This is a genomic window from Streptomyces sp. NPDC005931 (genome assembly GCF_042871235.1).
Taxonomy (GTDB): domain Bacteria; phylum Actinomycetota; class Actinomycetes; order Streptomycetales; family Streptomycetaceae; genus Streptomyces.
Window position 1 is genome coordinate 1 of sequence record NZ_JBIAIG010000004.1, and the last position, 110,912, is coordinate 110,912.

Genomic DNA, 110,912 nt, shown 5'->3' on the forward strand with positions numbered 1-110,912 from the left:
GGGGGGGGGGGGGGGGGGGGGGGGGGGGGGGGGGGGGGGGGGGGGGGGGGGGGGGGGGGGGGGGGGGGGGGGGGGGGGGGGGGGGGGGGGGGGGGCCCCCCCCCCCCCCCACCACCGCATACCGGGCCTCAGGACTTGGAGGCGTACGGCAGGAAGGCTGCCCAGGTGGAGGGGGCGAGCGTGAGGCGGGGGCCGTGGGGGTTCTTGGAATCGCGGACGAGGATGTGGCTGGGGACGGTGGCCACCTCGACGCAGTCGGGGCCGTCGGACGTGCTGTAGGTGCTCTTTATCCATTCCGGCTTGGTGCTGGTTGCAGAGGCCTTGAGCGTCATGTCCTTGTATCTCCCAGTGCTTTCTCGATCAGAGGCAACGAATCCTGTGGGCTGAGAGCCTGGGCGCGTAGAGCTCCGTAGCGAATGTCGAGGACCGTCGTTTCCTTGGGGTCAGCCGTCACTCTGCTGCTGAGGGGCGATTCGCTGAACGCGACTGTGGCTCCTCCTTTGAGCTTGAGCAGTCGGAACGAACCGCCGGTCCCGGAGTTCACCTCGCGGTCCAGGGGAAGCACCTGGAAGTCCACGTTGCGCAACTGGGCCACCTCCAACAGTCGTTCGAGCTGCCGGCGCATCACCATTCTGCCTCCCATGGGCCTGCGAAGCGTCGACTCGCACTGCACAAAGCTGAAGACGCGCCGCCCGGTCATGAGATCAAGGATCCCCTGTCGTGCCAAGCGCGCCGCCACCTGCTGCTCCACCTCGTCCTCGGTGAGTGCCGGTCGATGCGCGTTGAAGACGGCCCTTGCGTAATCCTCGGTCTGCAACAACCCGTGGATGACGGAGTTGTTGTAGGCGCACAGCTCGACCGCGTCCGCCTCCAGCTTCTTCAAGTCCCGCACCTTCTTCGGGTACCGGACCTCCGCCACATCCTGCTTGAGCGCCGCGATCTTGCCGCCCGCCCCCAACACCTCGTCCGCCGCGTCCAGATACTCGGGCCGAGGAATCCGCCGCCCCCGCTCCACGGAGGAGACCAGTTCCTCCCCGTATCCGATCGCCGCCCCGAACTCCGCCTGGGTGAGGCCGGCCGACTCCCGCCACAGTTTCAGCTGCCGTACGACCGTCCGCATCACGGCCCCGGCCTCTTCGTCGTCCAGCCCCGCTTCCCACCCGCTCATGCCCGTCGCCCTCCCGCCGCGCGCCCTTCCCCGGTCCAACTCCGGCCCGCGCGCACGGTCACCCCGGGCAGCCCGGACGGAACCGGACGCACCACGGACAACCATCGGCCGCACGGGCCGCCCACCTTCACAGCGTACGCACGCGTGAACACAGTGAGTGACGTGAACCAGGAAATCGCCGCACCGCGCACCCCGCTCCACCACTTCTCCGTGCCGCTCTCCGCCACCCGTCGGGGCGCTCGCCTGGCCCGCCTGCTCGCCACCAAGCAACTGCGCTCCTGGGAACTGCCGTTGGACCCGGCCCGACTGATCGTCGCCGAACTCGCCGCGAACGCCGTCGTGCACGGCCGTGTCCCCGGCCGCAGTTTCCGGCTCGGCCTCACCGCCAGCGCGGACGGGGTGCTGCGCATCGAGGTGACCGACGCCCGGGGCGAGAGCGTGCCGGTGCGTCGGGACGCCTCACCGGATCCCGCCGAGTCGGGCCACGGTCTGCTGCTGGTCGAGGAACTGGCGGACCGCTGGGGTGTGCGGCCGGGCCCGTTCCCGTGCAAGACCGTCTGGGCCGAGCTGGAGCTCGGCCGCGTCCGGTGACCTCGGCGGCAGGGGCATTCGTCAGCCGACGAGGCCGGCCGACAGCAGGCCGCCGCCCGCGGCGATCGTGCAGGCGATGCCACGCTGCCACCGGGTGGCCGTCATGGTGCGGCGGCCCCGGGTCGCCATCACCATCACGGAGTTCGCGGCGAACGCCGGCAGCAGGATGCCGAACAGCGCGAACGTACCGATCGCCGACAGCGTGAGCTCGACCGGTGACAGAGCGGCGCCGATCGCCATGGCGACCGCGGCGAGCGCGTACAGGGGTCCCGGCACCAGTGTGATGTCGTCCCTCTTCAGGGGGGCGGGTCCGCCGTGCTCGGCGTGGCTCCAGTGGCGGCGCTCGGTGCCGACCCGGGCCAGGACCATGAGCACCACCTCGATCGCCAGGGCGATCACCGCAACCTGCTCGACCGTCATCGCTCTCGCCTCCCCTCATCTGCGTCGTCGAGTCGAACCTAGGTCCGGAGGGAACGCTGCGGGAAGGATCTTGAGCAGGTTCAGAGGTCCGGTCCGGCCGACTCCGCGTCGGCAAAGGCACGGGTGGGGCGGGCGTAGCGTAGGTGTATGACGACGTACGGATCCTTTCCCGGCACGCGGCCGCGGCGTCTGCGGACCACCCCCGCCATGCGTCGGATGGTCGCCGAGACCAGGCTGCACCCCGCCGACTTCATCCTCCCGGCGTTCGTGCGCGAGGGCGTCAGTGAGCCGGTGCCGATCGCGGCGATGCCCGGGGTGGTGCAGCACACGCGCGACAGTCTGAAGAAGGCGGCGGCGGAGGCCGTGGCGGCCGGTGTCTCGGGGATCATGCTGTTCGGTGTGCCGGAGGAGTCCAAGAAGGACGCCGTCGGTACGCCGGGGACCGATCCGGACGGGATCCTCCAGGTGGCCCTGCGGGACGTGCGGGCCGAGGTCGGGGACGATCTCCTCGTCATGTCCGACCTGTGTCTCGACGAGACGACGGATCACGGGCACTGCGGAGTGCTGGACGAGCAGGGACGGGTCGACAACGACGCGACGCTCGAGCGGTACGCCGAGATGGCCCAGGTGCAGGCCGACGCCGGCGCCCATGTGGTGGGGCCGAGCGGGATGATGGACGGGCAGATCGGGGTCGTCCGCGACGCGCTCGACCAGATCGGGCGCGAGGACGTCGCGATCCTCGCCTACACCGCCAAGTACGCCTCCGCCTTCTACGGGCCGTTCCGCGAGGCCGTCGCCTCCTCCCTCCAGGGCGACCGCAAGACCTACCAGCAGGACCCGGCCAACGTGCGGGAGTCGATGCGGGAGCTGGCGCTGGACCTGGAGGAGGGCGCCGACATGGTGATGGTGAAGCCGGCGGGGCCTTATCTGGACATTCTGGCGCGGGTCGCCGACTCGGTGGACGTGCCGGTGGCCGCCTACCAGATCTCCGGCGAGTACTCGATGATCGAGGCCGCCGCCGAGAAGGGCTGGATCGACCGGGACCGGGCGATCCTGGAGGCCCTCACCGGCATCAAGCGGGCCGGGGCGCGCACCATCCTCACCTACTGGGCCACCGAGGTGGCCCAGAAGCTCGGTCGTTAGCCCGCTGCTCAGTACGTCAGGGCGTCGTCCATGGACTGCTGCCAGTACGTGACCGTCAGGGTGCTGTCGTAGTAAACGCCCTTCGCGGGGAGCGACGGCGTCGCCGCCGGGCCGCCGCTGCTGTTCGGGGTGCGGCCCTGGAAGCCGACGGTGAGCTTGTGGCCCGTGGTGCCGCCGTCGCCGCTGCCGTCGGCCGCCGCGAGCAGCACGCCCGCGTAGGCGGCCTCGCCCGGGTCGATGCCGACCACGGCCTGCGGCTTGGAGTCCTCGATGGGCTGCGGCACCCACTGCATCTCGTCGAAGCGGAGCACCGGGTAGTACGTCAGGTCGCAGGGCTTCGTGCCGGTGTTCTTCACCGTGATCAGCATGTGGTTGAGCGGGCGGGGCACCGGCTGGGCGGTGACGGTGGTGTTGGAGCCGCTGCAGGCGACCCGGGTCCCGGCGGCGTCCGCGGAGTCGGAGCCGCTGCCCGTTGCCTTGTTCCCGTCCCTGCCGGTGTCTCCGTTCGTGTCCGTGCCGGCCTCGGAGGGCTCACCGGGCGTGGTGGTGCCGTCCGCGGCCGGTGAGGTGGGCTTGGCGGCCGACGTCGCCGTGGCCGTCGGCCGGGACGCTCCCCCGTCCTGTGTGCCCGTGCCGTTCTCGCAGGCGGTGAGGGCGAGGGCGGTCAGGGCGGCACCGGTGGCGGCGAGCAGGCGGGTGCGGTGGATGCGCATGGCGAATTCCTTGTCGTCTCAAGGGGTTTGGCGTGACCGCTCGACCGGGAGCCGGGAGCGGCGTGCTTGGATGACCAGAGCTTGCGGGGTGATCCGTCCCGTCCGCCAGGCCCGGCGGAGGACTCGGGACGCTGGAATGCCCGTACCGCACCTGACCGGGGGAAACGACCGTCCCCTGGAACGGCGGAACGGGACACGGGGGTGGAAGGAATGGTGTCGGGAGACACGGCCGCGGCGGAATTCGCCGCACTGATGCGTGAGTTGAAGGACCGCTCGGGGCTGAGCTACGGGGTGCTCGCCAAACGGCTCCACATGAGTACGTCGACCCTGCACCGGTACTGCAACGGCGATGCGGTGCCGACGGACTACGCGCCCGTCGAGCGGCTGGCCCGCGCGTGCAAGGCGCGGCCGGAGGAACTGGTCGAGCTGCACCGGCGGTGGGTGCTCGCGGATGCGGCGCGCCGACAGAAGGGCGCGGCGACGGCTTCCGCCGGGCCGGTGGAAGCCGAAGCCGAGCGGACCGAGCGGGGGCCGGGCGCGGGGAACGAGAGCGAGGGCACGCGGGCCGAGAGCACGCGGGGCCGGAGCAAGCAGGGTGAGGGGGAACAGGGCGAGGCGGAGCACGTCGAGGTGGCGGAGGGCGAGTCGGAGCAGGCCGAGGCGCAGCGGGGTCAGGGGGACGAGGGTCAGGGGAAGGAGGGTGGAGGGGCGGAGCCCGGAGATCGGGCCGCGGCGCCGCCGGAGGCCGCGGCCGGCGCCGTCCTCGGGCCCGGTCCCACCGGCCCGCCCCGCCGCCGTACCCGTACCGCCCTCCTGGCCGGGATCGCCGTGGCCGCCGTGCTGGGCGGGGTCGCGCTCTCCCTGAACCCGCCCGGGGACGGGGCGGACGGGGACGGTCCCCGGGGGCCGGTCGGGGCGGCCGGGGTCGACGGGCGGGAGCGTGCGGGCGTCTCCGCGTCGCCGTCCCCCTCCGCCTCGCCCCCCGGATCCGCCTCCGAGGGGCCGAAGGGCAAGGACGGCACGGGGGAGGGGAAGGACGGCGGCTCGGGGCGCGGCGGTGCCGCGGCATCCGCCGCTCCGTCGGCCGGTGCGGATGCCGGCCGCACCGGCAGCGCCGCCCAGGGCGCCCCACTCACCGTCAGCGCCAACCCCTACGAGTGGGAGAGCGCCTGCTCGCAGCGGTACCTGATCGACCACCCGCCGGGGAAGGTGCCCCCGCCGCCGCTGGAGCAGGACGTGGCCGCCTGGGTGGCCTCGGTCGGGGCCGTGTCGTCGGGGGAGCAGTACCTTCGGCTCACCGTGCAGGGGACCGGCGAGGAGACCGTGGTCGTCGAAGGGCTCACGGTGCGGATCGCCGGCAAGCGGGCGCCGCTCGCCTGGAACGACCACGCCATGGGCTATCCCGGCGTCGGCTGCGGCGGTGACGTGCCGACGCGTTCCTTCACCGTCGCCCTGGACGCCGCGCGGCCCGGCGTGGAGCCGGAGGCGGGGCACCGGGACTTTCCCTTCAGGGTCAGCGAGTCCGACCCGGAGGTCTACTACATCCGTGCCGACGCCTCCGCCTACGACGTCAGCTGGTACCTGGAGCTGCGCTGGTCCAGCGGTTCCCGCAGCGGCACGCTCACCGTGGACGACAAGGGGCGGCCATTCCGCACCAGTGGCAACAACGGGCGCCCGGGGTACGAGTTCCCGCTCGGTGGGGACGCGTGGGTTCCCGAGGGCACGACGGACGTGTCCCAGGACCAGCAGTAGGGGCCCCACTCGGCGGGAGCGCGTCCGGATCCCGGAAAGCCGCCTGTAGGGCACACGTATTTTCCTAGGCTGCTGCCCCCGGCGTCCGCGCCGTCACCGCAGCCGAAGGAGCCGTGCCATGACCGTCACCGAGCCCGCGCCGCCCGCCGCCCCCACGCCACCGCTCGCCGCGCGGGCCCGTGCCGTCGGCGGATCACCCGTACGGGACATCCTGGCCGTGACGGCACGCCCCGAGGTGATCAACTTCGCGGGCGGGCTGCCGGCGCCCGAGCTGTTCGACGCCGACGGCATCGCGGACGCCTACCGTGCCGTGCTCGCCGAGACGCCCGCGCAGGCGCTCCAGTACTCCACGACCGAGGGCGAACCCGCGCTGCGGGCCGCGCTCGCCGCACGCAACAGCGTGCGCGGACTGCCGACCCACGCCGACGACCTGCTCGTCACCACCGGTTCCCAGCAGGCCCTCTCCCTGCTGTCCACCGCGCTGCTCGAACCCGGGGACCCGGTCCTGGTGGAAAGTCCCTGCTATCTGGCGGCACTTCAGTCCTTCCGGCTCGCCGGAGCGCGCGTGGTGGCCGTGCCCGGGGACGGTGACGGGCTCGACCCGGAGGCGCTGGAGGAACTGGTGGTGCGCGAACGGCCCAAGCTGCTCTACACCGTGCCCACCTTCCAGAACCCGACCGGCCGCACCCTGCCCGCCGCGCGCCGCGCCGCCGTCGCCGCCGTCGCCGCCCGGCACGGCCTGTGGATCGTCGAGGACGACCCCTACGGGGAGCTGCGGTACGAGGGGGAGCGGGTGCCGTGGATCGCCGCGCACCCGGGGGCCGAGGACCGTACGGTGCTGCTCGGCAGCTTCTCCAAGGTCATGGCGCCCGGGATGCGGCTGGGCTGGCTGCGCGCCCCCGCCGCGCTGCGGCGGGCCTGCGCGGTCGCCAAGCAGGCGGCCGACCTGCACACTCCGACCGTCAACCAGCTCGCCGCGGCACGGTACCTGGCCGACCACGACCTCGACGCCCATGTCCGCCGGGTCGCGGCCGTCTACGCCGAACGCCGGGACGCCATGCTCACCGGGCTTGCCGACGCCCTCCCGGAGGGCGCCACCTGGAACCGTCCCGAGGGCGGCATGTTCCTCTGGGTCCGCCTCCCGGAGCCGTACGACACCACGGCGCTGCTGCCGCGGGTGGTCCGCCGGGACGTGGCCTACGTCCCCGGCGCGCCCTTCCACCCCGCCGACCCCGACCACTCCACCCTCCGGCTCTGCTTCGTGACCCAGACGCCCGCGGAGATCGGGGAAGGGCTGCGGAGGCTGGGCGCGGGGCTGCGTGACCGAGGCTGAGCGGGCGGGAGTACGACCAAAGGCCGACTTCCCCGTTCGCCGTTCAGCCGCCGCCCCTACGGCCAGGGCCTCACGCCCGACCGGCACCTCATCCTCGACGGCCACCGCCTCACCGAGACCCGCGCCGACGGCACGGTCACCGCACGGGAGGTGACGGACGGCGGAGACACGGCGCCTGCTGGACGAGGAGTTCGGCATCGACGTACCGGAAGGACCGTGAAACGCCGCGGCCCGCCCTCCCTTCGGGGGAGAGGACGGGCCGCGTGCGTGTGCCTGCCGCTGTTCCTCAGAGCCGCTCGGGCGTCCGGATGCCCAGCAGGGCCATGCCCTGGTGCAGGGTGCGGGCCGTGATGTCGCACAGGAACAGGCGGTTCTCCACCTGCTGCGGCGACTCGGCCTTCAGCACCGGGCACTTGTCGTAGAACGACGTGTACAGCGACGCCAGCTGGTACAGGTACGCCGCCAGCTTGTGCGGGGCGTACTCGCGGGCGGCCTCGGCGACCGTCTCCGCGAACGCGTCCACGTGCAGGCCCAGCGCCCGCTCGGCCGGGGCCAGTCCCAGCTCCGGGTGCGCGGCCGGGCGCGCACCCTCGGGCGCCTTGCGCAGGATGGAGCGGATACGGGCGTAGGCGTACTGCAGGTAGACGGACGTGTCGCCGTTCAGCGAGACCATCTGGTCCAGGTCGAACTTGTAGTCCCGGTTCGCCGACGTCGACAGGTCCGCGTACTTCACCGCGCCGATGCCCACCTGGGCGCCCCGCTCGGCGATCTCCTCGTCGGACAGGTCCTGCGCCTTCTCCCGGACGACGGCCGACGCGCGCTCGATCGCCTCGTCGAGCAGGTCGACCAGGCGGACCGTCTCGCCCTCACGGGTCTTGAACGGCTTGCCGTCCTTGCCGAGGACCGTGCCGAAGGCGAGCTGCGCCGCGTGCACGTCGTCGCCCAGCCAGCCGGCCCGGCGCGCGGTCTCGAAGACCATCTTGAAGTGCAGCGCCTGGCGGGCGTCCACCACGTACAGCAGCGTGTTCGCCTTGAGGTGGAACACACGGTCCCGGATCGCCGACAGGTCCGTCGCCGCGTAGCCGTAGCCGCCGTCCGACTTCTGCACGATCAGCGGGACCGGCTTGCCGTCCGGGCCCTTGATGTCGTCGAAGAACACGCACAGCGCGCCCTCCGAGCGGACCGCGACGCCCGACTCCTCCAGCATGCGGCAGGTGTCGGCGAGCATGTCGTTGTAACCGGACTCGCCGACGATGTCCGCGTCCCGGATCTCCATGTCCAGCTTCTCGAAGACGGAGAAGAAGTAGATCTTCGACTCGTCGACGAACTTCTGCCACATGGCGAGCGTCTGCGGGTCGCCGGCCTGGAGGTCCACCACCCGGCGCCGGGCGCGGGTCTTGAACTCCTCGTCGGAGTCGAAGAGCCTGCGCGCGGCCTTGTAGAGGCGGTCCAGGTTCGACATCGCCTCCTCGCCGGTGATCTCGGCTTCCTTGTGGTCCAGCTCGTGCGGGTGCTCGTCCAGGTACTGGATGAGCATGCCGAACTGGGTGCCCCAGTCGCCGATGTGGTGCCTGCGGACCACGTTCTCCCCGGTGAACTCCAGGAGTTGGACCACCGAGTCGCCGATCACCGCGGAGCGCAGGTGGCCGACGTGCATCTCCTTCGCCACGTTCGGCTGGGCGTAGTCGATCACCGTGGTGCCGGGGTCCTCGGCCAGGGGCACGCCGAGGCGCTCGGGGTCCGCGTACCGGGCGGCCAGGTTCCTGGTGATCGCGCCGTCCGCGATCCTGATGTTCAGGAAGCCCGGCCCGGAGACCTCGACGTCCTCGATCACGTCACCGGTGACGACTTGCGCGACGACCTCGGCCGCCAGGTCCCGCGGGTTCGCCTTCGCCTTCTTGGCCAGCGCCAGGATGCCGTTGGCCTGGAAATCGGCCCGGTCGCTTCGTCGCAGCAGCGGGTCCGCGTCGGCTGCCTCCGGCCGGGCGGCCGAGAGGGCGGACGTGAGGTGCTGCTGGACGGTGTCGCTGAGGGACGTGACCGGGGCCATAGGTAAGGGTGCCGTTCTCCTCGTGGGGATGGATAGACACGGTCAGTATTTCACGGGGGGTAAAGCCGTTTTCCCGGGCGCGTTCCGGTCTGGGAGAATGGGCCGGTCAGCCCCTTCAGAAAAAGAGGACGTGCCGATCGTGGCTCAGAGCACCGAGACCACCGACTGGGTCTCCCGTTTCGCGGATGAGGTCATCGAGGAGTCGGAGCGTCGGGTCCCGGGCAAACCGGTCGTCGTCGCGTCCGGGCTGTCGCCGTCCGGACCCATCCACCTGGGGAACCTCCGCGAGGTCATGACCCCGCACCTCGTCGCCGACGAGATCCGCCGCCGCGGCCACCGGGTCCGGCACCTGATCTCCTGGGACGACTACGACCGCTACCGCAAGGTCCCGGCCGGTGTCGCCGGTGTGGACGAGACGTGGTCCGAGCACATCGGCAAGCCGCTCACCTCCGTCCCCGCCCCCAAGGGCTCGGCGCACCCGAACTGGGCCGAGCACTTCAAGGCCGCGATGATCGAGTCGCTGTCCGAGCTGGGCGTCGAGTTCGACGGCATCAGCCAGACCGAGCAGTACACCTCGGGCGTCTACCGGGACCAGATCCTGCACGCCATGCGGCACCGCGGCGACATCGACGCGATCCTCGACCAGTACCGCACCAAGAAGGCCCCGGCGAAGCAGCAGCAGAAGCCGGTCGACGAGGCCGAGCTCGAGGCGGCGGAGGGGTCGGGGGCCGCGTCCGAGGACGACGGCAGCTCCGGCTCCGCCGGGTACTTCCCGTACAAGCCGTACTGCGGCAACTGCGAGAAGGACTTCACCACCGTCACCTCCTACGACGACGACTCCACCGAGCTGACCTACGCCTGCACCGTCTGCGGCTTCTCCGAGACCGTCCGGCTGAACGAGTTCAACCGCGGCAAGCTGGTGTGGAAGGTCGACTGGCCGATGCGCTGGGCCTACGAGGGCGTGATCTTCGAGCCAAGCGGGGTCGACCACTCCTCGCCCGGATCGTCGTTCCAGGTCGGCGGGCAGATCGTCGGGATCTTCGGCGGCAAGCAGCCGATCGGGCCCATGTACGCCTTCGTCGGCATCAGCGGCATGGCCAAGATGTCGTCCTCGCGCGGCGGCGTGCCCACGCCCGCCGACGCGCTGAAGATCATGGAGCCGCAGCTGCTGCGCTGGCTGTACGCCCGCCGCAGGCCCAACCAGTCCTTCAAGATCGCCTTCGACCAGGAGATCCAGCGCCTCTACGACGAGTGGGACCGGCTCGACACCAAGGTCGCCGACGGCTCCGCGCTGCCCGCCGACGCGGCCGCCCACTCCCGCGCGGTGCGCACCGCCGGTGGTGAGCTGCCGCGGACGCCCAGGCCGCTGCCCTACCGCACGCTCGCCTCCGTCGCCGACATCACCGCCGGCCACGAGGACCAGGCGCTGCGCATCCTCAGCGAGCTGGACCCCGCCAACCCGCTGGATTCCCTCGACGAGGCCCGGCCGCGCTACGACAGGGCCGAGGCGTGGATCAACACCCACGTCCCCGCCGACCAGCGCACCATCGTCCGCGCCGAGCCCGACGCCGAACTGCTGAAGTCCCTCGACGAGGCCTCCCAGCAGTCGATCCGGCTGCTGCTGGACGGCCTCGCCGACCACTGGTCGCTGGACGGGCTCACCCACCTCGTCTACGGGGTGCCCAAGGTGCAGGCCGGCTTCTCCGCCGACGCGACGCCCAAGGAACTGCCGCCGGAGATCAAGGCCGCCCAGCGGTCCTTCTTCGCGCTCCTTTACCACCTGCTCGTCGGCCGCGACACCGGCCCGCGCCTGCCCACGCTGCTGCTCGCGGTGGGGCAGGAGCGGGTGCGGGTCCTGCTCGGGGAGTAGACCGGTCCGGATGACGAAGGGGGGCGACCGGTGGTCTCACCGGTCGCCCCCCTTCGCCGTCACTCCCGGGCGCCCTAGGCGATGTGGTCCTCCTCCAGTTCCGCGTTGAAGCGGTTGGAGAAGCGATTCACCATGCGCTTGGCCTCCGGCTCCGCGACGGCGATGCCGTACGTGGCCTCCACGCCCTCCGCGAACTGACGCGGGGTGGGCAGACTGCCGTTGATCGACTGGCGGAAGACCTGGTAGTAGTCCTCCTCGGTCGGTTCCGGGGCGGGCGTGCCGCCGCCCTCGCCCAGTTCCCGGGTGCGGCCCGGGCTCACCGGGATGGGGAAGCTGCCGGTCTCCTCCGGGGACGGCTCCTGGAGGGGCGGTTCCTCCGGGTACTGATCCCGGTACTCCTCGGCCTGCCGCTGTTCCGCGACCCAGCGGGCGTACTCGTCCGGGTCGTACGTCGGGTCGTAGTCGCCGTGGTACTCCACGGACTGCGGGTCCCGGGCGTGCAACCAGGGGTTCTGGTCCGGGACGGGCTCCTCCTGGTACGGCACCGGCCCGTCGTCCTGCCGCCGGTCGCCGACGAGCTCCGGGCGCCGTCCGGCGGGCGGCACCGCGCTCTGCCCGGGAACGTACCCCCCGCGCGGCTCCGGGGGTATCAGGGCCGGCTCTATGCCGGCCGCCGCCAGGCCCGCCGGGGCGGTGTCCGCGAGCGGCACCCCGTACTTGGCCAGGCGCAGCGGCATCAGGGACTCCACCGGGGCCTTGCGGCGCCAGGCGCGGCCGAAGCGGGAGCGCAGCCGGGCCTGGTAGACCAGACGCTCCTGTTCCAGCTTGATCACCTGCTCGTAGGAGCGCAGCTCCCACAGCTTCATCCGCCGCCACAGCAGGAACGTCGGTACCGGCGACAGGAGCCAGCGGGTGAGCCGCACGCCCTCCATGTGCTTGTCGGCGGTGATGTCGGCGATCCGCCCGATCGCGTGCCGCGCCGCCTCCACGGAGACCACGAAGAGCACCGGGATCACGCCGTGCATCCCCACACCGAGCGGATCCGGCCACGCCGCGGCGCCGTTGAAGGCGATGGTCGCCGCCGTCAGCAGCCACGCGGTCTGTCGCAGCAGCGGGAAGGGAATACGGATCCAGGTCAGCAGCAGGTCCAGGGCGAGCAGGACGCAGATGCCGGCGTCGATGCCGATCGGGAAGACGTAACTGAAGTTCCCGAAGCCCTTCTTCAGGGCCAGTTCCCGTACGGCGGCGTACGAACCCGCGAAGCCGATGCCGGCGATGATGACGGCACCGGCGACGACCACACCGATGAGAACCCGGTGCGTCCGTGTCAGCTGAAGTGGCGCGGCCACCCGCACTCCCCTCCCCTTGCGTGTTGTTGCGCGCAACAGAGTGGCACATGTGTGCGGGAGACAGGTGGCCGGTTCTGTATCAGCTTCGGTCAGCTCTTCTTCGACGCAGAGGAGGACGCCGAGCGCGACGGAGCCTTGGACGCAGCGGACGACGACGTGGACGCCGGCTTCGACGGGCTGCCGCCGGCCTCCTCGCCCGAGCCGTTCGCCTTCGTCACCGAGGCAACGGCCTCCTTGGCCGCCTTCTGCGCGTCCTTCATCAGCTCCGCGCCGCTGGGGGTCTTCTCCCCGGCCAGACCGGCACCGTTGTAGTCGAGGGTGACGACCACGTTCTCCACCCGGGCCACGACCGTCTGCTGCTTGAAGGCGCCTTCCTTCTTCTTCAGGTCGTACGCCACGGCCGTCGCCTCGTCGCCCGTCCCGGCCAGCGGCTCGGCCTCGACGTTCTTGGCGCCCTCGGCCGCCTGGACGTCGCGCACCTGCTTGTCGTAGTACTCCTTCGCCAGCTCGTCGCCCGCGCCGCGGGTGACGTCCGACTCGAAACGCAGCAGCGACACGCTCAGCCAGCGGAACTGCGAGCCCTTCACGCCGTTGTTGTCGAGGCTGCTCCAGGAGCAGCTCGCACGCAGCGACACGTCGTCCGACTTGCCCTCCTTGCCGGACTTGGCGTTCGGCGCGAGCTCCTTCAGGGACTTCTTCGACAGCACCTCGCACGGCTCCGGAAGCGTGCCGTACGCCGCCGCCTGCACCGTCGGGGACGGGCTCGCCGACGCGGAGGCCTTCGCGGAGGCGCCCTCGGCCTTGCCGTCGTCGGAGCCGGAGTCCGAGGAGCAGCCGGCGGCGACCAGTATCACGGGGACGGCGGCCGCGCCGACAAGGAGGCGGGTCAGACGCTTCGCTGGCTGGTCTCGCTCTGGTACTCGCTGCATGGTTCCTTCACTCATGACGCTCGTGTTCCCTGCGGTCGGAACGGGGTCCGGGGGGTCACGGTACGCGGTGAGCCACCGGTGTGGACTTCCTTCGCACGGTTTGCGCGGGCGGGCGCACCGCGGGCGAACGACGCTCAGCCGCCCAGCGAATCGGCCAGCCGGGAGGCCAGATCCTGGGCCCTGTCCTGCATTTCCTCACTGTCCGGGAGCACGCCCACGATGGCCGGCTGCTCCGCGTACTCGACGGTCACAATGACGTTGGACGTGCGGAACGCCACAGTCACCGTCCGCTGCCTGGCCGTCGAACCGGAGTCGGTCAGCTCGTCGTCGAGGAACGCCTCGTCGCCGAGGTCCTCCAGGACCCGGGGCTGGAGGTCGGGCGACGAGGAAGGGGAGGACGCGGCGGCCGAGGGAGACGAGGAGGTGCCGCGCGCCGACGGCGATGAGGAGCCGGACGGCGACGAACTCGCCCCGGCGGAAGGGGAGGCGCCCGCGCCGGCGTCCGAACCGGCGTCCCCGGAGGCGGAACCGGTGGCCGTCGGTTCCGGGAGCCGGGCCGCCGTCCGCCGGGTGGCGAACAACTCCTCGGCCCGGCTGTCGTCGCTGACGGCGGTGTCGTAGGAGACGACCCGCTCGAAGTCGATGTGCAGGTGGTCGGTGGCCTCGGCCGACTCCACCTTCCAGCGGCAGCCGACCTTGCGATCGGTGTCGTAGGTGAGCGTGGCCTCGCCCGCGTACGCCTTCTCGCGCAGCGCCTCGTCGGTCATCTCCCCCAGCCCGGGCAGCAGTTCCTGGAGGGTCCCGGGGTCCACCGCGCCGCAGGGCTCCGGAAGCGTGGCGTACTTGCCGGGCTGGGCGGCCTGCGTCGCCGTACCGGGGTCGCCGGGGTTGGAGTTGTCGGTCGGGCCGCCGTCACCGGAGCCGCCGGTGCAGCCGGCCAGCAGGGCGACGAGGAGCGCGGCGACGCCGGACACGTACGCCTTCCGCTGCACGGTCGGGCTCCTCTCGCTGGTTAATCGCTTGCCGCCCCGAGGCGGTCCCTGGAGACAATGTGTATCGCACGCGCTGCCGTGGACGCCGGTCCGTCATCCCTTTTCATCGACCTTGGCGCCGGTTTTGCGATTCGATACTTCTGTTCGATGTCGGGGGAATGAGGACGTTATGTCGTATGTGGAACTGCCGGGGGCGAAAGTGCCGATCCGTCTGTGGACGGACCCGGCGACGGTGGAGGAGGGCGCGCTCCAGCAGCTGCGGAACGTGGCGACCCTGCCGTGGATCGAGGGCCTGGCCGTGATGCCGGACGTGCACTACGGCAAGGGTGCGACGGTCGGGTCGGTCATCGCGATGCGGGGTGCGGTGTGCCCCGCGGCGGTGGGCGTGGACATCGGCTGCGGGATGTCGGCGGTGAAGACGTCCCTGACGGCGAACGACCTGCCGGGTGATCTCTCGCGGCTGCGGTCGAGGATCGAGCAGGTCATTCCGGTGGGGCGGGGGATGCACGACGCCCCGGTCGACCCGCACCGCCTGCACGGTTTCGCGACCTCGGGGTGGGACGACTTCTGGGAGCGGTTCGACGGGGTTGCGGAGGCGGTGAAGTTCCGGGAGGAACGGGCGGCGAAGCAGATGGGGACGCTTGGGGGCGGCAACCATTTTGTTGAAATTTGTACGGATGCGGAGGGTTCCGTCTGGCTGATGCTGCACTCCGGTTCGCGCAACATCGGCAAGGAACTCGCCGAGCACCACATCGGCGTGGCCCAGAAGCTCCCCCACAACCAGGACCTGATCGACCGTGACCTCGCCGTCTTCGTGGCGGAAACCCCGCAGATGGCGGCCTACCGCAACGACCTGTTCTGGGCGCAGGAGTACGCCAAGTACAACCGCTCGATCATGATGGCGCTCCTGAAGGACGTGATCCGCAAGGAGTTCCGGAAGGCGAAGCCGGTTTTCGAGCCGGAGATCAGCGCGCACCACAACTACGTGGCCGAGGAGCGCTACGACGGCATGGACCTGCTCGTGACCCGCAAGGGCGCGATCCGCGCGGGGTCGGGCGAGTACGGCATCATCCCGGGCTCCATGGGCACCGGTTCGTACATCGTGAAGGGCCTCGGCAACGAGAAGGCCTTCAACTCGGCGTCGCACGGCGCCGGCCGGCGGATGAGCCGCAACGCCGCCAAGCGACGGTTCACCACCAAGGACCTGGAGGAGCAGACTCGGGGTGTGGAGTGCCGCAAGGACTCCGGCGTCGTGGACGAGATACCGGGCGCGTACAAGCCGATCGAGCAGGTCGTGGATCAGCAGCGGGACCTCGTGGAGGTCGTGGCGAAGCTCAAGCAGGTCGTCTGCGTCAAGGGGTGACGGGGAAGGCGGGTCCGCCGGTTCGCCGCGGACCAGCCTCCGTCACGCCGGGGTCAGCAGATGAGCCCGCAGGGTGTCCGAGACGACCTGCGCGTCCGTGCCCAGGACGTGGGCGACGTACGCCGCGAGGGAGCCGTGGCGTGCCGTCAGGGCGGTGAGGAACAGTTCCATCACCTCCGCCGGAGCACGGCCGAAGGCCGGCCAGTCCGGGACGCGGCCGTCGTTGCGGGCCGTCCACTCGGCCAGGAGCGCCGGGGCGGCCCGGTCGGTGAGGGCGAAGTCCTCGACGATCGTCTCGCGGGGGACGTCCAGCAGGCCCAGGACCAGGGCGGCCAGCAGGCCCGTGCGGTCCTTGCCCGAGGCGCAGTGGAAGACCAGGGGGGTGCCCGCGCGGGCCGCGTCCGCCACCAGGTGCAGCGCGGCCGCGATCTCCTTCACGCCGTCCTCGGCGACTTCCATGTAGCGCTCCGCCAGGAAGGGGCCGGGGGCGACGTCCGCGGCCAACGCGGCCTGGTCGTAGGGGCGGTGCTCGATGCTGAGGTTGTGGTACCCGAAGGACGGGTGCTCGGGGACGCGGCCCCGGGCCTCGATCTCCCAGGGGTAGCGCAGGTCGACGACCGTGCGGATACCGAGCGAGAGGAAGCGCGTCCAGTCCGCCGTGTCCGTGCCCAGCTTGCCCAGGGAGTCGGAGCGGTAGAGGCGGCCGGGGCGGACGCGGCGGCCGTCCGCCGCCGGCCGGCCGCCCAGGTCGCGGAAGTTGTGCAGGGCGTCGAAGGGGATGCGTCTGTCCACGCGCAGCCACCCTAGGTGGTCGCGCGCGGCACGGTCCTGCCGGTTTTCCGCCTACTTCGCGTGCGTCACCGCGTAGATCATGACGAACGCCACGATGTGGATGCCGAAGAGGAAGTAGCCGAGGTAGTACCAGACGTAGCGCTCCCGCTTCTTCTCCAGGGCAAGGCGCCGACGGTCGCGGTCCTCGGCGGCGCGGGCGGATGTCGGGTCCGGGGTCGGGTCGGTCATCGCGGTTCCCGGTGGACCTTCGTGTTGGACGCCTGCGCGCGGGGCCGGACGACCAGCAGGTCGATGTTGACGTGGCTCGGGCGGGTCACCGCCCAGGCGATGGTGTCGGCGACGTCGTCCGCGGTCAGGGGCTCGGCCACGCCCTCGTAGACCTTGGCGGCCTTCTCCGCGTCGCCGCCGAAGCGGGTCAGCGCGAACTCCTCGGTGCGGACCATGCCGGGCGCGATCTCGATCACGCGGACCGGGCGGCCGACGATCTCCAGGCGCAGCGTCTCGGCGAGGACGTGGGCCCCGTGCTTGGCGGCTACATAGCCCGCGCCGCCCTCGTACGTGGCGTGGCCCGCGGTGGAGGAGACCACCACGACCGTGCCGTCCCCGCTCGCGTCGAGCTTGGGCAGCAGGGCCTGGGTGAGGTTGAGGGTGCCGATCACGTTGGTCTCGTACATCCGGCGCCACTCGTCGGGGTCGCCGGTCGCGACCTGGTCGGCGCCGAGTGCGCCGCCGGCGTTGTTGACCAGGACGCCGACGGTCCTGAACGCGGTCGCGAACTCGTCGACCGCCGCGCGGTCGGTGACGTCGAGCGGGTACGCCGTCGCGGAGTGACCGGCCGCGTTGATCTCCTCGGCGAGCGCCTCGATGCGGTCCTTGCGGCGGGCGGTGAGCACCACGCGGTAACCCGCCTCGGCGAGCCGACGGGCCGTGGCGGCGCCGATTCCGCTGCTCGCGCCCGTGACGACGGCGATACGGGACGCGGCGGACGGTGCGGCGGTGGCCATGGGCTGCTCCTCGGGCTGGCGCGGACGGGCGGTGCGGTACGGAGGGCGGTACGGGTGACCGTGCGGACGGCGGAGCCTCGCGGGCTCGCGGTACGACGCGGGTCCGGTTCCGGGCCGGGGCGGGGTGCGCGCTCGCGGGGTCGGGGCCGTGTGCGGTCAGCATAGGCGGGCGGTGCGGGCGGGCGGCGGGCGCGGGGCCCGGTGGGGGACGGGGGAGGGGGGAGGAGGGGGATCCTCTCGACGCCCAGGGGCCGGAGGCGGGGGGGGGCGACGTGGCCCTTGGGGAGGGTGCTGGCCCGGAAGCCGTGGCGGCGGCCCTGCGGGAGGCGGTTCCGCCCTCCGGCGGCCGCGTCCCGACCACGGAGTCACACGCCCGCCGAAGCGCTCCCGCGATCTCCACGGGCTGCACCTCGGACTTGACGCGGGCCGGGGCGGGCCGGGGGCGGTGGAGCCGGAGGCCGCGTGAGCTCCGCGTGAGGTCCGTACGAGGCCCGGGGCTGTACCGGGCCCGGGACCGGGAACGTCCGGGCCGCGGGAGGTCCGGGTCGCGGGGAGGTCCGGGTCGCGGGGAGGTCCGGGACCGGGGAGGTCCGGGCCGTGGGGAGGTCCGGGTCGTGGGGAGGTTCGGGTCGTGGGGAGGTTCGGGCCGTGGGGAGCTCCGGGACCGCGGGAACGTCCGGGCCGCGGGAGGTCCGGGTCGCGGGGAGGTCCGGGTCGCGGGGAGGTTATGGCCGTGGGGAGGTTCGGGACCGGGGAGCTCCGGGTCGCGGGGAGGTCTGGGTCGTGGGGAGGTCTGGGTCGTGGGGAGGTTCGGGCCGTGGGGAGCTCCGGGACCGCGGGAGGGCCAGGATTGGAGTTGGCCCGGGACCGGGGACTCCCGGGACCGTGGGGGTCCGCGGTCGCGGACCGGCTCGTCGCGTCGGTCGCCGCGGAGCGGGGCTCGGGGGTACCGCGGGCGACCGCGCGGGCGGTGCGGTGGGAGCGTCGGGGTGCGGGCGCCGGGTCACCCCGCCGTGACGACACCGGTCGCGCCCACGACACCGGCGCCGCTGTCGACCCCGTACCGCGGCGGGTGCTTCGGCGGGCGGAGCGCCGGGCCGGTGCGGGCGCCCGTCAGCCGTTTCTCGGTGCCCACATGATCACCGCCATGCCGGCCAGGCAGACCAGCGCGCCCGCGATGTCCCAGCGGTCCGGGCGGTAGCCGTCGGCGACCACGCCCCACAGGATCGAGCCGGCCACGAAGATGCCGCCGTAGGCCGCGAGGACGCGGCCGAAGTGGGCGTCGGGCTGGAAGGTGGCGACGAAGCCGTAGGCGCCGAGGGCGAGCACGCCGCCGGCCGCCCACATCCAGCCGCGGTGCTCCCGCACGCCCTGCCAGACCAGCCAGGCCCCGCCGATCTCCAGGATCGCGGCCAGGACGAAGAGCGCGGCGGAGCGGAGGATGAGCATGCGGGCAGCTTCGCACGGGCGCGGGGACGGTTGCCGGGGGTCACCTGATCAACGGCGTCTGCGCCCGGTCCCGCGGGGGATACATCCCTGCGACGCGTACGCCGTGCGGGGCGAGGAGCAGCAGGGATGACGGAGTCCGAGGGACGCGAGGTGCCCGAGGAGGTGCGGGAGCGGACGGTGCCCCGGGGCGCGCGGGCGCGGCTGCTGGCGGAGCTGGCGGTGGTCTCCCGGCGCTACATGGCTTCGCACGCGCTGGTGAGCCAGGCCGTTGCCGACCGTCTGCACCTGCATCCCACCGATCTCCAGTGCCTCAGCCTGCTCACGCTGGAGGGCGGCCCGGTGCCGACCGGCCGGGTCGCCGAGCTGACCGGGCTGACCACGGGATCGGCGACGCGGCTGGTGGACCGGCTGGAGCGGGCGGGCTACGTCGTCCGGGACCGGGACGCGGCGGACCGGCGGCGCGTGCTGGTGGTGCCGGTGCCGGAGCGAGCCGCCGAGTTCGGGCGGGTGTGGGACCGGCTCACGGGCGGCTGGCTCGCACTCTTCGACGACCTCGACGAATCCGAACTCGGCCTGTTCATCGACCACATGAGACGTACGACGGAGTACGCCGCGAAACAGGCCGCCCGCCTGCGCGCGGGGGACACCGGCTGAGGCCGCCCGGCCCGGCCCGGCCGGTTCCGGGGCACGGCCCGGCCACCCGCCGGGGTCACGGGGCAGCGGGGCAGCGGGGCAGTCCGGGGGGCACGGGCTCGCCGGCCGTCGCCGGGCTAGTCGCGGGTGTTCTCGGTGTTCCTGGCGCTCTCGGCGTGCTCCGTGTTGTCGGCGGTCTCGGCGTCGTAGCGCTCCCTGGCCCGGTGGACCTCGTCGAAGTGGGTCTCCGCCCAGTCCTTCACCGCGGTCAGCAGCAGGCTCAGGCTGCGGCCGAGCGGGGTGAGCGCGTAGTCGACGCGGACCGGGACGGACGGGGTCACCGTGCGGGTGAGGAGGCCGTCGCGCTCCAGTGAACGCAGGGTCTGCGTCAGCATCTTGGGGCTGACACCGGCGATCTTCCGGCCGAGGTCGCTGTAGCGCATGGGGCCCTGGGCGAGCGCGCTGACGACCAGGCTGACCCACTTGTCGCTGATGCGGTCCAGGAGCTGGTTGGTGGGGCAGCCCCGGATGAAGGCGTCGTACTCCAGGCGCGCCTGTTCGCGCCGCTGGGCCGCGGTCATGGTCGGCATGGGCTCTCCTCCGGGGTACGTAGGCACCTTCAGGTAACTACTTCCTTCTGGATAGTAACGCTTCCTAGGGTTGCTGCGTGTCGCGGAGGTACCGCGATGACCAGTGACTTTCCTGGAGTGTTCCGTCATGCGTGCAGCAGTGGTGACAACGTTCGGTGGGCCCGAGGCCGTGGAGGTCGTCGAGACCGGGGTGCCGGAGCCGGGCGCGCGAGAGGTGCGGATCAAGGTCGCCGCGACGGCGCTGAACCCGGTGGACGCGGGGGTGCGCTCGGGCGTGTTCGGTCGTGCGGGCCGGCGGATCGGGCTGGGCTGGGACGTGGCCGGGACGGTGGACGCCACCGGCGCGGCGACCGCGTGGCGGGCCGGTGACGAGGTCGTGGCGCTCGACCACGGCCCGGTGAAGTCCTTGGGCGCCCACGCCGAGTACGTCGTGGTGCCGGCGGACGCGGTGGCGAAGGCACCGGAGACGGTCGACGCCGTGCACGCGGCGACCCTGCCGCTGAACGCGCTGACCGCCGCGCAGGCCCTCGACCTGCTCGGCCTCCAGCGGGGACAGTCCCTGCTGGTCACGGGCGCGGCGGGCGCGGTCGGTGGGTTCGCGGTGCAGCTGGCCGCCCGCGACGGGCTGGTGGTGACCGCGCTGGCCAGGGAGGAGGACGAGGAGCTCGTACGGTCCCTGGGTGCCGCGCGCTTCACGACCGGTGCCGTCGGGCCGGGCAGCGTCGACGCCGTGCTGGACGCGGCGGTCCTGGGTGAGGCCGCGCAGGCCTGGGTGCGGGACGGGGGAGCGTACGCCGGTGTCATCCCGCAGGCCGCCCCGGCCCCCGTGCGCGGGGTGCGGACCGGCGCCGTCGAGGTGAGCGCGGACGGAGCGCGCCTGGCCGAGCTGGTCCGCCTGGTGGACGAGGGTGCGCTGACCCTGCGGGTGGCCGAGACCTACGCCCTGGACGATGCGGCCAAGGCGCACGCCCGGCTCGCCGAGGGCGGGGTGCGGGGGCGGCTGGTGCTGGTGCCGTAGCGGAGCGCCCGGCGCGGCGACGGCCGGTCCGGTGGCCGGTTCGGCGGTCGCTGCGACGGCCGGTCCGGCGCCCGGTGCGCCGAGGGCCGGTCCGTCGGTGGGTGTCGTGGCCGGTCCGGCGGTGGTGCCGCGGCAGAGGGTTGTCGGTGGTGGCGGGGCCGAGGGTGGCGGGGCCGAGGGTGGGGGGCCGAGGGTGGCGGGTGGCGGAATAACACCGAGGAGCGGACCGTTCCGGCGTATAGTTGAATGGTAAACGACTTGGAGGGTGAGTGGCCATGCAGTTCGGGATCTTCAGCGTCGGGGACGTCACGCCGGATCCGACGACGGGACGCACCCCGACCGAGCGGGAGCGGATCAAGGCCATGGTCGCCGTCGCGCTGAAGGCCGAGGAGGTCGGCCTGGACGTCTTCGCGACCGGCGAGCACCACAACCCGCCGTTCGTGCCGTCGTCCCCGACCACCCTGCTCGGCTACATCGCGGCGCAGACCGAGCGACTGGTCCTGTCGACCTCCACCACCCTCATCACGACCAACGACCCGGTGAAGATCGCCGAGGACTACGCCATGCTCCAGCACCTGGCCGACGGCCGGGTGGACCTGATGACGGGCCGCGGCAACACCGGACCGGTCTACCCCTGGTTCGGCAAGGACATCCGCCAGGGCATCAACCTCGCCGTCGAGAACTACGCCCTCCTGCACCGCCTGTGGCGCGAGGACGTCGTCGACTGGGAGGGCAGGTTCCGCACGCCCCTCCAGGGCTTCACCTCCACGCCCCGCCCACTGGACGGCGTGCCGCCGTTCGTCTGGCACGGCTCGATCCGCTCGCCGGAGATCGCCGAGCAGGCCGCGTACTACGGCGACGGCTTCTTCCACAACAACATCTTCTGGCCCGCCGACCACACCAGGCGCATGGTCGAGCTGTACCGGACCCGCTACGCCCACTACGGGCACGGCACCCCCGAGCAGGCGATCGTCGGGCTCGGCGGCCAGGTGTTCATGCGGAGGAACTCGCAGGACGCGGTGCGCGAGTTCCGCCCCTACTTCGACGTCGCGCCGGTCTACGGGCACGGACCCTCGCTGGAGGACTTCACCGAGCAGACCCCGCTGACCGTGGGCTCCCCGCAGCAGGTGATCGAGAAGACGCTGAAGTTCCGCGAGTACGCCGGCGACTACCAGCGCCAGCTGTTCCTGATGGACCACGCGGGGCTGCCGCTGAAGACCGTGCTGGAGCAGATCGACCTGCTCGGCGAGGAGGTCGTGCCGGTGCTGCGCGAGGAGTTCGCCAAGGGCAGGCCGGCCGACGTGCCGGACGCGCCCACCCACTCGTCCCTGCCGGCCCGCCGGGAGGTGACCTCGGTATGAGGATCGTCGTCGTATCGGCCGGACTGGGCGTCCCGTCGTCCACGCGGTTGCTGGGGGACCGGCTGGCGGCCACCACCGCGGCGGCCGCGGGCACGACCGGGCCGGCCCCGGCGGACGTGCGGGTGATCGAGCTGCGCGACCTCGCCGTGGAGATCGCCCACCACCTCACCAACGGCTTCCCCGGACGCACCCTGGCCGAGGCCCAGCGGGCCGTGACGCAGGCCGACGGGCTGATCGTCGTGACACCGGTGTTCTCGGCGTCGTACAGCGGGCTGTTCAAGTCGTTCTTCGACGTGCTCGACAAGGACGCACTGGCGGGCAAGCCGGTGCTGATCGCGGCCACCGGCGGGACCGCCCGGCACAGCCTCGTCCTCGATCACGCCCTGCGCCCCCTGTTCTCCTTCCTGCGCGCCGTCGTCCTCCCCACCGGCGTCTACGCCGCGTCGGAGGACTGGGGCGCGCAGGGGCTGGACGCGCGGATCGCACGGGCCGCCGGGGAGCTGGCCGCCCTGGCGCTCGCGTTGCCGGCCGGGCGGCCCGCCGGGGCGGCGGGCGGCCACGGCACCGGAGCGCACGCCGGCGCCGGTGACGAGGAGGAGCTCACCGTGGTGCCCTTCGAGGAACAGCTCGCCGCGCTGCGGCCCACCGGGTGAGAGGCCGGTGAGAAGGCGGTCCCGGTGCCCCACGCCGGGGCCCCGGGGCCGGGAACCTTGGCAGACTGGGGCCGTGCCCCACACCGTTCTGCTCGCCGAAGACGACCGCGCCATCCGCAACGCCCTGGAGCGGGCCCTCACTCTGGAGGGCTACCGGGTCACGGCCGTCGCCGACGGCGTCGAGGCGCTCGCACAGGCCCACCGCAGCCGGCCCGACGTGCTCGTGCTGGACGTGATGATGCCCGGCATCGACGGGCTCCAGGTGTGCCGGGTCCTGCGCGCCGAGGGCGACCGCACCCCGGTGCTGATGCTGACCGCGCTGGTGGAGACCGCCGACCGGATCGCGGGACTGGACGCGGGCGCCGACGACTACGTGGTCAAGCCGTTCGACGTCGAGGAGGTCTTCGCCCGGCTGCGCGCCCTGCTGCGCCGCGCCGGCCCCGCCGCCCCCGACAACGGCGGCCCGCCCGTGGAGCCGCCGCGGGCCGAGGTCCCCGGCCGGTTCCTCGAGGCGGCCGGGCTGCGCATGGACCGGCAGGCCCGCCGGGCCTGGCGGGGCGGGCGGGAACTGGAGCTGACCCGCACCGAGTTCGAACTGCTGGAACTGCTGGTGCGCCACGCGGGCACCGTCCTGGACCACGCGACGATCTACGACCGCATCTGGGGCTACGACTTCGGGCCCGGCTCCAAGAACCTCGCCGTCTACGTCGGCTACCTGCGCCGCAAGCTCGACCAGCCCGACGCGCCCCAGCTGATCCACACGGTGCGCGGGGTGGGTTACGTGCTGCGGGAGGACTGAGTGCGCCGGAGTCCGGCCCCGGGCGGTCCCGAAGGGCGACGGGTGCCGCGCCGGCGGCTGCGGCTGCTGTCCCTCGGGACCACCTTCGCGGTGTCGTTCGCGGCCGTCACCGCCACGGTCACCGTCCTGGTCGGCATCTTCTCGTACAACGCGGCCGCCCGGCTGGTGCGCGTGGACCAGCAGTCCGTGTTCGACGAGGTGGTGCAGGACCTGCGCGACGAGGTGCGGGAGAACCGGATGTCCCCGGTGGACTTCTCCTCCACCGCGCCCGGCCACGACCTGGTGCGGCCGGCCCGTACCGACGTGCAGGTGCTCGGCCCGGACGGCCGGGTCGTCGACCCCGGAAGCCCGGGACTGCCGGTCACCGACTCCGACCGGCGGGTCGCGGGCGCGCGCACCGCCGGGCAGGTGGTCGTGCACGGCGGCGTCGACGTCGGCAGCGACGTGTACCGGGTCGCGACCGTCGCGCTCGGTGGCAGCCGGGGCGCGGTGCAGGTGGCGCAGGAGTTCAGCAACACCGAGGACCTGCTGCGGGCGCTCCAGCGGCGCACGCTGATCCTGATGGCTGCCGTGGTGGTGGCCGCCGGGCTGTTCGGGTGGTGGCTGGCCCGGCGGATCACCCGCCGCCTGGTGGTGCTCACCGCCGCCGCCGAGGACGTCGCCCGGACCCGCCGGCTCGGCATCCAGGTGCCGGTCACCGGCTACGACGAGGTCGGCCGCCTGGGCCGTGCCTTCGACCGGATGCTGGGCCGGCTCGCCCAGTCCGAGGAGGACCAGCGTCGCCTGGTGCAGGACGCGGGCCACGAACTGCGCACCCCGCTCACCTCGCTGCGCACCAACATCTCCCTGCTGCGCCGCATCGACGAGCTGCCGCCCGGCACCCGGGAGGAACTGGTCGCCGACCTCACCCAGGAGGCGCGCGAGCTGACCGACCTCGTCAACGAGCTCGTCGACCTCGCGGCCGGCCAGTCCGACACGGAGCCGCCGCAGCGGGTCGACCTCGCCGAGGTCGCCGAGGACGTGGCGGGCCTCGCCCGCCGCCGCAGCGGGCGCGAGATCCTCGTGAGCGCGAGCGGCGACACGACGACCCACGGGCGGCCCGGGATGCTCACGCGTGCGGTGTCCAACCTTGTGGAGAACGCGGTCAAGTTCGACCGGGGCGGCCGGGAACCGATAGAGATCGTCGTCGCCGGGCCGGCCACACCGGGCACGGTGCGGGTGGAGGTGCGCGACCGGGGGCCGGGGATCGCCGACGGCGACCTCCTCCGTGTCTTCGACCGCTTCTACCGCGCCGCCGACGCCCGCTCCCTCCCCGGCTCGGGCCTCGGCCTGTCCATCGTCCGCGAGGTCGCCCTCGCGCACCGCGGGGCACCGTACGCCTACCGGCGCGACGGAGGCGGGACGGTCACCGGGTTCACGGTGGGAGCCGGGGCGGCCACGGGGGACGGCGGGGACGCGGGCTGAGCGGCACGGGGCCGGACCGCTCCGGCCCGGAAGGCCGTTCCGTGCCCCGCGCGGCTCACGTGTCCCCGCGCACACCCTGTGGGAAACTCGACGGGTGATTGTCGAACGTGCGTACGCACACGTGGGTTCGTACGAGGACGGGGAATGGCCCTGGTCGGTCCCCTGCGTCCGCGAACTCCTGCGCAACGGGCTGCGGTTCACCGCACCCGTGACCTTCGTCGTCGGCGAGAACGGCTCGGGCAAGTCGACGCTCGTCGAGGCGCTCGCCGAGGGCTTCGGCCTCGACTCCTGGGGCGGCTCCCACGAGTGGCGCTACGCCAGTCACCGCGCCAAGTCGGTGCTCGGTGAGCGCATCCGCTTCGACGCGGCACCGCACGGGCGCCGGATGCTCAGGTCCTGGTCGGCCCGCCAGGGCTTCTTCCTGCGCGCGGAGACCGCCCTGGACGCCCTGGACCGGGAAGGGCTCGCCCCGGACGCGCGCAGTCACGGCGAGGGCTTCCTCGCGGCGTTCCGCGACAAGTTCCTGCACCCCGGCCTCTACGTACTGGACGAGCCGGAGGCGGCCCTGTCCTTCTCCTCGTGCCTGGAACTGCTCGGCCACATCGACCAGTTGACCCGCGCCGGCGCTCAGGTCATCTGCGCCACCCACTCCCCGCTGCTGACCGCGCTCCCCGGCGCCGACATCGTCGAGGTCGGCGACCACGGCATGCGCCGCACGGCCTGGCAGGACCTCGCCCTGGTCGACCACTGGCGCCGCTACCTCGCCGACCCGCGGGCGTACCTGCGGCACGTGCTGGACTGAGCCGCGGGCCCGACCCGCTCGGGGCCCTCCCGCTCGGGACCCTCCCGCTCGGGACCCTCCCGCTCGGCGGCGGAGCGTGAGAGACCTCACCTCGCGGCGATCAAGGCGGTCGCCCGGCGCCCCTGCCGTTAGCCTGCGGGGCGCCGGCCTTCCCGGGCGGTCGCCGGACGGTGAGGACCCGGGCCCGCCGATCCGCCGCGCGCTTTGTGTTATCCCGGCCGGGGCGGTGGCTCTCCTCTAGTGCGGGGCGGACGGTCCGGACCGAGAAGGAGAGTGGACGAGCATGGCAGCGAGCAGGGAATTCGGCGGGGCGTTGGTCGAGGCGGCCCGGTGCGGCGACCCGCGGGCGCAGGACGAACTCGTCGCCGCGTGCCTGCCGCTGGTCTACAACATCGTGGGCCGGGCCCTGAACGGGCATCCCGACGTCGACGACGTGGTGCAGGAGACCATGCTCCGCGCCCTCGGATCGCTCGCCTCACTGCACGATCCCGACCGCTTCCGGTCCTGGCTGGTCGCCATCACGATGAACCAGATACGTCACCACTGGCGCGACCGCCGTACCGGCCAGGCCAGTTCGGGGCTCCAGGACGCGTACGACGTCGCCGACCCGGGCGCCGACTTCGTCGACCTGACCATCGTGCGGCTCGGGCTGGAGGGCCAGCGGCGCGAGGTCGCCGAGGCCACCCGCTGGCTCGACCCCGACGACCGGGCGCTGCTGTCGCTGTGGTGGCTGGAGGCCGCGGGCGAGCTGACCCGGGCGGAGGTGGCGGCCGCGCTGGAGCTGTCCCCGCAGCACACCGCGGTGCGCGTGCAGCGGATGAAGGCCCAGCTGGAGACCGCCCGGCTGGTGGTGCGGGCGCTGTCCGCGACGCCGCGCTGCGTCCTGCTGGACGACGTGACCGGCGTGTGGGACGGCGTTCCCTCGGCGCTGTGGCGCAAGCGCATCGCCCGGCACGTCCGCGACTGCACGGTCTGCGCGGGCCACGAGACCGGACTGGTGCCGGCCGAGCGACTGCTGGTGGCGCTGGGCCTGGTACCGGTGACGGCCGGCCTGCTCGCCGCCTTCGGCACCGGGGTGGCGGACGCGGGGGTGCCGGTGGCCTTCGCGGCGGCCGGGACGGAACCGGCGCCGGCGACCGTGGCGGACGGTGGTGCGGGGGGCGCGTACGGGTATCCGGGTGCGGAGGTCGGTGCGGGGGAGGCGTACGGGTATCCGGGTGCCGATGTCGGTTCGGCGCCCGGATACGGGTACCCCGGGGCGTCGGCGGAGACGGCGACGCTGCCCCCGTACGCCGGACCGGGCGCGACCTTCGCCGAACCGGGGGCGGGAGCCGCTGGTCCGGCCGGTGGGGCGGGTGCCCCGACCGCTGAGCTCGGCGCGGTGGACGTCGACACGTCCGGCCTCGGCCCCTCGGACGGCGGCCTTGCGGACGACGGCCCCGCGGACCTCGGCGCCGTCGCTCCCCGCAGCGGCCGTCGAGCCCAGGGCCGGGCGCGGGGCCGCGCCGAGGGACCGCCGCAGAGCCGTGCGGAGAGTCGCGCACGGAGCCGGCAGCGCGGGCGGCGGGGCCGGAACGCCGCCGTCGTGGCCGCGGCGCTGCTGGTCACCGGCGGCACCATATCCGGGGTGACCCTCCTGATACCGGACGGCGACGGTGACAACGTCCGGTCGGCATCCTCCGGTGCCTCGGAGTCGGTCACCCCCACGCACCCCTCCGCGGCGCCCGCCCCGTCCGCTTCCCCGTCGGCCACTGCCTCCGCCTCCGCCTCCCCGTCGCGGAAGCCGAAGCCCTCGGCCTCACCGAGCCCCGAGAAGTCCCGTACGCGGCAGTCCGCCCCCGGCCCCTCACGGCCGGCGCAGGCCACACCGGCCCGGCCCCAGCCGGCCGCACCGCCCGCCCCCGCGGCCCCTGCCGCCGGCACCCCGGCCGCCCAGGTCCTCGCGCTCACCAACGCCGAGCGGTCGAAGGCCGGCTGCGGCCCGGTCACGCAGGACGACCGCCTGGCCCGTGCGGCCCAGCTGCACAGCGAGGACATGTCGGCCAACGACTACTTCGACCACACCAGCCAGGACGGCCGCAGCTTCGCCGACCGGGCGAAGGCCCAGGGCTACGCGAGCCCCGGCGCGGAGAACATCGCCCAGGGCCAGAGCTCCGCCGCGTCGGTCATGGACGCCTGGATGAACTCACCGGGCCACCGCGCCAACATCCTCAACTGCTCCCTGAAGACCATGGGCGTCGGCGTCACCGACGACTGGACCTGGACCCAGGTCTTCGGCTACTGACCGGACCGGACGGCCCCGGCGTCGATCTCCGCGATCAGCGCCTCGACCGGACGAACAGCACGGAGGCGAGCGGGCTGGAGGACGTCGGTGCTTCCTTGGTCGGTGGGCCGGGCGCTGCGGGCCGTCGGTGGACATGCCCCTTCGGGTGCGTAGGCCGGCCGGCGCCGCGGGTCCCGGAGGCCGACGTGCCCGGCCCGGGCCTGCGCCCGCCGCGCGACCCCGATGCCGCGCATGGGGACGAGCCGGAAGAAGCGTGCGGCTGAGCCGCGCCGTTCAGCTGCCGCAGGCGCAACGGACGGGGCCCCTCAGCCCTCCTGTGGCGTGGCACGGGTGCCGAGGGCCGTGATGGCGGCAACGGCCGAGAGGGCGGCCAGTACGGCGAACAGGGCCGGATAGCCGCCGAGTGGGCCGGTGATGAGCGTGCCGGCGAAGGGGGCGAGGGCAGCCGCGGTGTGGGCGGGTGCGCCGAGGAGTCCGGAGAGCCGTCCGTAGTGGGTGATGCCCCAGCGGTCGGTGACGGCGGTGGCCTGAAGGAGGGTGAGGTTGCCCCGGACGATCCCTGCCAGCACGGACAGCACGACGAGCAGCGGGAAGGGGCCGGGGACGAAGGCGAAAGCGGCCGTGGTGGCACCGCCGAGCCCGACGAGGGTCGCGGTGCGGGTGATGGTGCCGGAGTGGCGGGCCAGGGCGGCGTAGAGGGTGCGGCCGAGGGTTTGTCCGGCGCCTCCGAGTCCTAGGGCCCAGGCGGCTTGGGTGGTGGTGTAGCCGCGTTCGAGGAAGAGGGGGACGAGGGCGATGACGACGGCGTACATCGCGAACGCAGAGAGGGTGAAGGTCGCAGCGAGCACCCAGAACGCCCGGCTGCGCCTGGCCGGGTCAGGCCCCGGGGCCGGGTGGCGCGGGTCGGCGTCAGGGGCCGGCGGCCAGGGGACGCGGAGGGCGAGGGCGTGCGCGGGGAGGGTCACGGTGGCGAGGACGGCGGCCAGGACGGCGTAGGTGGTGCGCCAGGAGTAGTGGTCGGCGAGGACGGCGGTCAGGGGCGCGAAGACGGTGGAGGCGAGTCCGCCCGCAAGGGTGACGATGGTCAGGGCACGGATGTGATCGGGGGCCCACCAGCGGGTGAGGGCGGCGAAGGCGGGCGGGTAGAAGGTGGCGGCCATCGCCGCCCCGGCCAGCAGCCATCCAGCGGTGAAGATCGCGAGGCTCGGGGCGGTGGCCACGACGAGGAGGCTGAGCGGGCCGAGGACGGATCCGGCCGTTATGATCCTGCGGGGGCCTTGGCGGTCCAGCACCCGGCCCACGTGGATGCCGACGACCGCCGAGACGATGAGCGCGGCGGAGAACGCGGCCGTGGTGGCGCCGGCGGGCCAGCCGGTGGTCTCGGTGATGGCGGGGTTGAGGACGGGGAAGGCGTAGTAGAGGACGCCCCAGCTGGTGATCTGCGTGGCGCACAGGGCGGGCAGCACGGCGCGGGGCCGCGGCCGGACCCCCGTCCCGGCCGCGGCCACGCGCGCCTTCGTGTTCGGCACCGTCAGCAGCCGCCGGAGGGGACCGCGGCAGTGGGAGCGCCGACGGTGGGGCCGGTCGCCGCGCAGCATCCGCCGCCGTTCTGCTCGGCGGTCTCCGGCTGGTCGAAGAGGCCGGCGCCGCCGCAGACGCCGGTTTCGGGGAGGGTGAGTTCGATGCGCTCGGCGGCCTCGCGGTCGCCGGCGAGGTGGGCGGCAATCGAGCGGACCTGCTCGTAGCCGGTCATGGCCAGGAAGGTCGGGGCGCGGCCGTAGGACTTCATGCCGACGAGGTAGACGTCCTTCTCCGGGTGGGAGAGCTCGGCCTGGCCGTGGGGGTAGACAGTGCCGCAGGAGTGCTGGTTGGGGTCGATCAGCGGCGCGAGGTCGAGCGGGGCCTGAAGTCGCTCGTCCAGGCCGAGGCGGAGTTCGCCGAGGAATGTCAGGTTCGGACGGAAGCCGGTCAGCACGATGACCTCGTCCACCGGGTCCAGGCGGCGGCCGTCCTCGCCGACCAGGACCAGGCGGCCGCCGCCGTCCCGCTCGAAGGCGTCGGTGCGGAAGCCGGTGACCGCGTCGGCGTAGCCGCCGTCCACTGCGGCTTTCGCGGCGAGGCCGAGGGCGCCGCGGGCGGGCAGCTGGTCGGCTTCGCCGCCGCCGAAGGTGGAGCCGGAGATCCCACGGCGCAGGATCCAGGTGGCGTGCGTGCCGGTGCCGTCGTCTGTCCTGGCCAGCTCGGCGAGGTAGGCGAGGGCGGTGAAGGCGGAGGCGCCCGAGCCGATCACGGCCGTGCGCCTGCCCGCGTACCGGGCACGGACGGCCGGGTCCTTCAGGTCGGGGACGCGGTAGGTGATCCGGTCCGCGGCCGCCTTCTCGCCCAGGGCAGCGAGGCCGTTGGCGCCGGCGGGGCTTGGAGTGGACCAGGTGCCGGAGGCGTCGATGACCGCGCCGGCGAACAGGCGCTCCTCGCGGCCGTCGGTGGTCTCGATGTGGACGGTGAAGGGCTGGGTATCGCGGTCGGCGTCGACGATCCGGTCCCGGCCCGCTCGGGAGACGCCGGTGACGCGGGCCTGGTAGCGGACGCGGTCGCCGAGGGTGTCGGCGAGGGGCTGGAGGTAGAGGGTGGCCCAATCCCCGCCGGTGGGGTAGGCGGCCGGGTCGGGCCGGGTCCAGCCGGCCTGTACGAGGAGCCTTTCGGCGGCCGGGTCGACGACTTCACCCCAGGTGGAGAACAGGCGCACGTGCGACCACTCACGCGTGGCCGTTCCGGCGTGGGGGCCGGCTTCGAGGACGAGGACGTCCAGGCCGCGCTCGTGGAGATGGGCGGCGGCGGCCAGGCCGGCGGGACCGGCCCCGATCACGACGACGGGCAGGTCGGTGGTGGTCTCGCTCATGACGTGTCTCCAGGGTCTTCGTGCAGCAGGGAGATGGGCGGGGCAGGCGGGGAGGGTCTGGGGTGATCAGCAGCAGCCGGCACCGGCGGCTGCGCGCTTGGCCTGCGGGTCACAGCAGACTCCGGCTTCTTCCGCGCGCTCGCTGGTGTCGCAGCACACGGCGGGCTGGGCGGGGGCCGGGCCGCAACACGACGGTGCGGTCTCGGTGACGGGGTGACGGGGTGACGGGCTCGGTCATGACGACTCCCTGGTGTTTCGATAGCTGTTGATGTGCGGCTGCAAGCATGGCACTTGCTTCGATGGACGTCAACATAGACGTTTGTCGAATTATGGGCTTGCTCATGGAGCACGTCGACGTGGCGGTCATCGGTGGCGGCCAGTCCGGCCTGGCGGCCGCACGCGCCTGCTCCGAGCGGGCTGAAGCCGGTGGTGCGTCATCGGCACGCGCGAGAGGATCGGCCGCCACCACGGCGCGTGACGGGACGTGGTCCTGCTGGAGCGCCGCAGCACTGCGGTGATGCCAGCCCGGCTCCGGGGGCGGCGGATCGGGCGGAACTGGTGTGCTCGGAGGTCCGGGCAGGTCCCGGCGGGTGCCCGGTGGCTTTCCCCGAAGGTGACGCCACGGCGTGGCGACCGGGGTTCGTAACCAGGGAGGATGCCGTCGTGAGCATTGACCAGACTCTTGCCCCCCTGCGGCCCTCGCGCTCGCTTCCCCTGACGTTCGGCGCCGGAGCGGTGATCGGGGTTCTGGGCGGGATGATCGGTTTGGGCGGTGCGGAGTTCCGTCTGCCGCTGCTGATCGGCCTGTTCGGGTTTGCCGTCCTGTCGGCGGTCATCCTGAACAAGGCGATGAGTCTCGTGGTGGTCCTGGTCGCGCTGCCCGCCCGCCTCGCCGCGGTCCCGGCCGCCGAGGTGATCCACCGCTGGCCGGTCGCGGTCAACCTGCTGGCCGGCAGCCTGCTCGGCGCGTGGGACCGCCGGGAGCCTGGCCCTGCTGGTCTCCCTGCCGACCATGCTGGTGGCCTTCGCCCGTGACAGCCGCGACGGCAGCTTCGCCGTCCTCGGTGCCAACCTCGGCTTCACGGTGGTCATGGCCGCAGGCTCGATCGCCGGCGCCGTACTGGGCGGCCTGCTGCTGGGTGTGTTCCCGGACGTGGTACTCATCCCCGCGCTGGCCGTGATCCTGCTGGTGTCCGCGGTCAAGCTCGCCCGCCACGACTGACGGCGCAACACCTTACGACGTGACCCGCTGGGCATCAGGCGAGCAGGTCGCGGATTTCACGTGCGGCTTCGCGGGCGGTGCGTCCAACGCCGATCAGGGTGGCGGCAAGGCCGGTCCAGTCGTCGTAGCCGAGGAAGTGCAGGCGCGGATCGTCGGCGGCGCGGGTGCCCACAGTGGCGATGTGACCGCGGACCCCGCGCAGACGCAACCCGGCGAGGTGGGCAAGGGCAGGGCGGAAGCCGGTGCACCAGGTGACCGCGTCGGCGTCCTGACGGCTGCCGTCCGCCCACTCGACGCCGGTCGCGGTGAGCCGGGTGAACATCGGACGGGCGGCCAGGAGGCCGGTGTCGCGGGCGGCGCGGACCGGGGGGACGGCGACGATGTCGCCGAGGGAGGCCACGCCGCCGGGGTCGGCGCGGCCTTCGTCCAGGGCGCGACCGTCGATGTCGTCGTGGAGGTAGCGCGGCGGCCGCTGCGTCGGCCACGTCACCTGCGCATGGCCGGTGAGGTCTGCGGCGATCTGGGCGCCGGGGTTGCCTCCGCCCACCCCGACCACCCGCTGCCCGGCGAACTCGGACGGGTCCTTGTACTGGACGGTGTGGAGCTGGCGGCCGGGGAACTCGCGGCGACCTTCGACCGCGGGAACGAAGGGCCGCGTCCAGGTGCCGGTCGCGCTGACGACGGTGCGCGCTCGCCAGGTACCGCTGTCCGTCTCGACCCGCAGCACCATCCCATCGTCGTGGACCGTGTCCACGAACACCCCGTGTTGGGCGGGCAGTTCGTGCCGCTTCTCGTAGTCGGCCAGGTAGGCGACCACGTGCGCGGCGTCCGGACAGGTCTGGCCTTCCTGGGCGGGCATGAGCCGGCCCGGCAGGGAGGAGTACGCCGCTGGTGAGAACAGCCGAAGCGAGTCCCAGGCGTGCTGCCAGGCGCCGCCGGGTGCCGGCTGGGCGTCGAGGACGACGAACTCGATGCCCAGCCGGCGCAGGTGGTAGCCGGCGGCGAGCCCGGCTTGGCCGCCGCCGATCACCACGACGTTCGTGCGCTGTGTCATCCCGCGGACGAACCCTCGGCGCCCTTGTCGTGCTTGGCGTCCATGAAGATCAGGGCGACCAGCGCCAGGCCCACCACGACACCGATCAGCTGCATGCCGATGAAGGCGGCCACCGAGGAGGGGGCGATGCCGGCGAAGGTGTCGGTGAACGCGCGGCCGATGGTGACGGCCGGGTTGGCGAAGGAGGTGGAGGAGGTGAACCAGTAAGCGGCGCCGATGTAGGAGGCGACCGCGACGGGCGCGAACCGCAGCCGGTCCGTACGCGCCAACCCGAAGATCAGCAGGATCAGGCCCGCGGTCGCCACCACCTCGCCGAGGAGCAGGTTGCCCGCGGAGCGGTCGTGGGTGGACCACTTCATCAGCGGCTGCCCGAACATCGCATCGGCCAGGATCGCGCCTGCGATCGCACCGGTGATCTGGGCGGGCACGTACACGGCCAGCTCGCGCAGGGTGACGCCGGCGCCGCCGCGGCGGGCGGTCCACCACTCGGCGAGGCTGACGGCCGGGTTGAAGTGGGCGCCGGAGACCGGGCCGAGGAGGACGATCAGGACGCCGAGGCCGAGGACGGTTGAGGTGGAGTTGGCCAGCAGCTGCAGGGCGACATCGTCGGTCAGCTCGGTGGCCTGGATGCCGGAGCCGACCACGATCGCCACCAAGGCGGCTGTCCCGACCAGCTCCGCGGCCGCGCGGGCGGCCAAGGGCTTACGGGGCGGGGTCGCGCCGGGTAAGGGCTGCCACGGCGGGGCGGCGGCTGTGGCGTCACTCGCTGCGGTTTCGGTGGTGGCGGTCAAGGCGGGATTCTCCTCGGGCAGGTGAGGCAGGGCGCGGAAGGCTAGGGGCAGGACCGCTTGAGGTTCGCTTCGGCGGTGGCGCGCGCGGTGTGGGCGAGGCCGGCGAACTGACCGGCGAGCGTTTCGATGACTTCGGGGCGCAGGCGGTAGTAGATGTACCTCCCACACGGCTCCGTCTCGACGACCCCGGCCTCGCGCAGCACCTTCAGATGGTTGGACAGGTTCGTCTGCCTCGCCCCCGTCTCCTCCACGAGGTGGGTGGTGCACAGCGTCTCGCGGGCGAGGAGGGTCACGATCTGGAGCCTGAGCGGGTCGGCCAGAACCCGGATCAGATCAGTGTCGACTGACGTCATCATCCGCTGATAGTGTCACATCACCCAGGACTGATACCAGCCTGGACTGAACCATGCCGCAGGCCGATGGCGTGCCGCAGCCTGCCTGCCGTGAAGGAAGAACGATGTCTGCCAGCCCGCTCGCGTCCGTGCTGTTCGTCTGCATCCACAACGCCGGCCGCTCCCAGATGGCCGCCGGGTTCCTGCGCCACCTCGCCGGCGACCGCGTCGAGGTCCGCTCCGCCGGCTCCATGCCCGGCGACAGGATCAACCCCTCCGCCGTGGCCGCGATGGCCGAACTGGGCATCGACATCTCCGACCAGACCCCGAAGGTCCTCACCCCCGAGGCCGCCCAGGCATCGGACTACATCATCACCATGGGATGCGGTGACGCCTGCCCGTACTTTCCCGGCAAGACCTACCTCGACTGGCAGCTCGAAGACCCCGCCGGCCAGGGTGTCGAAGCCGTGCGCCCCATCCGTGACGAGATCAAGACGCTCATCGAGGGCCTCATCGCCGAGATCGACGCCAAGAAGGCGTGACCCGCGCACCGGCACCCACCAGAGCGACGCCAAAGGTCACTGAGCAGGAACCCGCCGCAACTGCAGTCAGGAAGTCTGCGGGCACGGCAAGACCGGGTCGGGCATGCAGCTCGTGGGCGCCGCGATCGGGCCGGCGCTGGTCGCGCTGATCTTCGTGCCGGGCCGCCCGGACGCGGCGGAGTGAGGGCTGCGACCAGGTGGGCCGCGGGCCGTACCGCTCAGTCGACGGCCGGGCTGCGGCGTTCGAGGAGCACCACGTCGCGCCACCGGCCGTGATGGCGGCCGATCCGCTCACGCGTGCCGATGACCCGGAAGCCGGCCCGCCGGTGCAGGGCGAGGCTGGCGGTGTTCTCCGGGAAGATCCCGGACTGGACGGTCCAGATCCCGGCCGCCTCGGTCGACGCGATCAGCGCCTTCAGCAGCGCGGAGGCCACCCCGCGGCCCTGGGCGGCGGGGTGCACGTACACGGAGTGCTCGACGACACCCGCGTAGGCGCAGCGGTCCGAGACCTTCGAGGCGGCCACCCAGCCGAGCACCGCGCCCCGCTCGTCCAGGGCGACGAAGCGGTGCTCGGGCAGCCGCCCGGCGTCGAACGCGGGCCAGTCCGGCGCGGACGTCTCGAAGGTGGCGTCCCCTTCGTCGATGCCGGCCTGGTAGATCGCCAGGACGGCCGCGGCGTGCGCGTCGGTCATGGGCTCGACGGTCACACCGGTCGGGCTGCGCACGGTGGCGTTCCCCTCGCTTCCGGGCCGGCCGTCACACCGCGGCGGGCGCGACGGTCAGCAGCTTGCCCATCGCCGCGAGGACGGAGGGCTCCACGCGGTAGTAGACCCAGGTGCCGCGCCGCTCGGAGGTGAGCAGACCGGCCTCCTTGAGCTTCTTCAGGTGGTGCGAGACGGTCGGCTGGGAGACTCCGACGTCGGAGATGTCGCACACGCACGCCTCCCCGCCCTCGTGGGAGGCCACCGCCGAGAACAGCCGCAGCCGCACCGGGTCGCCCAGCGCCTTGAACATCCGGGCGGCGCTCTCGGCCTCCTCCGCGGTGAACGGGCGCTCGGTGAGCGGCGGGCAGCACGGCGTGCCCGTGCCGGACGCCTCGGGCTCGATCAGCGGCAGCACCCTCGTATTCGACATACGTCTATGTTCACACACCTCGCATCGGACGGTCCCCGGCGAGGTACGAGGGCGCGGCACGGTTCCGGGCGGGCCGGGCGGCGTGCCGTGTGATGCTGGCGCCATGCCCGAGCAGCACGAGACCGTCGTCGCCCACCGCCCCGGCCGGAGCCCCGTCCGCCTGGACGCGGTGGCCGGGCTGCTGGCCGCCTACCACCTGCGCACCCAGGCCGAGAAGGGTGAGGCCGTCGCCGACGCGGACGCCCTTCCGGACCGCTACCGGGCGGAGGTCCGGGACCCGCGGACCGCGTTCGCCGACGACGTCGTACTGGTGTCCGTGAGCGGCCGGACCCCCCTGGGCTGCGTGGTGGTGACCGCCCCCGTCGACGGGAGGTGCGAGATCAAGCGGCTCTGGACGGACCCCGCGGCCCGTGGCCGGGGCGTCGCCTCCGGCCTGGTCGACGCGGCGCTCGCGCACGCCGCGCGCGGTGGCGCGAGCACCGTGCGCCTGTCGGTGTGGCAGTGGCGGAGGGACGCCATCGCCCTGTACCAACGGCTGGGCTTCACCGTCGTCGAATCGTGGGACGAGCGGGACGGGCTCCTGTGCATGGAGCGCGCGGTGTGACGGGCCGGGAGCGGCGGCCGGTGGTCAGGCCGGTGGCCGCACCCCCAGGACGTCGAGCATCGCCCGGGTGGCCGGGCCGGGGTTGAAGCGGCTCCACGCCAGGTACTCCGTGCGGCGCGGACCGTCGGCCACGGGGACCAGCGCCAGGTGGGGGTCGGCGCCGGCCAGGGGCCGGATGAACGCCGAGGGCAGCAGGGCGACGCCGAGGCCCCGCGCGATCAGGCCCGTGATCAGCTCCACGATGCCGGCCTCGTAGGCCACGTCGCGCACCAGACCCGCCGCGGCGAAGGCCCGGTCGGACTGGGCCCGTGCGGGTGTCCCGGCCACGAAGTCCACGAAGGTCTCCCCGGCGATCTCCCGCAGCGCGACCCGGGACGCCCCCGCCAGCCGGTGCCCGGCCGGGACCACGAGGACGTGCGCGTCGTGGGCGAGGGCGACACTGGCCACACCGGGGGGATCCTCCCCCTCCGGCAGCCCGAGGAAGGCGATGTCCAGCTCGCCCTCCCTTATGGCCGCGGCCAGTTGGTCACTGCGCCCGGAACGCAGGACGACCTGGACGTCCGGATGCCGGGCGCGGTACCGCTGGAGCAGCTCCGGCACGTCGACGGCGGCCGTGGTCACGATCACCCCCACGGCGAGCCGTCCCCGTACGACACCGGTCGCGGCGGCGGCGTCGGCGACCGCCCGGTCGGCGGCGGCCAGGCAGTCCCGCGCGGCGGCGACGAACGCCTCGCCCGCGCTGGTCAGTTCGACGCGGCGGCTGGACCGGGCGAACAGCCTGACGCCCAACTCCCGCTCCAGCCCGGCGATCCGGTGACTGAGCGCCGACTGCACCACGAAGCAGCGCTCGGCGGCACGGGTGAAGTTGCGGGTTTCGGCCACGGCGACGACGTAGCGCATCTGCTGGAGGTCCACCCGGTCATCGTGCTCGTTCATCGCTGGGATGAGAAGCATGACTTGGACTCATGACCGGTCGCCCGCGGAGACTTCAGCCATGCGTTCCTCGCAGCCTCCTTCAACCCCTCCCCCTACGCCTTCCTCGACGCCTTCCTCGCCCCCTTTCTCGACGCCTCCTTCGACGTCTTCCTCGATGTCGTCCTCGACGTCTTCCTCCGATCCCACCTCCCCCCGCCCCCCGGCAACACCCACCGTCCGCGCGACCGTGGGGCCGCCGGGCCCGGCCCCGCCCCGCACGGTGTTCACGCGGCGGGTGGCGACCGTGGCACTGACCGCGCTCGCCCCCGCGGCCTGGGGGACCACGTACGCCGTGACGACGGAACTCCTGCCGCCCGGTCACCCGCTCTTCGCGAGCCTGATGCGCGCCCTGCCCGCGGGACTGCTCGGGCTGGCCATCACACGGGTGCTGCCGCGCGGGGAGTGGTGGGGGAAGGCGGCCGTCCTCGGCGTGCTCAACATCGGGGCGCTGTTCCCCCTGCTGTTCCTGGCCGCCGAACGACTCCCCGGCGGCGTCGCCGCGACCCTCAGCGCCGCACAGCCCCTGCTGGTGGCCGGTCTGGCCATCGCCGTGCTGCACGACCGGCCGACGGTGTGGCGATGGACGTGGGGCGTGCTGGGCGTGGCCGGCGTCGGCCTCGTCGTGCTCGGACCGGAGGCCCGGCTGGACGCGGTCGGCGTGTGCGCGGGCCTCGGCGGGACGGCGGCCATGGCGGGCGGTGTCGTCCTCACCAAGCGCTGGGGCCGCCCGGAGGGAGCCGGTCCCCTGACCATGGCGAGCTGGCAACTGACGGCCGGTGGCGTGGTGTTGCTTCCGCTCACCCTCGCCGTCGAGGGGGTGCCGGACCGCATCGACGCCGGGGCGGTCGCGGGCTACCTGTGGCTCGGCAGCATGGGCGGCCTGATCGCGTACACGCTGTGGTTCCGCGGCATCGGCCGGTTGCCGGTGGGCGCGTCGGCGGCCCTGGTACTGCTGTCGCCGCTGGTCGCGACGGTGGTCGGCCTGGCACTGGGCGAGGCGCTGAACGCGCTCCAGAGCGCGGGCTTCGTCCTGGCGCTGGCGGCACTGCTGGCGGCACAGCTCGACGGGCCCGGCGGGAGACGCGATCGATGAGAGCCGATGGACGAGAGAGGGACGAGAGATGGAACCGAAGCCGGAGAAGACGACGCCGTCGACGATCGCCGTGCTGGGTGCCACCGGAATGGTCGGCAGCCGGGTGGTCGCCGAGGCGGCCAGACGTGGGCACCGGGTGCTGGCCCTGTCCCGCACACCCACGAGTGACCACCCGAACGTGACACCGGTACCGGTCGACGCGACGGACGCGCACGCCGTGCGGGACGCCCTCACGGCGTCCGCCGCCCAGGCCGTCGTCCTGACCGTGCGGACCACGCCGGCCGACGAGGCGTTCCTGGTCACCGCCACCCGCACGGTGCTGGACGCCGCCGCCCCGCTCGGCACGCGCGTCCTCGTGATCGGTGGCGCCGGAGCGCTGCGCACCCCCGGCGACCCCGCCCTGCCGGTCGCCGACAACCCGGCGTACGTGCCCGCCGAGTACCGGCCGGTGGCGTTGGCCGGCATCGCCCAGCTCCACACCTGCCGGTCCCACCCCACCGCCGACTGGACCTACCTGAGTCCCCCCGCCCTCCTGCAGCCCGGCCCGCGCACCGGCCGCTACCGCCGCGGCACGGACACCCTCCTCACCGACGCGGACGGCCGGTCGTGGATCAGCGCGGAGGACCTGGCGGTGGCCGCCGTCGACGCCCTCCGCACCCCGGGGCCGGACCGCCACATCACCGTGGCCCACCACGACGGAACGCCATGACGAGGCGGGACCGCCGTCACAGGTCGACCCGGTCGATCACCGCCACTGCCACACGGTCGAGTGCGGGACCAACCGCTCCAAGGGCACCGCGCCCTCGCCCCGCGCTACAGGATCAAGCGGTGCGCTGCGAGTCGGCCGTGCTCCTCGCTTCCATCAACGAGGGGCTGCGCGCATCGCCCACGTCTCAGGTCCGCAGTCGTGCCCGATCCGTCTCGGCCGCCGCATAGCCGGGCACGGACGGCCAGCGAACGGTCAGCACGACCGACTCCTCCTCCGCGAACCACGAGTGATCGACTCCCCGCCCCCACACGACGTAGTCCCCCTGCTGTTCCAGAAGGACGCTGAGGCCGGGCAGTTCGACGCGGAAACGGCATCCGTCGGACAGGCCCCAACAGCCACTGCCGCGCTGGAGATCAGCGCTTTCGATGAACCCTCCGAGCTGGTTTTCCCGAAACTCCGGCTGTGCCCCGTGAGGTGCTCGGCAGCGCGCTGCGGCTGAGTTCGGCCAGGCAGGCGTCGAGTGGCTGGAGTCGCCCGGGCAAGGACTCCCGAAGGTCCCACCACCGGATGGCCGCGACCTCGTCGTTGGGCTGGAACAACGGCGACACGTCAGCGCCGTGGCCGGTGAACAGCGCACCGTATTCGGCACGTTGGTCGGGCTCGAGGACGAAGCCGGCGAAGCCGACGAAGCAGAGCCGCCCTTCGGGTCCGTGGCCGGTCTCCTCCAGTAACTCACGCGCGGCCGCCTGGCGGGGGGTTTCGCCGGGGTCGATCTGTCCGCCCGGCAACTCCCAGGTCTGCCGGAAGGTGTTGAAGGCCATCAGAACGCGATCGCCGTGCCACAGGGCCACCAGGGCAAGGGGCAGGGGGGCGTTCCTGGGCGGCTTGTCCTCCACCCCCGGGACGAGGGAGACCAGGGCGTTGCCACGGTCGTCGACGGCAAGGGGAGGGCAGTGGGGAGCAGGCACTTCGACAGGATGCCCGTGCTGCTCCTGTGATGGTGTCATTCGTCCGGGGAGGTCCGAAGACCCCGCCCGGCCCCCACGAAACCCCGGATCAGGGCCACACCAGGCAGTAGGGCTGGTGCCCCGCCTCGTGCAACCGATGCGAGAAGTCCTGCCACTCGTGGAGCAGTTGGTACACGTTGAACGCGTCCCGCGGACCGCCCCGGTCCGGGACCGTGGACCAGATGAAGGCCGCCGCGCCGACCGCCTCCTCGCCGATGCCGCGCAGGGGGTCGACGACCGTCATGGGGAGTTTGACCACGGCGTAGTCGGGATGCAGGACCACCAGTTCCAGCGGGGGCACCTTGTGCAGGGGGACGCCCTCGATGCCGGTCAGGACCATCGCGGCCATGGTCTCCGGCTTGATCTTGGTGAACATGCCGTTCATGCCGAGCTCGTCGCCGCCGAGTTCCTCGGGACGCATCGAGATCGGGACACGGGCCGCGGTCGCGCCGTCCGGCGCGCCGAAGTACTTGTACGTCACCCCCACCCGACCACCATTCCTGCTCCCCGGCCCCAGCCGGCCGATCCGTCCGTCGATCAGACGGTCCGTCCGCTCGGGCTCGCTCGGTACACCATGTGCCGGACGCATCTCGTCCCGGTTGTCCGTCTCCTCCGCTTCGCGCCGGTGCCTTCCCCGCCGGGCACGTCGAGGACCCAGGTCATCGGTCCCCTCGCCCAGTCCGCCACCGCGATGCATATCTCCACCCGACTGCTTTTCTAGGACGCGCGGCCCCCGCCGCGCAACCCGATCATCGTGTCAGTGACCTCCCCCACGGCCGCCCGCCGAAACGTGCGGTGAAACATCTGCCCGCGGGGGCCTTCGCAGCCTCCGACCGCCCCGGGCCGTGTGAGCTGTGTGTATCAGACGACAGTTTCGCAGATCACGGTAGTTCCGGGGTCCGGATGCCCCAGGAGGGGCCGACGGCGGCGAGCCCGTGCGGGGGCGGGCTCGCCGGGGGCGCACCGGCCCTGGCCTACCCTGAACGAGTCACTCGCACCCGGAGTCCGAGAAGTCGGAGAGGTCGGAGAAGTCGCAGGTCATGAGCGAACTGCCATATCCATACGAAGCCCAAGCCTCGCAGGCGCTGTTCGACCGTGCCTCGGCCGTCACGCCCGGTGGTGTGAACTCACCGGTGCGCGCCTTCCGCGCCGTCGGCGGCACGCCCCGGTTCATGGTGTCCGGCAGCGGTCCGTATCTCACCGACGCCGACGGACGGGAGTACGTCGACCTCGTGTGCTCCTGGGGGCCGATGATCCTCGGGCACGCGCATCCCGAGGTGATCGCCGCCGTGCAGGAGGCCGTGGCCCGCGGTACGTCCTTCGGTACGCCCGGTGAGGGCGAGGTCGCGCTCGCCGAGGAGATGGTCGCCCGCATCGAGCCGCTGGAGCAGGTGCGGCTCGTCTCCAGCGGTACGGAGGCGACCATGTCGGCCATCCGGCTCGCGCGCGGGTTCACGCAGCGCACCAAGGTCGTCAAGTTCGCCGGGTGCTACCACGGGCACGTCGACTCGCTGCTCGCCTCCGCCGGCTCCGGTGTCGCCACCTTCGCGCTGCCGGACACCCCGGGCGTCACCGGCGCCCAGGCCGGCGACACGATCGTGCTGCCGTACAACGACCTCGACGCCGTGCACGCCGCGTTCGCCGCCCACCCCGGCGAGATCGCCTGCGTGATCACCGAGGCGTCCCCGGGCAACATGGGCGTCGTACCGCCGCTGCCCGGGTTCAACCAGGGGCTCAAGGACGCCTGCGCCGCCAACGGCGCCCTCTACATCTCCGACGAGGTGATGACGGGCTTCCGGACCAGCCGCGCCGGCTGGTACGGCGTGGACGGGGTGCGGCCGGACCTGATGACCTTCGGCAAGGTGATGGGCGGCGGCTTCCCGGCCGCGGCCTTCGGCGGGCGCGCCGACGTGATGGCCCACCTCGCCCCGGCCGGGCCCGTCTACCAGGCCGGCACGCTGTCCGGGAACCCCGTCGCCACCGCCGCCGGGCTCGCCCAGCTGCGGCTGCTCGACGACGCCGCGTACGAGAAGATCGACGCGGTCTCCGCGCAGATCCAGTCCCTCGTTACCGAGGCGCTGGCCAAGGAGGGCGTCGCGCACACGCTGCAGAACGCCTCCAACATGTTCTCCGTGTTCTTCACCGACCGGCCGGTGCGCACCTACGAGGAGGCCAAGGCGCAGGAGTCCTTCCGCTTCACCGCCTTCTTCCACTCCCTCCTCGCGAACGGCGTCTACCTGCCGCCGTCCTCCTTCGAGTCCTGGTTCGTTTCCACCGCGCACGACGAGCGGGCCGTCCAGCGGATCGCGGACGCCCTCCCGGCGGCGGCCCGGGCGGCGGCGGAGGCGACGGCATGAGCGGCACCACGGACACGACCGGGAACGCGGGGAGCGGCGACATCACCGTCGTCCACCTGATGCGGCACGGCGAGGTCGCCAACCCGGACGGCATCCTCTACGGCCGTCTCGCCGGCTACCACCTCTCCGAGCTGGGCCGACGCATGGCCGACCGGGTCGCCGAGCACCTCGCGCCCCGCGACATCACGCACGTCGTCGCCTCCCCGCTGGAGCGGGCCCAGGAGACGGCCCAGCCCATCGCCAAGGCGCACGGCCTGGACATCGCCACCGACGAGCGGCTGATCGAGGCCGGCAACGTCTTCCAGGGCAAGACCTTCGGCGTCGGCGACGGTGCCCTGCGCCGACCGGAGAACTGGAGGCACCTGGTCAACCCGTTCAAGCCGTCCTGGGGTGAGCCGTACGTCGACCAGGTCGTGCGCATGATGGGCGCGCTGAACGCGGCCAAGGACGCGGCGCGCGGGCACGAGGCGGTGCTGGTCAGCCACCAGCTGCCGATCTGGATCGTCCGGTCCTACGTCGAGCGGCGGCGGCTGTGGCACGACCCGCGCAGGCGGCAGTGCACCCTCGCCTCGCTGACCACCTTCACGTACCAGGGCGACCGGATCGTCTCCGTCGGCTACAGCGAGCCGGCCCGCGACCTCGTCCCCGCCCACCTGCTCGCCGGCGCCAAGCCGGTGCGGGGGAAGGACAAGGCCTTCGGGGCGTAGTCCACGGGCCGCCTCGCCGACACCGGGGCGGCCCCGGGCTCCGTGCCCGCACCGGGGCGGCCCGGGCGTCGTACCCACCTCGGGGACGGACTCGACCCCGCCCCCGCACCGTCGGCACACCCCCGTGACATCCGTTGCGAAACCTCCGCATTCGCCGGGAACCTCCCCCTTCGTCACGTCCTCTGAATGGGTGACCACCAGAGGACGTGACGAACGGGGATGCCATGCGCACTCTGACCCGTAGGGGAATGCTCGGCCTCGGCGCGGGTGCCGCGGCCGCCGTCTCGCTGACCGGTTGCGGCGGCCACACCGGCTCGGACGGTCCGGCCCGCGGCGGCGGTTCCCGCGGGGACGGCCGGACCGGGAAGCCCTCGCCCGCGGCCACCGCCCGCCCGATCGGCGACGGTTCCACCGTCTACACCGGCAAGCAGCCCCACCAGCCGTCCGGGCCGGTGCCGCTGGAGCCGGGGCAGACCCCGCCGCAGTTCGTCGTCTTCTCCTGGGACGGGGCCGGCGAGGTCGGCAACGGGCTCTTCCCGCGCTTCCTGGACCTCGCCAAGGAGCACGGCGCGCACATGACGTTCTTCCTCTCGGGCGTGTACCTGCTGCCCGAATCGAAGAAGCGGCTCTACGACCCGCCGAACAACCCGCGCGGCGCCTCCGACATCGGGTACCTCACCGACGACCACATCAAGGACACGCTGCGCAACGTCCGCCGCGCCTGGCTCGAGGGCCACGAGATCGGCACCCACTTCAACGGCCACTTCTGCGCCGGATCCGGCAGCGTCGCCCACTGGACGCCCCGGCAGTGGCGCAGCGAGATCGACCAGGCGAAGTCGTTCGTCAAGCAGTGGCGGACCAACACCGGCTGGACGGACCTCGAACCCCTGCCGTTCGACTACGACAAGGAACTGGTCGGCGGCCGCACACCCTGTCTGCTCGGCCGGGACAACCTGCTGCCCACCGCCCGTGAGCTGGGCTGGCGCTACGACGCCTCCTCGCCCGGCGGCCGTCAGGTCTGGCCGGAGAAGAAGCAGGGCATATGGGACCTTCCCCTGCAGCAGATACCTTTCCCCGGACGTTCCTTCGAGGTCCTGTCGATGGACTACAACATGCTCGCCAACCAGTCCCTCAACTCGACCAACGCCCCCGCCCACAACCACCCCCGCTGGCGCGAGCAGGCCGCCCAGGCGTACATCTCCGGCTTCGAGCGGGCGTACGAGACGAACCGGGCCCCCTTCTTCGTCGGCAACCACTTCGAGCAGTGGAACGGCGGCATCTACATGGACGCCGTGGAGCAGGCCCTGAAGCACATCGCACGGGAGAAGGAGAAGGGCGGCGACGTGAGGCTCGTCTCCTTCCGGCAGTTCGTCGACTGGCTGGACGTGCAGCGGCCCGAGGTACTGGCGAAGCTGCGCACCCTGGAGGTCGGGCAGGAACCTGCCGGTGGCTGGCAGGGGTTCACGAAGGACACCGGCTCCACCGCCTGAATCCGGCGGGGGGTACACCGCCCTGATGAGCGGGTTTCCGCCCGCGAGGGGGGTGCGCAAGATCCCCGGAACGGACATGCGAAACTTTTCACATGAGTGCCGCCAGTCGCGCCCCCCAGCGCCCGAACCGTGCCGCCCAGGTGACTGTCCGCCGCCGTGCCGCCCTGAGCGCTGGTGCCGCCGTGACCGCACTGCTCGTCACCGCGTGCGGATCGGGCGGGACATCCGGAGGGGGCGGCAACACCAACTTCGTCACCGGCACCGACGGCATCGCCACCGCCGCCGAGGGCGAGCGCGCCGCTGCGCCCGAGCTGTCGGGGGAGACCGTCGACGGAAAGCGGGTCGACGTCGCCGACTACAAGGGCAAGGTCGTCGTCCTGAACGTCTGGGGCTCGTGGTGCAACCCGTGCCGCGCGGAGGCCAAGTACTTCACCAAGGTCGCCAACGACTTCGCCGACCAGGGCGTCCAGTTCGTCGGCATCAACACGCGCGACACCAATATCAGGGCCGCCCGGGCCTTCGAGGAGGACTTCGACGTCCCCTACCCGAGCCTGTACGACCCCACGGGCAAGCTGATGCTCCGCTTCGAGAAGGGCACCCTCAACCCGCAGGCCATCCCCTCGACCCTGGTCCTGGACCGGGAGGGCAGGATCGCCGCCCGCTCGCTGTCCCCGCTCAGCGAGGAGCGCCTGCTGAAGATGCTCGAGCCGGTCGTCGCGGAGAAGTGACGTGACGTCGCTGCACACGCTCGCCGCCGAGACGGGCTACAACGGCACGGTGCTCAACGGCGCCCTGCTGGTCGCCCTCCCCATCGCCCTGCTCGGCGGGCTCGTCTCCTTCTTCTCGCCCTGCGTGCTGCCGCTGGTGCCCGGCTACCTCTCCTACGTCACCGGCGTCTCCGGCACCGACCTGGCCGAGGCCCGGCGCGGCCGTATGGTCGCCGGTGCCTCCCTGTTCGTCCTCGGTTTCACCGCCGTGTTCGTCTCCGGCGGTGCCTTCTTCGGCTACTTCGGGCAGACGCTCCAGGAGCAGTCGGGCGTCCTGTCCAAGGTGCTCGGCGTCTTCATGATCCTCATGGGCGTCTTCTTCATGGGGCTGATGCCCTGGCTCACGCAGCGGGAGTTCCGCTTCCACCAGCGCCCGGCGACCGGCCTGGTCGGCGCCCCCGTCCTCGGTGCCCTGTTCGGCATCGGCTGGACCCCCTGCATCGGCCCCACCCTCGCCTCCGTGCTGACCCTGTCCACGCAGCAGGAGAGCGCCGGACGCGGCGCCGTACTGACCGTCGCGTACTGTCTGGGGCTGGGCGTGCCCTTCGTACTGGCCGCCGTCGCCTTCCGCAAGGCGCTCGGTGCCTTCGCCTGGGTCAAGCGGCACTACGCCTGGGTCATGCGCATCGGCGGCACCATGATGATCGTGACCGGTGTGCTCCTGCTGACCGGCGTGTGGGACAGCCTCGTGGCGGAGATGCAGACCTGGTCCAACGGCTTCACTGTGGGGATCTGACCCGATGAGCAAGACGACGACCGACGAGACGCCGAGGGCCGGTGACGACCAGGACCTCGGCGCCGCGGCCTCCCAGCTGTCCACCGCCCCCACCGAGGACTCGCCCACCCTGCCCTCCCTGGGCGTCATCGGCTGGGCCCGCTGGTTCTGGCGGCAGCTGACCTCCATGCGGGTCGCGCTGCTGTTGCTCCTGCTGCTGTCGCTCGGCGCGATCCCCGGCTCGCTCATCCCGCAGACCGGGATCGACGAGACCAAGGTCGCCGACTTCCGCGAGAGGCACGACGTCCTCGCGCCGATCTACGACAAGCTCGGCCTGTTCAACGTCTACAGCTCGGTGTGGTTCTCGGCGATCTACATCCTGCTGTTCGTCTCCCTCATCGGCTGCATCGTGCCCCGCACCTGGCAGTTCGTGGGCCAGCTGCGCGGACGCCCACCGGGCGCCCCGAAGCGGCTGACCCGGCTGCCGGCCCACACCACCTGGCGCACCGGGGCCGAGCCCGAGGAGGTCCGCGAGGCCGCGCTGGCCCTGCTGAAGCAGCGCCGCTTCCGTGCCCACGTCGTGGGGGACGCGGTCGCCGCCGAGAAGGGCTATCTGCGTGAGGTCGGCAACCTCGTCTTCCACATCGCGTTGATCGTGATGCTGGTCGCCTTCGGCTGGGGCCAGCTGTTCAAGTCCGAGGGCAACAAGCTGATCGTCGAGGGCGACGGCTTCTCCAACACGCTCACGCAGTACGACGACTTCAAGTCCGGCAACCTCTTCACCACCGACGACCTGGAGCCGTTCAGCTTCGACCTGAAGGACTTCACCGGCACCTACGAGCGCACGGGCCCGAACAAGGGCACCCCGCGCCTCTACCAGGCCGACGTCACCTACACGGAGGGCGCCGACGGCGCGGAGCGGACGACCAGGATCAAGGTCAACGAGCCGCTGGAGATCGGCGACGCCAAGGTCTACCTGGTCAGCCACGGCTACGCGCCCGTCGTGACCGTCCGCGACGGCAAGGGCGAGATCGTCCACCAGGACGCCGTGCCGCTGCTCCCGCTCGACGCCAACGTCACCTCCTCCGGCGTCGTCAAGGTCCTCGACGGCTACCGCAACCCCGAGGGCAGGAAGGAGCAGCTCGGCTTCAACGCCTTCTTCGTGCCCACCTTCGGCGGCTCGGCCAGCGGCACGATGCTCTCCCAGTTCCCGGCGCTGAACTATCCGGTGCTCGCGCTGTCCGCCTACCACGGTGACCTGAAGGCCGACTCCGGCATTCCGCAGAGCGTGTACCAGATGGACAAGAGCAAGATGAAGGAGTTCAAGGACGACAAGGGCGAGCTGTTCAAGCAGCTGCTGATGCCCGGCGAGACCATGAAGCTCCCGAACGGCGCCGGCTCGGTCACCTTCGAGAAGGACATCAAGGAGTGGGCCGGCTTCCAGGTCGTCCAGGAGCCGGGCGGCGGCTGGGCCCTCGGCGGTGCCGTCGCCGCGATCGGCGGTCTGGCCGGCTCTCTGTTCATCCAGCGCCGCCGCGTGTGGGTGCGCGCGGTCCGCGGCGCCGACGGTGTCACCGTCGTGGAGATGGCCGGGCTCGGCCGCAGCGAGTCGGCGAAGGTGCCCGAGGAACTGGGCGACCTGGCCGGCACCCTCTACGCACACGCACCCGGTGTCCCGGCCCCGGACGACGCCGGCCCCGGACCCTCCGATCCCACCGACCCTCAAGCCGTACCTGCCGAAGGGGCTGAGCAGCAGTGACCCTCGCCGCCGCGACCAACGAGAACCTCGCGGAGATCAGCAACCTCCTGATCTACTCCGCGATGGCGGTCTACACCCTCGCCTTCTTCGCGTACATCGCCGAATGGCTCTTCGGCAGCCGCAGCAAGGTCGCCCGCACCGCCGCCGCGCTCACCCCCGGCGGGCAGGCGAGGAACGCACCCACCGTCACGGTGCGCAAGGCCGGCGGCACCGCCGTCCTGGAGCGGCCGAAGGTGGTCGTGCGCGCCGCGAGCGGATCGCGGGACGTGCCCGACGGCCCCGGGGCGCACGGCGGGGACGAGCAGGGCGACCTCTACGGCCGGATCGCGATCTCCCTCACCGTGCTCGCCTTCCTGCTCGCGTTCGGCGGGGTGCTGACCCGCGCGCTGTCCGTGCAGCGGGCGCCGTGGGGCAACATGTACGAGTTCAACATCACCTTCTCCACCACGGCCGTCGGCGTGTACCTCCTGCTGCTGGCGCTGAGGAAGAACGTGCGCTGGCTCGGCCTGTTCCTGACCACGTCGGTCCTGCTCGACCTCGGCCTCGCCGTCACGGTCCTGTACACCGAGAGCGACCAGCTGGTCCCGGCGCTCCACTCGTACTGGCTGTACATCCACGTCTCCACCGCGATCCTGTGCGGCGCGGTCTTCTACGTCGGCGCGGTCGGCGCGATCCTGTACCTCTTCAAGGACTCCTACGAGAACAAGCTGGCCACCGGCGGCAAGCCCGGCAGCTTCGCCACGTCCGTCATGGAGCGGCTGCCCGCCTCCGCCTCGCTGGACAAGTTCGCCTACCGGGTCAACGCGGCCGTCTTCCCGCTCTGGACGTTCACGATCATCGCGGGCGCGATCTGGGCGGGCGACGCCTGGGGCCGCTACTGGGGCTGGGACCCCAAGGAGGTCTGGTCCTTCATCACCTGGGTCGCCTACGCCTGCTACCTGCACGCCCGCGCCACCGCCGGCTGGAAGGGCCGCAAGGCCGCCTACCTGGCCCTCCTCGCCTTCGGCTGCTGGCTCTTCAACTACTACGGCGTGAACATCTTCGTCTCCGGCAAGCACTCCTACGCCGACGTCGGCCTGGGCGTGCTCCGGGCCACCGGCCTCTGATCCCGTCGCCACCGAGGCCGGTTCCCTGTGACCCAGGTCATAGGGAACCGGCCTTCGTCGTACGGACGGGTGTGAGGCGGGGGTACTGCGCCGGGCGCTGGTGGGCAGCGCCGGGCAGCGGCCGCAACCGCGTGCGAAAGGTTCCCGGCGGGGTCAGGCTGGTGTCATGGCCGGTTCCATCGAGCAGGGCACCAGTCAGACCCACGGGAACACGCACATCCTGCACTTCCTGGTCCGGCTGCCGCGGCCCATGGCCGGGGTGTGGCCCGCGCTCGCCACACCGGAGGGTCTCGCGGGCTGGTTCACCCCCGCACCGGTGCTGGAACCGCGGCTCGGCGGCGAGGTCACCCTGGAAGGGCTCGGCAGCGGGCAGGTCACCGCCTGGGACGTGGACCGGGTCGCCGAGTACACGGTGGACGGCGGACGGATCAGATTCCACCTGGAACGCGACGGCGAGGACGGCTCCGCCCTGCGCTTCACCCACGAGTTCCAGGGCGAGGAGGAGACGGAACAGCGCTGGCGGATCCGCTTCGAGCGCCTGATCGCGCTGCTGGAGAGCGCCTGACGCCACCGCAGCCCGGACCGCGGCCCGCGGCGCCGGGGACGCAGCCGCGCGCGGACCGTGCCCGATTCCGCCCGAGGTCGCCCGACAGCGCCCTGGGCCGCCCGTCGTCGTCCCGCGGCCCGCGCAGGGCGATGCCCCGGGGCCTTCCGCGGCCTCGGCCGGTCATACCGCGCGGGCGGCAGCCGGCCCCCGGGAACGGTCGGGGGCGTCGCACCCGTACGGACGGAGCCCGGCCTTCTCGGAGGTGACGAGAAGCCGCGGCCCCCTCACTCGCCCCGGTCCCGCTTGTCCTTGTCCTTGTCCGGGTCGTCGTCCCGGTCGTCGTTCAGCGACTTGAGGAACTCGGGGTTGTCGTCCGGGGCCACCCACTGCTGCCGCCCGCCCCGGCTCCGGGCGGAACCGGCGCCACCGCCCGCCGGGTGCCGCTTCTTGCCGGCGATGATCCACGAGATCGAGCCGACCAGCGGGAACAGCAGCACGAGGATCGCCCACAGTGGCTTGGGGATGTGACGGATGTCCTCGTCCTGCGTACTGATGCAGTCGATGAACGCGTACACGCTCAGTGCCAGTGGCACGAGGAACATCAGCACCCGGAGCATGGGGCTCTCCAGACAGAGGATCGGCGGGGACCCGGCGCGGCCCCCAGGTACAGGGCCAGGGTAGCCGCTCGGGGATACTTGACCCCATGGCTTATGACGATCTTCGCTCCCTGCTCAGGGCGCTGGAGCGCGAGGGCGACCTCAAGCGCATCAAGGCCGAGGTCGACCCGTATCTGGAGGTCGGTGAGATCGTCGACCGGGTCCAGAAGGCCGGCGGTCCCGCGCTGCTCTTCGAGAACGTGCGCGGCGCGAGCATGCCCCTCGCCATGAACGTGTACGGCACCGACCGCCGCCTGCTGAAGGCCCTCGGTCTGAAGTCGTACGCGGAGATCTCCGAGAAGATCGGCGGCCTGCTCAGGCCCGAGCTGCCGCACGGCTTCGTCGGCGTGCGCGAGGCCTTCGGAAAGCTCGGCGCGATGACGCACGTCCCGCCGAAGAAGGTGAAGGACGCGCCCGTGCACGAGGTCGTCCTGCGCGGCGACGACGTGGACCTCGAGCAGCTCCCGGCGCTGTTCACCTGGCCCAAGGACGGCGGCTCCTTCTTCAACCTGGGTCTGACCCACACCAAGGACCCCGAGACCGGGATCCGCAACCTCGGCCTGTACCGCCTCCAGCGCCACGACAAGCGCACCATCGGCATGCACTGGCAGATCCACAAGGACAGCCGCAACCACTACCAGGTCGCCGCGCGCCGCGGCGAGAAGCTGCCCGTCGCCATCGCCTTCGGCTGCCCGCCCGCCGTGACCTACGCCTCCACCGCCCCGCTGCCCGGCGACATCGACGAGTACCTCTTCGCCGGGTTCGTGCAGGGCAAGCGGATCGAGATGGTCGACTGCAAGACGGTCCCGCTCCAGGTCCCGGCGCAGGCGGAGGTCGTCCTGGAGGGCTGGCTGGAGCCCGGCGAGATGCTTCCCGAGGGCCCGTTCGGCGACCACACCGGCTTCTACACCCCGCAGGAGCCCTTCCCCGCCCTGCGGATCGACTGCGTGACGATGCGGAGGCGCCCGCTGCTCCAGTCGATCGTCGTCGGCCGTCCGCCGACCGAGGACGGCCCGCTCGGCCGCGCGACGGAACGCTTCTTCCTGCCCCTGCTCAAGATCATCGTCCCGGACATCGTGGACTACCACCTCCCCGAGTCCGGCGGCTTCCACAACTGCGCGATCGTCTCGATCGACAAGAAGTACCCCAAGCACGCGCAGAAGGTCATGCACGCCATCTGGGGCGCCCACATGATGTCGCTGACCAAGCTGATCGTCGTCGTCGACGCCGACTGCGACGTGCACGACCTGCACGAGGTCTCCTGGCGGGCGCTCGGCAACACCGACTACGCGCGCGACCTCACCGTCGTCGAGGGCCCCGTCGACCACCTCGACCACGCCTCGTACCAGCAGTTCTGGGGCGGCAAGGCGGGCATCGACGCGACGAGGAAGTGGCCCGAGGAGGGGTACACGCGCGACGGCGGCTGGCCCGACATGGTCGAGTCCGACCCGGAGACGGCCGCTCTGGTCGACCGCCGCTGGAAGGAGTACGGCCTGTGACCTCGGCCTCCGCCGCGCTGCCCCGGCAGCCCGGACGCACGAAGGCGTTCCTGCGCCTGGTGATGATCGAGCACTCGGTGTTCGCGCTGCCCTTCGCCTACATCGCCTCCCTCACCGCGATGTTCGCGTGGGACAGGAACATCCACTGGGGCAAGCTGCTGCTGGTCACGCTGGCGATGGTCGGCCTGCGCACCTTCGCGATGGCCGCCAACCGGATCATCGACCGCGAGATCGACGCCCGTAACCCGCGCACCGCCCAGCGCGAGCTGGTCACCGGCGCGATGTCGGTGAAGCACGCCTGGACCGGCGCGCTGATCGCCCTGGCCGTGTTCCTGGCCGCGGCGGCCCTGCTCAACCCGCTGTGCCTGGCGCTCGCCCCCGTCGCGGTGATCCCGATGGTGGTGTATCCGTACGGCAAGCGGTTCACCGACTTCCCGCAGGCCATCCTGGGTCTGGCCCAGGCCATGGGACCGGTCGGCGGGTGGCTGGCCGTCACCGGCGCCTGGTCCTGGGAGGCGGTCGTCCTGGGCCTCGCGGTCGGCATCTGGATCGGCGGCTTCGACCTGATCTACGCCTGCCAGGACGTCGACGCCGACCGCGCGGCCGGCGTCAAGTCCGTCCCGGCCCGGTTCGGCATCCCGGCCGCGGTCCGGGCCGCCCGCGCCTGCCACGCGGTGACGACGGCCCTGTTCGCCTGGTACGCCGTCCTCACCGGCGCCGGCGCCTTCTTCTGGCTGGGCCTGCTGATCGTCGCGGGCGCCTTCGTCTACGAGCACTCCATCGTCCGGCCGCACGACCTCTCCCGGCTGAACAGGGCGTTCTTCAGCGTCAACGGCTTCATCGGCATCGCCCTGTTCGTGTGCGCGCTCCTCGACCTGCTGGTGCGCGGGCTGACGGTGTAGGTGCCGTGCGGGCGCGCTGCGGAGTTCGCCGCCGGCCCGTGGAGGCACCCCCCGACGACGCGGCGCGCGGATCCTGACGGCGTGCGGGGGTTCCTGAGCGCGGGCGGCACCCCGCACGCCGGTAGGCTCGAGTTGTGAACGCAGGAGAATCGCAGCGCAAGCCTTGGATCGTGGGGGTGTCCGGCGCGTCCGGGACTCCCTACGCAGCCGCTGTGCTGCGTGCGCTTCTGGCGGCGGGGGAGAGCGTCGACCTCGTCGTCAGCCGGGCCTCGCGGCTGACCCTGCTGGACGAGACCGGCATCTCCTTCCGGGACGCCCACTGGCGTGACGACCTGCGCCAATGGCTGTCCCGGGGAGCCGACGGAAAGCCGGACACCTTCTCCGTGGACCTCGAGGACGTCCGGTACTGGGCGGCAGGCGACCTGGCGGCCGGGCCCTCCTCGGGCTCGTACCCGAGCAAGGGCATGCTGATCGTGCCCGCCTCCACGGCCTGCGTGGCCGGGGTGGCGCTCGGGCTGTCCAAGGACCTGTTGCAGCGGGCGGCGAGCGTGACCCTGAAGGAGGGGCGCACACTGGTCGTGGCCGTGCGGGAGACCCCGCTGAACGGCCAGACGCTGCGGCACCTGGTCGCCCTCGACGACGCGGGCGCGGCCGTGGTGCCCGCTTCGCCGGCCTTCTACGCGGGCGCGACGCACATCCAGGACCTGGTGGACTTCGTCGCCGGACGCGTACTCGACGCGGCCGGCGTCCGGCACCGGCTCTACCGCCGCTGGGAGGGCGAACTCGGCGGCGGATCCCGCACCACCTGAGCGGGCCCGGCACCACTCACTACGTCTCCGGCCCCCCTCACTACGCTTCAGGAACTTTCAGACCTCTTCAGCGGAAGGCTTCGATCGCATGGACGCGGTGGACAGGCAGCTCATCCAGGCCCTGAGGGAGAACGGCCGGGCCTCCTACGCGGAGCTGGGGCGCCTCGTCGGCCTGTCGGGACCCAGTGTCACCGACCGCATCAACCGGCTGGAGGCGGCCGGTGTCATCACCGGCTACCGCGCCACCGTGGACGCCGCCTCGCTCGGCCTCGGCGTCACCGCCCTGATCGGCATCTCGCTGTCCGACGCGGCCGACCACGAGGACGTGGCCCAGCGGCTGCGGGACCTGAAGGAGATCGAGGACTGCTGGTTCATCGCCGGCGACGACTCCTTCATGCTCAAGGTGCGGGCCACCGATGTGGACGGACTGGAGAAGATCATCCGTCGGCTGTCCGGCACCAAGGGCGTCTCCCGCACCCGCACCACCATCGTGCTCTCCACCAAGTGGGAGAACCGCGTCGGTGAGCTGCCCGAAGAGGTCTGAGACCGCGGGCGTACGGTTGACGGAGTCTGTCTCAGAAAAGGGGTAACCGCATGGACGTCGGGCTCAAGCGCGAGCTGGAGGAGAAGGTGCGGGCGGGCGTGCGCCTGACCCGCGAGGACGGCATCGCGCTGTACGAGTCGGACGACCTGGCGTGGCTCGGCGGGCTGGCGCACGAGGTGCGCACGAGGCTCAACGGCGACGTCGTCCACTTCAACGTCAACCGTCACCTCAACATGACGAACGTGTGCACCGCCTCCTGCGCCTACTGCTCCTTCCAGCGCAAGCCGGGGGAGAAGGACGCGTACACGATGCGCATCGAGGAGGCGGTGAAGCTCGCCAAGGCGATGGAGTCGGAGAATCTGACCGAGCTGCACATCGTCAACGGCCTGCACCCGAACCTGCCGTGGCGCTACTACCCGCGGTCCCTGCGCGAGCTGAAGGCCGCCCTGCCGGGCGTCTCCCTCAAGGCGTTCACCGCCACCGAGATCCACCACTTCGAGACCATCTCCGGGCTCGGCGCGAGCGAGATCCTGGACGAGCTGATCGACGCGGGCCTGGAGTCCCTCACCGGCGGCGGCGCCGAGATCTTCGACTGGGAGGTGCGGCAGCACATCGTCGACCACCGCACCCACTGGGAGGACTGGTCGCGCATCCACCGGCTGGCGCACGAGAAGGGGCTGAAGACCCCGTGCACCATGCTCTACGGCCACATCGAGGAGCCGCGCCACCGCGTGGACCACGTGCTAAGGCTGCGTGAACTGCAGGACGAGACCGGTGGTTTCCACGTCTTCATCCCGCTGCGCTACCAGCACGACTTCGTGGACATGAAGGACGGCAAGGTGCGCAACCGGCTCCAGGCACGCACGCAGATGGCCACCGGCGCGGAGGCGCTGAAGACCTTCGCCGTCTCCCGGCTGCTGTTCGACAACGTGCCGCACGTCAAGGTCTTCTGGGTCATGCACGGCGTGCAGACCGCCCAGCTCGCGCTCCAGCACGGCGCGGACGACATGGACGGCTCGGTCGTCGAGTACAAGATCACTCACGACGCGGACAACTACGGCACCCCGGACAAGCTGACCCGCGAGGACCTGCTCGACCTGATCCGCGACGCCGGTTTCCGCCCGGTGGAGCGCAACACCCGCTACGAGATCATCCGCGAGTACGACGGCCCGGACCCGGCCCGCAGGGAGTCCCCGCAGCCGATGCGGGTCTGAAGCTCCGGCGTCGGCGTGACGCCCGCCGGGGACCGGGTACCCGGGGTCCATGGCCGTGACCGAGGCACCCGAGGACGCGTACACCGCCGAGCCGTTCGTCCCGGACGGCGCCGGCCTGGACGAGCTGCGCCGGGCCGCCGCCGGCTGCCGGGGCTGCCCGCTGCACCGGGACGCCACGCAGACCGTGTTCGGCGCCGGGGCGGCCGACGCGCGGGTGATGCTCGTCGGGGAGCAGCCCGGTGACCAGGAGGACCGCCAAGGCCGACCGTTCGTCGGACCGGCCGGGCGGCTGCTCGACCGGGCGCTGAGCGAGGCGGGCATCGATCCGGGCGAGGCGTACGTCACCAACGCGGTGAAGCACTTCAAGTTCACGCAGGCCGAGCCCCGCAAGCGCCGCATCCACAAGGCGCCCGTCCTGCGCGAGATGACCGCGTGCGGGCCGTGGCTCGCCGCCGAGCTGGCCGTCGTGGAGCCGGAGCTGATCGTCGTCCTCGGGGCGACCGCCGGGAAGGCGCTGCTCGGCTCGTCGTTCCGGGTCACCCAGGTGCGCGGCACGGTGCTGGAGGAGGAGATCCACGGCCGCCCCGAGCGGCTGGTGCCCACCGTGCACCCCTCGGCGGTGCTGCGGGCCGACGACCGCGACGGGGCGTACCGGGGGCTGGTGACGGACCTGAAGGTGGCGGCGCAAGCACTGGGGTAAGGGCTAGGATCCGTCCATGCCCATTACCTTTACCCTCGACCCCGCCGTGACCCCGGAGCTGCGCGACGGCATCCTCGACCTGTGGGCCGACGTCACCGAAGCGGGCGGAGCCGTCGGCTTCGTGCCGCCCGTGACGCGCGAGCAGATCCGTCCGGAGCTGGTGCGGCAGTTCGTGGCGATGGCCGAGGAGCGCTCCCGCCTGCTCGTCGGGCACGACGACGGCGGCCGGGTCGCCGCGACGGCGTTCCTGACCTTCAACACCCACCGGCTGATGACGCACTGGCTGTGGCTGTACACGGTGATGGTCCACCCTCGTCACCAGGGCAAGGGGTACGGGCGCGAGCTGCTCGCCGCCGCCGAGAAGGCCGCCCGCGGCCTCGACGGCATCGAGGCGATACGCCTCAGCTGCCGCGGCGGTCTCGGCCTGGAGCGCTTCTACGCCTCCTGCGGTTACCGGGAGGTCGGCCGGGTGCCCGGCGCGATCCGCGTCGCCCCGGGCGACGAGCGCGACGACGTGGCCATGATGCTCCCGCTGACCTGAGGGCCGCACCCCGCTGAAAGATCCGGCACCGGTCGTGCTTCACTGGACGGTGTCCGTTTGGGACGTTCCGACCGTACGCACGGAAGAGTGGATGGGATGCTCCGCTACACACTGATGCGCCTCGGCATCTTCGTGGGCTGCCTCGTGGTCGTCTGGGGTCTCGTCTACTCCGGCATCGCCCCGCGCGGCCTCGGCGACTCCAACGGGCTGTGGATCATCCTGCTCGCCCTGCTTCTCTCCGCACCGATCAGCTTCGTCGTGCTGCGCAAGGAGCGGGACCGCGCCTCCGAGCGCATCGTGCAGCGCGTGGACCGGGTGAAGGCCAACCTGGAGGCCAACCGCAACCAGGAGGACGTCGCCGACGACGCCACCCGCACGAGCGGACAGCAGGCGCAGGGCCAGAGCTCGTAAGGTCCGTCACACGCACGCAGGACGTACGGCACCCCGGTTTCCGAAACCCCCGGAAACCGGGGCGTTTTGCGTTTTGAGGGTCGATAACGATTCCCGCCTCTCAAAGTGAGGCTTTGAGGGCCTCAAAGTTCAGGTGTTAAGGTCGACGGGTGAAGTCAGCAGCCGTGTTCCCCACGCCCCGGAGAGTTCCGCTCGTGGCGCGCCTGCACGTGGACCTCTGCCGGGTCACCGCCGCGAACTGTCGTCCCTGACGTCCCGCCCCACCCGAGTCCACGTCACCTTCCGCACGCGTCCCCTTTACGGAGCATGTCCGTGTCCACGAACACGAAGCCCTCTCGGCTGCCCTTCAGGGCACCCTTCTGGGCCCAGATACTCGCCGGCCTCGTCCTGGGCGTCCTGCTCGGCTGGCTCGCCCGCAGCCAGGACGTCTCCTGGCTCGTCACCACCCTGGAGAAGATCGGCGCCACCTTCGTCGGCCTGCTCAAGCTCGCCGTCGCACCCCTGGTGTTCTTCGCGATCCTCGTCTCCATCACCAACCTGCGGAAGGTGAACAACGCGGCCCGCCTGGCCTCGCGCACCCTCCTCTGGTTCATGATCACCTCGCTGATCGCGGTGGCGATCGGCCTCGTCATCGGCCTGGTCACCAACCCGGGCGCGGGCACCGGCCTCACCCCGGCCGACGGGCAGAAGCCCGAGACCACCGGCTCCTGGATCGACTTCCTCACCGGCATCGTGCCCACCGACGTGATCACGCCGTTCACCGAGCTGAACGTGCTCCAGATCGTCTTCATGGCCGCCGTCGCCGGCATCGCCGCCCTCCAGCTCGGCGAGAAGGCCCAGCCGATACTCACCCTCAGCGAGTCCGTCCTGGAGCTCCTCCAGAAGGCCCTGTGGTGGGTCATCCGCCTCGCCCCCCTGGGCACCGTCGGCCTGATCGGCAACGCCATCGCCACCTACGGCTGGGACCTGATCGGCAAGTACGCCACCTTCACCGCCGACATCTACGTCGGCTGCCTGATCGTCCTGTTCGGCGTCTACCCGGCGCTGCTCGCCACCGTGGCCAGGGCCAACCCGCTCCCGTTCTTCAAGGGCGCCTGGCCCGCGATCCAGCTGGCCTTCGTCTCCCGCTCCTCGGTCGGCACCATGCCGCTGACCCAGAAGGTCACCGAGCGCCTGGGCGTGCCGCGCGAGTACGCGTCCTTCGCCGTGCCGTTCGGCGCGACCACGAAGATGGACGGCTGCGCCGCGATCTACCCCGCCATCGCCGCGATCTTCGTCGCGCAGATCTTCGACGTCCAGCTCGGCGTCGGTGACTACCTGCTGATCGCATTCGTCTCGGTGGTCGGCTCCGCCGCCACGGCCGGCCTCACCGGCGCCACGGTCATGCTGACCCTCACCCTGTCCACCCTCGGCCTGCCCATGGAGGGCGTGGGTCTGCTGCTGGCGATCGACCCGATCCTGGACATGATCCGCACGGCCACGAACGTCGCCGGACAAGCCCTGGTGCCGGTCCTCGTCTCCGCACGTGAGGGCCTGCTCGACCGTGAGGCGTACGACACCGTCCACGCCTCCCCCGTCGACGACCTCCCGGCCGACGAGCCCCGGCCGGTGGCAGCCGCGGCCTGATCCTGCCCGCTCGCGGCACGAGGGGCGCCCCCGGCACACTACCGAAGGTAACCGTGCCGGGCGGCGCCCCTCGCCTTCGCCCCGGCCGTGGTGAGGAAGTGCGGCAGGGGAGTGACGGTGGCCGCCGGGGGAACGACAACCGCCGCCGGGCGGGCGGACCGTACGCTGTGTGCCATGGGTGCCGTGAAGACCAAGCGGATGCCGCGTGCGGTCCGTGAACAGCAGATGCTGGACGCCGCCGTACGGACCTTCGGCCGACGCGGCTACATGGCCGCGTCGATGGACGAGATCGCCGAACTGGCGGGTGTGTCCAAGCCGTTGGTCTACCTGTACCTCAACTCCAAGGAAGACCTCTTCACCGCCTGCATCCGCCGTGAGGCCGAGGCCCTCACCGAGGCCGTGCGGGCGGGAGCCCGGTCCGGTCTGCCCGCGGACCGCCAACTCTGGTCCGGGCTCACCGCGTTCTTCACGCACACGGCGCGTCATCCGGACGGCTGGTCGGTGCTGCACCTCCAGGCCCGTACGCACGGCGAGGCCTTCGCCGCCGAAGTCACCGTGATGCGCGAGGAGATCGTCGCGTTGGTGACCCGGCTCATCCTCGACGCCGCGCGCGAGGCCCACCGGAACCCCGACCTCCCCGAGACCGAGGTCGCCGGGCTCGCCGAGGCGCTGGTCGGCGCGGCCGAGTCCCTCGCCGACTGGGCCAACTCCACCCCCGGCGTCACGGCACGTCAGGCGGCGGCGACCCTGATGAACTTCGCCTGGGCCGGACTGGGCGACCTGATGGCGGGGCACCGCTGGTCACCGCCGGACGATGACAGGGGCGGTGCGTAGCGCCGGTGGGTCGTGCGTGAGGGCCCGGACGCGCCGGTGGTTCGCGGGTGCCGGTCCGCACGCCGCTGCGGCTCACGCCTGGCGGTGCGGAGGCGCCGATGGTTCGTGCGTGAGGGTCCGGCGCTCCCGGTGGCTCGCGTCCCGCGGCCGGGCGCGCCGGCGGCTCACGCGCGGCGCACGTCCCCGGTGAGGTGGACCCTGCCGTCCGGGGCGCGCAGTTCGAAGCGTGGGCCCTCGGCCGCGTACGTCACCGTGCCCGGCAGCAGCACCGGCGCCCTGAAGTCCGCCCGCACCACCACCGCGTCGGGAGTGCCGTGTTCGGCCAGGCAGCGGGCCACGGTCCACATGCCGTGCGCGATCGCGCGGGGGAAGCCGAAGAGACGGGCGGTGAGCGGGTGCAGGTGGATGGGGTTGCGGTCGCCGGAGGCGGCACCGTAGCGCCGCCCGGCGTCGGCCGCCAGACGCCACTCGGCGACGGCCGGCAGGGGGTCGGTCCGGCTCTCCTCCGGGCGCGGGCCGGGCACGTCCGCGGTCCTGTGCCGGGCCAGGTACGTGCTGCGCGACTCCCACACGACGGCACCGCCCGCCGTCCGCAGTTCGGTGACCACGGTGGCCTCCGTGCCGCGCCGGTGCGGGATCAACCCCTCCACGTACACCGTGAGTTCGTAGTCGCCGGTGGCCGTGAGGGTCCGGTGCCGGGTGATGCGGAGCGACGTGTGGACCAGGCCGAGCAGCGGCAGCGGGAAGTCCCGCCCGCTCATCAACCGCATGGCCGCGGGAAAGCCCAGCACGTGCGGATACGTCACCGGCAGCGCGTCCGCCCCGGTCGGGAAGCCGCACACCCGCTCGTACGCCGCCAGCCGGGCGAGGTCGACCCGCAGACCGGGCAGCACCAGCCGGGTGCGCGGAGGAACGGCGTCGGGGCGGAGCCGCTTGAAGGGGGAGAGCAGGACGCCGCGGGCGAGCAGCGGCGCGAGGGCGGGGAGCGAGGCCAGCCGTACGGTCGGCGCGGACGTCATCGTTATCACGCTCCCAGCATGCTCTGGCCGCAGACGCGGACGACCTGCCCGTTGACCGCGCCCGAGGCCGGGTGCGCGAGCCAGGCGGTGGTCTCGGCGACGTCGGCCGGCAGCCCGCCCTGGGCGAGGGAGTTCATCCGGCGCCCCGCCTCCCGGATGAGCAGGGGGACGGCCGCCGTCATCCGGGTCTCGATGAAGCCCGGTGCGACCGCGTTCACCGTGACCCCGTGCCCGGCGAGCGCCCGCGGCGCGAGGGAGCGGACCAGACCGGTGATGCCGGCCTTGCTCGCCCCGTAGTTGGTCTGGCCGGTGTTCCCGGCGATCCCCGCGATGGAGGCCGTGGCGACGATCCGGCCGCCCGGCTTCAGGGTCCCGGCGGAGAGCAGCGCGTCGGTGGTGCGCAGCACGCTCCCCAGGTTCACGTCCAGCACCGCGTGCCACAGGTCGGCGGGCATGTTGGCCAACCGCCGGTCACGGGTGACGCCGGCGTTGTGGACCAGCACGTCGAGGCCGTCGGGGAGGGCCTCGGCGATGCGGGCGGCCGCGTCGGCGGCGGTGATGTCGAGCGGGAGCGCGGTGCCGCCGAGCCGTTCGGCGACGTGCCGGGCGTCCTGCTCGGCCCGCGGCACGTCCAGGACGACGACCCGGGCGCCCTCGCGGGCCAGTGTCCCGGCGACCGCCTCGCCGATGCCGCGCGCCGCGCCGGTCACCAGGGCGGTGCGTCCGGCGAGGGGGCGGTTCCAGTCGTCGGGGGCGGTGGCGTCCTGGCCGCCGGTCGCGATCACCTGGCCGCTGACGTAGGCCGACCTGGGGGAGAGCAGGAAGCGCAGGGTGGACTCGGCGGCGCGGGCGTCGGTGAGGCGGACGAGGTTGGCGGTCCTGCCCCCGCCGATCTCCTTGCCGAGGGAGCGGGTGAAGCCCTCCAACGCCTGCTGGGCGGCGGCCTGGTGGTGGTCCGCGGGGTCGAGCGGGGCGCCGAGCACGACGACCCGGCCGCCGGTGGCGACGGACCGTACGACGGGATGCAGTGCCGCGTGCACCCCGGCGAGTCCGTCCACGTCCCGGACGCCGGTGGCGTCCAGCACGACGGCGGCCGGCCGGCCCGTGTCGTCCGGGCCGAGCCCCGTACGGGCGAGGACGGGGGCGAGGCGGACGAGGGCCGATGCGCCCGCGGTGAGATGGAGCAGACCGCCTTCCAGGTCCGGCCGCTCGGGTGACCAGCGCTTCAGGACCGCGGGCCGGGGCAGGCCCAGGCGCCGGGTCAGGAAGCGGCCGGGCGCGGTGCCGGTGAAGCTCAGACAGCGGTCGGCCATGTGCGACTCCCAACGGGGCTTACTCTGGAGTAAGGTTACCGGAGGTAAGCCTATGTCACCGGTGAGGAGCAGGTCGAGATGAGCCCCCTGGAAGCGAAGCCGGCCGCCGTGCGGCGGGTGGCGGTCGTCGGCGGCAGCCGCATCCCCTTCGCCCGCTCCGACGGCCCCTACGCCACCGCCTCCAACCAGGAGATGCTCACCGCCGCGCTGAACGGCCTCGTCGAGCGGTACGGCCTCCGGGCTCCGGGCACCGTCGGGGAGTTCGTCGCCGGTGCCGTACTCAAGCACAGCCGGGACTTCAACCTCGCCCGCGAGACGGTGCTCGGCTCGGCGCTGGACGCCCGCACTCCCGCGTACGACATCCAGCAGGCCTGCGGAACCGGTCTCCAGGCGGTGATCGCCGCCGCCAACAAGATCGCCCTGGGCCAGACCGAGGCGGCGATCGCGGGCGGCGCCGACACGGCGAGCGACGCACCCCTGGGCGTCAACGACGCCTTGCGCAAGGTGCTGTTGGAGGCCCGCAGGGCGACGTCGCCCGGTGCCCGGCTCAGGGCCCTGGCGAAGCTGCGCCCCGGTCACCTCGTCCCCGACATCCCGCGCAACGCCGAGCCGCGCACCGGCCTGTCCATGGGCGAGCACGCCGCCGTCACCGCCCGCGCCTGGGACATCACCCGCGAGGCGCAGGACGAGCTGGCCGCGGCCAGTCACCAGCGGCTGGCGGCGGCGTACGAACGCGGCTTCTTCCAGGACCTGGTGACGCCCTTCCGCGGACTGGCCCGCGACCAGAACCTCCGCCCCGGTTCCACGGTGGAGAAACTGGCCGCGGTGAAGCCGGTGTTCGGGCTCGATCACCCCAACCCAACCATGACGGCGGCCAATTCGACCCCGCTGACCGATGGTGCGGCCCTGGTCCTGCTCGCGAGCGAGGAGTGGGCGCGGGCGCGCGGCCTGGCGCCGCTTGCCTACCTGACGGCGTACGAGACGGCCGCCGTGGACTTCGTGACCGGGGACGTGGCGGGCGGCGAGGACGGTCTGCTGATGGCACCGGCGTACGCGGTCCCGCGCATGCTGGAGCGGGCCGGGCTCGGCATGGAGGACTTCGACCTGGTCGAAGTGCACGAGGCGTTCGCCTCCCAGGTCCTCGCCACGCTCGCGGCCTGGGAGAAGCGGGGCCTGGCGCCCGTGGACCGCAAGCGGCTGAACGTGGCCGGCTCGTCCCTGGCCACCGGACACCCCTTCGCCGCGACCGGCGCCCGCATCGTGGCGACGCTGGCCGCACTCCTCGCCGAACGGGACGCGCCGGCACGGGGACTGATCTCCGTGTGCGCGGCGGGCGACCAGGGCGTGACGGCGATCCTGGAACGAACGTGAGTGACCCTCGCGTACCCCCCGACACTGCACGTCCCCGGCTCCGGATCATCCCCGAACCCGCACGAACCCCCCACGCGGGAGCCGTACGATTCCCGGTCTGAACCGGCGGTAACCCCCCTCCCGGGCACCTCGGGAGCCCCACCGGTGAGCGCCTCGGAGTGCGAGGCACGTACGTCATGGCAGCAAGCAGTCCCCGCTGCACGCCACAGGAGCCGCCCGTGTCCACCGCCTTCACCTCCCCCGCCCTCGGCGACCCCTACGGCGCGCCCGTCCTGGTCGAGCCCGAGACCAGGCGGCTGGACGGCGTCGTACGGGAGGCGTCCGTACCGCCGTTCGCGAAGCCGGTGCGCCACGGCTCGCTCGCCGACCTGCCGTTCGAGAACGCCAGTACGGTGCCGGACGACGTGGTCCTCAGCCGCCGCATGGGCGACGGACGGTGGGCGGACATGACGGCGGTGCAGTTCGCCGACGAGGTACGGGCGGTGGCGAAGGGCCTGATCGCCGAGGGCCTGGTGCCGGGCGACCGGATCGCCGTCATGGCCCGCACGATCTACGAGTGGACGCTGCTCGACTTCGCCGCCTGGGCCGCCGGGCTGGTCACCGTGCCCGTCTACCCGACCTCGTCGGTCTACCAGGCCCGCTGGATCCTGCACGACTCGGGCGCGGTCGCCCTGGTCACGGAGACCACCGGTCAGGCCGCCGCACTCGGCCCCGAACTCGGGCACCTGCCCGACCTGCGGCACGTGTGGATCGTCGAGAAGGGCCACGTCGAGCGGCTCGGGGGAGCCGGCGCACACGTGTCCGACCAGGAGGTGGAGGTGCGCCGGGGTGTACTGGGGCCCGACAGCCTCGCCACCCTCGTCTACACCTCGGGCACCACGGGCCGCCCCAAGGGGTGTGCCCTCACCCACGGCAACTTCTTCGCCCAGGTGGACAACGCGATCGAACTGCTCTACCCGGTCTTCAGATCGCGCACGCGCGAGGAGGCGTCGGTCCTCCTGTTCCTCCCCATGTCCCACGTCTTCGGCCGCATGGTGGCCGTCGCCTGCGTCCGCGCACGGGTACGCCTCGGCCACACCCCCAGCCTCAGGCCCGATGACCTGCTCCCGGACCTGGCGAGCTTCCGGCCCACCTGCCTGCTGGCCATCCCGTACATGCTGGAGAAGGTCTTCAACAGCGCCCGGGCGAAGGCGGAGTCGGCCGGACGGGTCGCGACCTTCGACCGCGCGGCGACCGTGGCCCGCCGCTACGGCGAGGCCCTCGAGGCGCAGCGGGGCGGCACCGGCTCCGGCCCGTCCCCTTCCCTGAAGACCGCCCGCGCCTTCTACGACCCGCTGGTCTACCGGCGGCTGCGCAACGCCATGGGCGGCCGCGTCCGCTACGCCATCTGCGGCGGCTCCCCGCTCGGCCGGCGCCTGGCCGCGTTCTACGCCGGTGCGGGCATCGAGGTCTTCGAGGGCTACGGCCTGACCGAGACGACCGGCGCGACCACGGTGACGCCCCCGCTCCGGCCCCGCCTGGGCACGGTGGGCTGGCCGCTGCCCGGCACGCGGATCCGCATCGCGGCGGACGGCGAGATCCTCGTCGCGGGCGAGCACGTGCTGCGCGGCTACTGGGACCCGCAGGCCGGCGGAGTCGTCCCCGCGGCACCCGACGGCTGGCTGGCCACCGGGGACATCGGCGAGCTGGACGACGAGGGGTATCTGACCATCACCGGCCGCAAGAAGGAACTGATCATCACCGCGGGCGGCAAGAGCGTGGCCCCGGCCCCACTGGAGAACTGGCTGCGCTCGCACCCCCTGATCTCCCAGGTCATGGTCCTGGGGGACAACCGCCCCTACGTCTCCGCGCTGATCACCCTGGACCCCGCCGGCATCACCCACTGGCGCCGGATGAACGGCAAGCACCCGGTGCCGCCGGAGTTCCTCGCCGACGACGAGGAGGTGCGCGCGATCATCCAGCGTGCCATCGACGACGCCAACAAGATGGTCTCCCGCCCGGAGTCGATCCGCGGCTTCACCGTCCTCCCCGTGGACTTCACGGAGGAGGCGGGCCATCTGACTCCGTCGATGAAACTCCGCAGGGAAACGATCCTGCGGGACTTCGCGGGCGAGGTGGAGGCGATGTACGGGGACTGAGATGTACGGGAGAGAGGTACGCGACTGAGACGTGCGGCGATTGAGACGTGCGGCGACTGAGGGCCCTCGGCAGCCCTCAATCTTGCCCGGCCCACTTGCGGAGCACGGCCTCCAGGTAGTCCACCCGGGACCCGGCCGCGGGCCCGTCGAGCTCCTCCGCCGACCGGACCAGGGAGACCCGCTCGAACTCGGCGACCCGCCCCGCGGCCTCCTCGGCCGCCACCAGCGCGTCGAACCGTGCCCGTACGTCCGCCTCCGCCCGGGGAGGGGCGAGGAACAGCACCCCCAGGCTCCCGTTCGCGCCCCGGGTGAGGTGCCACAACGACAGCTCACCGGGCGCCGTGCCGATCCCGGTCTCCTCGGCCAGCTCCCGCGCCGCATGACGCCGCAGCGTACGGGTGTCCAACGGCTCCCCGGCGTCGACGGGCGGCTCGGCGGACCCACCCGGCAACTGCCAGCGCCCGGGAGAGGCCGTCCAGGAGGCCATCTGCCCGACCACCAGCCGCCCGTCCTCGGCCGGCTGCACCACGGAGACGAACAACGAGGGCACCCGCGGCGCACCCGGAACCCGACGCAGCATGCGGTACCGGTACGACGCCCGCACCCACGAGACGACCACCTCCCCGGACGCCTCGCGCCTGACCCCGGCGCACCCCACCGCCGGTCCGTCGAACAGCCCGGGACTGTCCCGCACGGCCTCGTCCCACAGCCGGTCCATGGCCCTTCGCTGCCCCACCGACAACACCGGCGGCTCCACCTCCACGAAGGTGAGCCGAGCAGCGTCCGGAACCTCAGCCAACGGCCACTTCCCCGGCGAGGAAGCCCGCCCAGGCGGCGGGGGAGAGGGTGAGATGCGGACCCGCGGGCTGCTTGGAGTCGCGGACGTGAACGGCGTGAGGAGACAGGGCGACTTCGAGGCATTCGCCGCCCTCACCGCCACTGTGGCTGGACTTGAACCAGTCGAGTTCCCGAGCGCTCATAGTTCCTCCAACTTCCTCTCGATCAGGGCCCGTGACTCCATCGGAGCGAGTGCCATGGCCCGCATGACTCCATAACGGTCGCTGATCTTCCGGACCTCTTCCCCGTCGGTGATCAACCGGGGATACCCCTGGATCTCCGTGTACGCCACCTGCGGGTGCTTGCTCGGGGTCAGCAGGTTGAACGAGCCGTCCATGTTGGGGTGCTGCGCCGTCTTCGTAGGCATCACCTGGATCTCCACGTTCCGCATGTTCCCTACGGACAGCAGCCGCCGCAACTGGTGCGCGTGTACTGCCGAGCCGCCGACGGGTCGGTCCAGGACCACTTCCTCCAAAACGTAACTGCACGCGGGCGCAGGCCACTTGTCGAACAACTGCTGACGCGCCAACCGGTCGGCCACCCGCCTCTCGATGGTCTCCTCGTCCATCAGCGGTCGCCGACGAGTGAACACCGCCCGGGCGTAATCCTCCGTCTGCAACAGCCCGGGCACCCCCTGGTTCGCGTAGAAGTGCAGCTCGACCGCCTCCGCCTCCAACGCCGCGTAACTCCGGTACCACTCCGGATGCCGGGTCCGCGCCTTCTTCATCGCCTCCCGGACCTCCGGCACCGCGGCCCGCAACAGCCCACCCGCGCCCAGGAGCTCGTCCGCCTTCTCGAGAAGCTCGGGCCGGGGCACCCGTACCCCGCGCTCCATCGCGGACACCGCGTCCGGCCCGTACCCCACCCGCTGCCCGAACTCCTTCTGCGTCAGCCCCGACCGCTCCCGCAGCAGCTTGAGCATCTTGCCCAGTGCGCTGAACAGCTCCGTCGTGCCCTCCGCCTCCGCAGGCGTCTCCGGCCTGCGCTCCCGGGTCTCCGTCACGTACGCCTCCACCCTCACGTCCGACGACCCGTACCCGCACCCACCGCACCCGTACGGCTACGCATGGTCGCCGCGCTGCCCCTGGTCACAGTAGAGGCGTCCCGCCACGCTCGGTGACGTGAACAGCAGAATCACCACCCCCACCGGCGAACTCGCCCAGCGACTCAGCCCCACCCCGCGTGGTGCCCGCCTGGCCCGTCGCCTCACCGCGCACCAGCTGGACGCCTGGGGATTCCCGCACGGCAGCGAGCCGAACGACACCGCCCAGCACGTCGTCGGCGAGCTCGCCGCGAACGCCGTCACGCACGGCCGGGTCCCCGGACGGGACTTCGAGATCCGGCTTCGGCTGCTGCTGCCCGACGCCACGCTCCGTATCGAGGTGAGCGACGCCCGCGGGGACCGCCTCCCCGTGCCCGGTGACGTGGGCGACACGTACGGGGAGGGCGGCCGAGGTCTGCGTCTGGTCGCCGCGCTCAGCCGGGCGTGGGGGGTCGCGGACCGGGACGTCGGCAAGACCGTGTGGGCCGAACTCACGCTCAGGGAAGGGTCGGTGCGTTCCGGTGACAGCTCGCCGTCACCGTGTCCGCGAACGTGCGGGCCGGGGGCGTGAGCGCGTCCCAGCGGCGCACGGCCCAGCCGACGGACAGCGGACGCAGGCCCCGGACCGGGACCAGGCGCAGGGGGCCCTCGGTGCCCGGGACCGCGTGCCCGGGCAGCGCGGGGACCACCGCCCGGCCCAGGCCCAGTTCCGCCAGCAGCAGCGCCGTGTCCCAGTCGGCGACGCTCGTGTCGAACGTGAAGCGCACCCCGGACTCCGCGCACGACGCGTCCAGTTGGGCGGCGGAGGTCGAGTCCGGGGGAAGCCGTATCAGGCGCAGGTCCTGCACCTGGGCCGCGTCCACGGACGGGCGGGCGGCGAGCGGATCGTCGGCCGGTACCGCCAGTACCCACGGGAGGTCCACCACCGCCCGCTGCTCGATGCCCCGCACCGGTGCGCCCAGCGTCACCCACGCCAGGTCGAGCTCGCTGTCTGCCAGCGCGTCGAAGCAGCCCCGGCTGGAGCTCGCCGTGCGGAACTCCAGGCTGATGTCCGGATGGCGGCGGCGGAAGGCGACGACGGCCTCGGCCATGAAGTGCCGTACGGTGGTCGCGCCCGTGGCGATGCGCACCGATCCGCTCTCGCCCTCGACGAGTTCCCGCAGCCGCCGCAGCGCCAGATCCAGGCCCGCGATGCCCTCGGCGGCGGCCGCCTCCAGCAGCCGGCCCGCGGGCGTGGGCGTCACCCCCCGCGGCTGGCGTTCCAGCAGGCTCACGCCGGTCTCCCGCTCCAGCCGCTTCACGTGCTGACTCACCGCCGACTGCGTGCATGCCAGATCACGGGCCACCGCGCTGAGGCTGCCGGCCCGGCACACGGCCACGAAGACCCGCAGGTCGTCCAAGGTCACAACACCCAAGCTAACACTTGGGATTGATCACCGATTCTTAGGATTGACTCGGCCCGGCACCTCCGCGACGATCTCCACAGGGCCCAGGGCGGCAACCCGCTCCCCGTCCTCACCGACGTCCGGACCAGCGGTGAGGAGGGGAGCGGGTGCCGACCCTCCGTGTCCCACCCGACCGCCGGCGAAAGGCCCCCACCCGTGCCCACTCGCGTCGACGCGGCCCGCGCCCTGTTGGAGCGGTGCGGGGCCGCGACCACCGGCCATCCCGGCGGGACCCTGCTGGCCCACCTCGACCGCGTACGGGCCGCACTCGCGCGAAGGGGCGCCCGCCCCGCCCTTCAACTCGCCGGTCTCTGCCACGCCTTCTACGGAACCGACGGCTTCCCGGAGGCACTGCTGCCCCTCGACCGCCGTCAGGAACTCACCGCAGTGATCGGTGCCGAGGCCGAGGAGATCGTCCACACCTACGCGAGCTGTGACCGCACGGCCACCTACCCGTCGCTCACGGGTCCGGACGCCCCCTTCCACGACCGCTTCACGGGCCGCACGTACCACCCGGGGCCCCGCGTGCTCAGGGACTTCGCCGAGCTGACGGCAGCCAACGAACTCGACCTCCTCGGGATCGATCCGGCGTTCCGCGAGCGGTGGGGACCCGAACTCGCGGTGCTGTTCACCCGCATGGAACCGCTGCTGAGCGACACGGCCCGGCGCGACGGCCGTGCCCTGCTGGGCGATCGCGGCCCGGACCCTCGACGCAACGACTGACCGTCGAGCCGCCGACGGGACACGGCGGCCCAGTCCTCGCGAGGGTGCCGTAGAAGGCACGGGTCAGCCGTGGCAGCCGGGCCCGGGGCAGCACGTGTCGTGCACAGGCGACCCAGCCACGACCATCGCTTCGAACCTGCTCGAATCGTGGCACGAAACGTCGCGGTGGCAAGCCCGACCGGAGCAGGCTGGTGCCCCGCACTTCTGCAGCCGTTCGAGCCGGGGGGAGTGTAGACACGGGGAACGCATCGGGAGTTCGGCGTCAGCGACAGGAGTCAACGTTCCACTCCGACTCCGAGCGCCCGCTTCACGAGTGCTGCGGGCGTGAACTGCGCTGTCACCAGGGCACGGACCGAACCGTAGACCGCCAAGGGCACCCGTGGGGGAACCCGGTTCACCCCTTCAGACCAGAAAGGGAGATCGACGGCACAAAGGCATCCGCCAGGCCGGCTTCGATGTCCGCAGGTGCGGGCGTGTTCGTTTGGCAGGCCGGCGAAGCACGCATTGTTTCTTCCGGGTGCGGAGAAGGCCAACAGAATTCCCTGCGCCGCAGTTCGTCACGTCAGCGCGAGGTTGGCAACTCTCAGCCGATCTACGACAACGAGGGAGAGTCATGAGGTCTCACAAGATATTCACTGCGGCTGCTGTGGGCGTCGCTCAGCTGACGCTGACGCTGGCCCTGGCTCCGACTCCGGCGGCCGCTGCCACTGCCGGGCCCTACTGGTGGGCTTCGGCAGCCGTCAGCGACTTGAACCGGATGGTGCTGGACGTTCAGGGACCCTCTACCGCGGAATACGCGAAGGTGCACCTTTGGGACTTCTACGGCGGGACGAGCCAGTACTGGTACCTCGATACGGCTACGGGCCAGCCCAGCAACGTCCGGCTGTTGCGCAACAGATACAGCGGAAAGTGCATCGATCCGCAAGGCACTGGCATCACGAACGGAACGGCTGTCGTTCAGGAGACGTGCAACCACGGCGACAGGCGGCAGATGTGGCGTCAGGAATTCAGGTTCTCAGGCGCAGGACACAGCTACTACCGGTTCGTGAACGTCGCCACGGGGAAGTGCTTGGACAACGCCAACGGTAGTTCGGCCAACGGCAACAAGATTCAGTTGTGGAGTTGCGCTTCCGGAACCAATTACAACCAACTCTGGTACTGAAGTCGTCGTGCAATTCAGTGGTTCGCCCGGCCTGTTGATTGACTGATGGTTTCAGCGTGTCCACTGATCGGGTAACGGGCCGGCGTCCCGCAACGCATGAGGCTCCCGTGTCGGTGAGAGACGTGTACGGCGTCAAATCATAGGCATGGGAGCCTTGTTCAGGCACGGCGAGATCGTCTGATCCTGATCACGCTCAGAGACTCGCCAGCCCCTGGCGGGACAGTTCTCGGGCGGCCCTCACCGACTCGGCATGAGAGCCTCACGTCCCTGGCAACTGAAACCGAGGTGGCGTAGCTGTTGCAGCGGCGCGGCCGGCGGACGGCATTCACGGTCGCTGAGAGAGTGAACGCGTGGGCGGCGCTGGTGAGCGCCATCGAGCGCGGCCACGGCGACGACATCTACGAGTACACCGACGACCTCTGCTGCCGTGACTGGCTGCACGAGGCGTGGCTCCTGCTGGACGAACACATCGTCCAGCTCTGGACCCCTCGGATCAGAGTCCTGGACAACCGGTACAGGGCCGCGACCATCGACGACGACGGCCAAGCACTCGACCAGTTCCACAGACTGCCCGGCCCCGACCTGTGGTGGTGGCGGCGACACCCCCGCATCCTCACCGGAGACCTCGGCCGTTCGCCGAGGACGGCCGGTGCCGTCGGCACAGACCCATGACCCTCGGCCTCTGGGGAGGACGGGACGGCTCTCAAGCGACGCCCACCGCCCGCAGCACCGCCGCCGTCCCCGCAGCCCCCAGGACGACGACCGCGAAAGGTGCCCCGCGCCATGCCAGGACGCCGCCTGCCAGCACCCCCAGCGGACGGGCCCAGCCCGCGAAGTCGCCGCCCTCGGTGAGCGCACCGGTCGCCAGCAGTGCGACCAGCAGCACCACCGCACCGGCGGACAGCAACTCCTGTACGCGCGCCGGCAACTCCACGCGCCCGTGCAGCACCGGTCCGACCAGCCGGAACGCATACGTTCCGACGGCGAGTACCAGGATCACGGCGACTGCCCCGCTCACACCGACCGCCCCCGCTGCCGCTCGTCCGCCGTCGCCGTACGCGTGCGTGGGCGCGTGCCGAACAGCACCAGCCCCGCCAACGCCACCAGCACCGGAACCCCGGCCGGGACCCCGGGCAGCGCCGCCACCGCCACCGCCGGCGCGGCGCCGGACAGCGCGGCCCGGCGCACGGCCGGGTCGGCGCGCAGCGTCGGCAGCACCAGCGCCACCAGCACCGCCGGGAACGCCGCGTCCAGCCCGTACCGCGCCGTGTCGCCCAGCGCGCTGCCGGCCAGCGCGCCCGCCAGCACCCCGGTGTTCCACACAGTGAACAGCCCGACCCCGGAGAGCCAGAACGCCGTGCGCCGCCGTGCCGGGTCCTGCTGGGCCAGGGTGAAGGCGACCGTCTCGTCGGTGACCAGGTGAGCCCCGACCAGACGGGCGAGCCGCCCCCGGCCGATGTGCTCGGCCACCGCGAGGCTGAACGCCGCCGTACGGGTGTTGAGCAGCAACCCCGTCGCCGCCGCCGCGACCGGCCCGCCCCCGGCGAGCAGTACGCCCACCGCGCTGAACTGTGCGGATCCCGCGTACACCACCAGCGACATCACCACCGGCACCCATACCGGCAGCCCTCCTGCGACGGCGATCGCCCCGAAGGACACGCCGACGACGCCCCCGGCCAGGCAGACCAGAGACACGTCACGCAGCAGGTCGGCTCCGACCGAGGCGGAGAACCAGGACGTGGTGGACCAGGACGCGGTGGACGCGGTGGGCCAGGGTGTTCGACGTGCCGAACGCATGTTTCCTACAATGGACGCAGCAGCTCGCGTTCGTCAAGCCGAACGATTGGTCCCCTGGAGCGAACGAACATGGCCGACAGCACCTCCCCGCCCCGCCTGCCCCTCGACTGGATCGCCGCCGCGCTGCGCCGCGAACGCACCCGCGCCGGCCTCTCGCTCTCCGAGCTGGCCAAGCGCGCCGGAATCGCCAAGTCCACGCTCTCTCAGCTGGAAGCGGCGAGCGGGAACCCGAGCATGGAGACGATCTGGGCACTGGCCGTGACGCTCGGCGTGCCGTTCAGCGCACTGGTGGAGCCCCCGGTCCCGCCGGTGCAGGTCATCAGGGCCGGCCAGGGGCCGACCGTGCACTCGGAGCAGTCCAGTTACGCGGCCACCCTGCTGTCGGTGAGCCCCCCGGGCGCACGGCGGGACATCTACACCGTGAGCCTCGAACCCGGCAGCGTGCGCGACTCGGAACCGCACATTCCGGGGACCGTGGAGCACATCGTGGTGAGCGCCGGCCGGATCAAGGCGGGGCCCGACGGGGAGAGCGTCGAACTCGGGCCGGGGGACTACATGTCCTACCGCGGAGACATCCCGCACGCTTACGAGGCGCTGGAGTCCGGCACGACATTCGTCCTGATCATGCAACACGTATGAGGCATGTGCGCATATGGGCAACTCCGCACGTCACGGGCGGACCGCGGGGCGCGTCCGGGCCCGCGCACAGCCGTCGCGGCGAACCGGCGGGAAGAATTCGCCGGGAATTCACCGAGGTGGCCGATCACGGCGGTGACGGGAGGAAAGGCAGGAGCCCCGTCGCCTGACGGCGCGGGGCTCCTTGGGTACTGCTAGTCGTTCCCGGATCGGAGGATCAGACCGGGGTGACGTTCTCCGCCTGCGGGCCCTTCGGGCCCTGGGTGACGTCGAAAGACACCTGCTGGTTCTCCTCGAGGGACCGGAAGCCGGTCGCGTTGATCGCGGAGTAGTGGACGAAGACGTCGGGGCCGCCGCCCTCCTGGGCGATGAAACCAAAGCCCTTTTCGGCGTTGAACCACTTCACGGTTCCGGTAGCCATAAGCCCTCCTTGGGCTCAAAAGGGTTGCCCTGCTCCAGAACCAGCAAGTGTGAAGATTTGAGTTCTGCACAACTGCATACGTCTGAGAACGACGAGAGCCCGCGGTCACATGCTCCGCAGGCTCTGTACTGCAAGGGAAACCAAACTGCAACTTGCGGACGAGCCTAGCACGCGAGCGCCCGAATGCAATAGAGGTCAAGATCACGTCACCCGAATGTTTGAACGTCCTCCTTCTCCCACCGCCCCCGGGGGCACCGTGCACCGCAGGGCCGGAGGCCCGCCACCCCGGCACGAGGGCTAGCCTCACGATGTGGACAATCCTCGCACCCGGCCGCGCGTCGGCCACATCCAGTTCCTGAACTGCCTGCCCCTGTACTGGGGACTCGCGAGAACGGGCACGCTCCTCGACTTCGAGCTCACCAAGGACACCCCCGAGAAGCTCAGTGAGAAGCTGGTGCAGGGCGACCTCGACATCGGGCCGATCACCCTCGTCGAGTTCCTCAAGCACGCGGACGACCTGGTCGCCTTCCCCGACATCGCCGTCGGCTGCGACGGCCCCGTGATGTCGTGCGTGATCGTCTCCCAGGTCCCGCTGGACCGGCTCGACGGGGCCCGGGTCGCCCTCGGGTCGACCTCGCGCACATCCGTACGACTGGCCCAGCTGCTGCTCGCCGAGCGGTACGGCGTACACCCCGACTACTACACCTGCCCGCCCGACCTGAGCCTGATGATGCAGGAGGCCGAGGCGGCCGTCCTCATCGGCGACGCGGCGCTGCGGGCCAACATGGTCGACGGGCCGCGCTTCGGCCTGGACGTGTACGACCTGGGCGAACTGTGGAAGCAGTGGACGGGGCTGCCGTTCGTCTTCGCGGTCTGGGCCGCCCGGCGCGACTACGTCGAGCGCGAGCCGGTCATCACCCGCACGGTGCACGAGGCCTTCCTCGCCTCCCGCAACCTCTCCCTGGAGGAGGTCGGCAAGGTGGCCGAGCAGGCGGCCCGCTGGGAGGACTTCGACGAGGCCACCCTCGCCCAGTACTTCACCACCCTCGACTTCAGCTTCGGCCCCGCCCAGCTGGAGGCGGTCGCGGAGTTCGCCCGCCGGGTCGGCCCGACGACGGGGTTCCCGGCCGACGTGAAGGTGGAGTTGCTGCGGCCGTGAGGCCGCGGGGGGCCGCCCACTACCCTGCTGGCAGGTTCCGGCGCTAGGGGGAGGGGTGGACGCCATGCGGCCGCTCGACGTCGACGAGCCCACCGCCGTGGGACCCTACCGGCTGCTGGGTCGGCTCGGCTCTGGCGGAATGGGCCGGGTCTACCTCGGCCGCAGTCCGGGGGGACGCACGGTCGCCGTGAAGATCGTGCACCCGCACTTCGCGCTCGACGAGGAGTTCCGCGCCCGCTTCCGCCGCGAGGTCGAGGCCGCGCGCCGGGTGGGCGGCGCCTGGACGGCGCCCGTCCTGGACGCGGACCCCGAGGCCCGGGTGCCCTGGGTCGCCACCGCCTACGCCGCCGGACCGTCCCTGGCCGCGGCCGTCACGGACGGCGGTCCGCTGCCCGCCGCCACGGTACGGACGCTGGGAGCGGGACTGGCCGAGGCGCTGACGGCGGTGCACGATCTGGGCCTGGTGCACCGGGACGTGAAGCCGTCGAACGTCCTCCTCACCCTCGACGGCCCGCTGCTCATCGACTTCGGCATCGCCCGTGCCCTGGAGGGCACGGCCTCCCTGACATCGACGGGCGTGTCGATCGGCTCCCCCGGCTACATGTCCCCCGAGCAGATCCTCGGCAAGGGCGTCACCGGTGCGGCGGACGTCTTCTCCCTGGGCGCGGTTCTGGCGTACGCGGCCACGGGCCGGCCGCCGTTCCCCGGTGACTCCTCGGCGGCGCTGCTCTACAAGGTCGTGCACGAGCCCCCGGACCTGGACGGCCTGAGTGGCGGTGAGCTCCGGGAGCTGGTCGGGGTCTGCCTGGACAAGGACCCGGCCGCCCGCCCGGCCCCCGCCGAGGTGGCCCGCCGTCTCGCCCCCGAGGGCGCGGCCCGGCTGGTGGCGGGCGGATGGCTGCCCGGAACACTGGTGGAACAGGTCAGCCGGGCCGCCGTACGGCTGCTCAACCTCGAGGCGGGCGAGGGCAGTTCCTCCGGACCGGTCGGCTTCAGCCGGCCCTCGGTGGGGGAGGCGGTGACCGCGGACGGCACCGCCGGCACCGGGGCGTTCGGTCCGCCGCCGGTGATGCCGGCGACCGACGGGACACCGGCCGCCGCCGTCCCCGCTCCCCGCGAGACGCACGCGCACCCGACCCCTCACGGGCGTGCGGCCCCCGACCCGCGGCCGACTTCCCACGGGCGTGCGGCCCCCGACCCGCACCCGGCCCCCGACCCGCGGCCGGCCTCTCCCGGGCAACCGGCCTCTCCCGGGCAACCGGCCTCTCACCGGCACCCGACCGCGGACCCCCACCCACCGACCCAGCCCTCCGGCGACCGTCCCCCGAAACTCGCCGTCTCCGTGGCGGCCACGAACACCCCCGGGAACGGCGGCCGGGGCCGGCGCGTGAGCTGCACGGTCGCCCTGGCGGTCGCGGGGGCGCTGGCCGCGGTGACCGTCGGATCGGTGTTCGTGTTCGACCTGCTGCCGGGCAACTCCCGCGGAGGCGCGTCCGATCAGGACGGCGGACCCCAGTCGAAGGCGCCCGTCACCGAGGTCCCCGCCGCGTACGTCGGCACCTGGGAGGGCCAGGCCACCTCCCGTGACGGCATCGCCATCCCGCTGGGCACGTTCCGGGTGACGATCAAGCAGGCGAGGATCGGCGAACGGGTCGGCACGCTCCGCCACACCGACATCTTCGGCGGTGTCTGCGACGACGTCCTGACCTTGAAGCAGGTCACCGAGAAGCAGCTCGTCACGGACTCCGTCGGCGCCACGTCCCATCGCGACGTGTGCAACCAGGCCCTGCACACCGTCCGCCTCACCCCGGTCGGCGACGACCTGGTGTACGAGTCCGACAGCAAGGCCTCGGGGCGGCCGGAGGCGCGGCTGTCGAAGATCAGGTAGCGGGGGAGGAGTCCGACGGGTTCTCGGCGGCCGGTGTCTCCGGGGCGCCGTACCGCGCGTAGCAGGGCGCCCAGACCCACGACCACGGTGAGCGACCGCGAGCACGACCGCCCAACGGAATGAGTACTCCTCGTGCACCCGGCACGATCCGCCCTCGCGGTAGCAGCCGCAGTCCCGATCACTGCGCTGCTTCGGCCGGGAGGCCACCGCGGTGATGAACCCGCCGAGCCGGGAACAGGGCGAGGGCGACGGGAAGACAGAGGCAGCAACGCCCAGCCCTTGTCCTTCTTCCCGGCCTTCCGGCCGGTGCTCGTAACGCACCACGGCCCCCGCCGCCTTCCGGCGCTTCGGCCGGGCCGAGCCCGTGCTACCCCGGCACCACGACCGTCCGCAGCTCACCGTCCCCCAGGTGCAGCATGCCTTTCCCGGGGGCGACCTGTCCGCCGACCATGCTGCGGGACAGGCGCAGTCCGATGAGATCGCCGCTGGAGGACTCCTGCGGGGAGAGCAGGATGCCGCGGCGGGCCTTCTTCGCGTCGACCTGCCAGCCGGAGAAGCCGCTGCACACGTCTTCCTCGTCACCGGCGATGACGAGCGCGAGGCCGCGCTCGGCGCCCCGGGACACGACCTTCTTCATCTGGCTCGCGGCGTCGCAGTCCTCCAGGATTTCGCCGTCGTCGACGAGCACGGCGATCGGCTCGTCGACCGACGCCCCGTCGATCAGCTCCTCGAACTCGTCCTCGTCGATGTCGTCGCCGGTGAAGACCTTCAGCACGCCGTCCGCGCCGTCGAGCTGCCGCAGCGGAGACTGCCGGGGAGCGGCAACGACCAGCCGGGTGCCGTGCGCGAGGAAGGACTGGGCGAAGTTCATCAGCACCGTCGAGCGCCCCGACTTGGCCGGTCCCGCGATGACGAACGCCGGCACCCCCTCGGCGAGATCGGGTCCGAAGCCGACGATCTCGTCGCCGCCGATGCCGGCCAGCGCCCACAGCCTGGACCGCGACGCCTCCGGGTCGCGCATCTCCCACGCCTCCGGGAACGAGATGCGGCTGGGCAGGCTGTCGACGCGGAACGGGCGCCGGGCGCGCGGCACTCCGGCATCACGGACGGCCGCCGCCTCGCCGATCGCGGCCAGCGCGGCCGCCTGGCCCTGACCGGTGGTGTCCTCGGCGAGCAGCGCGAACTGGGTCTCCGTACCCGACTCGTTGCGGAACGCACGGCCGGGCGGGATCTCCTCGGGCACCTTGCGGGCCGGAATGCCCAGTGAGGAGAAGTCGCTGCGGTCGGCCAGGCGCAGACCGTACTTGTCCTCGGTGAGGGTCGCGATCCGGCCGACGAGCAGCGTCCGGTCACCGGCCAGGACCAGGTGGATGCCGACGCTGGCGCCCTCACGCATCATCGTCTGCAGCTCGTCGGTGAGCGAACCGTGGTCGATCTCGCCGAGCGTGGGCACCCAGCCCTCCCAGCGGTCCAGCAGGACGACGACGTGCGGCAGCCGCTCGTCCTCGGCGACCGCGGCCCGCTGCTCGCCGATGTCCGCGAAACCCTTGTCCGCCAACAAGTCCTGTCGGCGCGACAGTTCACCCTTCAGCCGGTTGACCAGACGGATCACCCGCTCGGTCTGGTTGCGGCCGACGACCGCCCCGCAGTGCGGCAGCCGGGTCAGCGCGTTGAGCGCGCCGTTGCCGCAGTCGATGCCGTACAGGTGGACGTCGGCGACGGAGTGGGTGCGCGCGAGGGAGCCCGCGATGGTGCGCAGCACCTGGGACCGGCCGCTGCGCGGGGCACCGCCGATCATCAGATGGCCGAACGTGGAGAAGTCCACGACGACCGGGCGGCGCGCCTGGTCGGCCGGCAGGTCCTCGACGCCGTACGGGGCCGGCGGCAGCTTGCCCGGCGCGAGCGCGACGGCCGGGACCGGCACGTCGTCCAGCAGCAGCGTCTCGTCCAGCGCGGGCAGCCACGGGCTGTGCTGGGCCGGGACGCCGAGCGAGCTGTTGGCGTCGCGCACGGCGTCCACGAGAACCTTCAGGTCCGTGATCTCGTCGTCCTCGCGCGCCTCGGACCTGGGCTTGGCCAGCGCGGCCCGCCCCAGGTCCTCCCAGGTCAGCGGGCCCACCCAGGGCGCGAGCGCCGCCGGGTCCGCCGCCCCGGGGCGGCGACCGCCGACCCGGCCGGACTGGAACGGCACCAGGGAGGCATGGCCCAGGCGGGCGTACGCGCGACCGGGTGTGCTCTTGGAGATGTGCCCGGCCTCGGGGGAGTCGATCACGTCCGTCGACTCGCCGGCGTCCGTCACGCGCAGCGCGATGCGCAGGTTGGTGTTGGCGCGGATCTCGGGGGAGACGACACCGCTCGGCCGCTGGGTGGCCAGCAGCAGGTGGATGCCGAGGGAGCGGCCCCGCTGCGCGATGTTCACCAGGCCGGTGACGAAGTCGGGCAGGTCGCGCACCATCGACGCGAACTCGTCGATGACGATGAGCAGCCGGGGCACCGGAGCGTGCGACGGGTCCCGCCGCACCAGGTCCTGGTAGTCCTCGATGTCCTTGGCGTCGGCGGCGGCCAGGATGTGCTCACGCCGCTTCAGCTCGGCCCCCAGCGACTCCAGGGCGCGCTCCACGAGGTGCGCGTCGAGGTCGGTCACCATGCCCACGGTGTGCGGCAGCTTGACGCAGTCCTTGAACGCCGAGCCACCCTTGTAGTCGACCAGCACGAAGGTCATGTTCTCGGGCGTGTTCGCCACCGCGAGGGCCGCCACGATGGTCTGGAGCAGCTCGGACTTGCCGGATCCGGTGGTACCGGCGATCAGGCCGTGCGGCCCGTCCTTGCGAATGTCGATCCCGAACGGCCCGTCGTACGACTCGCCGATGACGGCCAGCGTCGACTGCCCGCCCATCCGCCAGCGCGCCACGATCGCGTCGCTCGTCGGCGGCTCGAGCTGGAGGACGTCGAGCAGCCGGCTGGCGGCCGGCAGCGCCGAGTCCTCGGTCTCCCCGCTGATGTCCCGCAGCGGCGACAGGGACCGGGCGAGCCGCAGGCACCAGGCCGGCGACACGAAGTCCGGCCGTACCTCCTTGACGCGCTCCGCGCCCGCCTCCTCGACACGCAGCCGCAGCTTGTCGGGCGCGCCCGCCCGGCCGGGTTCGGCGGCGGCGCCGGCGTGCCAGGCGTGGAAGGAGGGGAAACCACCGACAGCCTGCTGGACCTGGGTCTGCTGCTGCTCCCGGTCGTACTCCTCGGCCCTGGGCTCGGCGACGACGAACGCCTGGCACTCACCCGGCAGGAACCGCTCCTCGGCGTCCAGACAGATGGCGTACAGGGACACCGACGGCCCCTCGCGCAGCAGCCGCACCACACCGGGCAGCGACCGAAGCCGCCGTGACCCGTCCCAGACGACCACGATGTCCGGGTCGCTGAAGGTCGTGCCCTGGGACCGGTTCTGCTCGGCGGCCTTCTTGCGGGCGTCGAGGATCTGCGTCAGCTCGCCGATCCGGGCGCCGACGGTCTCGGCGTCGGTGCCGATGAGGACGTTGACGTCCTGACCGCCGGAGGGCCGGGCGTGCGGCAGCCACCGCACCCAGTCCCACGACTCCTGCGCGGAGTTCTCGCTCAGCACGTAGAACTGCACGTCCATCGGACTGTGCAGGGCGGCGGTCTGCGCGACGGCCCACCGGCCGAGCGCGCGGGCGGAGTCACCGGGCCCGGCCATGCCGATCACGCCGAGGGACCGCAGGTGGAGCGCGACGGGCGCGTCCTCGATCCTCCAGGTGACCTCGCGCCGGTGGTCGTCCTGCTCGGGGTCGTCGAGCACGACCTCGGACGGCAACTGCCCGGTGCCGACCCGGATCAGCAGGTGGTCCCGGTCGGTGCGCCGCCGCTCCCACAGCCGGGTGCGCGGCCCGGTCCCGAGCGAGAGCACCGTCGCCGGATCGGGAATGGCGTGCCGCCGGTCGTCGCGCTCCTGGACCAGCGCATCCTGGGCGTCCTTCTCGATCCGCTCCTTCTGCTCCTCGTACTCCTGGACCTGCTTGGCGTGGGACTTGCGTCCGTGCTTCTTGTCGTTGAAGTAGTTGGCGAAGAGCAGGATGGGGCTGAGCCCCGCCATGATCAGGTAGTACCAGCGCTGGAAGACGGCCACCATGACGACCGCACCGACGAGCGGCGTCAGCGCCATCAGCCAGGGCAGCGGACGGGGCTCGTACTCGCGGGGCGCCGAAGGCAGCCGGAAGTTCGTCCTGCGCTCGGGCGGACGCAGCCGGGGCGGCCGGTTGTAGTCGAGCCCCATGCCGTCCTCGGACCACTTCAGCGCGGCGTTGGGCGGCGAGTAACGGGTGAGTTCCAGCAGGGAGTTGCCGACGCCGATCTGCGCGCCGAGGGGCCAGTCGTAGGTGCCGTCCGTCAGGCCGCCCGCCCCGGCGCTCCCCGTCGGCTCGCCCGTCTTCGGCTTCTTCCGTTTCCTGCCCTTCCCGCCCTTCCGGCTGTTCTTGCCGTCGTCGTCGGTCTCCTCACCGCCGCGCGAGTCCTCAATGGCCTTCCCGTCGAGCGTCACCCCGGTCCTGCCGTCCTGGTCCGCGTCCGCGTGCACGGTGACGCGGCAGGTCCCGTCCGTCGCGACCGAGAGGGTGAGAGCGCGGGCGTCGACCTCGGGATCGTCGACGCGGAGCGAGGAGGCCGGCCCGCTGCCGATGTCGTACCGGCCGACCCCGAGCCGGTGGACGGCCCCTGCGGCGGGCCCGCCGACGAGACGCAGCTCGACGAGCCCGGCGGGCTCCCCGGGCAGACACCCGGAAGGGTCCTGGAGCGAGACAACGGCCCCTTCCCGCAAGGGGGATCCGATGACGGTGGCGCTCGGATCGACGGCGTACCCGTCCACGTAGACCAGCGGGGCGTTGTGGGCCGGAGCCGCTCCCTGATGCCCGAGGGGAATCACCTGGGCCCCGCTGTGCCCGACCTGCCTGGCGAGCTCCTGAGCGATGTCCCCCACCGTGGACTCGGGATCGGCATCGAGCACGACATCGGCGGCGTCCCCGCCGAAGGGATCGACGACGGTCAGAGTCAGGCGCACGCTTGTCCTCCCCAGGCCCTGTGGCCGCTTCCGACGCATCCACCACGCGCGTCACGGTTCCCGTGACGATATCGGCTCGGCGTCGGCACGGGGCAGCCGGGATGTGTGCCGGTGTTCCCGATGGCAACGGCGTGCACGACTTCACAACGCCGCTTTCACACAGGCGGGATGTGGCACCTCCGGTCACACCCGTAAGCTGCTGCCGCAAGAGCGGACGGTCATATCGCCTGCCTCGCAAGGCTCTTGTGTCACGGGGCCGCGACGGGTGGCCGGTAGTTCCGCAAACAGGGAGCCACGGGGGTTGGCCCTGCGGCGTTGCGAGAGGAAGCGGCTTCATGGCCAAGGACCTTGACATCACATATCAGGACATGCGGGAAGCGGCCAAGCATGTCGTCAAGGAGAAGGAGAAGCTCCAGGAGAAGCTGGACGCCCTCCGCAAGTACATCAACAACCTGGTCAACTCCGGCTACGTGACCAAGAGTTCATCGAAGGCCTTCGACGAGAACTTCGACGAGTTCACCAACGGTGCGAAGACCACGCTGGACGGCCTGGACGGCATGGGCGACTACCTGACCATGGCCGCGGACAAGTTCGAGCAGATCGACGACGAACTGGCTAAGGCGGCGCGCAAGTAGCCGCTGCTCCGGTCGTCGTAGTGCGGCGGGGTCGCGGGCCTCGCCGCACCACCGGTTCAGGGGGAGTGCATCCGTGATGCGGGGGCGTCATGTCTGGTGAAGACGACCACACACTCGGGCCGATCTTGATGCGATCAAAGAGATGGGGACCGGGCTCAACAATGTGCGCAAGGCCTTCGAAAAGCTGGGAAAGCTCGCACACTGCTGATCAGTGTTCCGGCCCCTGATGAGTGGCCCAAGTCCGCGGACCCGGATGCACTCGCGGAGCACCTCGCCGAGCGCAGAGACGTCGGTGCAATGCAATTGGGTGTCGTGGAGCTCGAAGCGGCCGGTAGAGCCGTGCGCCGACGCCGCAGGACTATGAGGCCGGCGCAGCCCAGACCCACCTGGCAGCCCCCAGGGGTTACGCCGGTGTCCTTCTTCGGTAGCTGTCGCACCACCCCATAGCTGGAAGGGCGTCACGGGATTGGCCCCGCACTGGGCAGATCGCCGCGGCCTCACTCGGTGTCGCTCACCCAAAGGCTCCTCGTGAACTCATCCACGATGTCCGTATAGGTAGCCATTTTTCCGGGGTCCTCCCAGACCATGTAGAAACACAGGTCGACGCCGGACGCCTCGACTCGCCAGCCGTATCGGACAGTGACCATGAGCCGGCCGTCAGGAGTGGACCAGTAGCGCGTGGACCGGAGTCCCTCGCCCAGGCGTTCCGTGGAGAACGGCTCGACCTCGACGGGGCGGACGACGCTCTCCGCGTTCGCTTGGATGATCTGCCGCAGAGTCGACTCCCGTTCCCCTTGGCACTCCGCCATGAGGATGAAGGCCGGCACGGGCACGTCGTCGGGCAGTGGAATGAACAGGAACGTCTGATCCGCGGGAGCGAGCCCGGACAGGACTTCAGCGAAGGAGGCCAACTGCTGGCGGACAGCCTTGATCCGTCGTCGCTTCGGCCTCTTTTCATGCGCGCTCAGCAGTGCGAGCGCGCACAGTTCTGCCCACTCCTCGCGCTCGTTGTCGCTGTTCCAGCGCATATGAGTGGGAAACCACTGCAGCGTTTCTGAATCCGTTTCCACCAGCTTCATGCATAGCTCCATCGGAACGTGGTCATGACGGCATCGAACAACTCGACTAGGAGCTCCGCCATTTCGCTGTCCGGTCGTCCGTCCGCGATGGTGCTGAAGGAGACGGTCAACCACTTGGGGGTGGCGGAGTCGGGAATCTGCAGAATGTACTCGACCCGCCGCGAGGGGTGCTCCACCTCGCGAGCGGCATCCGGCTGGGCCACGCCGTCCACACGGAATCCGGCGGCACCGTCGATCGTCACTTCCTCGCTCTGCGAGGCGTCAGGGCGCAACGAGCTCAGCACCATTGCCGCGTCCATCCCGAGAGCCGGTACGGACAGCGGCTCGGAAATGATGAACGATGCCGGGAGGGCGACCCCGTCGATGCGCTCCACCGGCAGGTGCAGGTCCATGGCGTGGGCCTCACGGGCCTGTCGTGCCACCTTCTTGAGGCGCTTGATCAGCTCCAGTCGCGCCTTGGTGAGGTCATCCCGTGGGATGTCGGCGGGCAGCTCACGGACGGAACCGTCCACGATCCGCTTGATCGCCTCGCTGGTGCCCTCGCGCAGCGGAATCATGTCCCAGCCTGGCGGCGGGACGAGCGTGTAACCGGTGGGCACTTCCGACGTGGTTCCGCCAGAGGTGGCCTCAGTGGTGCTGGACACGTCGAACCCTTTCCCAGATTGCGGATCCGGCCACGAGAAGCGGCGTGACGAATGCGCCGAAGACGCCCACCCAGTAGCTGGTCACGATGGCGGGAAGGACGAGCGTGAAGGAAATGCCCATGGCGTGTGTGAGACCTCCGGGCCGCTGACTGGCCCGCGGGTGCTGAATGAAGATGACGAACAGGCATACGAGGGCGGCCGATACCACGCCCCGCTGGAGCCCCACCCAGGCCCAGCCGAACGATTTGGGTACGAGGAAAGCACCGCCGACGTACACGACGAGGTAGATCAAGGGGACCATGACGCACAGACGTGCCAGTGCCACAACCCCGCCGCCCAGCCGGTCGACCAGAGAACCGGAACTGTTCCCGGGTGATGTCACGTGTTCTCAACTCCCTTTGTCGATTTCACCATGAGGAGCCGATCGGAGCTTTCCATGTGTTCTCTTTCCAGTCGTTGTAGCCTTCGCTCGACCATTTGTCGGGGAGTACTCCGTCCGTCGCCTTTGATGCAGCACTCCAGGCGTCGCTCTGTCCGAAGATCTTGTCCGTTGCGTCAGCTCCGGCACCAGCGTAGATGGCGGCGAGGGAAATGCCGTATCCGGCCCGGGCCCTCGCGGTGTTGCCGACCGCCGCCTCCGGAAAGGCGGCCCTGTTCTTCGCGAACTGAGAGTAGATTCCGTGCAGCTCTCCGTCACCGAGATGTGCCCACTTGGCACCAGCGCTCGATTCGGTCGCTTCCTTGGCCACCCGCCCGGCATCATCCGAGATCTTCTTGCGAGTGAAGGTCAACAGGTCCTTGTAGAACTTCTTTGCGCCTTCGTCACCTGTGTTGGCGATGGCTCGTTGCAGCGAATTCATCATGGACTTGTGAGCGCGCAACCCGGCCTTGAGTCCGGCCTGGCGGCCAGCGACGGCACCTGCCTTGGTGGCTGCGTTGGCGCCCTTGAGCATCGTCAGGCCCGCCCGCCCGGCGCCCATCGTGAGCAGCCCGACGGAATCCATGGCTACTTCCATCCAGCTGGCTTCACCGGCCGCTGCCAGGAAGGCTCTTGCCCCGAGAATGATGCCACCGAGGGCCAGGGCCAGGATGTTCAACCCGGGGATGAACAACGCCACGACACCGAGGATGGTGGCCGCCCACCCCAAGGCGTCCAACACGACCTTGATCGTGTCGATGTTGTCGTGGAGCCAGCCCTTGACGTCGTCCCACCAGCTGTCCTCGATGGCGTCGTCGAGCTGGTCGCGGACCTTGCCCGCGTGGTGGCGAGCGCGCTCGTCCCGGTTGTCCTTGATGCGTTCGAGCTGGGCCCGGAACTCGTGCAGTGGGTCGCCCTCGGTACCACTGGGCGACGGATCGGGGGTCTTGCCGTCTTCACCCCCGGATTCCTTCTTGGTCTTCTCGGCTTCGAGGTGCTCCTGCTCCTTCTTTGCGTTGGTCAGGACCTTGTCGGCCTCGGTCTGAAAATCCTCGAGGTCGTTCGCCCAGTTGGTGAGGTGGCCATAGACCCGTTCATAGCGACTGGCCACTTGGTCCAGGCGCTTCTCCAGGCCCTCGGCCTCTTCCTTGAGCTTTGCAGCGTATTTGCCCTTGAGTTCGTTGTCCTTGCCGATGCCGCGCAGCAACCTTGCCTGTTCGCGCAATGAACTGGCGACGGCTTTCATGTGCTTGACTTCGCCGCGTATCTCCTCCGGATCGCCCGGTACGGGGTCGGATTCGGCGAGCGGGTGCCAGTCCCGGGGGCGAGGTTTCGACGATGGTGTCACTGTTTCTTCCTCGCCTTGCGGAGCTCCGCCGCCAACTGTGCGTCCGCGCCGGAGAACCCGTTGATGGTGGACTTGACCAGTTCCCCCACCGTCTTGACGCTGTCGAGCAGTTTGCCGCGGTGGTCGTCCCAGTTGTCGACGAATTTGTCCATGGCGTCGGCTATCTCGCCACTGCCCCAATACGGCCGCATGTCGTCTTTGCGGTTGTTGAGGTCCTTCAGTTCCTTCTGGATGCCTTTCAGAAGCGACTCTGATTCCACCAGGAGATCGACGTTTACGATGAGGTCCGAGTCGTCGGCCATGTTTTCCTCGGGCTTTCTGCTCTGGTTCTTCGACGCGCGTGAGCGCTCGCTTCATTCAGCGAGAGGCGTATCAGCGGTTGATCGACTGGATCTCCTGGACGGTTACGGCCTGGTCGGCGCCGAATGTTCCGTCGGGCAGGTCGCCGCCCGTGCCGCCCGTGCCCTCCCAGGTGATGTCCCAGGTGACCGTGGCCTGCAGTTTGAACGTGTCGTCACCGGAGGAACGCAGGTACTTGAGGCCGCAGGGCGGGGTCTCATCGGCCTTGCCCTTGGCGTACGGCTCGCCGATCGACCCGTCGTCGTTGATCGTGCATTCCCCGGATGCGGGGTAGGTCTCTGCGTCGTCCGTGCCCGGTTCCAGCACGAGGGAGACGGGCTTGGCCGTGGTGGTGGCTTGAATGTTCACCCCGCCCGCGTCCAGCGATGCTGTCACGGAGACTTCCTTGAATTCGGCCCTGTCCAACCACGCCCAGGTCGGGAGGTTGACCTTGGTGGTCTCCGCCGGAGCGAGAGTGACCTCGGTGGCGGGAAGCTGCACGCGGTTGTAGGCCAGTTCGGCCAGGACCTGAGGAGTGACCGCGTTCTCTGCGTCCGGTGCGTCACCGTTCTCCACCCAGAAGGGCTCCCGGTCGCAGATCTGCGCCTCCGGTTCCATCCAGCGGTCCTCGTCCTGGACGGCGACCCACCAGTTACCCTCGTCCTTCTCCTTCAGGTTGTAGTTCTCGTACTCGCCGTCCTTGTATTTCTTCCGAGTCTTGCCTGCGCTTGTCTTGGCGTAGCTGTGCTGTCCTGGGGCGTTGACGGTGGTCTCGTACATATCCTCGATGTACTTCGCGAACTCCTCCGCGGACCTGGGCTCGTACCAGCAAGCCGGCGGTGTCCAGTTCCCCACCGGCTCGAGGCTTCCCGATGTGTTACCGCCCCCGCCGCTGGTGGAACCGCTGAAGGTGATCCGGGACTCCAGTGTTCCCCCGCTGTTCGAGCCTTGCTGTTTCACCTTGGCTCCTTCGTTGCCGCTGCCGAGATCTACGTCGGCGTAGGCGGGCGGAGCGATGAGAGCACATGCGACGGCAAAGAGGGCGGCAGGGAACAGCCGGCGAGCGGGCATCACGGCGTGCACGAGTTGTTGCCCCTCTCGGAGTTGAGCACGGCGGTCTGCCACACGCCCTTGTCGGTCTTTTCCAGGCGAGTGGAGTAGAGAAGGTATGACTTTTCTGTAACCGGAGTCTTCTCGGCCTTGCCCGTCTCCCTGTCCTTGACGAATGCTTCGCCTTCGAAGGAGCAGTACGTCAGCGTCGCCTTGTCCTTTTCGTACACGTTGACGGTCGGCTTGAAGAAGCGGGTCTTGCCCGTCATGGACTTCTTCGCCTTCACGAACTCCTGGATCCAGTCCGCGGCACCCAGCAAGGCGTCGTCCTTGTAGTAGAAACCCAACACCGGCTCTTCCGGGTCGCCTTGGGTGATGGCGTAGGTCAGGGCGTCGATGCGGCGGGATGCATCTGCCAGTACCGCGTCCTTCGTGGTGTCGCCGGTCTTCCACTCGTCGAAGGTGTTGGTGACGTCCTTGGGTAGTTTCACCTCCGGGCGCTGTCCCGAGTCCGTGGCTGTGGCGGCCGGTGAGGGAGATTTTCCCGCCCTGCCGGTGTCGGCGCCCGCGATCTCCTCGTTGGCCTTGGAGTTGCCATCCTCACCTCCGCACGCCGTCAGGATCAGGGCCGCGGTTGCGGCGAACGCGGCAGCAACGGGCAAAGAACGGCGCTTCACAGTGACTCCCCGTGAGACAGAAGTGCAGTCAAGGGCAATGACGGTATCGGTGTCGTTCTCGGTTTCGCCACCGCGAACTCTGTGGAGATGTCCGCATTTCTTGGTGTAACGGATCCAAGTTGCGGATCCCACGGGGGCGCCAACGGCACGTCCGACCACTGGCAGGACTGCGATGCCCGCCGTACGACACCGTCTTGAGCTCTTCAACCGGAGCAAGACCCTGGGCGGTGCGTGGCAGATCCGCTTGCGGCTCGACTGAGACCCCGCGGTGTGAGCGGCGGACCTCACCTGTTGACGGCCTGGATCTCTTGAACCGTCACCGCCTGGTCGTTGCCGAAGGTCCCGTCGGGCAGGTCGCCGCCGGCGCCGCCCGTGCCTTCCCAGGCGATGTCCCAGGTGATGGTGGCCTGGAGCTTGAAGGTGCCGTTGCCCGAGGAGCGGAGGTACTTGAGGCCGCAGGGTGGGGTCTCGTCGGCCCTGCCCTTGGCGTACGGTGCACCGATCGAGCCGTCGTTGTTGATGACGCATTCACCGGAGGCCGGGTAGGTCTCCGCGTCCTCCGTGCCCGGCTCCAGCTTGAGGGACACCGGCTTGGCGGTGGTCGTGGCCTGAAGGTTCAAGCCGGGGGCGTTGATCGCCGCGGTGGCCTGCACCTCGTCGAAGACGGCCTTGTCGAGCCAGGCCCAGGTCGGCAGGTTCACCTTCGTGATCGCCTCCGGGGCGAGGGTGACCTTCGTGTCGGGCAGTTGCATGTGCTGGTAGGCGAGGGCAGCGAGTATCTCGGGGGTGATGGCCTGTTCGTACTGGGGCGGCGGGGCCTGGCCGTTCGGCACCCAGAAGGGGAGGTCGTTGCACGAGCTTCGTTTCAGCGGGTCGGGTTCGTCGGGGTTCTCGACGGCCGCCCAGAACATGCCCTTGCCGTCGTTCTCGACGTTGTAGTCCTCGTAGCCGGGGGTGTCGGTCCAGCCGTACTCGTCCTCGTAGTGGCGCTGCAGTTCGCTGAGCGCCGCGCCCGCGTGGCCGCCCATGCCGGGCGCGTTCATCTGGCTGTCGATGTCCTTGGACATCTTCTTCTTGAAGTCCTTGGCACCGAGATACGGGGCGTACCAGCAGGGTGGAGGCTCCCAGTTGACGTCTGAGGAGGTCACGTTGCCGGTGCCGCCGTTCTTGGCGACGGATCCGGAGTACTGGATGCGGGCGGCGGCGTAGATGCCGGTCTTGTCGGCGCCGCCGGTCTGCTCCGTGCTGGCTCCCTTGCCGGAACCCACCGGCTTTGCCGCGTAGGCGGTTCCCGTGAGGACGACAGAGAGAAGGGTCAATGTCAGTGCTGCGGTACCGAGGGGTAGGCGTCGCGATCCGTTCACTGGCACTTCGCCGCCTTCGTTTCGACGAACACCTTGGACGCCTGCCAGAGATCCTTACCCGTCGGGAACTTGACCATGATGATCCTGAAGCGGTCGAAGTCCTCGATGCTGGGGTCGGTCCTGAGGATCTTGTCGGTCTTTACTTCCTTGCCGTAGAACTTGCCCGAGTCCGCGCAGAACGCCACCTCCACCGAGTTGCCGTTCGGTGCCGACCTCGTGGTGGCGTCGTAATGGCGCAATGTGCCGGTGGCCGTCCAGCCACCCTTGATCCACTCGTTGATCTGCACCTCCGCGTAGCGCAGCCCCTCACCCGTGGCGTAAGCAGTCACCGCCGCGTCCTTGGTCGTGCGCCCGTGGACGCCCCGGTAGATCGCGCGGAGGTAGTTCGCGGCGTCGTCCATGGCCTCCGCTTCGTTCTTGTCCTGGGGCTTGTCCCAGTCGAAGACCAGGTTCATGTCCTTGGGCAGCGACACGTCCACGCCGTCCGGCTTGTCCGCCGCCGGTGCCCCCGATGGCTCCGCGGACTTGCTCGGGGTCTGTGTCCCCTGGTCGGCCCCGGCGATTTTGTCGCCGCCTTTGGAACTGTCCTCTCCGCCGCCGCAGGCCGTCAGGAGCAGTGAGGTGGCTGCGGCCAACGCAACAGCAACGGGCAAAGTTCGGTGCTTCACAGTAACTCCCCGTGTGAAAGAAGTGCAGTTGAGGGCATTGACGGTATCGGTGTGGTTTCTGGTTTCGCCACAGCGAACTCTTCTGGGGCGCTCAGCCCGCATGCGCCACCTCCCTCGCCTTCGTCACCAGCCCGCCGTACCCACGCGTCAGCGGCGACAGCAGGCCGTCCGAGGCCTCGTCGTAGCGGACGCGGGTCGTGGTGCCGGGCGGGGCGGGCAGGGTCAGGAACCGGTGGTGGAGTTCGCGTGGGGTGACGATCGCCGTGTCTCGGCAGGGTTCGCAGACCGGGAGCAGGCGCCTGCTGTTGCCCTCTGGAGACACCCGGACGTGGTGACGGGTGACGGCGGTGCCGTGCAGGGGGTTCACGGCGCAGCAGCGTGAGCCGGCGTCCCCGTCCAGGGCGGCCCGTGCCGCGCGGGCCAGGACGGCGATGGCCAGCAGGCGGGCCGGGTCCGTCACCGTGGCGCGCAGGCGGGCGGTGTCGTCGCCGGCGAGGGCCGTGGCCGCGTCGTAGCGGTCGCGGGCGGTGCGGTGGCGGGTGTGCGACGACGGGGTTGTCTCCTCGTCGGCCGCCCCTGCCGCTTGCCCGACCACAGCCGCAGCGGCCCGCAGCTCCGCCCGCGCCGTGCGGCGCAGGAACGCCTCCGACGGTGCGGCCGGTGCTGCGGCGGGCGAGCCCGGGCCGGGCGTCCAGCCGAACCGTCGCCCTGCCTTCGCCGTGGCCGTCCACACGGCGGCCACCACGCCACGCAGCAGTAGCGCCAGGAGCGCGCCGATCACCAGGCCCGGCCAGAAGTCGGTGGCGAAGAGCCGTGGGAGGGCGTGTTCCTCGGCGGGGCTGGGAGCGGGGGCGGGGGTGCCGCTGCTGGTCGGTTCCTCGGTGCGGGGTGACGTGTCGAGATGCGTCATGAGGGCGTCGAGACGGTCGCCCAGAAGATGGTCCTCGGCCTTGTCCGCCTCCCGGGTGCCGAGCGAGATCGACTCGGGGAGGTCGAAGAGGAGGTCGTGGCTGTCCAGCCGGAGATTGTGATTGACGACGTCGATGTAACCGCTCACCGGGTCGGCGACGACGTACACGCCGTCCTTGTCCAGCTTGGCGTGGACCGCGGCGGCGAACAGTTCCTCGTCGCCGGCGGACTCGTCCTCCGGTATGTGCGGCACCAGGGTGACGAAGACCGGGCCACCGCCCTTCGACCGCGCGAAGCGATCGATACGGTCGTGCAGGCGGGCGAGTTGGGATGCGTCGAGTCTCCGCGGGCTCTCCGGATCCTGGTAGACCGGGTCCCGGGCCAGGCCCGACGCGACCCGTTCGACGCGGGCCGACATGTCCCGCGGGGACGGCGTGGGAGCCGCGTCGCTTCGGGTCTGGTCGAAGATCAGCGATGCGGTGCCGGCGATCGCCGCCGCCGTGAGCAGGGCGACGGCAGGAAGCGTGAGGCGACGCCACGGGGGCCGGGTGGGGCCGGTGGTGCGTCCGGCGCTGGGCTTCCTCGTGGGGTGTGCCGGGGGAGGGCCGCGGCGACGGCGACGTACGTACGGCACCAGCAGCAGGATCGACAGGGGGACGCCGGTGACCGCGATGCCCGTGAGGAACGACTGGTTCCGGCGGTCTGACGGGCCGATGTACAGGTCGTCGGGAGGACCGTCGTCCCCGTAGGTGTCGCGCGCCGCCGCGGCCAGCCGCTCGGCCTCCTCCACGTCCTTGGACACGACCTCCACGAAGCGCTCGAAGCTGCGCAACGGGCCCGCGTCATAGGGTAGTTCGAAACGAACGGCCGTGACGGCGGCCTCCACGGGGGCGCGCACACCGTAGGCGCGGGCCTGAGTGACCTCCGCCTCGTCGACCAGTACGTAGAGCCCGTCGCGTCCGAGCCGGTCGTGCACCTTGTCCAACAGGCCGTCCCGGTACGAGCTTCTCTGGCCCGGCAGGACCAGAACGTAGGTGGGGACGCCGGTGCGCTCGGCCAGGCGGGCGAAGTCCGGGGCCAGGGCGCGCGGGACCGCCCGGGGGAGCTGGTCGGTGACGTGGACCGGGTGGGCGCGCAGGCGGTCGGCCAGGTACGCCGCCTGGGGCTGGGGCTGGGGCTGCGGTTGCGGGGCCGCAGATGCCTGCGGTGCGGTCACCAGTACGGCAAGGGCGGCACACAGGGGCAGGAGCAGGCGGATGACTCGGGTCCGGAACCGGCCTGTCGGCATCGACCTCACCCCAGCTTCTCGTTCTGCGCCTTCACCACCGCCGCCGGGAGCCTGGCGTCGCTCGGGGTGGCCCGGGCGATGGCGAGGCCGTTGACCGAGAAGTAGACGCCGAGGACGTCGCCGTCGCGGACGACCTGTGTGTGCAGGGTGTGCGAGGCTCCTCGGAAGGTCATCGTCGCCTTGAAGCCGAGGGCCTCGTCGCCGGCCGGTGCGACCTTCTCCTCGTTCACGGAGTCGTACGCGCTGGTGCCTCCGCTCGCCTTCGCGGTGAATCCCGTACGGCAGGAGTCCACCGCCTTCCTTACGTCGGCCAGGGCGGACTGTGCGCCCCCGACCTCGTAGACGGTCAGAGTGACGTACGTGTGTGCGCCGTTGAGACCCTCCGCCTCCTCCGTCAGCGCACGGGTGAGGTCGGACTGCGGATCACCGAGCGGGAGTTGGTTCATCGCGTGGGCCAGTGGAGCGCAGACCGGTCTGTCGACCTCGACCTCCTCCACGGACTTGGCGAACACGAAGTCCTGGTTGGGTTCGTCCACCGAGAATCCCTCGACGTCGGCCGGCCCGATCATGATGGTGGCGATCCGTTCCGCCGGGCTCATCTGCCTGACCGGGGGCGAGGACGGCGAGGAGGGTGCGCTCTCCGGCTTGGCGTCCGAGTCGTCGGACGAGCAGGCGGTCAGTACGGGGGTGAGGGCCAGGACGACGGCGGACGCGGCGGCCAGGGCGGCGGTTCGGTACATGGGTCCTCGGTGGGTGTGCGGGGGAGCGGAGGAGGAGCGGCGGCTGCGTGGGGTCGAGGAGGTGCCGGTCGGCTCGGGGCCGTCAACTCCCGTCGACGGCGGCCTCGTACGTGTGGGGACCGAACGGGCGTCATCGCGCGCATCCGCTTCCTGTGCGGCATTCTGAAGCCCCCGTGTCCCCGTCCGTCCCGGTGCTCTTCGTCACCGTCACGACCGAAGATCATGGCACGGCGACGGCGGGACCCCGTGAGTGATTCGTGCGGGCATCGTGGCCGACGCGTGACGAACGACCCCTGCCTCCCTGGCGTTTGGCCTGGTTACCGGCTTCGCTCACGCACAGGGAGTGAGTTGTGTCTCAGCTCCGTTCCCAACGGGGTTGTTGAACGCGGAAGTTGCTGATGAGTAAGGCTGCCGCGGAGGGGGCCGACGGGGCCGGGTTCGCCTTGAGGGGCGTATGGGTGGCTGATACGGTGCGAGGGCTTGACACTCACCTCAGCGCTGGCCAACGCCCAGGTCCGGCGGGTAAGTCCGACGCGTCCCGCATGTCTGTGCGCGGGGAGACGCGGGTGAAGTGTCCGGAATTCCGAGGTACTTGGCAGACTTTTTCTTGGGCGTACGGGGAGCGGTTGCGTGAAGATCCAAGAGCGTACGGGGGCGGGCGCGGGTCGGTCCGCGGCGCCGGCTCAGCCGTCGGTCGGAGACCGGCTTCCCACGCCGCCTCGCGAGCGCAAACCCGCGCTGGCCGCGCTGGCGGTGCTGCTGATCCTGGTCGGCGCGCTCGGGGCGACGATGCTCGTGCTCCAGGCGGGCGACCGGATCGAGGTCGTGAAGGTCAAGAGTCAGATCGAGGCCGGGGAATCCGTCACCGACGCCGACGTGACCTCCGTGATGGTGGCCGAGGACGCCTCCATCAACTACGTCGAGTGGACCCAGCTCGACGCCCTCAAGAAGCTCAAGGCCAAGACCACGATCTACGCCGACACGGTCGTGCAGGGGCAGATGTTCGCCGAGCAGAGCAGCCTGCCCGCCGGCAAGGCCGCCGTCGGCCTCGCCCTCAAGGAGGGCCAGTACCCGGCGGACCTCAAGCCCGGTGACATCGTCGCCGCCTACCGCGTCGGCGGCACCAGCCGCTCCGGCTCGGATTCGAGCGACTCCGACAGCACCGACTCCGGCGCCGGCACTCCGTCCTCGAGCGGCGCGCTCGTCGACAAGGCCCGGGTGAACACCGTCAAGGACGACAGCGACGCCACCGTGAGCACCGGCAGCAGGACACTCACGCTCCTCGTCGACCAGGCCGACGCGGCCGAGCTGGCCTCGGCGGCGGCCGCGGGTGAGGTCGCCCTCGTGCACGTCCCCGGCAACTGAGAAGGCGGCACCCGACCCATGGCCCTCATCGCCCTCGCCGCCGACAAGGGTTCCCCCGGCGTCACCACCGCGGCCGTCGCCCTCGCGGCGGTCTGGCCGCGGCGGGTGCTGCTCGCCGAGACCGACCCGGCGGGCGGTGACCTCGTCTACCGCAGTGCCGCCGCGCACGGCGGGCCGCTGAACCCCAACACGGGGATGCTGTCCATCGCCGCCACGGCCCGGCGCGGGCTCGTGCCCGACCAACTCTGGGACCACGTCCAGCCGTTGAGCGGCGGGCTCGAAGTGCTCGTCGGACTCGGCATCGCCGAGCAGGCCGCGGGGCTGGCCGGGCTGTGGCCCACCCTCGGGCACGCCTTCTCCTCGCTCGCCGACTCCCCGCACGCCCCCGCCGACGTCATCGCCGACTGCGGACGCATCAGCGGGGACACCCCGGCCCTCGAGCTGTTCCCGCACGCCGCGCTGGTCCTGCTGATCTCGCGCACCGAGCCCGAGGCGCTCGCCCGGGTCCGGGACCGCGCCGCCGCCCTCGCGGGCAAGCTGCACGGCGGCCCGCGCGGTGCCGCGAACCTCGGCAACCCGGCCATCGGCGTCGTCCTGATCGCCGAGCCGGGCACCGCCCCCAAGCTCGCCTCCCAGGTCAACGACATGCTCGTGCACGCCCAGACCGGCGCCCGCGTGCTCGGCACCCTCGCCGACGACCCGGCCGGGGCCGACCAGCTGGCCGGCCGCCGGCGCGGGCGCCTGGACAAGTCGCTGCTGATCCGCTCGGCCCGCAAGGTGACCGCCGACCTGTACCAGCAGTACGGCGCCGCCTGGGCCGCCGCCGCGCAGGCCCAGCACGCCGCCCGTCCCCGGCACGCCGAGCACGCCGCCCAGGCCCAGGCGCAGCACGCCGCCCAAGTCCAGGCGCAGCACGCCGCCCAGGTTCAGGCGCCGGGCCAGGCCCAGCAGGGTGACATGAACGGCGGCCGTGCCGGAGCCGGGCGATGACCACTGTCGACCACCAGCTGGTCAAGCGGTTCCGTCAGGACGCGGGCGACCGCATCGCCGAACAGCGCCGGCTCGACCAGGTCAACGGCGTCACGCCGATGTCCAGCGAGGACGAGCGGCACTACGCCCGGGCCGTCATAGCCCAGATCCTGGAGGAGTACGCCCGCGCCGAGATCAACGCGGGTCGTACGCCGCTGGACGCCCAGACCGAGGAGCAGTACGCGGCCGCCGTGCACGCCGCGCTGTTCGGCGTCGGCCGGCTCCAGCCGCTGCTGGACGACCCCGAGGTCGAGAACATCGACATCAACGGCTGCGACCAGGTGTTCGTCGGCCACTCCGACGGCCGCGAGGTGCGCGGCGAGCCCGTCGCCGAGACCGACGAGGAGCTCATCGAGCTCATCCAGGTGCTCGGCGCCTACTCGGGTCTGTCGTCGAGGCCCTTCGACTCCGCCAACCCCCAGCTGGACCTGCGGCTGCCCGACGGTTCGCGACTGTCGGCCGTCATGGACGTCGCCCGGCGCCCCGCCCTGTCCATCCGCCGGGCGCGCATGGGGAAGGTGTTCATCTCCGACCTGGTCGGAAACGGCACGCTGACCCCGGAGCTGGGGCACTTCCTCGCGTGCGCGGTGCGGGCCCGCAAGAACATCATGATCGCGGGCGCCACCAACGCCGGCAAGACGACGCTGCTGCGCGCCCTCGCCAACGAGATCCCGCCGCACGAGCGGCTCATCACCGTCGAGCGGGCGCTCGAGCTCGGTCTCGACACGTTCCCCGATCTCCACCCCAACGTCGTGGCCTTCGAGGAGCGACTGCCCAACTCCGAGGGGCAGGGCGCCATCTCGATGGCCGAGCTGGTGCGCCGGTCGCTGCGCATGAACCCCTCCCGCGTCATCGTCGGTGAGGTGCTCGGCGACGAGATCGTGACGATGCTGAACGCGATGTCCCAGGGCAACGACGGCTCGCTGTCCACGATCCACGCCAACAGCTCCAGCGAGGTCTTCAACCGCATCTCCACCTACGCCCTCCAGGCCAACGAACGGCTGCCCATCGAGGCCAGCCAGATGCTGATCGCGGGCGCGGTGAACTTCGTCGTCTTCATCCAGCGGCGCAACGACTACCAGAGCGGCGGCCGCCTCCAGCGCATGGTCACCTCCGTCCGTGAGGTCAACGGCGTCGACGGCCGCGTGCTCTCCAGCGAGGTGTTCGCGGAGACGCCCGACGGCCGGGTCGTGCCGCACGCCCCCATCGCCTGCCTGGAGGACCTGATGGCACACGGCTACCGGCCCAGCGGAACCTGGGGGTGACCCGGTGATCGACACGACCCCGACCACGTCCCTGGCCACCTGGGCGGCCACGACGTTCCCCGCGTCCACGGCGGCATCCGCCGACACCCTCCTCGCCACGCCCCTCGCGGCGGCCGGTTCGCTGGGCTCCATGGGCGGACTGTTCTCCACCACGGTCCTGTACGCCCTCGCGTCCGGCCTCGCCGTCGGCGGGGGACTCGCCCTGCTCGTCGTCGCCGTGCGGGGACTGCCCGCCAAGCCCGAGCACGAGAAACAGCGGGCGAGCGAGCGGGCGAGCGAGCTGATCCGGTTCGCCGGGCGGCGCGGCTCCCTCGCCGCGATCGTCGGCCTCGCCGTGCTGCTCCTCACCCGCTGGGCGGTGGCCGGCGTCGCCGCCGCCGTCCTCGTCTTCTTCTGGGACCGCCTCTTCGGCGGGGCCGCGGAGGAACGGGCCGCGATGCGACGCGTGGAGGCACTGGCCTCCTGGACCGAGTCACTGCGCGACACCATCGCCGGCGCGGTGGGTCTGGAGCAGGCCATCCCGGCATCCGCGCGGGCCGCCGCACCCGTCCTGCGCCCGCACCTCGACGCGCTGGTCGACCGGCTGCGCGCCCGCACCCCGCTGCCCGAGGCGCTGCAGCAGCTCGCCGACGAGATCGACGACGCCTCCGCCGACATCATCGTCGCCGCTCTCATCCTCAACGCCCGCCTGCGCGGTCCCGGTCTGCGCCAAGTCCTCGGCGCGCTGGCCAAGTCGGCGCGCGAGGAGGTGGACATGCGGCAGCGCGTGATGGCGCAGCGCGCGTCCACGCGGCGCTCCGTGCAGATCGTCGTCGCCGTGTCGATCGCGTTCGTCCTCGGACTGTCCGTCTTCAACCGCGACTTCGTCGAGCCGTACGGCACGGCCGTGGGCCAGCTCGTACTCGCCTGTGTCTGCGGCCTGTTCGCGCTCGGCTTCTGGTGGCTGCGCAAGCTGTCCACGATCGAGACGCCGGAACGCTTCCTGGTGCGCGACGAGGCGTCGGTCCGGTTCGTCCGTCCCCGCACGCCCGCCGCGCCGACGCCGCAGCAGACGCCGCTCCCGCAGGAAGAAGGGGTACGACGGTGAACGAACTGACGATGCCGGTGATCGTCGGCGCGGTCCTCGGACTGGGCGTCTACGTCCTCGTCCGCGCCCTGATGCCCACCAAGCGCAGCGCCGTCGCCCAGGTCGCCCGGATCGATGCGATGCGGGCCCGCGGCACGGCGTACGAGTCGGCCCGCGCCGCCGACCGGGACACCGGGCGGTTCGGCTCACTGCGGGCCGAAGTGGGCGTGCGGGTCGCCGAGTTCTACGTCCAGCAGGGCTGGGAGCAGCGCAGCCTGCGCGCCGACCTCGCCGTCCTCGACCGCAGCTGGGAGAAGTTCCTGGCGACCAAGGTGCTGCTGGCGGTGGCGGGTCTGTTCTTCGGTCCGTTCCTATTCGCTGTGGTCTGGACGCTCGGCTTCGGTGACAGCCCGATCATCCCGGTCTGGCTGGCCCTGCTGTGCGCGGCGGTCTTCTTCTTCCTGCCGGACCTCGAGGTACGCCGGGACGCCGCCGACAAGCGGCGCGACCTGCGCCGGGTCATCGGCGCGTACCTCGACCTGGTGTCGATGAGCCTCGCCGGCGGACGCGGCCTGCCCGAGGCGCTGATGGCGGCGGCCGAGGTGTCCGACGGCTGGGCGACCCACCGCATCCGCAACGCGCTGGCCGACGCCCGCATCACCGGCATCAGCCAGTGGCAGGCGCTGGGGCAACTCGGGGACGAGCTGGGCGTGGAGGAACTGAAGGACCTCTCCGCCTCCCTCGCCCTGGTCGCCGACGACGGTGCCAAGGTCCGCGAGTCCCTCGCCTCCCGTGCCGAGACCATGCGGCACCGCGAACTCGCCGAGATCGAGGGCAGTGCGGGCGAGAAGTCGCAGTCGATGCTCGTGGCGCAGTTGCTGCTGTGCGCGGGGTTCCTGGTGTTCCTGATCTTCCCGGCGGCGATGCGCGTGTTCCAGGTGTGAGGAACGTGACCCGTGGAGCGTGAACCGCGGTCCGTGAGCCCGTGCGTCAGAACTTCCGTGAACCGAATTCGAGAGGACAACGCGTCATGAACGGACGTACCTTCCACACCGGCGTCCCCGCCGTGGACTTCCTGGTCACCTTCCTGCGGGCGCGCGTCGAGCGTGCCCGGTCCGGCGAACTGGACCGCGGTGCCTCGGCGGTGGAGTGGGTCATCATCTCCGCGGTCGTCGTGGCGATCGTCGGCGTCGTGGCCGCGATCATCAACGCCGCGCTGAGCGAGGGCGCCAACAAGGTCGGCGACTGCATCAAGGGCGCGGACGCGGGCAAGACCTGCTGACCGCCGTACGCACGCCACTCACTACGTCCACGGGGATGCCGGTGCACCTACGTCGCTGGGTACGCCGACGGGTGGAGGCCGCCTCCGCCCGCGGCGACTCCGGCATGACCGCGATCGAGTTCGTGCTGCTCACGCCGGTCCTGTTCTTCATGATCTTCGCCACGGTGCAGTTCGCGCTGTACTTCTTCGCCGATCACGTGGCCCAGGCCGCGGCCCAGGCGGGCGCGCGCAAGGCGCGGGCGACGGCCCACGACCAGCCGGGCGGCTGGCGGGGCGAGGCGCAGGACGTGGTGGACAGCTACATCCGTCAGCTGGGTCCGCAGCTCGTCCTGGCGCCGGACGTACGGATGCTGCAGCCGGAGCAGGACACGGTCGGCGTGGAGATCACGGCCCGGATCCCGACGGTGTTCCCGGGGCTCGACCTGACGGTGCACGCGCAGTCGGTGGGGCCGGTGGAACGGTTCGTGCAGGAGGGGGAGAACTAGATGGACGTCTCCTCGGACGACCGGGGCGGTCGGGGTGACCGCGGACTGTCCACCGTCGAGGTGGTGATCCTCGCCCCGGTGATGATCCTCTTCATCCTCGTCCTGGTCGGCTTCGGGCAACTGGTGGACGGGCGTGGCGCGTTGGACGGGGCGGCCCGGGACGCGGCCCGTGCGGGCTCCATCCAGAAGGACCACGCCACCGCGATGGCCGAGGCGCGCAAGGCCGCACAGGCCAACCTTCAGGACGTCTGCGCCGGCCCGGTCACCGTCCGCCAGACCAGCCGGGGCTTCGAACCCGACACCCTCTTCACCGTCGAGGTGAGCTGCGAGGTGCGGGGCCTGGCCATGGTGGGCCTGGACATCCCGACGACCCTGGCCGCGAGCTTCAGCTCCCCGCTGGATCCGTACCGGAGGACGGCGTGAGCACGACGAGTACGGGCCGATGGCTGCAGACCCGGCTGGAGCGCCTGGACGACCGCGGCTCGGGCGCCGGCGCGGTCATCATCTTCGCCCTGGTGTTCCTGTCGCTGTCGGCCTTCGTGATCGACGGCGGCATGTCCATCTCCAAACGGGAGCGCGCCGCCGACATCGCGGAACAGGCGGCCCGGTACGCCGCCCAGGACATCGACCGCGAGGCCCTCTACGACAACGTGGGCGGCCCGGCACCGATCAACTTCGAGAACTGCGACGCCCGGGTCAGGGCCTTCGCCCGCGAGATGGACCTGTCCGGGCCGGACATCGCGGCGACCCACTGCGTGGCCGCGGACGCGGAAGCGGTCGAGGTCGAGGTGCAGTTGACGTACTCACCGGTGTTCACGGGCATGTTCTACGGCGGCGACGTGACGGTCCGCGGCCAGGCGGTCGCGGAGAACCTGGTGGGCTGAGCGGGGTTCCGGAACATCCGGGGGATCTCCACACCGTTCACAGGGTGGCCGTCCGCAGACGGTCCGGACCGGGTGCCGACCGCCCCGTGGACGGGCCGGCGGACCGGGGCAACCCCGATGCGGACCGCTGGTGTGAAGAATTCGGGGCACCGGGTGACCGAATTTCCACAGACATGGATCCGGCGGACGGCACGGTCTCCGCAGCCCCACCCGGCGATTGGTCGTGCCGTAATCCCGCGTGCTTTGATCGATCGGTATTTCGCCCACGCGAATTGCTCGTACGAAGGGAAACGCGCGCCATGGACCTCACTCCCCAGGTCGAAACCGCCGAAATCTCCGACGCCGTCCTGGAGCACGTCTCCGGCGGCCAGGCCGGTGCCGCCGCGCACCTCGGCCTCGGCCTCCACGCCGAGCCGGGCGCCGCCGGCGTCCACATCGAGGCCGGCAACGTCGGCGTCACGGCCGGCTTCGGGGCCTCCGTCTCGGCGCAGGGCGTCGCGGCGGACGGCCACCTGCACGCCACGCTGTACTGAGCGGGCGCACGACGAAACGGGCCCCGGGTCCCGCAGGGGATCCGGGGCCCGCAGCGCGTGCGGCGGCTACTTTCCGCCCGAGCCCCCCTCGCCGCGCCGTTTGTCCTGGACCTTCATCTTGTCGTTGACCTGCTTGGTGAGTTCGTCGTCCAGCTTCTTGAACTCGCGGACGACCGCGTCGGACATGTCGGCGAGCGCGTCGAGCTGCTGGGTGATGTCCTCGCGGCCGTCCTCCCAGTTGGACTCGAAGTCGGAGAGTGCGTCGTTGACACTGCCGTCACCGATGTCGTCCCGGTAGCTCTCGAAAAGCTTCCGGGTGTGGTTCATCCGCGTCGTGAGCGACCGCAGCCGACGCCCGTAGTCCTCCATCTCGGTCAGCGGAAGCGCGAGGTCGCTCTTTCCCTTGCCCATGAGGAATCCCCCCGAGATCGGAACTATACGAACCTGAATGTGCCGGTGACCGCGTCGAAGATGTCGTGGAAAGCGTCGGTGAGATCGAGCACCGGGCTCGCTCCCGAGACGAGTACGACCCGGTCGGCGGTCCCCGGGACGGGAATGTACGTCTGGGTCAGCACCATACGCAGGGTACGGCTGTCACCCGGCGCGACGGGCACGTCCTCGACGCCGTACGTCCGCGCGGCGACGCCCACTTCGGGAATCTCGACGGTCGTCACCTTCCGCCAGGCGTCGCCCTCACGGCGGGGTGTGACGGTCCCGAGGCTCTCGGCGATGGCGCGGGGATCGGTGGAGAGTGCGGCGCCCTGCTGGTTCTTCGCGCCGAGCACCGTGACCGTGACGGTGGCGGAGAGCGGGACGCCATCGAAGTTCTCCGCCATGCAGCCCAGGTAGACCGCGCCGGAGTCGTGGGCGTCCTTGGCCATCTTGCGGAGCATGGCGGTCAGGTCGGTGCGGTAGGGCGCGAGTTCGGGGACCTCCCGGATCCGCTCGTCGACCAGGGTCCTGATGACGGCCTCCCGCCCTTCGGGGCGGATGTCGAACTCCCACCAGGAGTCCGGAACGGCCAGGGAGAAGCTGGGCATCAAAAAACCTTCAGAATTAGGTCCGGTTTCAACTGATGTCGATGCCGAGATCCTCGGTTGAAATCTCGATCAATCGGCTTTCCGGCACTGCGGGTGCTGAGTAGTTCAGTGACCTGACGTGCTCAAGAAATTCTGTCGCAAGCAATACGTGGTACGTGGCGACGTAATAGGGGAGATCCTCCCGCCAGAGCCATGTTCCATCGGTGATCAATGACCCGATGCCGGTCATGGTCGATGCCTCGGGATCCAGGACGTCCGGTCCAGCGCTCGTCTCGCTCCAAATTTCGGTCCCGTTTCGCAAGTATTCGAGAATATTCTGCTCGTCGGGCTCCCCTGCCGGTCTGACGGCATCCCTGATGGAACCGTCCTCGGGAAGGCCCCATCCGGGCGAAAGCTCAGTAAAGAAACCAAGAGGGCGAATCATCGGAACTCCTTGTCGTGTCGGCTTCAGACCAGGGGAAGAAACGTGAGCCAAACTCCGCCGTCTCTGATGTGCGGTGTGAACGGACCGTCGCCGAAGCTCGGCACGCCGACCGCGTTGGTCGGGGCCTTGACCGGAACGCCGAGAGAATTGGCCACATTCTGAATCACTTGCGGCTGAGCGGCTCCGGAATGACACGTGAGCATTCTGATGGGTTCACCGTTGTAGCCCGGTATTCGGTTGATCGTATCCAGGACATGGTTCGGATGGACGGTGTGCCCCCCTGCTCTCACGCCGGCACGGTTTGCCTCACCTGCAACCATGCGCCCGTCCCTGGTTCCGTGAATGATAACGTCCTGATATCCCGGGAGCCGCCGAGCCACATCGAAATTGCGCAGAGTGGCGGGATCGTAGCCGATAGCGGTCGCTCCCTCCTTGTGATAGACCGGGATGTCCGAGGGAAGGGCGTCATCGGCGGCCCGTGCGGGAGGACCCACATGCGGGGAATCCGTCTTCCACCAGCGGCTCTTCCCCATCATGCTGAAGGTGAGCAGACGGACGTTCTTCAGCGCGCGGATACTGCTGCTGAGGTTCTTGAGGCCACCGCCGATGCCGCTCATGAGACCGCCGCCGAGAGCCCTGAGACCGCCGGCCTTCCACAGATTTCCCAGCTTGGCGAGGCTGGTGAAGCCCTTGACGGCGGGTATGCAGTCCAGGGCGGCCCACAGCAGGTCTCCCCAGCCCGCCTGGCCCTTGAGCACTTTTCTCAACGTGTCGGCGAGCACGACGAGCGCCGCCGCGAAGACCAGCCACCCCAGTGGCCCGCCCAGGATCATCACGATGATGCCGACGACCGTCACGACCCACTTGCAGACGGTGACGATCTCGTCCCAGTTGTCGGTGACCCAGTCGCCGATCTCCTCCCACCAACGGCGGTTGGGGATGCCGGCGTCCGACGCCTCCCTCAGCTTGGTCACCGTGCGGCGGGCGGCCTCCTGCCGGAGTCCCTTCGCCTGGGCGGCCAGCTTCTTCGCCGCTTCGAGGGCGCTCTCGGCCGCCTCGACCTTCCGCTCGGCCGCGTCCTGGCGGGACTTGGCGTGCTGGGCGTTGCGCGTGGCGCGGCGAACCTCGTCCTCGTCGGGCTTGGGAACCTCCTTGCCGCCGTTCTTGGCGGGATCGTAGGAGTCCGCCTTCTCGGTGGCCGTGCGCACCCAGTCGTTCGCGTCGGTCAGCGTCTGCTGGGCGGTGGTGAGTTCGGCGCGCGCCTTGCGGCCGTCGCGCAGCGCCTTGTCGGCCTTCTCCTGGGCGTCCTCCAGGTCCGGCCAGAAGCCGGCGAGGGCGTCCCCCGCCAGGTCGTACGACTTCTTCAGCTTCCGCAGCCGCTTGGGTGCGTCCGCGAACTCCTCCGCGAACACCTCGGCCGTCCTGCCCGCCCAGGCGAGGATCTCGTCCTCCTTGGCAATCCCCTTGAGGTCCCGCAGCGCCTCGCCCACGTCGTCGGCGAAGTCGTGCAGGACACCGGCGAGTCTCCGGATGCGCTGCGGATCGCCCGGAGTCGGGTCCGTATCCAGATCGAGTACGTGCCAGTCGGTCGGCCTGTGTGACACCTGTGCACCCCCGTAGCACCAGCAACACCTGTGTCAGTACGCGCGTGTGAACCTATCAGCAGGTGTTCGGCCGCGGCTGTGGCGTCAGTTGGCGGTCACCGGCCTTCGACGGCGCCCGGGCGAGTCAATAGGATCCCTGTAGTCCAGCAGACCCCTCGGCCCCCACTTCCCGACTCCTCCCACACGACACCCAGGACACCCGCCATGCCGCGACGCCGCACCTCAAGCTCGTCAAGCTCGACGGACGTGGGCTCCGCCGCTCCGCGGAACCGGACACCGCAGCCGGTGCGGGTGCGGCGGCGGACGTTCGGGGACTTCGTCAAGGCCTTCCTCGCCCTCGTCGCGCTGCTCGTCCTGGTCGTCGGGGTTCCGCTCGCGCTCGCCGTCACCGCCGGCTGGCCCTTCCCGGACACCTTCGAGCCGATGCAGTGGCTCAAGCAGGACATCTCCGTCTCGACCTTCCTGGGCATCCTCACCTTCGTCGTCTGGCTCGCCTGGGCGCAGTTCACCGCCTGTGTGCTCGTCGAGATGAAGGCCGCGCTGTCCGGTGTCGGCGTCCCGGGGCGGGTGCCCGGTGCCGGGCCCGCCCAGTTGCTCGCCCGCCAGCTCGTCGCCGCGCTGCTGCTCGTCGGTGCCACCGCGGCGAGCTTCACCCCGGGCCTCGCCCAGCTCGGGCAGGGGCTCGAGGGCAACCAGAGGCCGGCCGCCGCCGCTGCCCAGCAGACGCCCGGACTGTTCGCGCAGCAGCAGGAGCAGGCCGCCGGGACCGCCGCCGCGCTCGCCGAGCAGGCATCCCACGCCGCCGCGCACGCCGACCCCGGCAGCGCGGCCCGGCAGGGCGACACGAAGTTCTACCGGATCCAGCCGCCCGAGGGGCGGCACCACGACTCCCTCTGGGAGATCGCCGAGCGGCACCTCGGCGACGGGCGCCGGTACAAGGAGATCTTCGAGCTCAACAAGGACCGCACCCAGCCCGACGGTTCCAAGCTGTCCGAGGCCAGCCTCATCCGGCCCGGCTGGATCATGGAGATGCCCGGCGACGCCCGCGGCGGCGACCTCGTCGAGATGCCCGACGAGGCGCCCGAGGTCTCGCCCGAGGTGCAGCAGCAGATCCACGACTACGCCCTGACCGGCGACCACGCCGAGGGCGCCGGGGGCGGTGCCGGCGCCGGTGCCGCCCAGGTCTCCGTGCCCGAGCAGCGGCCCGCCCCCGCCCCCGACCACACCCCTGACCAGCAGCCCGACCGGCCTCACGCCACCCCCGCCGAGGACACCTCCACCTTCGGCCTGCCCCAGGCCCTCCTCGCCGCGCCCCTCCTCGCCGCCGGTCTCCTCGGCGCCCTCGGGCACCGGCGCCGCCAGGCCCTGTGGCAGTCGGCGTTCTCCGGGATCGGCGGGCGGCGCGGGATGGAACCGCCCACGCCGGCCGGTGACGCCCAGGACGCGCACGACGCGCTGCTGGTAGGCGCCGACCCCGAGGGCGTACGCCTGCTCGACCGGTCGCTGCGGGGACTGGCCGCCGCCCTCGCCGCCGAGTCGCGCCCGCTGCCCGTCGTCTACGCGGCCTGGCTCAGCAACGGCGACCTGCACCTCCAGCTCGCCCAGCCGGCCGGCAAGCCGCCGGCGCCCTGGCAGCTCGGGCAGGACCAGACGTTCTGGATGCTGGCCAAGGACGACGCCGAGCGGTACGAGGACGCCGACACCGCCGCCCCGTACCCCGGGCTCGTCAGCCTCGGCACCATGGACGACTCCCGCCTGCTGCTCAACCTGGAGTCGGTACCCGGCATCGTCTCGCTGAGCGGCCGCGAGACCGACCGGGCCGCCGTGTTCGCCTCCGTCGCCGCAGAGTTGGCCACCAACGGCTGGTCGGACCGCATGACCATCACCCTCGTCGGCTTCGGCGAGGACCTGACCCCGCTCGCCCCCAACCGGCTCCGCCACCTCGACGGCGTCGAAGCGCTCCTCGAGACGATGGAGGCCGAGACCCGGCAGCGGCGCGGCGCGCTCGGCGCCGCCGGCCACGATTCGGTGCTCACCGGGCGCACCGGGCCCGCCCGGCACACCCGTTGGGCCCCGCACCTCGTCCTGCTCGCCGCCGAGCCCTCCGCCGAGGACGCGGTCAGGCTCGCCGAACTCGCCGCCGACGCGAGCCGTCTCGGCATCGGCTACCTCGTCGGCACCGACGAGGGTGAACTGCCCGGCGCCGCCTGGGAGATGGAGATCACCGCCGAGGGCAGGCTGCTCGCCCCGCTGCTCGGCCTCGAACTCGACGCCCAGGTCCTGCCCGCCGCGCAACAGCGTGCGGTCGTCGAGCTGTTCGTCGAGGCCGACCCCGAGCGCGGACCGGACGGGCCCGGCAACACCCCGCCTTTCCTGGTCGACATCACCGAGCAGGGACGGCCGGCCGTCTACGCCCGTCTCGTCGGCCCGTACGAGATCATCGGCCTCGACACCCCGGACGACGAGCGCAGCGCCCTCCTCCACGAGGCGCTGGCGCTGCTCCTGCTGCACCGGGAGGGCGTGCACCCGCGCGTGCTGTCCTCCGCGCTGTGGCCGCGCGGTGTCACGGACGACGTGCGCGAGGCGCTGGTCGACCGGCTGCGCGCCTGGCTCGGCACCGACCCCGACGGCACGCCCCGCCTCGGCACCGACGCCACCGGGCGGCTCACCCTCGCCACGTCCGTCGTCTCCGACCTCGACGTGCTGCGGTCGCTGTATTACGAGGCCACCCAGGGCAGGGGTGTCGACAGCCGTGCCGTACGGGGGCGGCTGCTCACGGACGCGCTGGTGCTGGTGCGCGGGCCGCTGCTCGCCGACCGGCCCGAGGGCCGCTACCGCTGGCTCGGTCACGAGATCGTCGACGCCCAGCTGCCCCTGCTGGTCGCCGACACCGGGCTCGCGCTGTGCGAGTTCCACATGGAGAAGGACCGCGCGGAGAAGGCCATCGAGGCGCTCAACGCGGCCCTGCGCACGGCTCCGGCGGACGAGCGGCTGTGGAACGAACTGCTGCGCGCCACGCACGCCCTCGGCGACCCGGAGCGGCTGACCGCCCTCGCCGCCGACCTCATCGGCCGCAGCGGGGCCCGCGGGCTGCCGCCGCGTACCGAGGCGCTGCTCGACGAACTGCTGCCGGCCTGGCGCGACGCGGTCGCGGCGGTGGGATGAGCGGCCCGCTGTACGTCTCGCTGATCGTCGCCGCCGCGCTGTGGGGCGCGGCGGCGGGCGCGTTGCTGCCGCGCGCGGCCTACCGCTTCTCGGTCCCCTCGGGCGAGCCGTGGCGCACGGCCTGTCCGGCCGGGCATCCGGTCAGGGGATGGCTGGGACCGGCCCGGTGCGGGACGTGCGTGGCCGGGACGTGCGTGGCCGGGACGTCCGCGGCTGGGACGTGCGCGGCCGGGACGTCCGCGGCCGAAGGGCAAAGGTCCGGTACGGGGGTGGTGGCCGACGGAGCACGGGACGAGCACGATCGGGCGGCCGACGGCGCACCGGCCGAGCTCGAGGCGGCGGCGGACCAGGTGTCGCCCGGGCAGGCGTCGGGGCCGGGGAAGGGGCGGAGCACGGAGCCGGAGCCGTCGCCCGCCGTCGGCGCGTCGGCCGACACCGGGCCGTCCGTACCGGGACGGGCGGCCGAGGAAGCGCCGCCCGGACCGGTGCCGGGTGCCGGCGCCGGGAACGGCGCACCGGGCACCGGCCGCCCGGGCGGCGCCGCGGACGGGGGCGGCCGGGACGGCGCCTCGGGCGTCGGGGACACGGGTGACACGGGCCGCACCGGCGGCACCAGCCGCCCCGGAGGCACGGGCCCGTCGGGCGGCCCGGCGGGGGACGGCGCCCGGGGTGCCGGGGACACGGGCCGAGCCCCGGACACCGACCGCACGGGCGGCATCCCGGACACCCACCGCACGACCCCACCGGCCGGCTCGGCAGTGGTCGCCGTGGCGACCGGCCCCTCGTACGCCCCCGGCACCGCCCCGCTCGTCGCCACCCCCCTGGTCTGCGCCGCGCTCGCCGCCGCCACCGGGACCCGGCCCGAACTGGCCGTCTGGCTGCTGCTGGCGCCCGTCGGCGTGCTGCTCGCGGTCGTCGACTTCCGGGTGCAGCGGTTGCCCGACCCGCTCACCCTCCCCTTCGCCGGAGCCGCCCTCGCCCTGCTCGGCCTCGCCGCCCTCGTCCCGGAGCACGCGGGGGAGTGGACCACGGCCGTACTCGGCGCGCTCGCCCTCGGCGCCGGCTACTTCGTACTGTTCCTCGTCAACCCGGGCGGCATGGGCTTCGGCGACGTCAAGCTGGCCCTGGGCGCGGGTGCCGTGCTCGGCTGGTACGGCTGGCCGACCGTCATGCTCGGCACCTTCGCCGGGTTCCTGCTCGGCGCGCTGTACGGGGGTGCCCTCGTCGTCGCCCGGAGGGCCGGGCGCAGGACGGCGATCCCGTTCGGCCCGTTCCTGATCACCGGCGCCCTCGCGGGGCTGCTGATCGGTGCCTGCGCGGCCTGACGTCGGCTCCGCGAACCCGCTGACGTACGCTGGATCGGTCCGTCCACAACCCTTACGAAAGGGACGCCGGTGACCGAGAAGGCCGACCTTCAGCCCATCCTCGACCGTGCAGCCGCCGGTGGGCGGATCACCCCCGAAGAGGCGCTCGACCTCTACCGCGACGCCCCGCTGCACGCGCTGGGCGCCGCCGCCGACGCCGTACGCCGGCGGAAGTACGCCGGCACCGAGCACATCGCGACGTACATCATCGAGCGGAACATCAACTACACGAACGTGTGCGTCACGGCGTGCAGGTTCTGCGCCTTCTACGCCGCCCCCAAGGACACCGCCAAGGGCTGGACCCGCGACCTCGACGACATCCTGCGCCGCTGCGCGGAGACCGTCGAACTGGGCGGCACGCAGATCATGTTCCAGGGCGGTCACCACCCCGACTACGGCGTCGAGTACTACGAGAAGCACTTCTCCGCGATCAAGAAGGAGTTCCCGCAGCTCGTCATCCACAGTCTGGGGGCGAGCGAGGTGGAGCACATGGCGCGGATCTCCCAGGTGTCCGTCGAGGAGGCGATCCGGCGCATCCACGCGGCCGGGCTGGACTCCTTCGCCGGCGCCGGCGCCGAGCTGCTGCCCGAGCGGCCCCGCAAGGCCATCGCCCCGCTGAAGGAGTCCGGCGAGCGCTGGCTGGAGATCATGGAGATCGCGCACCGCCTCGGTGTCGAGTCGACCTCCACCATGCTGATGGGCACCGGCGAGACCAACGCCGAGCGCATCGAGCACCTGCGCATGATCCGCGACGTCCAGGACCGCACGGGCGGCTTCCGGGCCTTCATCCCGTACACCTACCAGCCCGAGAACAACCATCTGAAGGGCCGCACCCAGGCCACGCTCTTCGAGTACCTGCGCATGATCGCCGTCGCCCGCCTGTTCCTCGACAACGTGGCGCACATCCAGGGCTCCTGGCTGACCACCGGCAAGGAGGTCGGCCAGCTCTCCCTGCACTACGGCGCGGACGACCTCGGCTCGATCATGCTGGAGGAGAACGTGGTCTCCTCGGCAGGGGCCAGGCACCGCTCCAACCGGCTGGAGATCATCGACCTGATCCGCAAGGCCGGACGGGTGCCCGCGCAGCGCTCGACGACCTACGAGCACCTGGTCGTGCACGACGACCCGGCGAACGACCCCGTCGACGACCGGGTGGTCTCGCACATCTCCTCGACGGCCATCCAGGGCGGCACGGCCCACCCGGAGCTCAAGCTCCTGGCCTCCAACTGACCCCGCCGTGCTGACCATTCACGCCGCGGACGCCGTCCGTCTCACCTGGGACGCCGAGCCGCTGGAGAGCGGTGCCGTCGCGGTCGAGGGCGGCCGGATCGCCGCCGTCGGCCCGCTGGACGAGGTGGAACGGCTCTTCCCCGGGGCCCGCGTACGGCGCTGGCCCGGCGTGCTGGGACCGGGCCGGGTCCACGAGGGCCCGCTCCCTGAGGCCCCGAGCCCCAGGGAACGCGTCCACGAGGTGCTGAAGCGGGGCGCGGTGGCGGTGCTTCAGGAGTACGCCGACTCGCCGGAACTGCGCGCCGCCGCCGCGCGCAACGACGTGGTGGTGCTGCCCCGTTCGCGGCCCGCGGCGATCGTGACGGCCGGCCGCGCGGACCTCGCGGTCCTCGACGGCACGGGCGCGTGCCTGGCGACCGTGTGCGCGGGACGCCTGGTGCACCGCCGACGCTGAACAGTGGACAGTGGACAGTGGACAGCGGACAGCCGCACGGCTGAACAGTTTCACCAGGCCGCACAGCCGACAGCCGCGCGGCTGAACGCCCCGTCAGCCGAGCAGCCGAGCAGCCGAGCAGCCGACAGCCGCATCGGCTGTCCGGCGAACCCCAAGTCCGGCCGATCAGCCCGCGAACGCCTTCGCGAACGCTCCCGGGGCCTGCTGCACGCCGCTGCAGTCGGTGGCCGCGTCACCGGAGCCGGTGCCCTTGCCCGAACCGCCTGCCCCGTCCGGGCAGGGCCGGTCCCGGGCCGTCGACCACATCGACACCCAGGCGATGCCCTTGTCCTCGGCGAACGCCCGCACCTGCGTCGCGTCCGCGAGCGTGAACGTCTCGCCCTCGACGTCGTTGACGCCGATCATCGAGGTGAGCGCCATACCCCGCCAGGCGTCGGCGTCGGACAGCCCGAAGAGCTTCTTGAGCTGGGTGTGGGCGG

General features: G+C 71.6%; 114 protein-coding genes and 1 pseudogene (1 of these 115 running past the window's edge). 63 read left to right on the forward strand and 52 right to left on the reverse strand.

Annotation, left to right across the window (positions count from 1 at the left end):
• Positions 1-128: 128 nt before the first annotated feature.
• A complete protein-coding gene (locus ACFYOV_RS11000) occupies positions 129-332 on the reverse strand; it encodes a DUF397 domain-containing protein (RefSeq protein ID WP_389085676.1) in 204 nt (67 codons plus the stop codon).
• Positions 329-1,168 carry a helix-turn-helix transcriptional regulator gene (locus ACFYOV_RS11005; protein WP_389085679.1) on the reverse strand — a complete coding sequence of 280 codons (840 nt, stop codon included), beginning with the start codon at positions 1,166-1,168 and terminating at the stop codon, positions 329-331. Before ACFYOV_RS11005 ends, ACFYOV_RS11000 begins: the two co-directional genes overlap by 4 nt.
• Before the next feature lie 162 nt (positions 1,169-1,330).
• Here ACFYOV_RS11005 and ACFYOV_RS11010 point away from each other — a divergent pair, with 162 nt between their 5' ends.
• On the forward strand, positions 1,331-1,759 hold the full coding sequence (locus tag ACFYOV_RS11010) for an ATP-binding protein (protein ID WP_389085681.1): 429 nt from the start codon (positions 1,331-1,333) through the stop codon (positions 1,757-1,759).
• A 21-nt stretch (positions 1,760-1,780) separates the two neighbouring features.
• Here the strand turns inward: ACFYOV_RS11010 and ACFYOV_RS11015 are convergent, their stop codons facing one another.
• Complete coding sequence (locus ACFYOV_RS11015) at positions 1,781-2,179, reverse strand: hypothetical protein (RefSeq protein WP_389085684.1); 399 nt, start codon at positions 2,177-2,179, stop codon at positions 1,781-1,783.
• 147 nt (positions 2,180-2,326) lie between these two features.
• On the opposite strand from ACFYOV_RS11015, the gene hemB reads away from it, so the two are divergent.
• Entirely contained in the window at positions 2,327-3,322 is a 996-nt protein-coding gene (hemB, locus tag ACFYOV_RS11020; RefSeq protein WP_389085686.1) for a porphobilinogen synthase, read from the forward strand.
• A gap of 8 nt (positions 3,323-3,330) precedes the next feature.
• Here the strand turns inward: hemB and ACFYOV_RS11025 are convergent, their stop codons facing one another.
• On the reverse strand, positions 3,331-4,035 hold the full coding sequence (locus tag ACFYOV_RS11025; protein ID WP_389085689.1) for a DUF4232 domain-containing protein: 705 nt from the start codon (positions 4,033-4,035) through the stop codon (positions 3,331-3,333).
• 213 nt (positions 4,036-4,248) lie between these two features.
• Here ACFYOV_RS11025 and ACFYOV_RS11030 point away from each other — a divergent pair, with 213 nt between their 5' ends.
• Entirely contained in the window at positions 4,249-5,787 is a 1,539-nt protein-coding gene (locus tag ACFYOV_RS11030) for a helix-turn-helix domain-containing protein (RefSeq protein WP_389087018.1), read from the forward strand.
• A gap of 118 nt (positions 5,788-5,905) precedes the next feature.
• A complete protein-coding gene (locus ACFYOV_RS11035) occupies positions 5,906-7,120 on the forward strand; it encodes a PLP-dependent aminotransferase family protein (RefSeq protein WP_389085691.1) in 1,215 nt (404 codons plus the stop codon).
• A 286-nt stretch (positions 7,121-7,406) separates the two neighbouring features.
• Here the strand turns inward: ACFYOV_RS11035 and argS are convergent, their stop codons facing one another.
• Positions 7,407-9,170, reverse strand: coding sequence for an arginine--tRNA ligase (argS, locus tag ACFYOV_RS11040; RefSeq protein ID WP_389085694.1), 1,764 nt, complete (start codon positions 9,168-9,170; stop codon positions 7,407-7,409).
• Between the two features lie 130 nt (positions 9,171-9,300).
• Between argS and lysS the strand changes: the two genes are divergently transcribed.
• Positions 9,301-11,040, forward strand: coding sequence for a lysine--tRNA ligase (gene lysS, locus ACFYOV_RS11045; protein WP_389085696.1), 1,740 nt, complete (start codon positions 9,301-9,303; stop codon positions 11,038-11,040).
• Between the two features lie 74 nt (positions 11,041-11,114).
• Here the strand turns inward: lysS and ACFYOV_RS11050 are convergent, their stop codons facing one another.
• From ACFYOV_RS11050 to ACFYOV_RS11060, 3 genes are all read right to left on the reverse strand, one after another.
• Positions 11,115-12,389, reverse strand: a complete 1,275-nt coding sequence (locus ACFYOV_RS11050) for a DUF2637 domain-containing protein (protein WP_389085699.1) — start codon at positions 12,387-12,389, stop codon at positions 11,115-11,117.
• An 89-nt stretch (positions 12,390-12,478) separates the two neighbouring features.
• Positions 12,479-13,333: a DUF3558 family protein gene (locus ACFYOV_RS11055; RefSeq protein WP_389085701.1), complete on the reverse strand. Its 855-nt coding sequence runs from the start codon at positions 13,331-13,333 to the stop codon at positions 12,479-12,481.
• 119 nt (positions 13,334-13,452) lie between these two features.
• Complete coding sequence (locus ACFYOV_RS11060) at positions 13,453-14,310, reverse strand: DUF3558 domain-containing protein (RefSeq protein WP_389085702.1); 858 nt, start codon at positions 14,308-14,310, stop codon at positions 13,453-13,455.
• A 169-nt stretch (positions 14,311-14,479) separates the two neighbouring features.
• On the opposite strand from ACFYOV_RS11060, the gene ACFYOV_RS11065 reads away from it, so the two are divergent.
• Complete coding sequence (locus ACFYOV_RS11065; RefSeq protein ID WP_389085705.1) at positions 14,480-15,673, forward strand: RtcB family protein; 1,194 nt, start codon at positions 14,480-14,482, stop codon at positions 15,671-15,673.
• A 42-nt stretch (positions 15,674-15,715) separates the two neighbouring features.
• Here ACFYOV_RS11065 and ACFYOV_RS11070 read toward each other — a convergent pair whose 3' ends face one another.
• The 4 genes from ACFYOV_RS11070 to ACFYOV_RS11085 all read right to left on the reverse strand — a co-directional run bounded on the left by ACFYOV_RS11070 (position 15,716) and on the right by ACFYOV_RS11085 (position 18,918).
• Complete coding sequence (locus ACFYOV_RS11070) at positions 15,716-16,465, reverse strand: tyrosine-protein phosphatase (protein WP_389085707.1); 750 nt, start codon at positions 16,463-16,465, stop codon at positions 15,716-15,718.
• Between the two features lie 51 nt (positions 16,466-16,516).
• Positions 16,517-16,693: a hypothetical protein gene (locus tag ACFYOV_RS11075; protein WP_389085709.1), complete on the reverse strand. Its 177-nt coding sequence runs from the start codon at positions 16,691-16,693 to the stop codon at positions 16,517-16,519.
• The gene (locus tag ACFYOV_RS11080) at positions 16,690-17,469 is read right to left on the reverse strand and encodes an SDR family NAD(P)-dependent oxidoreductase (RefSeq protein ID WP_389085712.1); all 780 of its coding nucleotides are present in this window, start codon (positions 17,467-17,469) and stop codon (positions 16,690-16,692) included. The genes ACFYOV_RS11075 and ACFYOV_RS11080 overlap by 4 nt, the downstream gene beginning before the upstream one ends.
• Before the next feature lie 1,113 nt (positions 17,470-18,582).
• Positions 18,583-18,918, reverse strand: coding sequence for a YnfA family protein (locus tag ACFYOV_RS11085; RefSeq protein WP_389085714.1), 336 nt, complete (start codon positions 18,916-18,918; stop codon positions 18,583-18,585).
• 237 nt (positions 18,919-19,155) lie between these two features.
• On the opposite strand from ACFYOV_RS11085, the gene ACFYOV_RS11090 reads away from it, so the two are divergent.
• Positions 19,156-19,572: a MarR family transcriptional regulator gene (locus tag ACFYOV_RS11090; RefSeq protein WP_389087021.1), complete on the forward strand. Its 417-nt coding sequence runs from the start codon at positions 19,156-19,158 to the stop codon at positions 19,570-19,572.
• Between the two features lie 116 nt (positions 19,573-19,688).
• Here ACFYOV_RS11090 and ACFYOV_RS11095 read toward each other — a convergent pair whose 3' ends face one another.
• Positions 19,689-20,141: a winged helix-turn-helix transcriptional regulator gene (locus tag ACFYOV_RS11095; protein WP_389085716.1), complete on the reverse strand. Its 453-nt coding sequence runs from the start codon at positions 20,139-20,141 to the stop codon at positions 19,689-19,691.
• Between the two features lie 127 nt (positions 20,142-20,268).
• Between ACFYOV_RS11095 and ACFYOV_RS11100 the strand changes: the two genes are divergently transcribed.
• The 7 genes from ACFYOV_RS11100 (at position 20,269) to ACFYOV_RS11130 (ending at position 28,522) form a co-directional block, all read left to right on the forward strand.
• On the forward strand, positions 20,269-21,159 hold the full coding sequence (locus ACFYOV_RS11100) for an NADP-dependent oxidoreductase (protein ID WP_389085718.1): 891 nt from the start codon (positions 20,269-20,271) through the stop codon (positions 21,157-21,159).
• 275 nt (positions 21,160-21,434) lie between these two features.
• On the forward strand, positions 21,435-22,520 hold the full coding sequence (locus ACFYOV_RS11105) for an LLM class flavin-dependent oxidoreductase (RefSeq protein ID WP_389085720.1): 1,086 nt from the start codon (positions 21,435-21,437) through the stop codon (positions 22,518-22,520).
• Positions 22,517-23,173 (forward strand): CE1759 family FMN reductase, encoded by a 657-nt coding sequence (locus tag ACFYOV_RS11110; protein ID WP_389085723.1) that lies wholly within the window; start codon positions 22,517-22,519, stop codon positions 23,171-23,173. The genes ACFYOV_RS11105 and ACFYOV_RS11110 overlap by 4 nt, the downstream gene beginning before the upstream one ends.
• A 73-nt stretch (positions 23,174-23,246) precedes the next feature.
• Positions 23,247-23,972: a response regulator transcription factor gene (locus ACFYOV_RS11115; protein WP_389085725.1), complete on the forward strand. Its 726-nt coding sequence runs from the start codon at positions 23,247-23,249 to the stop codon at positions 23,970-23,972.
• Positions 23,973-24,014: 42 nt separating this feature from the next.
• A complete protein-coding gene (locus ACFYOV_RS11120; RefSeq protein WP_389085728.1) occupies positions 24,015-25,436 on the forward strand; it encodes an ATP-binding protein in 1,422 nt (473 codons plus the stop codon).
• A gap of 94 nt (positions 25,437-25,530) precedes the next feature.
• Entirely contained in the window at positions 25,531-26,238 is a 708-nt protein-coding gene (locus tag ACFYOV_RS11125) for an AAA family ATPase (protein ID WP_389085730.1), read from the forward strand.
• A gap of 283 nt (positions 26,239-26,521) precedes the next feature.
• Positions 26,522-28,522 (forward strand): sigma-70 family RNA polymerase sigma factor, encoded by a 2,001-nt coding sequence (locus ACFYOV_RS11130; RefSeq protein WP_389085733.1) that lies wholly within the window; start codon positions 26,522-26,524, stop codon positions 28,520-28,522.
• A 305-nt stretch (positions 28,523-28,827) separates the two neighbouring features.
• Here ACFYOV_RS11130 and ACFYOV_RS11135 read toward each other — a convergent pair whose 3' ends face one another.
• On the reverse strand, positions 28,828-30,057 hold the full coding sequence (locus ACFYOV_RS11135) for an MFS transporter (RefSeq protein ID WP_389087023.1): 1,230 nt from the start codon (positions 30,055-30,057) through the stop codon (positions 28,828-28,830).
• Positions 30,054-31,421: an FAD-dependent oxidoreductase gene (locus ACFYOV_RS11140; protein WP_389085735.1), complete on the reverse strand. Its 1,368-nt coding sequence runs from the start codon at positions 31,419-31,421 to the stop codon at positions 30,054-30,056. The genes ACFYOV_RS11135 and ACFYOV_RS11140 overlap by 4 nt, the downstream gene beginning before the upstream one ends.
• Positions 31,422-32,084: 663 nt before the next feature.
• Here ACFYOV_RS11140 and ACFYOV_RS11145 point away from each other — a divergent pair.
• Complete coding sequence (locus tag ACFYOV_RS11145; protein ID WP_389085737.1) at positions 32,085-32,456, forward strand: TSUP family transporter; 372 nt, start codon at positions 32,085-32,087, stop codon at positions 32,454-32,456.
• A complete protein-coding gene (locus tag ACFYOV_RS11150; RefSeq protein WP_389085740.1) occupies positions 32,434-32,643 on the forward strand; it encodes a hypothetical protein in 210 nt (69 codons plus the stop codon). The genes ACFYOV_RS11145 and ACFYOV_RS11150 overlap by 23 nt, the downstream gene beginning before the upstream one ends.
• A gap of 34 nt (positions 32,644-32,677) precedes the next feature.
• Here ACFYOV_RS11150 and ACFYOV_RS11155 read toward each other — a convergent pair whose 3' ends face one another.
• Genes ACFYOV_RS11155 through ACFYOV_RS11165 form a run of 3 tightly spaced genes read right to left on the reverse strand, consistent with a single transcriptional unit; the run spans position 32,678 to position 34,844 of the window.
• A complete protein-coding gene (locus tag ACFYOV_RS11155) occupies positions 32,678-33,697 on the reverse strand; it encodes an ArsO family NAD(P)H-dependent flavin-containing monooxygenase (protein WP_389085742.1) in 1,020 nt (339 codons plus the stop codon).
• Positions 33,694-34,488: an aquaporin gene (locus tag ACFYOV_RS11160; protein WP_389085745.1), complete on the reverse strand. Its 795-nt coding sequence runs from the start codon at positions 34,486-34,488 to the stop codon at positions 33,694-33,696. The genes ACFYOV_RS11155 and ACFYOV_RS11160 overlap by 4 nt, the downstream gene beginning before the upstream one ends.
• A 41-nt stretch (positions 34,489-34,529) precedes the next feature.
• Positions 34,530-34,844, reverse strand: a complete 315-nt coding sequence (locus ACFYOV_RS11165; protein ID WP_389085747.1) for an ArsR/SmtB family transcription factor — start codon at positions 34,842-34,844, stop codon at positions 34,530-34,532.
• Positions 34,845-34,945: 101 nt separating this feature from the next.
• On the opposite strand from ACFYOV_RS11165, the gene ACFYOV_RS11170 reads away from it, so the two are divergent.
• Positions 34,946-35,362, forward strand: coding sequence for an arsenate reductase ArsC (locus tag ACFYOV_RS11170; protein ID WP_389085750.1), 417 nt, complete (start codon positions 34,946-34,948; stop codon positions 35,360-35,362).
• 218 nt (positions 35,363-35,580) lie between these two features.
• On the opposite strand, the gene ACFYOV_RS11175 is transcribed toward ACFYOV_RS11170, so the two are convergent.
• Both ACFYOV_RS11175 and ACFYOV_RS11180 read right to left on the reverse strand, forming a co-directional pair.
• A complete protein-coding gene (locus ACFYOV_RS11175; protein ID WP_389085751.1) occupies positions 35,581-36,054 on the reverse strand; it encodes a GNAT family N-acetyltransferase in 474 nt (157 codons plus the stop codon).
• A gap of 64 nt (positions 36,055-36,118) precedes the next feature.
• The gene (locus tag ACFYOV_RS11180) at positions 36,119-36,496 is read right to left on the reverse strand and encodes an ArsR/SmtB family transcription factor (protein WP_389085754.1); all 378 of its coding nucleotides are present in this window, start codon (positions 36,494-36,496) and stop codon (positions 36,119-36,121) included.
• A gap of 103 nt (positions 36,497-36,599) precedes the next feature.
• On the opposite strand from ACFYOV_RS11180, the gene ACFYOV_RS11185 reads away from it, so the two are divergent.
• Positions 36,600-37,100 (forward strand): GNAT family N-acetyltransferase, encoded by a 501-nt coding sequence (locus tag ACFYOV_RS11185; protein ID WP_389085756.1) that lies wholly within the window; start codon positions 36,600-36,602, stop codon positions 37,098-37,100.
• Between the two features lie 24 nt (positions 37,101-37,124).
• Here the strand turns inward: ACFYOV_RS11185 and ACFYOV_RS11190 are convergent, their stop codons facing one another.
• On the reverse strand, positions 37,125-38,015 hold the full coding sequence (locus ACFYOV_RS11190; protein WP_389087026.1) for a LysR family transcriptional regulator: 891 nt from the start codon (positions 38,013-38,015) through the stop codon (positions 37,125-37,127).
• A 48-nt stretch (positions 38,016-38,063) separates the two neighbouring features.
• Complete coding sequence (locus ACFYOV_RS11195; protein ID WP_389085759.1) at positions 38,064-38,222, reverse strand: hypothetical protein; 159 nt, start codon at positions 38,220-38,222, stop codon at positions 38,064-38,066.
• Between the two features lie 97 nt (positions 38,223-38,319).
• Between ACFYOV_RS11195 and ACFYOV_RS11200 the strand changes: the two genes are divergently transcribed.
• Positions 38,320-39,168, forward strand: a complete 849-nt coding sequence (locus ACFYOV_RS11200) for an EamA family transporter (protein ID WP_389085761.1) — start codon at positions 38,320-38,322, stop codon at positions 39,166-39,168.
• Between the two features lie 28 nt (positions 39,169-39,196).
• Complete coding sequence (locus tag ACFYOV_RS11205) at positions 39,197-39,877, forward strand: NAD(P)-dependent oxidoreductase (protein ID WP_389085764.1); 681 nt, start codon at positions 39,197-39,199, stop codon at positions 39,875-39,877.
• A gap of 184 nt (positions 39,878-40,061) precedes the next feature.
• On the opposite strand, the pseudogene ACFYOV_RS11210 reads toward ACFYOV_RS11205, so the two are convergent.
• The 3 genes and pseudogenes from ACFYOV_RS11210 to ACFYOV_RS11220 all read right to left on the reverse strand — a co-directional run.
• A pseudogene (locus ACFYOV_RS11210) lies at positions 40,062-40,247 on the reverse strand (signal peptidase I); the annotation flags it as partial.
• Positions 40,248-40,290: 43 nt separating this feature from the next.
• Positions 40,291-40,773, reverse strand: coding sequence for an NUDIX hydrolase (locus tag ACFYOV_RS11215; protein ID WP_389085766.1), 483 nt, complete (start codon positions 40,771-40,773; stop codon positions 40,291-40,293).
• Between the two features lie 160 nt (positions 40,774-40,933).
• The gene (locus tag ACFYOV_RS11220; RefSeq protein ID WP_003974483.1) at positions 40,934-41,371 is read right to left on the reverse strand and encodes a hypothetical protein; all 438 of its coding nucleotides are present in this window, start codon (positions 41,369-41,371) and stop codon (positions 40,934-40,936) included.
• Positions 41,372-41,924: 553 nt separating this feature from the next.
• On the opposite strand from ACFYOV_RS11220, the gene hemL reads away from it, so the two are divergent.
• From hemL to ACFYOV_RS11260, 8 genes are all read left to right on the forward strand, one after another.
• Entirely contained in the window at positions 41,925-43,241 is a 1,317-nt protein-coding gene (gene hemL, locus ACFYOV_RS11225) for a glutamate-1-semialdehyde 2,1-aminomutase (protein ID WP_389085769.1), read from the forward strand.
• The gene (locus ACFYOV_RS11230; protein ID WP_389085771.1) at positions 43,238-43,948 is read left to right on the forward strand and encodes a histidine phosphatase family protein; all 711 of its coding nucleotides are present in this window, start codon (positions 43,238-43,240) and stop codon (positions 43,946-43,948) included. Before hemL ends, ACFYOV_RS11230 begins: the two co-directional genes overlap by 4 nt.
• A 248-nt stretch (positions 43,949-44,196) precedes the next feature.
• Positions 44,197-45,438 (forward strand): hypothetical protein, encoded by a 1,242-nt coding sequence (locus ACFYOV_RS11235; RefSeq protein WP_389087028.1) that lies wholly within the window; start codon positions 44,197-44,199, stop codon positions 45,436-45,438.
• A gap of 92 nt (positions 45,439-45,530) precedes the next feature.
• Complete coding sequence (locus tag ACFYOV_RS11240; protein WP_389085774.1) at positions 45,531-46,166, forward strand: TlpA family protein disulfide reductase; 636 nt, start codon at positions 45,531-45,533, stop codon at positions 46,164-46,166.
• 1 nt (position 46,167) lies between these two features.
• Complete coding sequence (locus tag ACFYOV_RS11245) at positions 46,168-46,941, forward strand: cytochrome c biogenesis CcdA family protein (RefSeq protein ID WP_389085776.1); 774 nt, start codon at positions 46,168-46,170, stop codon at positions 46,939-46,941.
• A gap of 4 nt (positions 46,942-46,945) precedes the next feature.
• The gene (locus tag ACFYOV_RS11250; RefSeq protein ID WP_389085779.1) at positions 46,946-48,679 is read left to right on the forward strand and encodes a cytochrome c biogenesis protein ResB; all 1,734 of its coding nucleotides are present in this window, start codon (positions 46,946-46,948) and stop codon (positions 48,677-48,679) included.
• On the forward strand, positions 48,676-49,785 hold the full coding sequence (gene ccsB / locus ACFYOV_RS11255) for a c-type cytochrome biogenesis protein CcsB (RefSeq protein WP_389085781.1): 1,110 nt from the start codon (positions 48,676-48,678) through the stop codon (positions 49,783-49,785). Before ACFYOV_RS11250 ends, ccsB begins: the two co-directional genes overlap by 4 nt.
• Positions 49,786-49,951: 166 nt before the next feature.
• Positions 49,952-50,350, forward strand: a complete 399-nt coding sequence (locus ACFYOV_RS11260; protein WP_389085784.1) for an SRPBCC domain-containing protein — start codon at positions 49,952-49,954, stop codon at positions 50,348-50,350.
• 266 nt (positions 50,351-50,616) lie between these two features.
• Here the strand turns inward: ACFYOV_RS11260 and ACFYOV_RS11265 are convergent, their stop codons facing one another.
• Positions 50,617-50,949: a PLD nuclease N-terminal domain-containing protein gene (locus tag ACFYOV_RS11265; RefSeq protein ID WP_389085786.1), complete on the reverse strand. Its 333-nt coding sequence runs from the start codon at positions 50,947-50,949 to the stop codon at positions 50,617-50,619.
• 86 nt (positions 50,950-51,035) lie between these two features.
• On the opposite strand from ACFYOV_RS11265, the gene ACFYOV_RS11270 reads away from it, so the two are divergent.
• From ACFYOV_RS11270 to ACFYOV_RS11320, 11 genes are all read left to right on the forward strand, one after another.
• Positions 51,036-52,487: a menaquinone biosynthesis decarboxylase gene (locus ACFYOV_RS11270; protein WP_389085789.1), complete on the forward strand. Its 1,452-nt coding sequence runs from the start codon at positions 51,036-51,038 to the stop codon at positions 52,485-52,487.
• On the forward strand, positions 52,484-53,389 hold the full coding sequence (gene mqnP / locus ACFYOV_RS11275; protein ID WP_389085791.1) for a menaquinone biosynthesis prenyltransferase MqnP: 906 nt from the start codon (positions 52,484-52,486) through the stop codon (positions 53,387-53,389). Before ACFYOV_RS11270 ends, mqnP begins: the two co-directional genes overlap by 4 nt.
• 134 nt (positions 53,390-53,523) lie before the next feature.
• A complete protein-coding gene (locus ACFYOV_RS11280) occupies positions 53,524-54,198 on the forward strand; it encodes a UbiX family flavin prenyltransferase (protein ID WP_389085794.1) in 675 nt (224 codons plus the stop codon).
• 88 nt (positions 54,199-54,286) lie between these two features.
• Positions 54,287-54,742, forward strand: coding sequence for an Lrp/AsnC family transcriptional regulator (locus ACFYOV_RS11285; protein ID WP_389085796.1), 456 nt, complete (start codon positions 54,287-54,289; stop codon positions 54,740-54,742).
• Between the two features lie 50 nt (positions 54,743-54,792).
• Positions 54,793-55,956 (forward strand): aminofutalosine synthase MqnE, encoded by a 1,164-nt coding sequence (mqnE, locus tag ACFYOV_RS11290; protein ID WP_389085799.1) that lies wholly within the window; start codon positions 54,793-54,795, stop codon positions 55,954-55,956.
• 49 nt (positions 55,957-56,005) lie between these two features.
• A complete protein-coding gene (locus ACFYOV_RS11295; protein ID WP_389085801.1) occupies positions 56,006-56,656 on the forward strand; it encodes a UdgX family uracil-DNA binding protein in 651 nt (216 codons plus the stop codon).
• A gap of 16 nt (positions 56,657-56,672) precedes the next feature.
• Positions 56,673-57,197, forward strand: coding sequence for a GNAT family N-acetyltransferase (locus ACFYOV_RS11300; protein ID WP_389085804.1), 525 nt, complete (start codon positions 56,673-56,675; stop codon positions 57,195-57,197).
• 96 nt (positions 57,198-57,293) lie between these two features.
• Complete coding sequence (locus tag ACFYOV_RS11305) at positions 57,294-57,608, forward strand: DUF4229 domain-containing protein (protein WP_389085806.1); 315 nt, start codon at positions 57,294-57,296, stop codon at positions 57,606-57,608.
• Between the two features lie 164 nt (positions 57,609-57,772).
• Positions 57,773-57,859, forward strand: a complete 87-nt coding sequence (locus ACFYOV_RS11310; protein WP_389087031.1) for a putative leader peptide — start codon at positions 57,773-57,775, stop codon at positions 57,857-57,859.
• Between the two features lie 55 nt (positions 57,860-57,914).
• Positions 57,915-59,234: a dicarboxylate/amino acid:cation symporter gene (locus ACFYOV_RS11315; RefSeq protein ID WP_389085809.1), complete on the forward strand. Its 1,320-nt coding sequence runs from the start codon at positions 57,915-57,917 to the stop codon at positions 59,232-59,234.
• A 174-nt stretch (positions 59,235-59,408) separates the two neighbouring features.
• Complete coding sequence (locus ACFYOV_RS11320; protein ID WP_389085811.1) at positions 59,409-60,068, forward strand: TetR/AcrR family transcriptional regulator; 660 nt, start codon at positions 59,409-59,411, stop codon at positions 60,066-60,068.
• A 164-nt stretch (positions 60,069-60,232) separates the two neighbouring features.
• Here ACFYOV_RS11320 and ACFYOV_RS11325 read toward each other — a convergent pair whose 3' ends face one another.
• Both ACFYOV_RS11325 and ACFYOV_RS11330 read right to left on the reverse strand, forming a co-directional pair.
• Positions 60,233-61,087, reverse strand: a complete 855-nt coding sequence (locus tag ACFYOV_RS11325) for a MaoC family dehydratase (RefSeq protein WP_389085814.1) — start codon at positions 61,085-61,087, stop codon at positions 60,233-60,235.
• Positions 61,088-61,092: 5 nt separating this feature from the next.
• The gene (locus tag ACFYOV_RS11330; protein ID WP_389085816.1) at positions 61,093-62,400 is read right to left on the reverse strand and encodes a 3-oxoacyl-ACP reductase; all 1,308 of its coding nucleotides are present in this window, start codon (positions 62,398-62,400) and stop codon (positions 61,093-61,095) included.
• A 78-nt stretch (positions 62,401-62,478) separates the two neighbouring features.
• Between ACFYOV_RS11330 and ACFYOV_RS11335 the strand changes: the two genes are divergently transcribed.
• Positions 62,479-63,771 (forward strand): acetyl-CoA C-acetyltransferase, encoded by a 1,293-nt coding sequence (locus ACFYOV_RS11335; protein WP_389085819.1) that lies wholly within the window; start codon positions 62,479-62,481, stop codon positions 63,769-63,771.
• 176 nt (positions 63,772-63,947) lie between these two features.
• Entirely contained in the window at positions 63,948-65,909 is a 1,962-nt protein-coding gene (locus ACFYOV_RS11340) for an AMP-dependent synthetase/ligase (RefSeq protein WP_389085821.1), read from the forward strand.
• Between the two features lie 76 nt (positions 65,910-65,985).
• Here the strand turns inward: ACFYOV_RS11340 and ACFYOV_RS11345 are convergent, their stop codons facing one another.
• The 3 genes from ACFYOV_RS11345 to ACFYOV_RS11355 are packed head-to-tail and all read right to left on the reverse strand — an operon-like array spanning position 65,986 to position 67,749.
• Positions 65,986-66,708 carry an NUDIX domain-containing protein gene (locus ACFYOV_RS11345; RefSeq protein ID WP_389085823.1) on the reverse strand — a complete coding sequence of 241 codons (723 nt, stop codon included), beginning with the start codon at positions 66,706-66,708 and terminating at the stop codon, positions 65,986-65,988.
• On the reverse strand, positions 66,701-66,889 hold the full coding sequence (locus ACFYOV_RS11350; protein WP_389085825.1) for a DUF397 domain-containing protein: 189 nt from the start codon (positions 66,887-66,889) through the stop codon (positions 66,701-66,703). The genes ACFYOV_RS11345 and ACFYOV_RS11350 overlap by 8 nt, the downstream gene beginning before the upstream one ends.
• Positions 66,886-67,749: a helix-turn-helix domain-containing protein gene (locus tag ACFYOV_RS11355; protein ID WP_389085827.1), complete on the reverse strand. Its 864-nt coding sequence runs from the start codon at positions 67,747-67,749 to the stop codon at positions 66,886-66,888. Before ACFYOV_RS11355 ends, ACFYOV_RS11350 begins: the two co-directional genes overlap by 4 nt.
• A gap of 118 nt (positions 67,750-67,867) precedes the next feature.
• On the opposite strand from ACFYOV_RS11355, the gene ACFYOV_RS11360 reads away from it, so the two are divergent.
• Complete coding sequence (locus tag ACFYOV_RS11360) at positions 67,868-68,359, forward strand: ATP-binding protein (RefSeq protein ID WP_389085829.1); 492 nt, start codon at positions 67,868-67,870, stop codon at positions 68,357-68,359.
• On the opposite strand, the gene ACFYOV_RS11365 is transcribed toward ACFYOV_RS11360, so the two are convergent.
• On the reverse strand, positions 68,286-69,194 hold the full coding sequence (locus tag ACFYOV_RS11365; protein ID WP_389085831.1) for a LysR substrate-binding domain-containing protein: 909 nt from the start codon (positions 69,192-69,194) through the stop codon (positions 68,286-68,288). The two genes, ACFYOV_RS11360 and ACFYOV_RS11365, sit on opposite strands and share 74 nt — an antisense overlap.
• A 195-nt stretch (positions 69,195-69,389) precedes the next feature.
• On the opposite strand from ACFYOV_RS11365, the gene ACFYOV_RS11370 reads away from it, so the two are divergent.
• The 3 genes from ACFYOV_RS11370 to ACFYOV_RS11380 all read left to right on the forward strand — a co-directional run bounded on the left by ACFYOV_RS11370 (position 69,390) and on the right by ACFYOV_RS11380 (position 71,790).
• A complete protein-coding gene (locus tag ACFYOV_RS11370) occupies positions 69,390-69,956 on the forward strand; it encodes a DUF6817 domain-containing protein (protein WP_389085833.1) in 567 nt (188 codons plus the stop codon).
• Between the two features lie 613 nt (positions 69,957-70,569).
• The gene (locus ACFYOV_RS11375; protein ID WP_389085836.1) at positions 70,570-71,118 is read left to right on the forward strand and encodes an RICIN domain-containing protein; all 549 of its coding nucleotides are present in this window, start codon (positions 70,570-70,572) and stop codon (positions 71,116-71,118) included.
• A 342-nt stretch (positions 71,119-71,460) separates the two neighbouring features.
• Positions 71,461-71,790 (forward strand): hypothetical protein, encoded by a 330-nt coding sequence (locus tag ACFYOV_RS11380; RefSeq protein WP_389085838.1) that lies wholly within the window; start codon positions 71,461-71,463, stop codon positions 71,788-71,790.
• Between the two features lie 31 nt (positions 71,791-71,821).
• Here the strand turns inward: ACFYOV_RS11380 and ACFYOV_RS11385 are convergent, their stop codons facing one another.
• Entirely contained in the window at positions 71,822-72,136 is a 315-nt protein-coding gene (locus ACFYOV_RS11385) for an AzlD domain-containing protein (protein ID WP_389085840.1), read from the reverse strand.
• Positions 72,133-72,915: an AzlC family ABC transporter permease gene (locus ACFYOV_RS11390; protein ID WP_389085842.1), complete on the reverse strand. Its 783-nt coding sequence runs from the start codon at positions 72,913-72,915 to the stop codon at positions 72,133-72,135. The genes ACFYOV_RS11385 and ACFYOV_RS11390 overlap by 4 nt, the downstream gene beginning before the upstream one ends.
• 69 nt (positions 72,916-72,984) lie before the next feature.
• Between ACFYOV_RS11390 and ACFYOV_RS11395 the strand changes: the two genes are divergently transcribed.
• A complete protein-coding gene (locus tag ACFYOV_RS11395) occupies positions 72,985-73,554 on the forward strand; it encodes a helix-turn-helix domain-containing protein (protein WP_389085844.1) in 570 nt (189 codons plus the stop codon).
• Between the two features lie 214 nt (positions 73,555-73,768).
• On the opposite strand, the gene ACFYOV_RS11400 is transcribed toward ACFYOV_RS11395, so the two are convergent.
• Positions 73,769-73,972, reverse strand: a complete 204-nt coding sequence (locus ACFYOV_RS11400; protein WP_004984723.1) for a cold-shock protein — start codon at positions 73,970-73,972, stop codon at positions 73,769-73,771.
• A gap of 310 nt (positions 73,973-74,282) precedes the next feature.
• Between ACFYOV_RS11400 and ACFYOV_RS11405 the strand changes: the two genes are divergently transcribed.
• Positions 74,283-75,131, forward strand: coding sequence for a menaquinone biosynthetic enzyme MqnA/MqnD family protein (locus ACFYOV_RS11405; RefSeq protein ID WP_389085847.1), 849 nt, complete (start codon positions 74,283-74,285; stop codon positions 75,129-75,131).
• Between the two features lie 64 nt (positions 75,132-75,195).
• On the forward strand, positions 75,196-77,019 hold the full coding sequence (locus ACFYOV_RS11410; RefSeq protein WP_389085849.1) for a protein kinase: 1,824 nt from the start codon (positions 75,196-75,198) through the stop codon (positions 77,017-77,019).
• Positions 77,020-77,386: 367 nt separating this feature from the next.
• Here the strand turns inward: ACFYOV_RS11410 and ACFYOV_RS11415 are convergent, their stop codons facing one another.
• Positions 77,387-82,084 (reverse strand): FtsK/SpoIIIE domain-containing protein, encoded by a 4,698-nt coding sequence (locus tag ACFYOV_RS11415; RefSeq protein WP_389085852.1) that lies wholly within the window; start codon positions 82,082-82,084, stop codon positions 77,387-77,389.
• A gap of 335 nt (positions 82,085-82,419) precedes the next feature.
• On the opposite strand from ACFYOV_RS11415, the gene ACFYOV_RS11420 reads away from it, so the two are divergent.
• The gene (locus ACFYOV_RS11420; RefSeq protein WP_159535155.1) at positions 82,420-82,719 is read left to right on the forward strand and encodes a WXG100 family type VII secretion target; all 300 of its coding nucleotides are present in this window, start codon (positions 82,420-82,422) and stop codon (positions 82,717-82,719) included.
• Positions 82,720-83,216: 497 nt separating this feature from the next.
• Here ACFYOV_RS11420 and ACFYOV_RS11425 read toward each other — a convergent pair whose 3' ends face one another.
• From ACFYOV_RS11425 to ACFYOV_RS11475, 11 genes are all read right to left on the reverse strand, one after another.
• Positions 83,217-83,798 carry a hypothetical protein gene (locus tag ACFYOV_RS11425; RefSeq protein WP_389085855.1) on the reverse strand — a complete coding sequence of 194 codons (582 nt, stop codon included), beginning with the start codon at positions 83,796-83,798 and terminating at the stop codon, positions 83,217-83,219.
• Positions 83,795-84,355 carry a hypothetical protein gene (locus tag ACFYOV_RS11430; protein ID WP_389085858.1) on the reverse strand — a complete coding sequence of 187 codons (561 nt, stop codon included), beginning with the start codon at positions 84,353-84,355 and terminating at the stop codon, positions 83,795-83,797. The genes ACFYOV_RS11425 and ACFYOV_RS11430 overlap by 4 nt, the downstream gene beginning before the upstream one ends.
• A 70-nt stretch (positions 84,356-84,425) precedes the next feature.
• On the reverse strand, positions 84,426-84,824 hold the full coding sequence (locus tag ACFYOV_RS11435; RefSeq protein ID WP_389085860.1) for a hypothetical protein: 399 nt from the start codon (positions 84,822-84,824) through the stop codon (positions 84,426-84,428).
• 25 nt (positions 84,825-84,849) lie between these two features.
• A complete protein-coding gene (locus ACFYOV_RS11440; protein WP_389085863.1) occupies positions 84,850-86,208 on the reverse strand; it encodes a hypothetical protein in 1,359 nt (452 codons plus the stop codon).
• Positions 86,205-86,510 (reverse strand): WXG100 family type VII secretion target, encoded by a 306-nt coding sequence (locus tag ACFYOV_RS11445; RefSeq protein ID WP_389085865.1) that lies wholly within the window; start codon positions 86,508-86,510, stop codon positions 86,205-86,207. The genes ACFYOV_RS11440 and ACFYOV_RS11445 overlap by 4 nt, the downstream gene beginning before the upstream one ends.
• A gap of 70 nt (positions 86,511-86,580) precedes the next feature.
• On the reverse strand, positions 86,581-87,618 hold the full coding sequence (locus tag ACFYOV_RS11450) for a hypothetical protein (RefSeq protein ID WP_389087033.1): 1,038 nt from the start codon (positions 87,616-87,618) through the stop codon (positions 86,581-86,583).
• Positions 87,618-88,274, reverse strand: a complete 657-nt coding sequence (locus tag ACFYOV_RS11455; RefSeq protein ID WP_389085867.1) for a hypothetical protein — start codon at positions 88,272-88,274, stop codon at positions 87,618-87,620. The genes ACFYOV_RS11450 and ACFYOV_RS11455 overlap by 1 nt, the downstream gene beginning before the upstream one ends.
• Before the next feature lie 284 nt (positions 88,275-88,558).
• Entirely contained in the window at positions 88,559-89,638 is a 1,080-nt protein-coding gene (locus tag ACFYOV_RS11460) for a hypothetical protein (protein WP_389085870.1), read from the reverse strand.
• Positions 89,635-90,306 carry a hypothetical protein gene (locus ACFYOV_RS11465; protein WP_389085872.1) on the reverse strand — a complete coding sequence of 224 codons (672 nt, stop codon included), beginning with the start codon at positions 90,304-90,306 and terminating at the stop codon, positions 89,635-89,637. The genes ACFYOV_RS11460 and ACFYOV_RS11465 overlap by 4 nt, the downstream gene beginning before the upstream one ends.
• A gap of 91 nt (positions 90,307-90,397) precedes the next feature.
• Positions 90,398-92,503 carry a hypothetical protein gene (locus ACFYOV_RS11470; protein WP_389085875.1) on the reverse strand — a complete coding sequence of 702 codons (2,106 nt, stop codon included), beginning with the start codon at positions 92,501-92,503 and terminating at the stop codon, positions 90,398-90,400.
• A gap of 5 nt (positions 92,504-92,508) precedes the next feature.
• Entirely contained in the window at positions 92,509-93,243 is a 735-nt protein-coding gene (locus tag ACFYOV_RS11475; protein ID WP_389085877.1) for a hypothetical protein, read from the reverse strand.
• 630 nt (positions 93,244-93,873) lie between these two features.
• Between ACFYOV_RS11475 and ACFYOV_RS11480 the strand changes: the two genes are divergently transcribed.
• The 10 genes from ACFYOV_RS11480 to ACFYOV_RS11525 all read left to right on the forward strand — a co-directional run bounded on the left by ACFYOV_RS11480 (position 93,874) and on the right by ACFYOV_RS11525 (position 101,152).
• The gene (locus tag ACFYOV_RS11480) at positions 93,874-94,608 is read left to right on the forward strand and encodes a hypothetical protein (protein WP_389085880.1); all 735 of its coding nucleotides are present in this window, start codon (positions 93,874-93,876) and stop codon (positions 94,606-94,608) included.
• A gap of 18 nt (positions 94,609-94,626) precedes the next feature.
• Entirely contained in the window at positions 94,627-95,598 is a 972-nt protein-coding gene (locus ACFYOV_RS11485) for a hypothetical protein (RefSeq protein ID WP_389085882.1), read from the forward strand.
• Positions 95,595-96,902, forward strand: a complete 1,308-nt coding sequence (locus ACFYOV_RS11490) for a CpaF family protein (RefSeq protein WP_389085884.1) — start codon at positions 95,595-95,597, stop codon at positions 96,900-96,902. The genes ACFYOV_RS11485 and ACFYOV_RS11490 overlap by 4 nt, the downstream gene beginning before the upstream one ends.
• A gap of 130 nt (positions 96,903-97,032) precedes the next feature.
• Positions 97,033-97,989 (forward strand): type II secretion system F family protein, encoded by a 957-nt coding sequence (locus ACFYOV_RS11495; RefSeq protein ID WP_389087035.1) that lies wholly within the window; start codon positions 97,033-97,035, stop codon positions 97,987-97,989.
• Between the two features lie 11 nt (positions 97,990-98,000).
• Positions 98,001-98,912, forward strand: a complete 912-nt coding sequence (locus ACFYOV_RS11500; protein WP_389087038.1) for a type II secretion system F family protein — start codon at positions 98,001-98,003, stop codon at positions 98,910-98,912.
• 86 nt (positions 98,913-98,998) lie between these two features.
• On the forward strand, positions 98,999-99,250 hold the full coding sequence (locus tag ACFYOV_RS11505; protein ID WP_106412990.1) for a hypothetical protein: 252 nt from the start codon (positions 98,999-99,001) through the stop codon (positions 99,248-99,250).
• Positions 99,251-99,285: 35 nt separating this feature from the next.
• Positions 99,286-99,735: a TadE family protein gene (locus ACFYOV_RS11510; RefSeq protein WP_389085887.1), complete on the forward strand. Its 450-nt coding sequence runs from the start codon at positions 99,286-99,288 to the stop codon at positions 99,733-99,735.
• Complete coding sequence (locus ACFYOV_RS11515) at positions 99,736-100,158, forward strand: TadE/TadG family type IV pilus assembly protein (protein ID WP_389085889.1); 423 nt, start codon at positions 99,736-99,738, stop codon at positions 100,156-100,158.
• Positions 100,155-100,619: a Tad domain-containing protein gene (locus ACFYOV_RS11520; protein ID WP_389085892.1), complete on the forward strand. Its 465-nt coding sequence runs from the start codon at positions 100,155-100,157 to the stop codon at positions 100,617-100,619. Before ACFYOV_RS11515 ends, ACFYOV_RS11520 begins: the two co-directional genes overlap by 4 nt.
• A 299-nt stretch (positions 100,620-100,918) precedes the next feature.
• Positions 100,919-101,152, forward strand: a complete 234-nt coding sequence (locus tag ACFYOV_RS11525; protein ID WP_389085894.1) for a hypothetical protein — start codon at positions 100,919-100,921, stop codon at positions 101,150-101,152.
• A gap of 66 nt (positions 101,153-101,218) precedes the next feature.
• Here ACFYOV_RS11525 and ACFYOV_RS11530 read toward each other — a convergent pair whose 3' ends face one another.
• The 4 genes from ACFYOV_RS11530 to ACFYOV_RS11545 are packed head-to-tail and all read right to left on the reverse strand — an operon-like array spanning position 101,219 to position 104,106.
• Positions 101,219-101,563, reverse strand: a complete 345-nt coding sequence (locus ACFYOV_RS11530) for a hypothetical protein (RefSeq protein WP_389085896.1) — start codon at positions 101,561-101,563, stop codon at positions 101,219-101,221.
• 23 nt (positions 101,564-101,586) lie between these two features.
• Positions 101,587-102,192, reverse strand: coding sequence for a hypothetical protein (locus ACFYOV_RS11535; RefSeq protein WP_389085898.1), 606 nt, complete (start codon positions 102,190-102,192; stop codon positions 101,587-101,589).
• Between the two features lie 28 nt (positions 102,193-102,220).
• On the reverse strand, positions 102,221-102,616 hold the full coding sequence (locus tag ACFYOV_RS11540) for a hypothetical protein (RefSeq protein WP_389085901.1): 396 nt from the start codon (positions 102,614-102,616) through the stop codon (positions 102,221-102,223).
• A 23-nt stretch (positions 102,617-102,639) separates the two neighbouring features.
• Entirely contained in the window at positions 102,640-104,106 is a 1,467-nt protein-coding gene (locus tag ACFYOV_RS11545) for a hypothetical protein (protein WP_389085903.1), read from the reverse strand.
• A gap of 318 nt (positions 104,107-104,424) precedes the next feature.
• Between ACFYOV_RS11545 and ACFYOV_RS11550 the strand changes: the two genes are divergently transcribed.
• From ACFYOV_RS11550 to ACFYOV_RS11565, 4 genes are all read left to right on the forward strand, one after another.
• Entirely contained in the window at positions 104,425-107,385 is a 2,961-nt protein-coding gene (locus tag ACFYOV_RS11550) for a BTAD domain-containing putative transcriptional regulator (RefSeq protein ID WP_389085905.1), read from the forward strand.
• Between the two features lie 758 nt (positions 107,386-108,143).
• Positions 108,144-108,710 carry a prepilin peptidase gene (locus ACFYOV_RS11555; protein WP_389087040.1) on the forward strand — a complete coding sequence of 189 codons (567 nt, stop codon included), beginning with the start codon at positions 108,144-108,146 and terminating at the stop codon, positions 108,708-108,710.
• A 69-nt stretch (positions 108,711-108,779) separates the two neighbouring features.
• Positions 108,780-109,979 carry a cyclic dehypoxanthinyl futalosine synthase gene (mqnC, locus tag ACFYOV_RS11560; protein WP_389085908.1) on the forward strand — a complete coding sequence of 400 codons (1,200 nt, stop codon included), beginning with the start codon at positions 108,780-108,782 and terminating at the stop codon, positions 109,977-109,979.
• A gap of 7 nt (positions 109,980-109,986) precedes the next feature.
• On the forward strand, positions 109,987-110,433 hold the full coding sequence (locus tag ACFYOV_RS11565; RefSeq protein ID WP_389085910.1) for a hypothetical protein: 447 nt from the start codon (positions 109,987-109,989) through the stop codon (positions 110,431-110,433).
• A 165-nt stretch (positions 110,434-110,598) separates the two neighbouring features.
• Here the strand turns inward: ACFYOV_RS11565 and ACFYOV_RS11570 are convergent, their stop codons facing one another.
• Positions 110,599-110,912 carry the final stretch of a chitinase gene (locus ACFYOV_RS11570; protein ID WP_389087043.1) on the reverse strand. 697 nt of this gene lie beyond the right edge of the window, so the window shows 314 of its 1,011 coding nt (coding positions 698-1,011); its start codon lies off the right edge, out of view; the stop codon is at positions 110,599-110,601.

Bases quoted from the DNA above. Each gene is read 5' to 3' on its own strand.
- ACFYOV_RS11000 (WP_389085676.1), bottom strand. From the start codon at position 332: ATGACGCTCAAGGCCTCTGCAACCAGCACCAAGCCGGAATGGATAAAG.
- ACFYOV_RS11005 (WP_389085679.1), bottom strand. From the start codon at position 1,168: ATGAGCGGGTGGGAAGCGGGGCTGGACGACGAAGAGGCCGGGGCCGTG.
- ACFYOV_RS11015 (WP_389085684.1), bottom strand. From the start codon at position 2,179: ATGACGGTCGAGCAGGTTGCGGTGATCGCCCTGGCGATCGAGGTGGTG.
- hemB (WP_389085686.1), top strand. From the start codon at position 2,327: ATGACGACGTACGGATCCTTTCCCGGCACGCGGCCGCGGCGTCTGCGG.
- ACFYOV_RS11025 (WP_389085689.1), bottom strand. From the start codon at position 4,035: ATGCGCATCCACCGCACCCGCCTGCTCGCCGCCACCGGTGCCGCCCTG.
- ACFYOV_RS11035 (WP_389085691.1), top strand. From the start codon at position 5,906: ATGACCGTCACCGAGCCCGCGCCGCCCGCCGCCCCCACGCCACCGCTC.
- argS (WP_389085694.1), bottom strand. From the start codon at position 9,170: ATGGCCCCGGTCACGTCCCTCAGCGACACCGTCCAGCAGCACCTCACG.
- ACFYOV_RS11055 (WP_389085701.1), bottom strand. From the start codon at position 13,333: ATGAGTGAAGGAACCATGCAGCGAGTACCAGAGCGAGACCAGCCAGCG.
- ACFYOV_RS11065 (WP_389085705.1), top strand. From the start codon at position 14,480: ATGTCGTATGTGGAACTGCCGGGGGCGAAAGTGCCGATCCGTCTGTGG.
- ACFYOV_RS11075 (WP_389085709.1), bottom strand. From the start codon at position 16,693: ATGACCGACCCGACCCCGGACCCGACATCCGCCCGCGCCGCCGAGGAC.
- ACFYOV_RS11080 (WP_389085712.1), bottom strand. From the start codon at position 17,469: ATGGCCACCGCCGCACCGTCCGCCGCGTCCCGTATCGCCGTCGTCACG.
- ACFYOV_RS11085 (WP_389085714.1), bottom strand. From the start codon at position 18,918: ATGCTCATCCTCCGCTCCGCCGCGCTCTTCGTCCTGGCCGCGATCCTG.
- ACFYOV_RS11090 (WP_389087021.1), top strand. From the start codon at position 19,156: ATGGCTTCGCACGCGCTGGTGAGCCAGGCCGTTGCCGACCGTCTGCAC.
- ACFYOV_RS11095 (WP_389085716.1), bottom strand. From the start codon at position 20,141: ATGCCGACCATGACCGCGGCCCAGCGGCGCGAACAGGCGCGCCTGGAG.
- ACFYOV_RS11100 (WP_389085718.1), top strand. From the start codon at position 20,269: ATGCGTGCAGCAGTGGTGACAACGTTCGGTGGGCCCGAGGCCGTGGAG.
- ACFYOV_RS11105 (WP_389085720.1), top strand. From the start codon at position 21,435: ATGCAGTTCGGGATCTTCAGCGTCGGGGACGTCACGCCGGATCCGACG.
- ACFYOV_RS11110 (WP_389085723.1), top strand. From the start codon at position 22,517: ATGAGGATCGTCGTCGTATCGGCCGGACTGGGCGTCCCGTCGTCCACG.
- ACFYOV_RS11130 (WP_389085733.1), top strand. From the start codon at position 26,522: ATGGCAGCGAGCAGGGAATTCGGCGGGGCGTTGGTCGAGGCGGCCCGG.
- ACFYOV_RS11140 (WP_389085735.1), bottom strand. From the start codon at position 31,421: ATGAGCGAGACCACCACCGACCTGCCCGTCGTCGTGATCGGGGCCGGT.
- ACFYOV_RS11150 (WP_389085740.1), top strand. From the start codon at position 32,434: ATGCTGGTGGCCTTCGCCCGTGACAGCCGCGACGGCAGCTTCGCCGTC.
- ACFYOV_RS11155 (WP_389085742.1), bottom strand. From the start codon at position 33,697: ATGACACAGCGCACGAACGTCGTGGTGATCGGCGGCGGCCAAGCCGGG.
- ACFYOV_RS11165 (WP_389085747.1), bottom strand. From the start codon at position 34,844: ATGATGACGTCAGTCGACACTGATCTGATCCGGGTTCTGGCCGACCCG.
- ACFYOV_RS11170 (WP_389085750.1), top strand. From the start codon at position 34,946: ATGTCTGCCAGCCCGCTCGCGTCCGTGCTGTTCGTCTGCATCCACAAC.
- ACFYOV_RS11175 (WP_389085751.1), bottom strand. From the start codon at position 36,054: ATGACCGACGCGCACGCCGCGGCCGTCCTGGCGATCTACCAGGCCGGC.
- ACFYOV_RS11180 (WP_389085754.1), bottom strand. From the start codon at position 36,496: ATGTCGAATACGAGGGTGCTGCCGCTGATCGAGCCCGAGGCGTCCGGC.
- ACFYOV_RS11185 (WP_389085756.1), top strand. From the start codon at position 36,600: ATGCCCGAGCAGCACGAGACCGTCGTCGCCCACCGCCCCGGCCGGAGC.
- ACFYOV_RS11205 (WP_389085764.1), top strand. From the start codon at position 39,197: ATGGAACCGAAGCCGGAGAAGACGACGCCGTCGACGATCGCCGTGCTG.
- hemL (WP_389085769.1), top strand. From the start codon at position 41,925: ATGAGCGAACTGCCATATCCATACGAAGCCCAAGCCTCGCAGGCGCTG.
- ACFYOV_RS11230 (WP_389085771.1), top strand. From the start codon at position 43,238: ATGAGCGGCACCACGGACACGACCGGGAACGCGGGGAGCGGCGACATC.
- ACFYOV_RS11235 (WP_389087028.1), top strand. From the start codon at position 44,197: ATGCTCGGCCTCGGCGCGGGTGCCGCGGCCGCCGTCTCGCTGACCGGT.
- ACFYOV_RS11240 (WP_389085774.1), top strand. From the start codon at position 45,531: ATGAGTGCCGCCAGTCGCGCCCCCCAGCGCCCGAACCGTGCCGCCCAG.
- ACFYOV_RS11250 (WP_389085779.1), top strand. From the start codon at position 46,946: ATGAGCAAGACGACGACCGACGAGACGCCGAGGGCCGGTGACGACCAG.
- ACFYOV_RS11260 (WP_389085784.1), top strand. From the start codon at position 49,952: ATGGCCGGTTCCATCGAGCAGGGCACCAGTCAGACCCACGGGAACACG.
- ACFYOV_RS11265 (WP_389085786.1), bottom strand. From the start codon at position 50,949: ATGCTCCGGGTGCTGATGTTCCTCGTGCCACTGGCACTGAGCGTGTAC.
- ACFYOV_RS11270 (WP_389085789.1), top strand. From the start codon at position 51,036: ATGGCTTATGACGATCTTCGCTCCCTGCTCAGGGCGCTGGAGCGCGAG.
- ACFYOV_RS11285 (WP_389085796.1), top strand. From the start codon at position 54,287: ATGGACGCGGTGGACAGGCAGCTCATCCAGGCCCTGAGGGAGAACGGC.
- mqnE (WP_389085799.1), top strand. From the start codon at position 54,793: ATGGACGTCGGGCTCAAGCGCGAGCTGGAGGAGAAGGTGCGGGCGGGC.
- ACFYOV_RS11295 (WP_389085801.1), top strand. From the start codon at position 56,006: ATGGCCGTGACCGAGGCACCCGAGGACGCGTACACCGCCGAGCCGTTC.
- ACFYOV_RS11300 (WP_389085804.1), top strand. From the start codon at position 56,673: ATGCCCATTACCTTTACCCTCGACCCCGCCGTGACCCCGGAGCTGCGC.
- ACFYOV_RS11305 (WP_389085806.1), top strand. From the start codon at position 57,294: ATGCTCCGCTACACACTGATGCGCCTCGGCATCTTCGTGGGCTGCCTC.
- ACFYOV_RS11315 (WP_389085809.1), top strand. From the start codon at position 57,915: ATGTCCGTGTCCACGAACACGAAGCCCTCTCGGCTGCCCTTCAGGGCA.
- ACFYOV_RS11320 (WP_389085811.1), top strand. From the start codon at position 59,409: ATGGGTGCCGTGAAGACCAAGCGGATGCCGCGTGCGGTCCGTGAACAG.
- ACFYOV_RS11325 (WP_389085814.1), bottom strand. From the start codon at position 61,087: ATGACGTCCGCGCCGACCGTACGGCTGGCCTCGCTCCCCGCCCTCGCG.
- ACFYOV_RS11330 (WP_389085816.1), bottom strand. From the start codon at position 62,400: ATGGCCGACCGCTGTCTGAGCTTCACCGGCACCGCGCCCGGCCGCTTC.
- ACFYOV_RS11335 (WP_389085819.1), top strand. From the start codon at position 62,479: ATGAGCCCCCTGGAAGCGAAGCCGGCCGCCGTGCGGCGGGTGGCGGTC.
- ACFYOV_RS11340 (WP_389085821.1), top strand. From the start codon at position 63,948: ATGGCAGCAAGCAGTCCCCGCTGCACGCCACAGGAGCCGCCCGTGTCC.
- ACFYOV_RS11350 (WP_389085825.1), bottom strand. From the start codon at position 66,889: ATGAGCGCTCGGGAACTCGACTGGTTCAAGTCCAGCCACAGTGGCGGT.
- ACFYOV_RS11375 (WP_389085836.1), top strand. From the start codon at position 70,570: ATGAGGTCTCACAAGATATTCACTGCGGCTGCTGTGGGCGTCGCTCAG.
- ACFYOV_RS11390 (WP_389085842.1), bottom strand. From the start codon at position 72,915: ATGCGTTCGGCACGTCGAACACCCTGGCCCACCGCGTCCACCGCGTCC.
- ACFYOV_RS11395 (WP_389085844.1), top strand. From the start codon at position 72,985: ATGGCCGACAGCACCTCCCCGCCCCGCCTGCCCCTCGACTGGATCGCC.
- ACFYOV_RS11400 (WP_004984723.1), bottom strand. From the start codon at position 73,972: ATGGCTACCGGAACCGTGAAGTGGTTCAACGCCGAAAAGGGCTTTGGT.
- ACFYOV_RS11410 (WP_389085849.1), top strand. From the start codon at position 75,196: ATGCGGCCGCTCGACGTCGACGAGCCCACCGCCGTGGGACCCTACCGG.
- ACFYOV_RS11420 (WP_159535155.1), top strand. From the start codon at position 82,420: ATGGCCAAGGACCTTGACATCACATATCAGGACATGCGGGAAGCGGCC.
- ACFYOV_RS11425 (WP_389085855.1), bottom strand. From the start codon at position 83,798: ATGAAGCTGGTGGAAACGGATTCAGAAACGCTGCAGTGGTTTCCCACT.
- ACFYOV_RS11430 (WP_389085858.1), bottom strand. From the start codon at position 84,355: ATGATTCCGCTGCGCGAGGGCACCAGCGAGGCGATCAAGCGGATCGTG.
- ACFYOV_RS11445 (WP_389085865.1), bottom strand. From the start codon at position 86,510: ATGGCCGACGACTCGGACCTCATCGTAAACGTCGATCTCCTGGTGGAA.
- ACFYOV_RS11450 (WP_389087033.1), bottom strand. From the start codon at position 87,618: ATGCCCGCTCGCCGGCTGTTCCCTGCCGCCCTCTTTGCCGTCGCATGT.
- ACFYOV_RS11470 (WP_389085875.1), bottom strand. From the start codon at position 92,503: ATGCCGACAGGCCGGTTCCGGACCCGAGTCATCCGCCTGCTCCTGCCC.
- ACFYOV_RS11475 (WP_389085877.1), bottom strand. From the start codon at position 93,243: ATGTACCGAACCGCCGCCCTGGCCGCCGCGTCCGCCGTCGTCCTGGCC.
- ACFYOV_RS11485 (WP_389085882.1), top strand. From the start codon at position 94,627: ATGGCCCTCATCGCCCTCGCCGCCGACAAGGGTTCCCCCGGCGTCACC.
- ACFYOV_RS11490 (WP_389085884.1), top strand. From the start codon at position 95,595: ATGACCACTGTCGACCACCAGCTGGTCAAGCGGTTCCGTCAGGACGCG.
- ACFYOV_RS11495 (WP_389087035.1), top strand. From the start codon at position 97,033: ATGGGCGGACTGTTCTCCACCACGGTCCTGTACGCCCTCGCGTCCGGC.
- ACFYOV_RS11500 (WP_389087038.1), top strand. From the start codon at position 98,001: ATGCCGGTGATCGTCGGCGCGGTCCTCGGACTGGGCGTCTACGTCCTC.
- ACFYOV_RS11505 (WP_106412990.1), top strand. From the start codon at position 98,999: ATGAACGGACGTACCTTCCACACCGGCGTCCCCGCCGTGGACTTCCTG.
- ACFYOV_RS11510 (WP_389085887.1), top strand. From the start codon at position 99,286: ATGCCGGTGCACCTACGTCGCTGGGTACGCCGACGGGTGGAGGCCGCC.
- ACFYOV_RS11515 (WP_389085889.1), top strand. From the start codon at position 99,736: ATGGACGTCTCCTCGGACGACCGGGGCGGTCGGGGTGACCGCGGACTG.
- ACFYOV_RS11525 (WP_389085894.1), top strand. From the start codon at position 100,919: ATGGACCTCACTCCCCAGGTCGAAACCGCCGAAATCTCCGACGCCGTC.
- ACFYOV_RS11530 (WP_389085896.1), bottom strand. From the start codon at position 101,563: ATGGGCAAGGGAAAGAGCGACCTCGCGCTTCCGCTGACCGAGATGGAG.
- ACFYOV_RS11535 (WP_389085898.1), bottom strand. From the start codon at position 102,192: ATGCCCAGCTTCTCCCTGGCCGTTCCGGACTCCTGGTGGGAGTTCGAC.
- ACFYOV_RS11540 (WP_389085901.1), bottom strand. From the start codon at position 102,616: ATGATTCGCCCTCTTGGTTTCTTTACTGAGCTTTCGCCCGGATGGGGC.
- ACFYOV_RS11550 (WP_389085905.1), top strand. From the start codon at position 104,425: ATGCCGCGACGCCGCACCTCAAGCTCGTCAAGCTCGACGGACGTGGGC.